Source organism: Exiguobacterium sp. UBA7533 (assembly GCF_002479335.1).
Taxonomy (GTDB): Bacteria; Bacillota; Bacilli; order Exiguobacteriales; family Exiguobacteriaceae; genus Exiguobacterium_A.
On record NZ_DLMP01000014.1, the window covers coordinates 138,215 to 239,321 of the forward strand.

104 protein-coding genes, 10 tRNA genes, 1 riboswitch and 1 other annotated feature are annotated in these 101,107 nt (G+C 46.7%); of the genes, 60 read left to right on the top strand and 54 right to left on the bottom strand.

The window, feature by feature from the left end; all coding sequences use genetic code 11:
- Nucleotides 1-28 precede the first annotated feature (28 nt).
- The 5 genes from B2U10_RS13670 to B2U10_RS13690 form a co-directional block, all read right to left on the bottom strand.
- Nucleotides 29-964, bottom strand: coding sequence for a carbohydrate kinase family protein (locus B2U10_RS13670; protein ID WP_056064831.1), 936 nt, complete (start codon nt 962-964; stop codon nt 29-31).
- A complete protein-coding gene (locus B2U10_RS13675) occupies nt 951-1,808 on the bottom strand; it encodes a PRD domain-containing protein (protein WP_290788445.1) in 858 nt (285 codons plus the stop codon). The genes B2U10_RS13670 and B2U10_RS13675 overlap by 14 nt, the downstream gene beginning before the upstream one ends.
- Nucleotides 1,809-1,918: 110 nt before the next feature.
- Complete coding sequence (locus tag B2U10_RS13680; RefSeq protein ID WP_035411994.1) at nt 1,919-3,331, bottom strand: sucrose-specific PTS transporter subunit IIBC; 1,413 nt, start codon at nt 3,329-3,331, stop codon at nt 1,919-1,921.
- 170 nt (nt 3,332-3,501) lie between these two features.
- Nucleotides 3,502-4,305 carry an endonuclease/exonuclease/phosphatase family protein gene (locus tag B2U10_RS13685; RefSeq protein ID WP_290788293.1) on the bottom strand — a complete coding sequence of 268 codons (804 nt, stop codon included), beginning with the start codon at nt 4,303-4,305 and terminating at the stop codon, nt 3,502-3,504.
- An 86-nt stretch (nt 4,306-4,391) separates the two neighbouring features.
- A complete protein-coding gene (locus B2U10_RS13690; protein WP_414655332.1) occupies nt 4,392-6,002 on the bottom strand; it encodes a PTS transporter subunit IIBC in 1,611 nt (536 codons plus the stop codon).
- A 308-nt stretch (nt 6,003-6,310) separates the two neighbouring features.
- Between B2U10_RS13690 and B2U10_RS13695 the strand changes: the two genes are divergently transcribed.
- On the top strand, nt 6,311-6,598 hold the full coding sequence (locus B2U10_RS13695) for a helix-turn-helix domain-containing protein (RefSeq protein ID WP_290788299.1): 288 nt from the start codon (nt 6,311-6,313) through the stop codon (nt 6,596-6,598).
- Nucleotides 6,599-6,651: 53 nt separating this feature from the next.
- Here B2U10_RS13695 and queF read toward each other — a convergent pair whose 3' ends face one another.
- From queF to B2U10_RS13740, 9 genes are all read right to left on the bottom strand, one after another.
- A complete protein-coding gene (gene queF, locus B2U10_RS13700; RefSeq protein ID WP_035412002.1) occupies nt 6,652-7,140 on the bottom strand; it encodes a preQ(1) synthase in 489 nt (162 codons plus the stop codon).
- A gap of 13 nt (nt 7,141-7,153) precedes the next feature.
- A complete protein-coding gene (queE, locus tag B2U10_RS13705) occupies nt 7,154-7,870 on the bottom strand; it encodes a 7-carboxy-7-deazaguanine synthase QueE (protein WP_035412005.1) in 717 nt (238 codons plus the stop codon).
- On the bottom strand, nt 7,867-8,322 hold the full coding sequence (gene queD / locus B2U10_RS13710) for a 6-carboxytetrahydropterin synthase QueD (protein ID WP_023469724.1): 456 nt from the start codon (nt 8,320-8,322) through the stop codon (nt 7,867-7,869). The genes queE and queD overlap by 4 nt, the downstream gene beginning before the upstream one ends.
- Nucleotides 8,319-8,975, bottom strand: a complete 657-nt coding sequence (queC, locus tag B2U10_RS13715; protein WP_023469723.1) for a 7-cyano-7-deazaguanine synthase QueC — start codon at nt 8,973-8,975, stop codon at nt 8,319-8,321. The genes queD and queC overlap by 4 nt, the downstream gene beginning before the upstream one ends.
- Before the next feature lie 171 nt (nt 8,976-9,146).
- A complete protein-coding gene (bshB2, locus tag B2U10_RS13720; protein WP_214856686.1) occupies nt 9,147-9,797 on the bottom strand; it encodes a bacillithiol biosynthesis deacetylase BshB2 in 651 nt (216 codons plus the stop codon).
- A complete protein-coding gene (locus B2U10_RS13725; RefSeq protein WP_035412012.1) occupies nt 9,794-10,162 on the bottom strand; it encodes a YojF family protein in 369 nt (122 codons plus the stop codon). Before B2U10_RS13725 ends, bshB2 begins: the two co-directional genes overlap by 4 nt.
- Before the next feature lie 61 nt (nt 10,163-10,223).
- Nucleotides 10,224-11,039 (bottom strand): pyridoxine/pyridoxal/pyridoxamine kinase, encoded by an 816-nt coding sequence (gene pdxK, locus B2U10_RS13730; protein WP_023469720.1) that lies wholly within the window; start codon nt 11,037-11,039, stop codon nt 10,224-10,226.
- A 131-nt stretch (nt 11,040-11,170) separates the two neighbouring features.
- The gene (locus tag B2U10_RS13735; RefSeq protein WP_035412015.1) at nt 11,171-12,175 is read right to left on the bottom strand and encodes an inorganic phosphate transporter; all 1,005 of its coding nucleotides are present in this window, start codon (nt 12,173-12,175) and stop codon (nt 11,171-11,173) included.
- 16 nt (nt 12,176-12,191) lie between these two features.
- Entirely contained in the window at nt 12,192-12,809 is a 618-nt protein-coding gene (locus tag B2U10_RS13740) for a DUF47 domain-containing protein (RefSeq protein ID WP_035412018.1), read from the bottom strand.
- A gap of 341 nt (nt 12,810-13,150) precedes the next feature.
- Here B2U10_RS13740 and cbpA point away from each other — a divergent pair, with 341 nt between their 5' ends.
- From cbpA to B2U10_RS13765, 5 genes are all read left to right on the top strand, one after another.
- Nucleotides 13,151-13,789, top strand: coding sequence for a cyclic di-AMP binding protein CbpA (gene cbpA, locus B2U10_RS13745; protein ID WP_035412021.1), 639 nt, complete (start codon nt 13,151-13,153; stop codon nt 13,787-13,789).
- A 59-nt stretch (nt 13,790-13,848) separates the two neighbouring features.
- Nucleotides 13,849-14,619, top strand: coding sequence for a pyrroline-5-carboxylate reductase family protein (locus tag B2U10_RS13750; protein ID WP_035412024.1), 771 nt, complete (start codon nt 13,849-13,851; stop codon nt 14,617-14,619).
- A gap of 169 nt (nt 14,620-14,788) precedes the next feature.
- Nucleotides 14,789-15,346, top strand: a complete 558-nt coding sequence (locus B2U10_RS13755) for a TetR/AcrR family transcriptional regulator (RefSeq protein WP_290788302.1) — start codon at nt 14,789-14,791, stop codon at nt 15,344-15,346.
- Between the two features lie 14 nt (nt 15,347-15,360).
- Nucleotides 15,361-18,600 carry an efflux RND transporter permease subunit gene (locus B2U10_RS13760; protein ID WP_290788305.1) on the top strand — a complete coding sequence of 1,080 codons (3,240 nt, stop codon included), beginning with the start codon at nt 15,361-15,363 and terminating at the stop codon, nt 18,598-18,600.
- A gap of 220 nt (nt 18,601-18,820) precedes the next feature.
- Nucleotides 18,821-19,474, top strand: a complete 654-nt coding sequence (locus B2U10_RS13765) for a C40 family peptidase (protein ID WP_035412031.1) — start codon at nt 18,821-18,823, stop codon at nt 19,472-19,474.
- A 54-nt stretch (nt 19,475-19,528) separates the two neighbouring features.
- On the opposite strand, the gene B2U10_RS13770 is transcribed toward B2U10_RS13765, so the two are convergent.
- Together B2U10_RS13770 and B2U10_RS13775 are read right to left on the bottom strand one after the other, a co-directional pair.
- Nucleotides 19,529-20,482, bottom strand: coding sequence for a LacI family DNA-binding transcriptional regulator (locus tag B2U10_RS13770; protein WP_035412034.1), 954 nt, complete (start codon nt 20,480-20,482; stop codon nt 19,529-19,531).
- Nucleotides 20,483-20,496: 14 nt separating this feature from the next.
- Nucleotides 20,497-20,757, bottom strand: a complete 261-nt coding sequence (locus B2U10_RS13775) for a hypothetical protein (RefSeq protein ID WP_035412036.1) — start codon at nt 20,755-20,757, stop codon at nt 20,497-20,499.
- A gap of 171 nt (nt 20,758-20,928) precedes the next feature.
- Here B2U10_RS13775 and B2U10_RS13780 point away from each other — a divergent pair, with 171 nt between their 5' ends.
- Complete coding sequence (locus B2U10_RS13780; protein ID WP_035412039.1) at nt 20,929-21,387, top strand: MarR family winged helix-turn-helix transcriptional regulator; 459 nt, start codon at nt 20,929-20,931, stop codon at nt 21,385-21,387.
- A gap of 146 nt (nt 21,388-21,533) precedes the next feature.
- Complete coding sequence (locus B2U10_RS13785; protein ID WP_023469709.1) at nt 21,534-22,166, top strand: NAD(P)H-dependent oxidoreductase; 633 nt, start codon at nt 21,534-21,536, stop codon at nt 22,164-22,166.
- 56 nt (nt 22,167-22,222) lie between these two features.
- On the opposite strand, the gene B2U10_RS13790 is transcribed toward B2U10_RS13785, so the two are convergent.
- Nucleotides 22,223-22,948 carry a WecB/TagA/CpsF family glycosyltransferase gene (locus tag B2U10_RS13790; RefSeq protein ID WP_290753513.1) on the bottom strand — a complete coding sequence of 242 codons (726 nt, stop codon included), beginning with the start codon at nt 22,946-22,948 and terminating at the stop codon, nt 22,223-22,225.
- 80 nt (nt 22,949-23,028) lie between these two features.
- Between B2U10_RS13790 and B2U10_RS13795 the strand changes: the two genes are divergently transcribed.
- A complete protein-coding gene (locus tag B2U10_RS13795; protein WP_290788310.1) occupies nt 23,029-23,688 on the top strand; it encodes a uracil-DNA glycosylase in 660 nt (219 codons plus the stop codon).
- Nucleotides 23,689-23,739: 51 nt separating this feature from the next.
- On the opposite strand, the gene B2U10_RS13800 is transcribed toward B2U10_RS13795, so the two are convergent.
- Nucleotides 23,740-24,570, bottom strand: a complete 831-nt coding sequence (locus B2U10_RS13800) for a Cof-type HAD-IIB family hydrolase (RefSeq protein WP_290788313.1) — start codon at nt 24,568-24,570, stop codon at nt 23,740-23,742.
- A gap of 178 nt (nt 24,571-24,748) precedes the next feature.
- Here B2U10_RS13800 and B2U10_RS13805 point away from each other — a divergent pair, with 178 nt between their 5' ends.
- The 6 genes from B2U10_RS13805 to B2U10_RS13830 all read left to right on the top strand — a co-directional run bounded on the left by B2U10_RS13805 (nt 24,749) and on the right by B2U10_RS13830 (nt 30,481).
- Complete coding sequence (locus tag B2U10_RS13805; RefSeq protein WP_290788316.1) at nt 24,749-25,954, top strand: hypothetical protein; 1,206 nt, start codon at nt 24,749-24,751, stop codon at nt 25,952-25,954.
- A gap of 20 nt (nt 25,955-25,974) precedes the next feature.
- The gene (locus B2U10_RS13810) at nt 25,975-26,667 is read left to right on the top strand and encodes a response regulator transcription factor (RefSeq protein ID WP_290788319.1); all 693 of its coding nucleotides are present in this window, start codon (nt 25,975-25,977) and stop codon (nt 26,665-26,667) included.
- On the top strand, nt 26,664-28,049 hold the full coding sequence (locus tag B2U10_RS13815) for a sensor histidine kinase (protein ID WP_035412052.1): 1,386 nt from the start codon (nt 26,664-26,666) through the stop codon (nt 28,047-28,049). Before B2U10_RS13810 ends, B2U10_RS13815 begins: the two co-directional genes overlap by 4 nt.
- Before the next feature lie 93 nt (nt 28,050-28,142).
- Complete coding sequence (locus B2U10_RS13820; protein ID WP_056064860.1) at nt 28,143-28,520, top strand: DUF1499 domain-containing protein; 378 nt, start codon at nt 28,143-28,145, stop codon at nt 28,518-28,520.
- Nucleotides 28,517-29,944: a dihydrolipoyl dehydrogenase family protein gene (locus tag B2U10_RS13825; RefSeq protein WP_290788322.1), complete on the top strand. Its 1,428-nt coding sequence runs from the start codon at nt 28,517-28,519 to the stop codon at nt 29,942-29,944. Before B2U10_RS13820 ends, B2U10_RS13825 begins: the two co-directional genes overlap by 4 nt.
- Nucleotides 29,945-29,947: 3 nt before the next feature.
- A complete protein-coding gene (locus tag B2U10_RS13830) occupies nt 29,948-30,481 on the top strand; it encodes a DUF420 domain-containing protein (protein ID WP_056064864.1) in 534 nt (177 codons plus the stop codon).
- A 36-nt stretch (nt 30,482-30,517) separates the two neighbouring features.
- Here the strand turns inward: B2U10_RS13830 and B2U10_RS13835 are convergent, their stop codons facing one another.
- From B2U10_RS13835 to B2U10_RS13845, 3 genes are all read right to left on the bottom strand, one after another.
- The gene (locus B2U10_RS13835; protein WP_035412064.1) at nt 30,518-31,291 is read right to left on the bottom strand and encodes a flagellar motor protein MotB; all 774 of its coding nucleotides are present in this window, start codon (nt 31,289-31,291) and stop codon (nt 30,518-30,520) included.
- The gene (motA, locus tag B2U10_RS13840) at nt 31,266-32,051 is read right to left on the bottom strand and encodes a flagellar motor stator protein MotA (protein ID WP_035412066.1); all 786 of its coding nucleotides are present in this window, start codon (nt 32,049-32,051) and stop codon (nt 31,266-31,268) included. Before motA ends, B2U10_RS13835 begins: the two co-directional genes overlap by 26 nt.
- Nucleotides 32,052-32,149: 98 nt before the next feature.
- Nucleotides 32,150-32,389, bottom strand: coding sequence for a hypothetical protein (locus B2U10_RS13845; RefSeq protein ID WP_023469697.1), 240 nt, complete (start codon nt 32,387-32,389; stop codon nt 32,150-32,152).
- Nucleotides 32,390-32,549: 160 nt separating this feature from the next.
- Between B2U10_RS13845 and B2U10_RS13850 the strand changes: the two genes are divergently transcribed.
- Nucleotides 32,550-33,941: a TrkH family potassium uptake protein gene (locus B2U10_RS13850; protein WP_035412070.1), complete on the top strand. Its 1,392-nt coding sequence runs from the start codon at nt 32,550-32,552 to the stop codon at nt 33,939-33,941.
- 52 nt (nt 33,942-33,993) lie between these two features.
- On the opposite strand, the gene B2U10_RS13855 is transcribed toward B2U10_RS13850, so the two are convergent.
- Together B2U10_RS13855 and B2U10_RS13860 are read right to left on the bottom strand one after the other, a co-directional pair.
- Nucleotides 33,994-35,058 (bottom strand): SDR family oxidoreductase, encoded by a 1,065-nt coding sequence (locus B2U10_RS13855; RefSeq protein ID WP_290788325.1) that lies wholly within the window; start codon nt 35,056-35,058, stop codon nt 33,994-33,996.
- Entirely contained in the window at nt 35,058-37,190 is a 2,133-nt protein-coding gene (locus B2U10_RS13860; protein WP_290788328.1) for a PAS domain-containing sensor histidine kinase, read from the bottom strand. The genes B2U10_RS13855 and B2U10_RS13860 overlap by 1 nt, the downstream gene beginning before the upstream one ends.
- A gap of 345 nt (nt 37,191-37,535) precedes the next feature.
- On the opposite strand from B2U10_RS13860, the gene B2U10_RS13865 reads away from it, so the two are divergent.
- Both B2U10_RS13865 and B2U10_RS13870 read left to right on the top strand, forming a co-directional pair.
- On the top strand, nt 37,536-37,880 hold the full coding sequence (locus B2U10_RS13865) for a restriction endonuclease (protein ID WP_231496919.1): 345 nt from the start codon (nt 37,536-37,538) through the stop codon (nt 37,878-37,880).
- Nucleotides 37,881-38,051: 171 nt separating this feature from the next.
- Entirely contained in the window at nt 38,052-38,528 is a 477-nt protein-coding gene (locus B2U10_RS13870; RefSeq protein ID WP_023469691.1) for a hypothetical protein, read from the top strand.
- A gap of 45 nt (nt 38,529-38,573) precedes the next feature.
- Here B2U10_RS13870 and B2U10_RS13875 read toward each other — a convergent pair whose 3' ends face one another.
- On the bottom strand, nt 38,574-39,197 hold the full coding sequence (locus B2U10_RS13875; protein WP_035412080.1) for a DUF1836 domain-containing protein: 624 nt from the start codon (nt 39,195-39,197) through the stop codon (nt 38,574-38,576).
- Nucleotides 39,198-39,308: 111 nt separating this feature from the next.
- Here B2U10_RS13875 and B2U10_RS13880 point away from each other — a divergent pair, with 111 nt between their 5' ends.
- The gene (locus B2U10_RS13880; protein ID WP_290788331.1) at nt 39,309-39,956 is read left to right on the top strand and encodes a diacylglycerol/polyprenol kinase family protein; all 648 of its coding nucleotides are present in this window, start codon (nt 39,309-39,311) and stop codon (nt 39,954-39,956) included.
- Nucleotides 39,957-39,959: 3 nt separating this feature from the next.
- On the opposite strand, the gene B2U10_RS13885 is transcribed toward B2U10_RS13880, so the two are convergent.
- From B2U10_RS13885 to B2U10_RS13895, 3 genes are all read right to left on the bottom strand, one after another.
- Nucleotides 39,960-40,820 (bottom strand): tetratricopeptide repeat protein, encoded by an 861-nt coding sequence (locus B2U10_RS13885; RefSeq protein WP_290788334.1) that lies wholly within the window; start codon nt 40,818-40,820, stop codon nt 39,960-39,962.
- Between the two features lie 172 nt (nt 40,821-40,992).
- Nucleotides 40,993-42,117 carry an alanine dehydrogenase gene (ald, locus tag B2U10_RS13890; protein WP_029342897.1) on the bottom strand — a complete coding sequence of 375 codons (1,125 nt, stop codon included), beginning with the start codon at nt 42,115-42,117 and terminating at the stop codon, nt 40,993-40,995.
- A gap of 121 nt (nt 42,118-42,238) precedes the next feature.
- A complete protein-coding gene (locus B2U10_RS13895) occupies nt 42,239-43,456 on the bottom strand; it encodes a PucR family transcriptional regulator (RefSeq protein ID WP_290753489.1) in 1,218 nt (405 codons plus the stop codon).
- Nucleotides 43,457-43,601: 145 nt separating this feature from the next.
- On the opposite strand from B2U10_RS13895, the gene B2U10_RS13900 reads away from it, so the two are divergent.
- Nucleotides 43,602-44,978 carry an alanine/glycine:cation symporter family protein gene (locus B2U10_RS13900; RefSeq protein WP_290788337.1) on the top strand — a complete coding sequence of 459 codons (1,377 nt, stop codon included), beginning with the start codon at nt 43,602-43,604 and terminating at the stop codon, nt 44,976-44,978.
- Nucleotides 44,979-45,035: 57 nt separating this feature from the next.
- Here B2U10_RS13900 and B2U10_RS13905 read toward each other — a convergent pair whose 3' ends face one another.
- The 4 genes from B2U10_RS13905 to B2U10_RS13920 form a co-directional block, all read right to left on the bottom strand.
- The gene (locus B2U10_RS13905) at nt 45,036-45,893 is read right to left on the bottom strand and encodes a sulfite exporter TauE/SafE family protein (protein ID WP_035412101.1); all 858 of its coding nucleotides are present in this window, start codon (nt 45,891-45,893) and stop codon (nt 45,036-45,038) included.
- 114 nt (nt 45,894-46,007) lie between these two features.
- Nucleotides 46,008-47,564: a solute symporter family protein gene (locus B2U10_RS13910; protein ID WP_035412105.1), complete on the bottom strand. Its 1,557-nt coding sequence runs from the start codon at nt 47,562-47,564 to the stop codon at nt 46,008-46,010.
- Entirely contained in the window at nt 47,561-47,887 is a 327-nt protein-coding gene (locus B2U10_RS13915) for a DUF485 domain-containing protein (protein WP_056059859.1), read from the bottom strand. The genes B2U10_RS13910 and B2U10_RS13915 overlap by 4 nt, the downstream gene beginning before the upstream one ends.
- A gap of 264 nt (nt 47,888-48,151) precedes the next feature.
- Nucleotides 48,152-48,799 carry a TVP38/TMEM64 family protein gene (locus tag B2U10_RS13920; protein ID WP_023469681.1) on the bottom strand — a complete coding sequence of 216 codons (648 nt, stop codon included), beginning with the start codon at nt 48,797-48,799 and terminating at the stop codon, nt 48,152-48,154.
- Nucleotides 48,800-49,037: 238 nt separating this feature from the next.
- Here B2U10_RS13920 and B2U10_RS13925 point away from each other — a divergent pair, with 238 nt between their 5' ends.
- Nucleotides 49,038-49,952 carry a rhodanese-related sulfurtransferase gene (locus B2U10_RS13925; RefSeq protein WP_023469680.1) on the top strand — a complete coding sequence of 305 codons (915 nt, stop codon included), beginning with the start codon at nt 49,038-49,040 and terminating at the stop codon, nt 49,950-49,952.
- A gap of 61 nt (nt 49,953-50,013) precedes the next feature.
- Here B2U10_RS13925 and B2U10_RS13930 read toward each other — a convergent pair whose 3' ends face one another.
- Together B2U10_RS13930 and B2U10_RS13935 are read right to left on the bottom strand one after the other, a co-directional pair.
- A complete protein-coding gene (locus B2U10_RS13930; protein WP_056059862.1) occupies nt 50,014-50,796 on the bottom strand; it encodes an alpha/beta hydrolase in 783 nt (260 codons plus the stop codon).
- A 15-nt stretch (nt 50,797-50,811) separates the two neighbouring features.
- Complete coding sequence (locus B2U10_RS13935) at nt 50,812-52,488, bottom strand: GGDEF domain-containing protein (protein ID WP_035412114.1); 1,677 nt, start codon at nt 52,486-52,488, stop codon at nt 50,812-50,814.
- Between the two features lie 129 nt (nt 52,489-52,617).
- Nucleotides 52,618-52,837 (top strand) — a binding site (T-box leader).
- Between the two features lie 59 nt (nt 52,838-52,896).
- Here B2U10_RS13935 and argS point away from each other — a divergent pair.
- Both argS and B2U10_RS13945 read left to right on the top strand, forming a co-directional pair.
- A complete protein-coding gene (gene argS / locus B2U10_RS13940) occupies nt 52,897-54,579 on the top strand; it encodes an arginine--tRNA ligase (protein ID WP_056059865.1) in 1,683 nt (560 codons plus the stop codon).
- 30 nt (nt 54,580-54,609) lie between these two features.
- Nucleotides 54,610-55,215: a hypothetical protein gene (locus tag B2U10_RS13945; RefSeq protein ID WP_290788344.1), complete on the top strand. Its 606-nt coding sequence runs from the start codon at nt 54,610-54,612 to the stop codon at nt 55,213-55,215.
- A 62-nt stretch (nt 55,216-55,277) separates the two neighbouring features.
- On the opposite strand, the gene B2U10_RS13950 is transcribed toward B2U10_RS13945, so the two are convergent.
- Together B2U10_RS13950 and B2U10_RS13955 are read right to left on the bottom strand one after the other, a co-directional pair.
- Nucleotides 55,278-55,871 carry a metallophosphoesterase family protein gene (locus tag B2U10_RS13950; protein WP_290753467.1) on the bottom strand — a complete coding sequence of 198 codons (594 nt, stop codon included), beginning with the start codon at nt 55,869-55,871 and terminating at the stop codon, nt 55,278-55,280.
- Nucleotides 55,872-55,951: 80 nt separating this feature from the next.
- Entirely contained in the window at nt 55,952-56,446 is a 495-nt protein-coding gene (locus B2U10_RS13955; RefSeq protein ID WP_023469671.1) for a YajQ family cyclic di-GMP-binding protein, read from the bottom strand.
- A gap of 111 nt (nt 56,447-56,557) precedes the next feature.
- Between B2U10_RS13955 and pulA the strand changes: the two genes are divergently transcribed.
- Complete coding sequence (pulA, locus tag B2U10_RS13960; protein WP_235513987.1) at nt 56,558-58,564, top strand: type I pullulanase; 2,007 nt, start codon at nt 56,558-56,560, stop codon at nt 58,562-58,564.
- Nucleotides 58,565-58,748: 184 nt separating this feature from the next.
- Nucleotides 58,749-59,231 carry a site-2 protease family protein gene (locus B2U10_RS13965; RefSeq protein ID WP_056059874.1) on the top strand — a complete coding sequence of 161 codons (483 nt, stop codon included), beginning with the start codon at nt 58,749-58,751 and terminating at the stop codon, nt 59,229-59,231.
- A 47-nt stretch (nt 59,232-59,278) separates the two neighbouring features.
- Here B2U10_RS13965 and B2U10_RS13970 read toward each other — a convergent pair whose 3' ends face one another.
- Nucleotides 59,279-59,452 carry a YycC family protein gene (locus B2U10_RS13970; protein ID WP_069201452.1) on the bottom strand — a complete coding sequence of 58 codons (174 nt, stop codon included), beginning with the start codon at nt 59,450-59,452 and terminating at the stop codon, nt 59,279-59,281.
- Nucleotides 59,453-59,567: 115 nt separating this feature from the next.
- On the opposite strand from B2U10_RS13970, the gene B2U10_RS13975 reads away from it, so the two are divergent.
- The 3 genes from B2U10_RS13975 (at nt 59,568) to B2U10_RS13985 (ending at nt 63,730) form a co-directional block, all read left to right on the top strand.
- Nucleotides 59,568-60,362 (top strand): hypothetical protein, encoded by a 795-nt coding sequence (locus B2U10_RS13975; RefSeq protein WP_081780437.1) that lies wholly within the window; start codon nt 59,568-59,570, stop codon nt 60,360-60,362.
- A 69-nt stretch (nt 60,363-60,431) separates the two neighbouring features.
- Entirely contained in the window at nt 60,432-62,522 is a 2,091-nt protein-coding gene (locus B2U10_RS13980) for an MMPL family transporter (protein ID WP_290788349.1), read from the top strand.
- 92 nt (nt 62,523-62,614) lie between these two features.
- The gene (locus B2U10_RS13985; RefSeq protein ID WP_290788352.1) at nt 62,615-63,730 is read left to right on the top strand and encodes an NADH-dependent flavin oxidoreductase; all 1,116 of its coding nucleotides are present in this window, start codon (nt 62,615-62,617) and stop codon (nt 63,728-63,730) included.
- 409 nt (nt 63,731-64,139) lie between these two features.
- On the opposite strand, the gene B2U10_RS13990 is transcribed toward B2U10_RS13985, so the two are convergent.
- The 8 genes from B2U10_RS13990 to B2U10_RS14025 all read right to left on the bottom strand — a co-directional run bounded on the left by B2U10_RS13990 (nt 64,140) and on the right by B2U10_RS14025 (nt 72,013).
- On the bottom strand, nt 64,140-64,706 hold the full coding sequence (locus tag B2U10_RS13990) for a 3'-5' exonuclease (protein ID WP_290788355.1): 567 nt from the start codon (nt 64,704-64,706) through the stop codon (nt 64,140-64,142).
- Between the two features lie 108 nt (nt 64,707-64,814).
- On the bottom strand, nt 64,815-66,203 hold the full coding sequence (locus B2U10_RS13995; protein WP_290753444.1) for an MATE family efflux transporter: 1,389 nt from the start codon (nt 66,201-66,203) through the stop codon (nt 64,815-64,817).
- 150 nt (nt 66,204-66,353) lie between these two features.
- Nucleotides 66,354-67,433 carry a site-2 protease family protein gene (locus B2U10_RS14000; protein WP_290788358.1) on the bottom strand — a complete coding sequence of 360 codons (1,080 nt, stop codon included), beginning with the start codon at nt 67,431-67,433 and terminating at the stop codon, nt 66,354-66,356.
- A 67-nt stretch (nt 67,434-67,500) separates the two neighbouring features.
- Nucleotides 67,501-68,772, bottom strand: a complete 1,272-nt coding sequence (locus B2U10_RS14005) for a HAMP domain-containing sensor histidine kinase (RefSeq protein ID WP_056059893.1) — start codon at nt 68,770-68,772, stop codon at nt 67,501-67,503.
- Nucleotides 68,769-69,452 (bottom strand): response regulator transcription factor, encoded by a 684-nt coding sequence (locus B2U10_RS14010; RefSeq protein WP_290753437.1) that lies wholly within the window; start codon nt 69,450-69,452, stop codon nt 68,769-68,771. The genes B2U10_RS14005 and B2U10_RS14010 overlap by 4 nt, the downstream gene beginning before the upstream one ends.
- Nucleotides 69,453-69,471: 19 nt before the next feature.
- A complete protein-coding gene (locus B2U10_RS14015) occupies nt 69,472-70,356 on the bottom strand; it encodes a hypothetical protein (RefSeq protein ID WP_290788363.1) in 885 nt (294 codons plus the stop codon).
- A gap of 98 nt (nt 70,357-70,454) precedes the next feature.
- Nucleotides 70,455-71,006, bottom strand: coding sequence for a maltose acetyltransferase domain-containing protein (locus B2U10_RS14020; RefSeq protein ID WP_035412148.1), 552 nt, complete (start codon nt 71,004-71,006; stop codon nt 70,455-70,457).
- Between the two features lie 122 nt (nt 71,007-71,128).
- Nucleotides 71,129-72,013: an SDR family oxidoreductase gene (locus tag B2U10_RS14025; RefSeq protein WP_214856640.1), complete on the bottom strand. Its 885-nt coding sequence runs from the start codon at nt 72,011-72,013 to the stop codon at nt 71,129-71,131.
- Nucleotides 72,014-72,144: 131 nt separating this feature from the next.
- On the opposite strand from B2U10_RS14025, the gene B2U10_RS14030 reads away from it, so the two are divergent.
- Nucleotides 72,145-72,618 (top strand): VOC family protein, encoded by a 474-nt coding sequence (locus tag B2U10_RS14030; RefSeq protein WP_035412154.1) that lies wholly within the window; start codon nt 72,145-72,147, stop codon nt 72,616-72,618.
- 153 nt (nt 72,619-72,771) lie between these two features.
- Here B2U10_RS14030 and B2U10_RS14035 read toward each other — a convergent pair whose 3' ends face one another.
- On the bottom strand, nt 72,772-74,121 hold the full coding sequence (locus B2U10_RS14035) for an FAD-dependent oxidoreductase (RefSeq protein ID WP_214856639.1): 1,350 nt from the start codon (nt 74,119-74,121) through the stop codon (nt 72,772-72,774).
- A 411-nt stretch (nt 74,122-74,532) separates the two neighbouring features.
- On the opposite strand from B2U10_RS14035, the gene B2U10_RS14040 reads away from it, so the two are divergent.
- Both B2U10_RS14040 and B2U10_RS14045 read left to right on the top strand, forming a co-directional pair.
- Nucleotides 74,533-75,150: a YitT family protein gene (locus B2U10_RS14040; RefSeq protein ID WP_290788366.1), complete on the top strand. Its 618-nt coding sequence runs from the start codon at nt 74,533-74,535 to the stop codon at nt 75,148-75,150.
- A 102-nt stretch (nt 75,151-75,252) separates the two neighbouring features.
- Nucleotides 75,253-75,819, top strand: coding sequence for a GNAT family N-acetyltransferase (locus tag B2U10_RS14045; protein ID WP_035412163.1), 567 nt, complete (start codon nt 75,253-75,255; stop codon nt 75,817-75,819).
- A gap of 193 nt (nt 75,820-76,012) precedes the next feature.
- Here the strand turns inward: B2U10_RS14045 and B2U10_RS14050 are convergent, their stop codons facing one another.
- Both B2U10_RS14050 and B2U10_RS14055 read right to left on the bottom strand, forming a co-directional pair.
- The gene (locus tag B2U10_RS14050; protein WP_290788369.1) at nt 76,013-77,188 is read right to left on the bottom strand and encodes a hypothetical protein; all 1,176 of its coding nucleotides are present in this window, start codon (nt 77,186-77,188) and stop codon (nt 76,013-76,015) included.
- 151 nt (nt 77,189-77,339) lie between these two features.
- Complete coding sequence (locus tag B2U10_RS14055) at nt 77,340-77,867, bottom strand: YbjN domain-containing protein (RefSeq protein ID WP_023469644.1); 528 nt, start codon at nt 77,865-77,867, stop codon at nt 77,340-77,342.
- A 201-nt stretch (nt 77,868-78,068) separates the two neighbouring features.
- Between B2U10_RS14055 and B2U10_RS14060 the strand changes: the two genes are divergently transcribed.
- From B2U10_RS14060 to B2U10_RS14070, 3 genes are all read left to right on the top strand, one after another.
- Nucleotides 78,069-80,522 carry a CoA-disulfide reductase gene (locus B2U10_RS14060; RefSeq protein WP_290788409.1) on the top strand — a complete coding sequence of 818 codons (2,454 nt, stop codon included), beginning with the start codon at nt 78,069-78,071 and terminating at the stop codon, nt 80,520-80,522.
- Nucleotides 80,523-80,703: 181 nt separating this feature from the next.
- Complete coding sequence (locus tag B2U10_RS14065; protein WP_290788412.1) at nt 80,704-82,149, top strand: alanine/glycine:cation symporter family protein; 1,446 nt, start codon at nt 80,704-80,706, stop codon at nt 82,147-82,149.
- A gap of 86 nt (nt 82,150-82,235) precedes the next feature.
- Nucleotides 82,236-82,697 (top strand): YfbM family protein, encoded by a 462-nt coding sequence (locus tag B2U10_RS14070; protein WP_214856632.1) that lies wholly within the window; start codon nt 82,236-82,238, stop codon nt 82,695-82,697.
- 122 nt (nt 82,698-82,819) lie between these two features.
- On the opposite strand, the gene B2U10_RS14075 is transcribed toward B2U10_RS14070, so the two are convergent.
- The gene (locus B2U10_RS14075) at nt 82,820-83,632 is read right to left on the bottom strand and encodes an aldo/keto reductase (protein WP_050678472.1); all 813 of its coding nucleotides are present in this window, start codon (nt 83,630-83,632) and stop codon (nt 82,820-82,822) included.
- Between the two features lie 159 nt (nt 83,633-83,791).
- Between B2U10_RS14075 and B2U10_RS14080 the strand changes: the two genes are divergently transcribed.
- Complete coding sequence (locus B2U10_RS14080; RefSeq protein ID WP_035412176.1) at nt 83,792-83,995, top strand: hypothetical protein; 204 nt, start codon at nt 83,792-83,794, stop codon at nt 83,993-83,995.
- 39 nt (nt 83,996-84,034) lie between these two features.
- On the opposite strand, the gene B2U10_RS14085 is transcribed toward B2U10_RS14080, so the two are convergent.
- Together B2U10_RS14085 and B2U10_RS14090 are read right to left on the bottom strand one after the other, a co-directional pair.
- The gene (locus B2U10_RS14085; RefSeq protein WP_290788415.1) at nt 84,035-85,345 is read right to left on the bottom strand and encodes a Na+/H+ antiporter NhaC family protein; all 1,311 of its coding nucleotides are present in this window, start codon (nt 85,343-85,345) and stop codon (nt 84,035-84,037) included.
- A gap of 81 nt (nt 85,346-85,426) precedes the next feature.
- A riboswitch (SAM riboswitch) is annotated at nt 85,427-85,531 on the bottom strand.
- A 69-nt stretch (nt 85,532-85,600) separates the two neighbouring features.
- Nucleotides 85,601-86,614 carry a metal ABC transporter solute-binding protein, Zn/Mn family gene (locus tag B2U10_RS14090; protein WP_290788418.1) on the bottom strand — a complete coding sequence of 338 codons (1,014 nt, stop codon included), beginning with the start codon at nt 86,612-86,614 and terminating at the stop codon, nt 85,601-85,603.
- A gap of 169 nt (nt 86,615-86,783) precedes the next feature.
- Between B2U10_RS14090 and B2U10_RS14095 the strand changes: the two genes are divergently transcribed.
- Both B2U10_RS14095 and B2U10_RS14100 read left to right on the top strand, forming a co-directional pair.
- The gene (locus B2U10_RS14095) at nt 86,784-87,773 is read left to right on the top strand and encodes an alpha/beta hydrolase (protein ID WP_290753398.1); all 990 of its coding nucleotides are present in this window, start codon (nt 86,784-86,786) and stop codon (nt 87,771-87,773) included.
- 17 nt (nt 87,774-87,790) lie between these two features.
- Nucleotides 87,791-88,381: a histidine phosphatase family protein gene (locus B2U10_RS14100; RefSeq protein ID WP_035412184.1), complete on the top strand. Its 591-nt coding sequence runs from the start codon at nt 87,791-87,793 to the stop codon at nt 88,379-88,381.
- Here the strand turns inward: B2U10_RS14100 and B2U10_RS14105 are convergent.
- Entirely contained in the window at nt 88,378-88,869 is a 492-nt protein-coding gene (locus tag B2U10_RS14105; RefSeq protein WP_035412187.1) for a YwpF family protein, read from the bottom strand. The two genes, B2U10_RS14100 and B2U10_RS14105, sit on opposite strands and share 4 nt — an antisense overlap.
- A 141-nt stretch (nt 88,870-89,010) precedes the next feature.
- On the opposite strand from B2U10_RS14105, the gene B2U10_RS14110 reads away from it, so the two are divergent.
- On the top strand, nt 89,011-89,337 hold the full coding sequence (locus B2U10_RS14110; RefSeq protein ID WP_029342848.1) for a hypothetical protein: 327 nt from the start codon (nt 89,011-89,013) through the stop codon (nt 89,335-89,337).
- A gap of 51 nt (nt 89,338-89,388) precedes the next feature.
- Here B2U10_RS14110 and B2U10_RS14115 read toward each other — a convergent pair whose 3' ends face one another.
- On the bottom strand, nt 89,389-90,840 hold the full coding sequence (locus B2U10_RS14115) for a nicotinate phosphoribosyltransferase (RefSeq protein ID WP_290788421.1): 1,452 nt from the start codon (nt 90,838-90,840) through the stop codon (nt 89,389-89,391).
- A 17-nt stretch (nt 90,841-90,857) separates the two neighbouring features.
- Nucleotides 90,858-91,391, bottom strand: a complete 534-nt coding sequence (locus B2U10_RS14120; RefSeq protein WP_056059910.1) for a cysteine hydrolase family protein — start codon at nt 91,389-91,391, stop codon at nt 90,858-90,860.
- 162 nt (nt 91,392-91,553) lie between these two features.
- Between B2U10_RS14120 and B2U10_RS14125 the strand changes: the two genes are divergently transcribed.
- The 3 genes from B2U10_RS14125 to B2U10_RS14135 are packed head-to-tail and all read left to right on the top strand — an operon-like array spanning nt 91,554 to nt 92,602.
- The gene (locus B2U10_RS14125) at nt 91,554-91,829 is read left to right on the top strand and encodes a 4a-hydroxytetrahydrobiopterin dehydratase (protein ID WP_035412195.1); all 276 of its coding nucleotides are present in this window, start codon (nt 91,554-91,556) and stop codon (nt 91,827-91,829) included.
- On the top strand, nt 91,819-92,319 hold the full coding sequence (locus B2U10_RS14130; RefSeq protein ID WP_035412198.1) for a hypothetical protein: 501 nt from the start codon (nt 91,819-91,821) through the stop codon (nt 92,317-92,319). The genes B2U10_RS14125 and B2U10_RS14130 overlap by 11 nt, the downstream gene beginning before the upstream one ends.
- Before the next feature lie 19 nt (nt 92,320-92,338).
- Entirely contained in the window at nt 92,339-92,602 is a 264-nt protein-coding gene (locus B2U10_RS14135) for a hypothetical protein (RefSeq protein ID WP_023469628.1), read from the top strand.
- A 50-nt stretch (nt 92,603-92,652) separates the two neighbouring features.
- Here the strand turns inward: B2U10_RS14135 and B2U10_RS14140 are convergent, their stop codons facing one another.
- Nucleotides 92,653-93,393, bottom strand: a complete 741-nt coding sequence (locus B2U10_RS14140; RefSeq protein ID WP_290788424.1) for a rhomboid family intramembrane serine protease — start codon at nt 93,391-93,393, stop codon at nt 92,653-92,655.
- A 68-nt stretch (nt 93,394-93,461) separates the two neighbouring features.
- On the opposite strand from B2U10_RS14140, the gene acpS reads away from it, so the two are divergent.
- The 19 genes from acpS (at nt 93,462) to B2U10_RS14235 (ending at nt 101,072) form a co-directional block, all read left to right on the top strand.
- Nucleotides 93,462-93,818: a holo-ACP synthase gene (gene acpS / locus B2U10_RS14145; protein WP_290788427.1), complete on the top strand. Its 357-nt coding sequence runs from the start codon at nt 93,462-93,464 to the stop codon at nt 93,816-93,818.
- 1 nt (nt 93,819) lies between these two features.
- Nucleotides 93,820-94,893: an alanine racemase gene (alr, locus tag B2U10_RS14150; RefSeq protein ID WP_290788430.1), complete on the top strand. Its 1,074-nt coding sequence runs from the start codon at nt 93,820-93,822 to the stop codon at nt 94,891-94,893.
- A 139-nt stretch (nt 94,894-95,032) separates the two neighbouring features.
- The gene (locus tag B2U10_RS14155) at nt 95,033-95,257 is read left to right on the top strand and encodes a hypothetical protein (protein ID WP_023469624.1); all 225 of its coding nucleotides are present in this window, start codon (nt 95,033-95,035) and stop codon (nt 95,255-95,257) included.
- 3 nt (nt 95,258-95,260) lie between these two features.
- Entirely contained in the window at nt 95,261-95,611 is a 351-nt protein-coding gene (locus tag B2U10_RS14160; RefSeq protein WP_023469623.1) for a type II toxin-antitoxin system PemK/MazF family toxin, read from the top strand.
- 194 nt (nt 95,612-95,805) lie between these two features.
- Nucleotides 95,806-96,132: an STAS domain-containing protein gene (locus B2U10_RS14165; protein ID WP_290788433.1), complete on the top strand. Its 327-nt coding sequence runs from the start codon at nt 95,806-95,808 to the stop codon at nt 96,130-96,132.
- Complete coding sequence (rsbW, locus tag B2U10_RS14170; RefSeq protein WP_035412210.1) at nt 96,129-96,611, top strand: anti-sigma B factor RsbW; 483 nt, start codon at nt 96,129-96,131, stop codon at nt 96,609-96,611. Before B2U10_RS14165 ends, rsbW begins: the two co-directional genes overlap by 4 nt.
- Nucleotides 96,577-97,374, top strand: coding sequence for an RNA polymerase sigma factor SigB (gene sigB / locus B2U10_RS14175; RefSeq protein WP_023469620.1), 798 nt, complete (start codon nt 96,577-96,579; stop codon nt 97,372-97,374). Before rsbW ends, sigB begins: the two co-directional genes overlap by 35 nt.
- A gap of 63 nt (nt 97,375-97,437) precedes the next feature.
- Nucleotides 97,438-99,558, top strand: a complete 2,121-nt coding sequence (locus B2U10_RS14180) for a Tex family protein (protein ID WP_290788436.1) — start codon at nt 97,438-97,440, stop codon at nt 99,556-99,558.
- Nucleotides 99,555-99,995: a SprT family protein gene (locus B2U10_RS14185; protein WP_290788439.1), complete on the top strand. Its 441-nt coding sequence runs from the start codon at nt 99,555-99,557 to the stop codon at nt 99,993-99,995. Before B2U10_RS14180 ends, B2U10_RS14185 begins: the two co-directional genes overlap by 4 nt.
- A 149-nt stretch (nt 99,996-100,144) precedes the next feature.
- Nucleotides 100,145-100,219, top strand: a tRNA-Asn gene (locus B2U10_RS14190).
- Between the two features lie 7 nt (nt 100,220-100,226).
- A tRNA-Ser gene (locus B2U10_RS14195) sits at nt 100,227-100,318 on the top strand.
- Nucleotides 100,319-100,367: 49 nt separating this feature from the next.
- A tRNA-Glu gene (locus tag B2U10_RS14200) sits at nt 100,368-100,442 on the top strand.
- 3 nt (nt 100,443-100,445) lie between these two features.
- Nucleotides 100,446-100,521, top strand: a tRNA-Val gene (locus tag B2U10_RS14205).
- 36 nt (nt 100,522-100,557) lie between these two features.
- Nucleotides 100,558-100,633 (top strand) — tRNA-Asp (locus tag B2U10_RS14210).
- A gap of 4 nt (nt 100,634-100,637) precedes the next feature.
- Nucleotides 100,638-100,709, top strand: a tRNA-Gln gene (locus B2U10_RS14215).
- Nucleotides 100,710-100,716: 7 nt separating this feature from the next.
- Nucleotides 100,717-100,792: transfer RNA gene (locus B2U10_RS14220), tRNA-Lys, on the top strand.
- A gap of 17 nt (nt 100,793-100,809) precedes the next feature.
- Nucleotides 100,810-100,896, top strand: a tRNA-Leu gene (locus tag B2U10_RS14225).
- Between the two features lie 4 nt (nt 100,897-100,900).
- Nucleotides 100,901-100,977: transfer RNA gene (locus B2U10_RS14230), tRNA-Arg, on the top strand.
- An 18-nt stretch (nt 100,978-100,995) separates the two neighbouring features.
- Nucleotides 100,996-101,072 (top strand) — tRNA-Ile (locus B2U10_RS14235).
- The last annotated feature ends 35 nt before the right edge of the window (nt 101,073-101,107 follow it).

The following is a 101,107-nucleotide window of genomic DNA, read 5'->3' on the forward strand; positions in this document are numbered from 1 at the left end:
CGGAATCTCTCCGTCTTTTTTTACGGATTTAACTCAAGCGATGAGCGACTTCATCAAGTGTTGGCAAGGCAGCCATTGCACCTTTGACGGAAGCAGCAAGCCCACCTGAAATCGCTGCGAATCGTCCGATATCATGAAGTTCATCTGCTGACCAAGCGAATGAAAAATCACGTAACGCACATTGATAGAGTAACCCGGACATGAAAGCATCCCCAGCTCCTGTCGTATCAATCGCGTCGACCGTAATCGCATCGATGACAGCCATCGCGTGATCCGTATACAGAATCGACCCTTCACTTCCACGCGTGATAGCGAGAAGACGGATCGGGTATTCAGCTAACAATTCGGCAGCCCCGTCATCAAGGTCTGTTTGTCCTGTTAAAAACGTTAACTCTTCCTCGGCAAGTTTGACGATTTGTGCATCCGGTAGGACGGACCGGATCGTCGTCCGTGCTTCATCGAGATTTGGCCATAACGATTCACGCAAGTTCGGATCATACGAGACAGGCACTTGGTGTTCTTTCGCACGAGCGATAGCTGTTCGTGTAGCGTTTACGGCTTCACCAGTGATCAAAGAGATAGAGCCGATGTGTAATAAATCGACAGACTCGAAGTCCTCTGGTACATGTGTTTCGTGAAAATGCATATCAGCGCGTTCCGCATTGATGAACTCAAATGACCGCTCGCCATCCTGCCCATTCGTGACGAGGACAAGACCTGTCTTTTGTGTTGAATCATGGATGAGGTAATCCGTGCGGACGCCATAGTGATGTAACGTATCTTTCAAGAAGTGGCCCATCGAATCATCTCCGACCGCTCCAAGAAAATAACTGTCTGCGCCTAATCGAGCGAGTCCGACGGAGACATTGGCAGGAGCACCCCCAGGATTTTTTTGAAATGTCATGTTTTCGGCATCAAGAGGAATCAAATCAATCAGTGCTTCCCCTAAACTAAAGATTTTCATACGTAGAACTCCTTTCAAGGTCGGGACGAATCCGTTCAATGTGTAAAGCCATATAACCAATTTCTGATTCAGGGACACGCGTATCGAGTTCGACTGCCAGCCAGTCTCCCATCTGATTCGCACAGGCGTAGGCGTCTGCATAACGGGTTTTGACAGCTGATAGAATTACGTCATCCATGTCGTGTAACGTTTCTCCCTGTTCGATCCGAGCGAGGACCAATTTCATATGCGTGAAGAAACGATAGTACGTCATCGACGATGTCTCGATCGTTTTTCCAAAAAAGACTTCAATCTGTTCACGCAGTTCATTGAGTAACGTGACCGTCTGCAAAGCAGTTGCCATGTTCGGATGAGTCTGGCGTGCATTATATAAGTGAAGCGCGATGTTCGCTGCTTCTTCTTTAGGGAGGGTGACCTGTAACGCGCGTTCGATTTCAAGGACTGCCCATTCTCCGATCGCATACTCTGGTCCATATAAAAGACGAATCTCTTCTGCTAGTCGATTATGCACGACGAGTTGTTCACGTGCTAGCCGTACGGCATGAGCGAGGTGATCCGTCAGACTGACATGAATATAGTCATGAAACGGCGTCTGAAGTTCACCTTCTGCATGCGAGATGATGCGTTCGGATAAGTCGATGATCTCAAGTGGTGTCGTCGTCAGAATCTCTTTGAACTGTTCCGCATTTTCAAACGAAGGGATGAACATTTTTTCGATCTTCGTCGCTTGGATCGGATCTTTTTTCTTTTTTCCAAAGGCGATACCGGGTCCCATGATGATGCGTTCTTGTCCATTTTCTTTAACGACAACTGCATTGTTGTTGAGGATTTTATGAATAATCAGCCTGACGTCCTCCTTTCCAGTCTTTTCTTTATTATAAAGCGAACGTAGAGCTTTGCGAACCGACAAATGCGACCACCGAGTCAGTGGACCCGGTTTGGTCGCATGAAGGATTAAGCAGCAATGTCTGTTTCTTTTTGTTTACGTGCATCAAGACGCATCAAGACGACAGTCGAAACAAAAGCAGTGACGACCGCAATCGCGAATCCAACGAGGTAGTTGATCAAATTCGTTGCACCGAGCGGGGCGACGATCGCGATCATCGGGATTCCAGTTAGTCCGTAGGCGTTCGCCGCGACTTGCGTCAAGACGACATAACCGCCACCAATCGCACCACCGATTGCACCACCGATGAATGGTTTTCCAAGACGTAAGTTGACGCCGTAGATGACAGGTTCCGTGATACCGAGAAAGGCTGAGAACGCAGACGGTAGGGCAAGTGCTTTGAGTTTGACGTTCTTTGTCAAGAAGTAGACGGCAAGTCCGGCACCGCCTTGAGCGACGTTCGCCATCGACCAGATCGGTAAAAGGAAGTTCTTTCCGATACTTTTATCGGCAAGTAACCCTGCTTCGATTGCATGGAAACTGTGATGCATCCCAGTGATGACAATCGTCGAGTAAAGTCCACCAAAGAGGAGACCAGCGACGACTGAGAACTGTTCGTAGAAGAAGACGAGTACGAATGAGATTCCTTTCCCGAGCAACGTTCCGATTGGACCGATGACGATCAACGCTAGGAAACCAGTGACGAGGACCGTAACGAATGGTGTAACGAGTAAGTCGAGCGTTTCAGGTGTTCGTTTCCGGACTTGTTGTTCAATCTTTGCCATGACCCAGACAGTTAAGAGAACCGGGAAGACCGTTCCTTGGTATCCGATTAACTCGATGTTCATTCCGAGGAATTTCATGACTTCAGGATCACTGTTCCCAAGTGTCCATGGATTCAAGAGGGACGGGTGTGTCATGATTCCCCCGATGACGGCACCGAGATACGGATTTGCACCGAATTCACGAGCTGCCGAGAAACCGATCAGAATCGGTAAGATGATGAAGGCTGAAGACGAGAACATATCAAGTAGTTGAACAATCGGCGAATCGCCCTCGACCCAACCGAATGCTTTGATCATACCGAGTAATCCCATCAAGAGACCAGCTGCGACAATGGCCGGAATGAGTGGAACGAAGACGTTCGAAAGGGAACGGGCAAGACGGGCGAACGGATTTAATTTTTGAGATGCAGCCTTTTTAACGTCGAGTGGCTCTTCTCCATCGACCTTCACACCAGCGAGTGGTGCAAACGCAGCGAATACCTTATTAACGGTACCGGTCCCGAAGATGATTTGATATTGACCAGAGCTCGAGAAGGCACCACTTACACCATCCAAATCTTCAAGTGCCGCTTGATCTACCTTTGATTCGTCATGTAAAACAAGGCGTAAGCGTGTCGCACAGTGAGCGGCAGTAATGATGTTCTCGCGTCCACCGACAAGTTCAAGTACACGTTTAGCAGTTTGTTGATAGTCCATCGGAAAAGTCCTCCTTTTTTCGTGAAACACGCTAGATGAGACAAAAAAAGGCAAGACCGAACGACACCTCTCCTAAGAAGGTGTCATTTCGGTCTTGCCAGCCATACTGTCACAATCCGCACTATTGATTTGATTTCATCATAAAGCAGAAAAGAAAGCGTTGTCAACAATCAATTTTCATTTTTTTGAATCCGAATATCAACCTCAACCCCGTAGTGATCGGAAACGACGGGTCCGTGAATCCCATCAAACACGACACCGACGCGTTCAACGTCAATTTTCCGATTCGATAAGACGAGATCAATCCGCAATCCTTGTTGATTGTCTTCCCATCCATCGATGTTGCCATTGATCGTCTCAATTCCGACCGTTTCCTTAGCTAGTAGGAAGACGTCGTGCAATCCTCGTTGCATCATATAGTCATACCCTGTATTTCGTTCTAAGGCATCATTATTGAAGTCACCGAGGAAAAACGTCCATTCGAGTGGATCCATCCGAGCTATCAAGTGGTTGAATTGTTCCTGGAACGGTTCGACTTCATCTGCCCACCAGCCTAGATGACAGGTATTGAACGTAATCGGTGTACCGTCGACTTGGATCGTCGCGCGGACGATTTTTCGCGATTTCCAATCGAATGTATCCTGACTACGGCTGACATAATAACTGTCCGATTTTAAGATTGGATGTTTCGTCAAAAGAGCGAGTCCTTCTTCATACTTATCATAGCCGATATGAGCAAAATCCCAGACGAGGGAGTAGGTTTGACCTTGTTCCTTTAAGGCTTGCTGAATTAAATAAGCAAAATTATCATTACGCACCTCATCATGGACGATCGGTGTATCCATTAATTGACTGACTTCTTGCAGTGCGATGACATCATAATCTTGAGCGAGAATTTGTTGAACGATCTGCTTTAATTTTTCGAGTGGCTGTTCTTCCTGCCATGAATGACAGTTTAGTGTGAGTAGACGCATGAGTGGTCCTCCTGATTTTTCAAATAAGAAAGGTGAAACTCTTATGAAAGAGCTTCACCTTTAGGTAGTTCCCTAATCTCGCAGGTTTATGCGCCGATCCGGTCTTGGATATCTGATTTTAAGATATCGGCTTTTGGACCGTAGATGGCTTGCACGCCATTGTTCTTAAGGATCAGACCAAGTGCACCGTTTGCTTTCCAGTCTGTTTCTTTTGCAACAAGCGCTGGATCTTTGACAGTGACACGAAGACGCGTCATACAGGCATCGACGTCCTCGATGTTTTGCTGTCCACCCAGCAAATCGATGATTTGTGAAGCTTGCGAACCGTCGGCAGGAGCGGATGTCGCAGCAGCCTCACCTGAAGCTTCAGTAGTCGATACGTTGATATCGTCCAGATAGTTCCCGTTACGACCTGGTGTCGCATAGTTGAACTTCTTGATGACGAAACGGAACGTGAAGAAGTTCAAGAAGAAGAAGAACACACACACACCGATGAAGCGAATTAAATCACCAATCAAACCAGCTTTTGCAATCAATGGAATCCGCGTCAAGAGTTCGATCGCACCGAATGCGTGAATCCGAAGATGCATGACATCTGCTAGTGCGAAGGCAACACCTGTTAGTACAGCATAGATGACGTAAAGAACAGGAGCGATGAACATGAACATGAACTCGATTGGCTCTGTGACACCTGTCAAGAAGACAGCGAGTCCAGCAGATAAGAAGACCGGTTTGTATGCTTTTTTCTTATCTTCATCGACTGACATGTACATTGCGACAGCAATACCGATCAATGAAGCAAGTGATGTGACGACTTGTCCTTCTTTAAAACGAGCAGGAACGACACTGTTGATTAAGTCATTGTATCCTTGTGTGTTACCGGCTTGCTTTAAGTTGACAAGGTCAGTGATCCAAGCGAGCCAAAGCGGATCTTGACCAGCAACCGTCGATCCTTGAGCAGCACCTGTCAAGATTTTGTACGTTCCACCTAATTCCGTGTAGTTCATCGGTACAGTCAACATATGGTGCAGACCGAACGGAAGTAATAGACGTTCCAGTGTACCGTATACGAACGGTGCAATGATCGGTGCAGAATCACGTGAAGAGGCAATCCAACGCCCGAAGTCATTCAACAATCCTTGGACGAACGGCCAAACGAGTGACAATGCGAATGCTGCAACAACCGATCCACCGATGACGACGAATGGAACAAAACGTTTTCCGTTAAAGAAGGCGAGCGCATCTGGCAATTTACTGAAGTTATAAAATTTATTAAAGAGAACGGCACCAAGGAAACCAGAAATGATTCCGACGAAGACCCCCATGTTAAGCGCAGGTGCCCCTAAAACTGAAGTGAAATAATCTTTTACGATGAGCTCAGAACCAAGCAATGAATCGACTGTTGCTTTTGGGTCCGCGATCATGTCAGCATTGACGCCAAAGATAGCGCCTGTGACACGGTTGATCAAAATGAAGGCGAGTAACGCTGCGAACGCACCACCAGCACGTTCTTTTGCCCACGACCCACCAATCGCGACGGCGAATAAGACGTGAAGGTTCGTAATGATGGCCCAACCTAAATCTTCAACGATTCGAGCAATCGTTTGCATTAACGCGATATCGCCTCCATACATGCCGATCAGTTTCCCGACCGAGATCATGATTCCTGCAGCAGGCATAACAGCGATGACGACCATCAACGCTTTCCCGAGTTTTTGCCAAAAATCGAACGAAATAGCATTTTTCAAGATCATTCACTCCTTTTTATCTCTTTTTCTCTAATATGTGTGTAAGAACAGTGCAATAATGTAAGCGATTAATGCAACCGTTTGCATATAGAATTGTAAGCGATAACTTTTTAAAAAGCTAGTGTTTTATAAGAAAAACATTCGGAAATTTATTTCAGTGGAAAAATGACAGTTCGGAAAGGTATTCAAATTTAAAAAAAGAGAAAAAGGCTACAGTGAACATTGTTTGGTTTCAAAAAAGAAAAGATGTTGGGCGGATGAAAGAAGGGATTCAACCGATCAGGCAGTACGGTCAGCGGATTCGTACATTACGAGAACGTCATCAGTTAGATCAGCATACATTAGCTGAATTGACTAAAATGACACTTGAGATGATTCAATGTATCGAAAATAGCATTATGGATCCGTCTTTTTCAATGATTGAGCGGCTGGTCCGTGCTTTGCAGATTCCTGCGGATCATTTGTTACGGCATATTTATATTTGGTCATCTGAAGTCATCTGTCAGCACGATCGTACGACCTTGATCGACATCCCGTCGAGTTAATGGGTATGAAAAAGAGGAACGGTGGAAAAGTCCACTGTTCCTCTTTTGAGCGTTTAACGATTATCGACAGTCTCAGGATAGAGATCGTGATTGAATAGACGATGTTCTGCCATTCGTTCATATTTTGTACCAGGTTTTCCGTAGTTGTAGTACGGGTCAATCGAAATTCCCCCACGTGGCGTAAATTTTCCCCACACTTCGAGGTAGCGCGGTTCCATCAATTTCACGAGATCTTTCCCGATGACGTTGATGCAGTTCTCGTGGAAATCACCGTGATTACGGAAGCTGAATAGATACAATTTAAGTGATTTCGATTCGACGAGTTTTTCATCCGGGATATACGAAATGTAGATCGTCGCGAAGTCCGGTTGATTCGTAATCGGGCAAAGGCTCGTAAATTCTGGTGCATTGAATTTTACGAAGTAATCATTTTCCGGATGGCGGTTCGGAAACGCTTCGAGTACTTCTGGTTGATATTCGAAAATGTATGGAACGGCTTTTTGGCCGAGTAACGATAAGTCGTTTAGATCTTCAGGGCGCATGAATCATTTCTCCTTAGACGCCACGATCGTTCGCGAAAACGAGGGCGTGTAGTTGTGGTAGGACACGTGCGTGATTAAAACGTTCATCACGAGCAACGCGTTCCCAAAGTGTTTTTAAATCGTGTAGCATCCGTGGGGCGATCGTACCTTCTTCGTGCGGATCCGGATTTCCGAGTGATAGATAGAGCGTTTTTAAGGCATATCGCTCTGAAATCATCGCCGCGAAATCAAGATCTGCTTCATCAAAAATGACGATTTTAACGGCACGCTGTTGTTCTGGTAGACGCTTGAAAAAAACATCCAAACGATCAAAATCGATGTTCATGCCACTTGAAGGCGGTTTAGGACTGAGTGTGACGTCATCGATATCAAGTAACCAATTTTGCCAGTAAGAACCTTGTGTCTCAACCGACATCGTGATGTTTCGTTCTTTTAATGCCTCAACCAGCGTACCAATCGAAGCATGAAGTAACGGGTTCCCACCAGAAATCGTGACATGTCCGTAAGAGCCGAGTGCATCGAGGCGTTCCATGATCGTCTCTGCCGTCAAGAGTTCAGGTTTTTCAGAACCATCCCATGTGAAGGCGGAGTCACACCATGAACAGGAATAGTCGCAGCCACCGGTTCGGACGAACATCGTCTTTTGACCGATTGATCTTCCTTCCCCTTGGAACGTTGGTCCGAAAATCTCGAGAACCGGAATTTTTGGCGTTTTCGTTAAGGCACTCATGCTTCGTTCATCCACTCACGACGGACTTCAGCAAAAGCAGTCGGCGTCTCATAAAGTTTGACGAATTCGACACGAAGTCCACGTTCGTCTGGAAGGTGTTGTCCGAGCGTCTCAAAAATCCACGCCGCCATGTTTTCAGCTGTCGTATTCATGTATGGTAATGATTCATTTAAATAACGGTGATCGAGAAGTGGTTCGAGATGTGTTTTAAAGATTTTCTTAAGATCACCAAAATCAAGTGTCATACCGCGGTGATCAAGAAAACCACTGATGCCCATATCGACATGGTACGTATGACCATGAAGCGCACGGCATTTCCCATCGTAATCATATAGGTGGTGCGCTGCGTCAAACGTCAGTTTTTTGACGATCATGACGCGAGATTTCGTATAGATAAGCGAGTCGCCAGTCGGGCGCTCGACCGTTTCAGGTGCTTCGTAATTGAATGTCATGTGTGTTGAACCTCCTTGATGTATGCATCTAATCCATTTTTTCGTAATTCACAGGCCGGGCATTCGCCGCAACCATCTCCAATGACGCCGTTGTAACACGTCAACGTGCGATTTCGAACGAAATCAAACGCACCGAGCGAGTCGGCAAGCGCCCACGTTTCTTTTTTGTCGAGCCACATGAGTGGCGTGTGCAGTACGAATGGATAGTCCATTGCAAGGTTCAATGTCACATTCAGTGACTTGATGAAGGCATCACGGCAGTCTGGGTAACCAGAAAAGTCCGTTTCACATACGCCAGTGACGATATGACGGATTCCGCGTCCTTTCGCGAGGACGGCTGCGAACGAAAGAAACAGGTGGTTCCGTCCATCTACAAAAGTAGAAGGTAGACCATCTTCGTTCGTCGTGATGGTTTGGCTGTGGTCAGTCAAGGCGTTACTCGTTAGTTGACTGAGAAGAGAGAGATCAAGCTCATGGTGTTTGACACCGAGCTCAGAGGCGATGTCGCGTGCGACTTCGAGTTCTTGTGCATGACGTTGTCCGTAATTAAACGTCACGACTTCGACTTCTTCATACTGTTTCAGTGCCTGAAACAGACAAGTCGTTGAGTCTTGGCCGCCGCTAAAGACGACAAGAGCACGTTCGTTTTTCATAATGTACACTTCCATTCCTAGTTTTTATAACGGAGGAGGTTACGAACTCCGGAGACGTAGTCTCAACTATTCACACTAGCAGAAGCCATCAAAAAAGTCGACGTTTTCTAATGAAGGCCAAAAAAGAGATGCTGATTGTCGCTCGGACGATCGGCATCTCTTAATAGGAAATTACAGCGGATAGTGGTAATAGCGTTCTTTGACGAGCAGGTCACGGATGTTCGAGTCTTCCGAGATGACTTTCATCAAACCACCTGTTTGAGAAGCGTGTGCTTCGAGTGCCTTGATCTTTTGATCCGTATAGGCACTGACATCGTGAATGAATGTTCCTTCTCCAAGCTCTTCTTTCGTATTGTTCGCAAAAGCGACCGCAAGGAACTCAGGGCGATCGGCAGGATCCATCATCCGAAGGGCACGAACGACGGCGCGAGCTGTCGCTTCGTGATCGGGATGGACCGCGTAACCCGGATAAAATGAAATCAAGCGAGTCGGACGCGTCTGTTGAATCAACGTAAGGATACGGTCAGCAAGTGCCGCTTCATCCTCGAATTCAACGGTCTTATCGCGAAGTCCCCACATTTGGAGATCCGAAATCTTCATTTTTTCAGCTGCATCGATCAACTCACGTTTGCGAATCGTTGCGAGCTGTTCCCGGTTCGTAAAGACAGGGCGTCCCATGTTACGGCCCATCTCACCGAGCGTCAAACAAGCATATGTGACAGGACCACGATTTTCTGCGTGCTCGATGATCGTACCAGCAGAACTGAAGGCTTCGTCATCCGGGTGAGGGAAGACGACGAGTAAATGATCTTCGTGTGTCATGCGTCTACCTCCTCTGCACCTTGAGCAAATGGTGTCGGGCTAAGTTCAAAAGCAATCGCAAGACGTCCTTCGACATCGTGACCGGCAATCAACAATTGATCCCCAGCAAATTCGAAATCAGTTAATCCCTCACCGTATAACCAGCCGTGTGCAAGTTTCAAACCGATCCGGTAAGGACCGTTTCCTGTGATCAAACCACGTTCGTAAGTGATTTCCGCATTACGGAAAAACATCCCTGCGCTATGGAAGGTCGGATCTTGGTGCGTCGCGTAGGCACCGTTCGTCGTCTCAACGTGTACGTATAACGGTGTATTCGCATGTTCGTCGATATAACGCTGTATCTCTTGTAAATCAATGGCTTGCATAAATCATTCTCCTCTCCTATACAGAAAGAAGTCCGCGGATATCGCGGACTTCTTAAGCGGATCAAGACTGGACTGTACGATGTGCAGCGTGATCAGTTGGTCCGACGTATTCATTCAAACGGAATGAATGACGAATCGCAGAAGTGATAAAAGATTTTGCTGTACGGACAGCAGCTTCTACCGATGCACCTTTTGCGAGTTCGGCCGTGATTGCTGCAGAGTACGTGCAGCCGGCACCGTGCGTGTACGGTGTCTCGATTCGTTCGTCCTCAATCAGGATAAACTCTTTTCCGTCATAAAGCACGTCAACTGCTTGTGGATGGTCAATCTTACTGCCACCTTTAACAAGAACGTATTGCGCACCTTTTTCATGAATCCGCGCTGCTGCAAGTTTCATTTCGTCTATCGTTGCTGGCGTTTTACCAAGACCCGATAATTGACCTGCTTCAAAGACGTTCGGTGTGACGACTGTCGCAAGTGGTGTCAAGACATCACGAAGTGCGTTCGCTGTATCAGGGTTTAGCACCTCATCCTCGCCTTTACAGACCATAACAGGATCGATGACGACGTTTTGGACGCCGGATGATTTGATTTTTTCGGCAACGGCTTCAATGATTTCGACAGTCGGGAGCATTCCCGTCTTCATCGCATCAACACCAATACCTCCAAGGACCGTGTGGATTTGTGTCCGGACGAGTTCTGTGTCGATTGGGTAAACCGCATGATGCCAAGAGTGATCAGGATCTTGAGCGACGATGACCGTCAAGGCATTCATTCCGTAGACGCCAAGTTCTTGGAACGTCTTTAAATCAGCTTGAATGCCAGCTCCACCACTCGTGTCGGAACCAGCAATCGTTAAGGCTTTACGTTTTGTCATGGGGCATTCCTCCTAAAGAAATAGACAATCCTTCTTGTTCTTCATGATAGCGAATTATGGGAAAAACAACAACTGTCGACGCTTCTAGCGTAGACAAAACCCCACCTATCTTGAATAGGCGGGGTGCGTACTTATTTAATGAATAAGAAGTCGAGAATATAGTAGATCATAGCAGCTAAAGCCATTGAAATCGGCAATGTGATGACCCATGTGATAAGCATGCGTTGCGCTGTTCCCCACTTGACACCTTTCTTACGGTGCGATGTACCTACACCTAAGATGGCAGATGAGATGACGTGTGTCGTCGAAACAGGAAGATGAATCGCCGTTGCACCAAAAATGATTGCTGCTGATGTTAAGTCAGCTGCTACACCATTGACTGGACGGATTTTCATAATTTGACCACCGACGGTTTTGATGATGCGCCATCCACCGACAGATGTTCCGAGACCCATTGCGATCGCACAGGAAAGTTTAACCCAAGTGGCAACTTCGTGATCCGTTTGGAAACCAGACGAAATCAAAGCGAGTGTGATGATCCCCATCGCTTTTTGCGCATCATTCGTACCGTGTGTGTACGATTGTAATGCAGCAGTTGCGATTTGGACGTGGCGGAAGCGACGATTCGTTTTCGCCAAATTTCCTTTTTTGAAGATGATTTTAAAGACTGCATATACGATGAAACCGAGTGTAAAGGCGAGTACTGGTGAAATCAGCAAAGCTTCAACGATTTTCAAGAACCCTTTTGCTTCGATGCCACCAAATCCAACAGAGGCAACAGCTGCACCAGCAATCGAACCAATCAGTGTATGCGACGAACTTGACGGAATACCAAAGTACCAAGTCAAGAGATTCCAAGCAATGGCTGAAATCAAGGCAGCGATGACGACATAGCTCCCGTGTTCAAGTGTTGACGGGTCAACGATGTCACCAGAGATCGTTTTTGCGACTCCAGTGAATGTGATTGCACCTAGGAAGTTCATCGATGCAGCCAAAATGATGGCATGGCGTGGTTTCAAAGCGCGAGTCGATACAGCAGTCGCGATTGAGTTCGCTGTATCGTGGAAACCGTTGATGAAGTCGAAGCTAAGTGCGAGAATCACGATTATGGCGGTGATGATAAACAGGCTATCCATCTCGTTAGCTCCTCACTTAAGCGTTTTTCATGATGATCGTTTCAATGACGTTAGCTGCGTCTTGGCAGTAGTCCGCGATTGATTCGAGCGATTCATAGATTTCTTTGTATTGAATGATTTTAATTGGATCTGTTTCTGTTGCGAACAATGCTTTGATTGATTTACGGCGTAAGTTGTCACAAATCGTCTCTTGTTCTTTGATTTTAATGACGTGTTCACGCATCGGTTGCAATTTACGTGCAACAAGAAGATCCATTGACGTTGCGAGTTCTGAAACAGCGATGTTGATTTCATCAACGAACTTAATCATGTGCTCGTCTGCTTGAACGATATTGTAGATTTCGAAAATAGCAGAACATTCTTCAAAGCCATCTAAGACGTCATCGAGTGCGTTAGCGAGTGCGAGTAAGTCTTCGCGATCGATTGGCGTGATGAACGCGTTGTTCAAGTCGATGATCAACTGATGCATCAAATCGTCCCCAGCTGTTTCGAAGTCTTTTACTTTATGTGCAAATTCTTTTACATCCGCGATGCCGTTGATTTTAAAGTCAACGAAGAATTGCGAAGTCGTTTTTAAGTGTCCTGCGATTTCTGATAATTTAACTGCGAATGGATCTTGTTTTTTACTAAACATTTCTTCTGCCTCCATATTAAGAACAAGAATAGAATAGTGAAGCAACTTCACGAGTTCGATTGTAGCAGACGGTATTGTAAAAGAATACATTTATGAAGCGTCTTTACGAAATCTTAATAAATCTTAATATGAAGGTGATTGTAGATTTAATAAATTATCTGACAATAGGAGATTACATGTGTACTTAATTGAAATAGGTTGGATTGCGTTGTGATTACAAGCGAATGTCTTGTGATTGTAAGAATAAAAGCGCATCAGAAGTGGGAAAAGAGGATATGGCGTATGAAAATCGAATGATATGATTAAGTCTGCGTAATTAGGTAAAAGAGGAGGATTTTATTATGCTCGTTCAAAGTTTATGTATCCCGAAGCACCAATGTGTCACGATTTCCGAAACAGCGACGATCCGTGAAGCGCTTGACACGCTTGAAAAAACCGGATACCGATGTGTCCCGGTTCTTAGTCAGACAGGACAGGATTTCAAGGGGAATATCTATAAGATGCACATTTATCGTCATGGGATGAATGGTGGCAGTTTAGACGACAATGTCATGTCGCTGATTAAGAATACATCCAAATACATCTATACAGGAAGTAATTTCTTTGAAGTCTTCTTCTCAATTAAGGAATTACCGTATATTGCGGTCTTAAATGACGACGGTCATTTCTTCGGTATCTTACCGCACGGGAAGATGCTTGGAATGCTTGAGGAAGCGTGGAATCGTGATTCGGGAAGTTACGTCTTAACGGTAGCCTTAAGTGAACAAAAAGGGGCGCTCGAGAAAATTTCGAAGATCGTTAACAAATATTCAACGGTGGCGAGTCTGATGACTCTCGATGCAAAGAGTAGTGTCATGCGTCGCGTATTAATTACGTTACCAACGGATTGTGACGAGAAGACGAAGAAAAAAATCGTGAAGAAACTTGACGACAAGGGTCTTCGTGTCGTCGCTGTTGAAGATTTAGCTGTTCGTGTATAATGGACCCGCATAAGACCAGTCATGACTGGTCTTTTTTTGAGGGAAAGGAAGGATAGACGATGAAACTATTAGTAGTAGGAGCAGGTGCGATGAGTGAGGCGCTCGTTCAAGGGTGGGTCGCTTCTGGATTTAAGCGTGAGGACATTACGATGACGAATCGCAGTGGTGGAGCACGCTTGACGGAAGTCGCGGCGCGACACGGCATTCAAACAGTCGAGCAAGAAGATGTCTCCTTATATGATGTCGTCATGCTTGGCATGCAACCCGATGGTGTACTTGCCTACGTAGCAAACCAACAATGGACGCATCAAACGATCGTTTCGATTGCGGCTCACATTACACCGGACGAAATCGAACGGTTAACAGAACGTCCGACAGTTGCTGTCATGCCGAATACACCCGTTGCCCATCGATTAGGAATGACTGGACTATGGTTCGGCTCACGCGTGAACGAAGAGATCCGAAGTGTAGTCGAGGCATTATTTGAACGTGTCGGAGAAATCGCGGAGGCAAATGAAACAACGATGCCAGCGTTCATGGCGGCAGCTGGATGTAGTCCAGCATTCTTCTATGAAATCGTAGCTGGTATGGTACCAGTTTTGACGGATGCCGGTTTTGAAGAGGGAAATGCACGTCGAATCGTTGCTCAAGCGATGAAAGGTTCAGCTGAAATTCTCATGCGTTCTAATGAGAGCACAGATCGTCTCATTGCTGACGTTGCAGCACCTGGTGGACCGACGGATCGTGGTGTCCAAGTGTTACGGGAGCGTCACCTGTTCGAAACGATGCAAGCGGCGCTACGAGAGAGTGCACGTGAAGCAAACGAATAATCCACTTCAGAACGCTTACGTATAATAAAATGCGTAAGCGTTTTTTTGTTCACGAAAGTTTCACGTGAAACATAAGCAAAGCGATTGCATCTCGAAATGAGAATCCGTACACTATAAAAAGAAACCGTCCAGACGGTACAGTAAAATAGATAGGAAAAGGGGGAGGCTTTTGGCTAGTGCAAAAGCACAAGAGACACGTCGCCGGATTCTTGAAGCAACGACAGCGATCATATTGCAACAAGGCTTTACTCAGCTAACGCTCGATGAAGTCGCGAAACAGGCAAATGTCTCGAAAGGTGGACTATTGTATCATTTTGCTTCGAAAGAAGCGTTGCTGATGGGAGTCATCGAAGCGCAAGAAGCACGTCAATTTGAACTGTACGAACAGCATCAGTTGACGATGGGACCGATGGAAGCGTTCGTGACGTTGCAAATCCAGCAGCAAGAGGAATTCCATCTCGATATGGATGCGCTTCTTTACTTATTGTCCTTGTTAAAGGATCACGCGACGTTCGTCGAGGAACGAAAGCGACAAGTTGAGCATTTCTTCCGCCAACTGACAGAACAGATGGATCCGGTTGAGGTGTTATCGATTCGTTTTACATTAGACGGTTTGAAACTGTCGGAGCATTTTCAGTTTGGTGCACCTTCTCCGACTATCCGACAACAATTGATTCAGCAATTAATAGAACGTGCACGACAATTAGACAAGCAAATTGAAGAGTGAAGGAGAACCATACGATGAAAAAGATCATCCAGTTTTCGGTGAACAATAAGTTTGCCCTCTGGCTTATGACGATCATCATCACAGTTGCCGGTATTTATGCGGGAACATCGATGAAGCTTGAGACATTGCCAGACATCACGACACCAACCGTGTCCGTGACGACAATTTATCCGGGTGCTACACCAGAACAGGTTTTAGATGAAGTCAGTCGAGAACTTGAAAGTAAGGTCGAAAATTTACCAGGTGTCGATACTGTACGTTCGACGTCCTTCCAAAATGCATCGAACTTACAAATTGACTACAACTTCAGTACAGACATGGAAGAAGCAGAGCAAAAGGTAAAAGAAGCTCTTTCAAACGTAGAACTACCAGAAGGTGTCCAAGAGCCACAAGTATCACGGATTTCCTTTGATGCATTTCCAGTCATCGGATTCGCTGTCTCAGACAAGGAACGCTCTCTGTCTGAGTTGACGAAACTCGTCGAAAACGAACTTCAACCGAAGCTTGAGGGAATCGAAGGTGCTCAAACGGTTCAAGTTGCAGGTCAAGAAATTCGTCGAATTGAGATTCAATTTGATGAGAAAAAACTCGAACGTTACGGTTTAACAGAAGAGAATGCGAAACAATTAATTCAAGCTAATGATTCACGTTTAGCGCTTGGTTTGTACGAGCTAGGAGATAAAGAACAGGCAGTTGTACTAGATGGAAAAGCAACGACGGTCAAAGAATTAAAAGATCTTCGTCTTCCATATACACCGCCAGCAGCGAATACTCCTGAAGCAGGGCAAGCAGGGCAAGCAGGGCAAGCAGGGCAAGCAGGGCAAGCAGGGCAAGCAGGGCAAGCAGGGCAAGCAGGGCAAGCAGGGCAAGCACCATCAGCAACAGGAGAGGCAGAGGCAGCATCCCAAACGACACCGTCGACAGGTGCTACGTCGGGACAAGCAACTCAAGCACCAACACAAGTACCAACTGTCACGTTGTCGCAAGTCGCGACGATTGAAGACAAAGGGATTGAAGAATCGATTTCTCGTTCGAATGGCGAAAGATCGATCGGTGTTCAAGTGACGAAATCGCAGGACGCAAATACGGTTGATGTCGTCAATGGCGTCAAGCAGACGATTAAAGACTTTGAAAAAGAAAACGGTTCGGTCAATGCATCTGTGACACTTGATCAAGGAAAACCAATCGAGGAATCCGTTTCAACGATGATTAGTAAGGCACTGATTGGTGCATTATTTGCCATCGTCATCATTTTGCTGTTCCTTCGAAACATCAAATCAACGATCATCGCAGTCATTTCGATTCCACTATCTCTTCTGATGGCGATTCTTGTGCTGAAGCAGATGGATATTTCTTTAAATATCATGACGCTTGGGGCAATGACGGTCGCAATTGGTCGAGTCGTTGATGATTCCATCGTCGTCATCGAAAATATTTACCGTCGTTTGACGGATCCGACAGAAAAGTTAAAAGGAAAAGAACTGATCATCAGTGCAACACGAGAAGTATTCATTCCAATCGCATCGTCAACGGTCGTTACGATTGCTGTATTCTTACCACTCGGATTTGTTACGGGATTCGTTGGAGAACTCTTCTTACCGTTCGCATTGACAGTCGTCTTTGCACTATTTGCGTCCTTGATCGTAGCGGTCACGGTCGTTCCGATGTTTGCGGACTCGCTCTTTAAGCGCGGTAAGGCACCAAAACCAGAAAAAGAAGAAGGTGGGAAGTTAGCGAACGGTTATCGTCGTATGCTGAATTGGTCGTTGAACCATAAATTCATCGTCTTTGGACTATCCGTCCTACTATTGATCGGAAGTTTTGCACTTGTACCAACAATTGGTGTCAACTTCTTGAATCAAGAAGGAGAAAAAACACTGTATGTCACGTACAATCCAAAACCAGGACAAACGTTGGATGATTCGTTAAAAGCAGCTGATCAAGCAGAAGATTATTTCAACAAACAAAAAAATATCGACAATCTTCAGTTTACCGTCGGTGGAGAAAATCCATTGAACCCAGGGAATACAAAACAAGGTGTCTTTATCGTCCAGTATGATCCAGACACAGAAGATTTCGCAGATGTTAAACAGACAGCAATCAAGCAGTTGAATGCCGACATTCCGACAGGAGAATGGAAAGAGCAAGACTTTAGTGGTGGAGCTGCGTCGTCAGGTGTCTCGTACTCGATCTTCGCGAATAACATTGAAGATTTAGAAAAAGTTACACCGAAATTCGTCGATGCGATCGAAGGCGAAACGAAATATGTTCGAAAAGTAACGACAGATTTAAAAGAAGCTTATACGCAGTATACGTTCGAAGTCGATCAGCAAAAAGCGGCTGAGTTCGGTATTTCAACAGCACAACTCGCACAAGGTATCGCGAATGTCCAAGGTGAGGAAAAACCACTTTCTACTATTAAGGTGGATGGGAAGGAACTCGATGTCATCGTTCCAAACGAACAAACGACATATGATTCGATACGAGACTTGGAAGAGACAGATGTCGTGACACCACTTGGTGTTCGTAAACTGTCCGATTTTGTTGAAGTGAAAAAAGGAACGACACCTGACTCACTCAACGAACGCGATGGAAAACTCGTTGCTACTGTGACAGCAGAACTGAAAACGGATAAAGCAACAGAAGCTTCTCAAGCGATTGAAAAATCCGTCAAGAATATCGATCGTCCAACGGGTGTCTCGTATGAGCAAGGCGGAGTTACTGAACAGATCCAAGAATCATTCACACAACTCGGTCTAGCAATGGCAGCAGCTGTAGCCATCGTCTATCTCGTCCTTGTCATTACGTTCGGAGGAGCATTGACGCCACTCGTCATCTTGTTCTCACTTCCATTCGCAATCATCGGTGGGCTCGTTGCACTTCTGATTACAGGCGAGACGATTTCTGTATCGTCCTTAATCGGTGCCTTGATGTTGATTGGGATCGTCGTGACAAATGCGATCGTCTTGATCGACCGTGTCATTCATAAAGAAGCAGAAGGTTTATCGACGCGTCAAGCACTACTCGATGCAGCAGGTACACGTTTACGTCCAATCTTGATGACAGCCCTTGCGACGATCGGTGCCCTTGCACCACTCGCCCTTGGACTCGAAGGTGGCGCATTAATTTCAAAAGGATTAGGCGTGACGGTCATCGGTGGACTTACAAGTTCGACATTGTTGACACTTCTTATCGTTCCAATCGTGTACGAATTCTTAGCACGTTTCCGAAAAAAGAAGTCAATTGATTCTTGAAAAAACGATTAAATCACTAAAACGGACAGATATGCAGAAATGGCGAGAATAAGCCATTCAGCATATCTGTTTTTTTGTTTTGTTACAAAAGTATTACAAGAAAGAATTCGCGTTAAATAACTGTAACATGATGAAAATCTGGAACGTGATAGGATAAAAACATAAATTATCTGACAATTCAAGTGCATATTATACTCATACATAAGAGGAGAATGAATCGATGAAAACTGTCACTCGCGTTTTGCTAACCTTAACGTTACTAATCAGTAGCTGGACACTCGTTCCGTCATCAACACAAGCCGCAACGAGTAAGAAAGTCACGATCTCCGTGGATGTGTTAAATATCCGAGCGAAAGCGACAGCATCGAGTAAGCGAGTCGGTCAATTGAAACTTGGACAGTCCGTGGCAGTGAGCGGAAAAGTGAAAGATTGGTACCAAATTCGTCATCAAGGAAAAACAGCGTATATCGCTTCGATGTATACGAAAGCATACAATGCAAAAGCAACAAAAGGATTGAGCAAAACAGGGTCAACAATCGTATCGGTAGCGGAAGGTCTTAAAGGACGTCCTTATGTTTTTGGCGCGACGGGTCCAGTTAGCTTTGATTGCTCTGGATTTACACGTTACGTCTATCAAGCACTAGGAAAATCACTTCCGCGCACAGCAGCTGCTCAGTATTCATCGACGAAACGTACAGCTCCTGGTGCCGGGGATCTCGTCTTCTTTACACACGGTAGTGGCATTCAGCACGTTGGGATCGCTGTCGATGGGAGTACGATGATCAATGCGAACTCGTACTATGGAAGAGTTGTCAAAGAATCGTTCCGTGGAGGCTACTGGGGATCACGGTATGTAGCGGCAGGGGCACTTTAAACGAAATGAAGCGACGAATTCAAATCGATGAACTCGTCGCTTTTTTATATGGATTCAGGTATAAGGAAGAACGGTCGTTCCAGCAATGAACGTTGACGGTACTTCGATTTGCGGACGAATATTCATATCGTTTCGAACTGTTAGCTGAAAAGCATGTCGTCCGATCGTGGCATACGGAATCGCGATCGTCGTCATCGATAAGACTTCAGCGAGTTCACTTCCATCAAAGCCAATGACAGAGAGATCTCCCGGGACCTGATAGCCTTGTTTTCGTAGTTCCAAGATCAGTCCCGCGGCAACGTGATCACTGGCAGTCAAGATGGCGCTCGGTCGTTGTTTCTGTTGCATCCAGCGCCTTGCGACGTTCGCACCATCTTCGATCGTCAATGTCTGTTCATAGACGAACGCGTCACTGACAACTTCTTGATACGCATGTTTACGCGCCAAACTATTCGTACTGTCGGGGCGCCAGAGACAAATACCAATGCTTGTATGTCCTTGTTGTCGTAGATGTGCAAGTCCCTGTTGAAAGGCCGTATAGTGATCGATATAGACAGCAGCGACGTCTTCGTGGTGTTCACAAAAGACAATCGGTCCATAGCGTTCGTACGGTAAAATCGCTGATAACGGAAGGCTGTGCGACACGACGATGAGTGCGTCGATCTCCTGTTGCGCTAGCGCATCAAGAGCGAGTTGCTCATGCGTTTCCACATAATTCGTTTGCCACGTCAAGAAACGATAACTGGCGTCAAAAGCCGCTTGTGCGATGCCTTGGAGAATGGCGGCGTGATATGGATGATCAACGAATGGGAGCATGACACCGACCGTCTTCGTCATGCCCGTCGAAAGATGGACAGCGGTTTGATTACGGATATAGCCAAGTTTTACTATCGCTTCTCGGACAGCTTGTCGCTTCTCGTTCGCCACGTATGGGTGATCATTTAGTACACGTGAGACTGTCGTGACGGACACGTTTGCTTCACGTGCCAAGTCTCGGATGTTCGTCATCGCGCATCCCTCCTTTAGGTCTGGCGAGATAATCGTTGTTCAAGTCGGCGCCAATCCTGTCGGGAGACGGGAGCCGAGAATGGAGATGTCTGTTCAGCCAATTCATTGATTTTTGAGAGCAGTCGTGTTTTTTCTTGAGGAGACAAATCAGGATATTGATCAACCAACGTGTGTTGACACAAATAATAGCCTGCTGGTGTGTGCAATTGTTCAATCGCCCATTCAAAAGCAACATTCCGCTTGAATAGCTGGGTTAACCGAGTATGGATCGACATGATGATTACCTCCTTTTTAGTGTATATCAAGACGATAGGGTATGAAACGCGTTTCACGGCAAGAACTATTTTTGAGCAATGGATTGATTGAGAAAATTCAGCAAGAATTGACCGAGTAGACAAAGAAGTCTATGATTGTGACGATACAACACAAAGAGGGGCGAACGTAAAATGGAATCGACAGACTCGAAGCTGGCATTAAAAATGCTCGTTGTTCTATCTCGGACGATGCATGCGGTGACGGAGCAAGTAAAGGCAGACATCAAAACACATCAGTTGAATTTATCGGAATTCGGAGTCCTGGAATTGCTTTACCACAAAGGGGATACGCCTTTACAACAGATTGGCGATAAAATTCTGTTAACGAGCGGCAGTGTGACGTATGTCGTCGATAAACTCGAAAAGCGTGGATTGATTGCGCGAAAATCATGTGCGACGGATCGTCGTGTCACGTTTGGAACATTAACGGAAGCTGGACGCGAACTGATGGAAGAGACATTCCCGAAGCATGAAGCCTTTTTAGCAGACTTGTTCAAGGATTTGTCAGTGTCGGAAAAGGAACAGTTGATTGATCAATTGAAACGAATCGGTTTACGAGCCGAACATTATACGCCGCTCGAAAATGCATAAGGATTAGCACTCATATGATGGAAAAGGCTCAAGTCACGGACTTGAGCTTTTTTTTCTACAATCAAAAGTCAAACTAATTGACAAACGAAAAGGTGGTTGGTATGTTTATTTACAGAATTTACTTTAAATAAAAGGGAGAAATAATAATGACTAAATTACTTTATGTAACTGTTAACCCAAAAGCTACAGAACACTCTTTCAGCCTTCAAGTCGGTGAAGCATTCCTCGAAAGCTACAAAGCAGCGAATCCTTCAGCTGAAGTAGAAGTTCTTGACCTATATAACGAAACAGTCCAAGAAATCGACACAGACGTGTTAAGCGCATGGGGCAAATTCGCAACAGGCGAAGAATTAACAGAAGTGGAGATCGCAAAAGTTGGTACGATGACAAAACATCTCGAACAATACATGGAAGCAGATGAGTATGTCTTCGTCACACCAATGTGGAACTTCTCTTTCCCAGCACGTCTCAAAATGTACATCGACAGCGTACTTCTTGCAGGTAAAACATTCGCTTACACTGCAGAAGGTCCTAAAGGTTTGATGGAAGGCAAAAAAGCACTCCACATCCAAGCGACAGGTGGCGTGTACACAGGATCTGGTCTTAACTTCGGTGATGACTACCTCCGTCAAGCACTTGCTTTCACTGGTGTAACAGACTACGATGCCCTCTTCATCGAAGGTATGGCGATGAACCCAGAAAAAGCAGAAGAAATCAAAGAAGCAGCAATCGCAAAAGCGAAAGAACTCGGTCGTTCATTCTCGACTGTCAACGCATAAGATAAGCGTAAAAAAGGCTCCCGCCGTGTCGGGAGCCTTTTTGTATTTGTATTGAGTTAAGAGAGCGTTGATTTTTTGCGAAGCACAAGCGTCAGGAAGAGCAACAAATCTTTTAATTTCTCAAAGCCGCGGGGATGCGTCGAGATACGATAGAGCCACTCTAGCTTGAGGCGACGGAATAATTTTGGAGCACGCTTACTATGTCCGGACCAGACATCGAATGCACCACCGACACCGATGAAGATGCCGTGATCGACTTGATCATAAACAGAAGCGATCCATTCCTCCTGTTTTGGCGCACCGAGTGCGACGAGGATAAGATCAGCTTGTACTTCTGCGATCGCTTGCGTTGCTTCCTCTGTCCTTCCAAAACCGTGAAACGTTCCGACGAAGCGGATGTTCGGAAAACGAATCGATAACTGATGGATCAACGATTTCATAACTTCCGGGCGTCCACCAAGCAAAAAGACACGCTTCTTCAGTGCATCTGCCGTCCGCAATAGTTCACGTGCCGTCTCGATCCCTGGCAATGTCGCAGTGAGGGGCGCTCCCATTCGTTTACTGGCAGCGGTCACACCAATTCCATCTGGTGTGATAAACGTCGCCTGCCGTAAAATGGCTTCGTAAGAAGGTTCGCGCAATGCACGCAACACGAGCTCAGGATTCGCCGTGACAAGAAAGGCTTTTCCGCGGTCGTGTAAGATTGTTTTAATATGGGTATACCATTGCGAAGGTGTCGCATCGACGAATGGTAGTCCAAATAATTGTTTTGTCTGAATCATAGTTTCCCACCTCATCATCCATCATAGCAGAATCAAGACGTACGAACAGCGACTTGAGACTGAAAAAGGAGCGGATCCATGTGCATACATCTTGGCAAACGGTGTTAAAAGAAGAAAAGGAAAAACCTTATTTTCAGGAGTTGTGGGCTTTTTTGAAGGAAGCCTATCAAACGACGACCGTCTATCCTCCGAAAGAGCGGATCTTTCATGCGTTTGATGCGGTCGCACCGGAAGACGTCCGGTGCGTCATTTTAGGACAAGATCCCTACCATGGTCCAGGACAAGCGAACGGACTCAGCTTTTCTGTCCATGACGGAGTTCCGATCCCGCCGTCCCTTCGAAACATGTATAAGGAACTCGTCGCGGATATCGGTTGTCCGGCTCCTACATCCGGAAATCTCGAAGCTTGGTCACGACAAGGTGTCTTTTTACTGAATACGTCGCTCACGGTTGAAGAAGGAAAAGCGGGATCGCATGCTAAAAAAGGCTGGGCATCATTCACGGATCGGGTCATTGAAGTCCTAGGAACACAGACACAACCGATCGTGTTCATCCTATGGGGAAATCACGCGAAGAGTAAAAAGGTGCTGATTGATACGAATCGTCATCTTGTTCTCGAAGCCGTTCATCCAAGTCCCTTATCAGCGAGCCGAGGATTTTTCGGTAGCAAACCTTATTCGCAAACGAATGCTTGGCTGAAAGAGCAGGGAAGAGAGCCAATTGACTGGTGTTTATCGTAAATCAAAAGCGTGTGTTCCGTTGAATGCGGAACACACGCTTTTTTGAGTTACTCAGTGACTTGAGATAGTCGGTTCTTCATCCATCATGAACTTTTCGACGACGAGGGCGACACCATCTTCATCGTTCGAAGCAGTCATATACTGGGCTTTTTCTTTAACGGTATCGGCTGCATTCGCCATCGCGACGCCAAGACCTGCCCATTCGATCATCGATAGATCGTTGTTGCCGTCTCCACAAGCAATGACTTCTTCCTGAGCGATACCAAGCTTCTCAGACAGTAAGGCAAGGCTTGTGCCTTTTGTGACACCGTCTTCCGTGAATTCAAGGAAAAATGGCTTTGAGCGAGCAACCGCGAGTTCCCCTGCAAGCTCTTGTTGAAGCGTCTGCTCGACCCGCGCGAGGTGTGTCTCTTCTGCCATCATTAAACACTTGACGACAGGTGTTTGAATCACTGTTTTAAAATCAGCGACGGGAATGACGTCCATACCAGTCAATTGTCCTTCGAGTGTCGTATACTCGTTCGGTTGTTCTGTCAGAATCTCATGTCCGACATACGTGTGAATGTAGACATCCTCCCGTTTACTTACATCATAAAGACGATGGACCGTCTCCGGAGAGAGGGTACTGAGGAAAAGTGATTCGTTCGTTTTGCAATCGATGATCGAAGCTCCGTTGAAGCTCAGGATGTAGCTTCCGTATCGTGCGAGTTCTAGTTCTTCTGCAAGATCAAGCATCGCATATGTCGGACGACCGCTTGCAAGAACGACTTTCTTCCCACGACGTTGCGCAGCAAGTAAGGCTTCTTTCGTACGTGGTGAAATCGTATGATCACTTGTCAACAAGGTATCATCTAAATCGAGAACAATCATTTTGTACGTCATACATTCAAACCCCTTTCAATTATCTGTATATCGTAACAACTTGTGTCCCATTCGACAATATACTCTCCATTGAGAGAGTATGATAAAGTGGAAACAGAGCCCGTACGGAAAGGATTCCAACTTTATGAAATATCTCTTCATGATCATATCAAGTCTATTATTAGCAGGATGCAGTACGATGTTTCCGCATCCCGCCTCTCTACTCCAACATCCGTCCCTTCCGGCATGGGAGCAGTCGTTGAAAGAGCGGATTGACCGCGATTTGCCGAAACAGGCAGAAATCGTGGCGCCACGAAATCAAGCAGTATCCCGTCTATACGAACTCGTTGATTTAGATCGAAACGGTAAGGATGAGGCGATCACCTTCTACCGTAGTGAGCAGGATGGACGTTTCACGATTCATCTTCTCGTTCATGAACGACAAGGTGAAAAATGGCGACTTGTGACACGGCAGACAGTTGCTGATGGGCGAGCCATCGATCGACTCGAAGTCGTATCTGACGCGCAACATAAACAAAACCATTTAGTCATCGGGATTACCAGTTATGGTGAAAGCACGTTATATATCATTGAACAGCTGTTGTCGAAGCAACGAGATGTCACGAAGGTGGATCGGTATGACCGCCTGTCGGTGGATGATTTGAATCAAGATCGCGAGCGAGATATGGTGCTTCTACAAAAGGGAAGTCCATCTCGTTTGATCTATTATAAGGATATCTTGTCGAAAAAGCGTCAAGAGACGACGCTAGCGACAAAAGATGGCGATTTATTCGCAGAACATGATTTATTTGAAGTCGATACGATCAATGCTGCGCGCAATAAAGGCTTGATTGTCTCTTATACACGTGATGCTAAGATGCACATCGCATTATTCCGTTTAGCGAACGATACGTTGGAACAAGTGCGCTTCGGTCAAGTCGATGAGATCGTTGAACCGATGTATACGTTTCCGAAGGATGTCGATCAAGACGGAATCGTCGAGTTCGGTCATCAATATACGCCGGGCGGTAGTGAAGGGCGTGAAGGTGAGCCGAAACCACGTATCACCGCGTACTACACATGGAATGGATCGGACAATCCGCCATTTCTTGAGAGTGGATTCGAACTACGGGAAGAGCAGTACATTGATCAGGAATACAATTTCGTTATGCGTTTCCCGGCCAATTGGGCGACACGGGAAACGATCGAAAAACGTGAAAATCGCGTTCGTTTCATCAATCGGGATACGAAGCAGGTTGATTTTGAATTAGAGATCATTCCAAAGAATCAATACATTGCTAGTGACCAAAAACGAAAAATTAAAGAGGGCATCGATTATGTCTATGTGATCGATGCGACGAAGGATTATGAAATGTTCGTCAATCGTGTCACACTCGTGGAATAAAGAATCAGGGGGAGAAAAGAATGACCAAAATACTAGTAGCCGAGGATGAACACGCGATTCGCAGTTTCATCGTCATCAATTTGAAACGGGCAGGCTATGACGTCATTGAAGCGGAAAACGGAAAAGAGGCACTCGCGCAATTTGATCAACAAACCTTTGATATTCTGTTACTGGATATCATGATGCCAGAAGTCGATGGTTTCGCTGTCTGTGAACAGGCGCGGGCGAAGGATGAAGTGGTCGGGATCATCATGCTGACGGCACGGACGCGAGAAGAAGATAAAGTCATGGGACTAAGCGTAGGGGCCGATGACTACATCGCGAAGCCGTTCAGTCCAGCAGAATTACTCGCACGTATCCAGTCGCTCCTGCGACGGGTAGAGACATTACACCGCAGAAAACAGCCGCGTGAACTTGTTTCTGGACCGTTCCGAATTGATTTAGGAGCGAAGCGTGTCCAAAAAGACGGCATTGACGTCGAAGTGACGCCGACTGAATATGATTTACTTTGTCATTTCATTAAAAATGAGGATCAAGTCATGTCGCGAGATGAACTACTCGATGCGGTATGGGGCGAGAACTATTTCGGCGATCGAAAGACAGTCGATGTCAACATTCGCCGTCTTCGTCAAAAAATCGAAGAAAATCCAGCGGAACCGAAGTTCATCGAGACACTGTGGGGACATGGATACAAGTGGCGTAACGAAGAATGAAGCGCCAGATATTAATGCGGTTCATGACGATCATCACGGTGACGGTCCTACTTGTCATCGGGATTCTCTCATTCGTGACCTATAACTATTATTACGTGACGGCGACGGATGTCTTGAAACGTCATGCGAATGCGAGTGCGGTGTTGTTTGCAAATAGTGGTCTCGCTTATGATTACACGGATTCAGAAGCGACGATTCATGATGTACTCGATTCTTATGCCTATCCAGATGCAGAAATCGAAGTGTTGGATGCGACAGGCATTCCGCGCTATTCCTCGACAGGGTTCATTTCGCAACGTAAATTGACGCGAGAGGCAGTCAATCAAGTAAGAGCGGGTCAAACCGTCACGAAACGATATGACGATGAGGCGACGGGAGAGCATTTGCTGGAAGTGACGGAACCTGTCGTGTCATTCGGTCAGACGACGGGAGCGCTCCGTTATACGACATCGCTTGAACGAATCGACCGACGTGTGATTGAAATTTGTTTAGCAATCGTCCTCTTGGGTACAGTAGTTTGGGGACTTGCCTTCATTTATTCCTCACGTCTGGTGTCTTCGATCGTTCGACCTATCCAAGAGGTAATCGGTGCGTCGGACCAAATCGCGAAACAACATTACGACGTTAAGGTGAACGAGGAGTATTCGTTCGAACTTGGAGAACTAGCACGGACGATCAATTATATGGGGCAACAGATCAAACAACAGGAAACATTGAAAGATGAATTCATTTCGGGTATCTCCCATGAGTTACGGACACCGTTGACATCGATCAAAGGCTGGAGTGAGACGTTACTCGTCGAACAGGATCAGTTGCCGGAAGAGGCGTCGCTTGGGATGGGCATCATTCATTCAGAGACGGAGCGTTTGATTTCGCTCGTTGAACAGTTACTCGATTTCTCAAAACTCGAGACGAGTCGTCTCGTCCTATACCGTCAGGAAGTCAACTTAACGGAAATCATCGAGACCGTCGCAGCGCAACTACGGCAAAAGCTGGAAGAGAAAAATGTTCAGATTGTGCAAAAGTTACCGGCGCAAGTCATTGGTCTATACGACGAAAACCGATTGAAACAAGTCTTCTTGAACCTGCTTGATAATGCAATCCGTTTTTCACCAATTGGAGGAGCGATTACGGTTCGACTCGTTCGTTCCGAGCGTGTGTTATTCCTTTCTTTCAGTGACGAAGGACCTGGTATTCCGAAAGAACACCTACGTCATGTCACGGAAAAGTTTTATCAAGTGCAAAAAGGAAAGGGCGGAACGGGACTCGGGCTATCGATTTGTCGAGAGCTTGTTGAAGCACATGAAGGCAAGCTATTCATCGACAATCAGCCAGAAGGCGGCGTCATCGCGACGATTCTGCTCCCTGTCACGAAAGCGTAAACACTCAGACAGGCAGAGTGAAACAGAAACTGGTAAAGTAAAGTGGATTATAGTACGAAATGGATCAGATGATAGGAAACGGAGGAATCAGTCATGGCACTTGGTGTTTCAAATGGTACGCTTCAACCGCTCTCCGGAAAACCGAATGCGGTATCTACTCAAACCGATCTACAGGATATGAAAATGCGTCCGCTCCCGTTCAAAGGAACGCTTGCGGATTCGAAGTTCCACCTCTTACGTATTCTACAAAGCCTCGACCGAGTCAAAATCGTTAAGGAGGAAGGAACATACATCCATGCCATCTTCACGAGTAAAGTCTTTCGCTTCAAGGATGACGTCGAATTTTACTTCGATGAAGCCGCGCAAGTGATTCATTTCCGTTCGGCATCACGTGTCGGATACTCTGACTGGGGCGTCAACCGTAAACGGATGGAAGACATCACACGTCGGTATGAGGAGGGTTTGCGATGAAGACCTATCAATTAGTTGTCATCGGTGGTGGTGCAGCCGGAATGACGATTGCTGCCGGTGCAGCAAGTCTTGGTGCACATGTTGCCCTGATTGAACGTCATGCACATCTAGGTGGAGATTGTCTCCACTATGGTTGTGTTCCTTCAAAGGCTTTGATTGAAGCCGCACACGACGTGCACGTCATGAAGCGGACGGCTGAAAAATACAACGTGACGCTGAACGGAGACGCGGTCTATTCCAAAACGAAAGCAAGCGTTGATCGTGCGCGTAACATCATTCAATCACATGATGGAACGAAACGATTTGAAGATCTTGGTGTCGATGTCTATATCGGAGAAGCGACATTCCTTAGTGCACATGAAGTCGAAGTAGCGGGACAGCTTGTCGTTGGTGAAAAGTTTGCGATCTCAACAGGATCCCAACCGATCATTCCACCGATTGATGGACTAGATACGATCGATTATTTAACGAACGAGACGATCTTTGAATTAACAGAGCGTCCTGAGCGGCTGCTCGTTATTGGTGGTGGGGCGATCGGTCTTGAGCTGTCGCAAGCTTACGCGCACCTCGGAACGGAAGTCACAGTTATCGAGGGCATGAAGACGCTGCTCGGAAAAGAAGATCGTGACATGGTCGAAGTCATTCAACGTCAGCTCGAGCAAGAATTGACGTTGCATCTCGATACGAAGGTCACGCATGTCCGCAAGTCAGCTAGAGGCATCGAAGTGACGGTCGAAGCAAATGGGGAATCACGTGTCATCGAAACGGATGCCGTTCTTGTCGCGGTCGGTCGTAAGCCACGCATCGAGGCGTTACGTCTTGACCGGGCTGGTGTTCATGTCGAAAAAGGATTCGTCCAAGTCGACGGTTCGCTCCGGACAAGTCAGCGGCATATCTTTGCCGTCGGAGATACGATTGATTCCTTACCGTTTACGCACGTCGCAGGACTAGAAGGAAAAACCGTCGTCACAAATGCTTTGTTCGGTTTACGGACGAAACCTGATTATCGAGCGGTCCCGTGGGTAACATTCACAACGCCTGAATTGTTCCATCTCGGTTTGACAGAAGAAGAAGCACGTAAGAAACACGGTGACATCAAAGTCTACCAGACGGGTCTCGATGAAGTGGATCGTTTCGTCATCAATGGTCAGACGGAAGGGCGCGTCAAGCTCATCGCCGATAAACGCGGGAAACTGATCGGGGCACATGCAATCGGAGAACAAGCCGGCGAGTGGATGCAAGAAGTCGTCTATGCAATGGCACGTAAAGATAAGGTCGGTCAACTGTCACGTGTCGTGCATCCGTATCCGATTCGTGGTGCTGCCGTTCAGCGTGCTGCTGATGTCTACTGGCGTGAGCGTTTATTCGCTGGTCCGATCCCAAAATGGTTGAAACGTTATTTCGACTGGAAACAAGGAGAATGATTCATGCAACAACCTGCTACTAAACGGAATTTTGTCCCACTCGTCATCCTGTTGACTCTTGTCATCAACCTACTCGTGGCTCTCTTATTTTTTGCGCCACCTGTACAAGTCGACTCAGGATTCGATTGGACGTTACTTCCTTTTTTGAACGCCATCTTTAATAGTTTTACCTTCATGCTGTTGCTCGGCGCATGGATTTCGATTCGTCGCGGTAATCGCGTGAATCATCGCCGCTTCATTGGTGGTGCGATGACGACGACAACGCTATTCTTGATTTCATACGTCACGTACCATGCAGTCAGTGAATCGACGAAGTTTGGTGGAGAAGGATTTGTTCGTCCGATCTATTTCTTCATCTTGATTACGCACATCATTCTAGCTGCAGTCATCGTTCCGCTCGTCTTGATGTCACTCGCGCATGCTGTGAATCAAAATTTCGAAAAGCATAAAAAATGGACACGCTTTACGATGCCGCTTTGGTTATACGTCAGCTTCACTGGCGTCATCGTCTATATCATGATTCGTCCGTATTATTGAAAAGATCCTTCGTGGGTAACCACGAAGGATCTTTTTTTACGTGCCGGACTTAACTTTCGTTTCGTCGAGTACGTTTGCTTTTAAGTCGATCAATGGTCGAATCAATACCTCGACACGTCGATTCTGACTACGACCGGCTTCTGTTTGATTGGACGCAATCGGTTGGAACTCTCCGTAACCGCTGACAGTAAACCGTTTTGGTTCGAGCTTTGGATTGCGTTGTAAGGCACGCATGAAACTGATCGCCCGGTCTGCACTGAGTTCCCAGTTTGATGGATACTGTGCCGTATTGATTGGGATATTATCCGTATGACCGGAGACTTGAATCTGACGTTGTCCTGCCTTGACGAGTAGTGCACTCATGCCTTCTGCGATTTGAAGCGAGCGTCCTCTTACTTCTGCTTGAGCTGGCGAGAAGAGGGCTCGGTCACGAATCGTGAAGACAAGTCCTTCATTTGTAATTTCCACCTTGATGTCTTTTTCGAGCTGTTCATTTTTAATATATTTGTTTGCTTCGTCTTTAATCTTCTCGAGTTCTGCGATTTCATAGCTTTGTGCCTTCGTTCGCGCGTCGAGTTTTTTCGAATCCTCTTCTTCTTGAGTGGAGAGCGAGCTGTTCGTAATCATCCCTGAACCACCATTAAAGACGGAGCTAAACGACTGGGACATCGCTTTTAGCTTGACGGCATCGACATTACTCGAAGCAAAAAGAACGATGAAGAGTGCTAGAAGTAAGGTCAATAAGTCGGCGTAGGGAATCAACCAGCCTTCGGAGATATGTTCGTCATGCGGCTTCTTTTTCCGCTTCATAATTCGCACGCTCCTTCGGTGTCAGGTACACGAGTAGCTTATCTTCTAAGTTTTTTGGTGATTCACCGTTTTGGATCGACAGAATGCCTTCGATCATCATCTCGTACAGTTGAATCTCGCTCGCTGATTTTTGCTTCAGTTTCGTTGCGAACGGGAACCAAAGGACATACCCGGTGAAAATCCCGAACAGCGTCGCGATGAAGGCACCTGAGATCGCATGACCTAATTTTTCAATATCCGACAGATCGGATAAAGCGGCAACAAGACCAACGACGGCACCGAGAACCCCAAGGGTCGGAGCGTAAGTTCCAGCTTGCGTGAAGATGTTTGCATTGGCATGATGCCGTTCCGTCATGTTTTCGAGGTCGCGCGTCATGACGTCCTCGACATATTCAGATGGCTGCCCATCGATGACCATCATGACACCACGCTTCATGAACGCATTGTCGACTTCTTCTAAAGCTGCTTCTAATGACAGCAGTCCTTCTTTCCGTGCTTGCGTCGAAAGTGTCAGAAACTGTCCGAGTAAGACTTGTTTCGTCATTAATTTTTGTTCGAAAAAGATGACTTTAAACAGTGCCGGTAGTACCTTTAGGCGTTCCTTCGGGAAGGAAATCATGATGGCAGCGGCTGTCCCGACGAAGATGATGACGAGGGCTGCAGGGTTAAGTAGGGCGACTGGAGGCGCACCTTTTAAGATCATTCCTCCGATCAATGTGATAAGACCTAGTATGATCCCGATTATCGACACGATATCCATGATTGATGTGTGCCACCTTTCTGTATGTAATGCGTATAAGAACGAAAAATAAAAGAGCAGAAGACACTTCTTCTGCTCGGAAATCCAAAAACCGAGAATCAAGCGCCGTTTTCATCGATTAGCATTTGAATGCTTTCGTTTCGTTCGTCACGCTCTATATCGGTCAGTACGTCGTATTTTTTTAACACTTGATACAATTCATTTAGAATCGGTTGCTCCAAATGTAGTGACAAGAGTTCCTCAAATTGATAATACAATTGCGCAGGCATCCATTGTGATTGCCGTTCCAGCCTTCGCCAGACATCCTCAATCGAATGATCAGCCGTCTTAGGGTCCACTGTTTCCCTCAACCTCCTTTAATGATTACACGTCCACTTTTATCTAGTTTACCAAAAAAATAAGAAAACGTTTAGTCGATTGCATATTTCGATAGAACTTCTTAATTCGAGGGAGTATGATAAAGACAATTCTGTCTGAAAAAAATCTAGGGGGAGTAAGATGTTCTCGCATAAAAGACGTTCACCACTGGCACGTTTTGGTCGTGTGGGTGAATTGATGTACCATCAGTTGTTCGATAAACCGGCACGCTTCATCGCGACGGGTTTCACATTGACGATTTTGCTAGGTGGTTTTTTGTTATGGTTGCCTATTTCGCAACAGGAGGGGCAAGATATCTCCTTCATCGATTGTTTGTTCGTCGCGACTTCTGCCGGAACCGTTACCGGTCTATCGACGATTAATATCGCGGAAGCCTTTAATCTGTTCGGGCAACTTATCATGATGCTCTTGATTCAGGTCGGAGGGCTCGGCTTCATGACGATTGCGCTCGTCTTGCTGAGCGTGACAGGGCGAAAAATCGGAATTCGTCAGCGCATCATCATCCAAGAAATGTTCAACCTCGATAGCCCAGGGGGAACGATTCGTCTTGTTCGAAATATCATCGTCACGACAGTCCTTGTCGAAATCGTTGGTATGTTCTTGATTGCGCTCGATTTGTTCATTCAATACAAATATAGCTTTGGGAAAGCACTTTACTACGGTTTGTTCCATGCCGTATCTGCCTTTAACAATGCAGGGTTCGCACTTTGGGGCGATAACTTGATTGGTTTCCAACAAGATACGACGTTCATCCTGACGATCGCGGCGCTCTTGATGATTGGTGGATTAGGCTTTACGGTCATTGCTGACATCGCGGGAAAACGAAGCTTCAAAAAAATCTCCCTACACTCGAAATTGATGGTGCTGTCGTTATTCGTCATTAACGGACTGGGTGTCTTAGCGATGATGCTCTATGAATGGGTGTCTCACTTAGGTTCATTACGCGACGAGTCGTTCTTTCATGCACTTCATATCGTATTCTTCCAAGTCGTCACGACACGGACAGCTGGTTTCCAGACAATCGACTTAACGACGATGGTGCCGCTCTCGATCGGCTTGATGATGGTCTTAATGTATATTGGAGCAGGTTCCGCGTCGACAGGCTCCGGGATCAAGGTTACGACGGCGGCGGTCATCTTAAAGAATGTCTGGACGTATCTACGCGGACAGCGTGAGACCGTTCTGATGCGACGGACGGTGCAAGCACAGGCAATCCAAAAAGCGTATGCGATTGCTGTCTTCAGTTTATTGTTCATCGCTTTGATTACGACGCTCCTTGCGTTGAGTCAACCGAATCTATCGTTCATCGGTCTATTCTTTGAGACCGTCTCTGCATTCGGGACGGTCGGTCTATCATTGAATGTGACACCAGAGTTAAATAGCTTTGGGAAGTTCTTGATCATGTTCATGATGCTGCTCGGGCGTGTGGGATCCTTGACGATCTTGTTCACGTTTGCGGCACAACGAGACCGGACGATTCGTTATCCAAAAGAAAATATGTTGATCGGGTAACCGATAAAAAAAGTCCAATCGACTTCCCTTAGGGAAGAGCGATTGGACTTTTTTAGTGTGTCGCGTGTGTTTGGTAATACTGGACGAGCCGAGGCATCGTTTCTGTTAGGTCCGGACAAATGATTCCAGTATCTCGTAAATCACGTAAGACCTGTGTTGTATCGTATTGAACAGGATGGATGAAATAATCGAGTGTCTGACGTTGCATCTGGAGTCGTTTTGCGACGGTGGGTGTCAACGCTGTACTGATGAGCCGAAATGGTACGATACCACGCGGGTAACGTCCATAATAGGCGACATGTAACATCTCGAAAATCGCGCGTGCGCCATGTGGAAATGGATCCGTCAGATGATATGTCTTATTTTTTCCGACGGGTGCATGACTGAGATAAGCAGTCGCTTCAATGACATAATCATATGGCACGAGATTGACGAGCGCGTTTGCTCGACCAGGATACGGAAGAGGAGCAAAGGATTGCAGAAGACGCATCGCGTTCAAAACGAAATAAACACCATCCCATTTCGGTGTTTCACCTGTTTCAGAATGTCCAACGACGATGCCGGGGCGGATGATTGTATAGGGAATCGTTCCGAGTTCTTTGCGTAAGCGCACTTCAGCAAGGTATTTTGTTTCTTCGTAAGCATTTTTAAAGCGACTTGCCTGTAATTCCTCTTCGAGAATCGTTCCGGAGCGCAGACCGGAGACATACGCTGTACTGAAGTAGATATAGCGTTCTAAAGCACGGCACGTGTGGGCAAACTGTGTCACGTTCGCGGTACCGATGACATTGATCCGAAAGGCAGGTTCATATGCCGTAGCTAAATCGTACAGTGCGGCGAGATGAAAGATATGTGTGACCTCTTGTTGCAGGATCATCCGTGTATCAGACGACAAAGCAAGTTGTTCGAGCGTGATATCGCCTTCGTGCAACGCGAGTTGCTCAGGTCGCAAGGATGTGCGTTCTAAAAGATCATCGCGTCGCTTAACAGCTGCGTTTCGTTCTGACGATAAATGAAGCACATGAAAACAAGCGATTTGATCTGGAATACGTGCGAGTTGTTCAATTAGTTTGGTCGCTAAAAAGCCGGGAAAACCCGTCATGAAATAGGTCCGCATCAATTCCATTCCTTTCTTGGATCGCGTTCGAGAACGACGGTGAACGTCGAACCATCATTGATTTCTGATTCAACTGAAATCGCTCCTCCGTGTGATTCGATGATTTCCTTACAGATGGCAAGACCGAGTCCGGTACCACCAATTTTTCGGATGTCCGAGTTATCGACCCGGTAAAATTTCGTAAAGAGTTTGTCGAATGCATTTTGTGGAATACCGAGTCCGTAATCGGCCACGGAGAACGTCGCTTTCTCTTCGTTTGCCGAGAGACGGACTTGGATGTGATCCGCCTGTGGAGAGTATTTAATAGCATTCGAAAGCAAGTTCAACATGACTTGCTTGATTTTGTGCTCATCCGCAAAAACGAGTACAGGATCTTCCGGCAGTTCCAATTCAATCCGGTGTTCGACGGTTTCCCGATAGGCATCGACGGTCGATGTGAGGAGATCGCGTAATGAGAACGAGGTAAAGATATACTCCTGTTTTCCACCCTCTAGACGCTGAATATCTAAAAACTCATTTAATAGTGTCGTCAGCCGTTTGGTCTCTTCATGAACGATTTCGACATAACGTTTGATTTTATCAGCTGGTTGCTCTCGGTAGCGAAGCAATTCCATATACCCAAGGATCGATGAGAGTGGCGTCCGTAACTCATGCGATACGGTACTGACAAGTTCATCCTTGACTTGATCCATCTTTGCTTCCTCAGTTCGGTCACGGAAAACGAATAAGAAACCATGACGAGAAATACGACTCTTTTCCTTCTTGATCGCCGTCGCATAAAATTCAAAATAAAGTGGACTTGATTCGTTCGGTCGCTGTAACGTAAAACGAAACGATAGTTCAGAATGTTTTCCGGCGAGTAGCTCTTCGACTTGTCGTAACATATCGAATCGGGTATTCAAATCAAGATTCGGGATCAAGCTGATCCGTTCTTGGATCTTACTTGGCGCAATCCCTGGTACATCAAGTAACTTGCGTGCTTTGACGTTCATGAAGATGAAACTTCCATCCTCTTCCGTCAGCAGGAATCCTTCATTAGAGGCTTGAAGAATCGATTGTGTGATATCACGTTGACGCATGATGGCATTTTTTTCACGTTCAAGCATTTTCTCGATTTTTTTTCGTTCCGTGATATCACGAACGACGGCGACGCGCATGCGAATATTGTTGTAGATGATTTCACGTGGGAAAACTTCGATTTCGACAGAAGTTCCGTCAGCACGTTGACCAAGAACTTCATAGGGCTCTTCTCGATGCTCTTCGATTCGTTGTAAGACACGCGCATGATGATCCGGATGAATCAACTCAAGTGTCGTTTTTCCTTTCATCTTTTCAAGCTTCGTCCGGAAGATGACCTCTGCTGCACGGTTGGCATCGATGATGATGCCATGATCATGAAAAATGACGGCTTCGACGACGGACTCCGAGAAGAGTCGGAAGCGGCGTTCACTTTTCGTCAGGTGCCATTCGATTTGTTTTTGTGTCGTGATGTCCTGAATGAGTAAAAAGTACGTATCATTCGGCAGACGTGTCATATAAAGCCGTCCATGGAACGTCGAACCATCCAGACGATGATAGGTCCATTCATTTTCCGCTTCCCGACCATGGAGTAAGAAGAGTTGTTCATCTGATAAATCTTTTAAGTTCAGTTGTTCAAGATGTTGACGGCGGGTAGCGACTTCCTTTGCGTCATGGAGAATCGTCGGTTTTAGACCGATGATGTCTTCAGCAAGATCGAATCGGAATAAGGTACTGGCTACCTCGTTGTATGCTCGAATCCGAAACTCCGGATCTGTGATGAATAAGGCAGCATCAAGCGTTGAATCGAATAAGTCTTCTATTTTAAGAGAAGCGACATGGACAAGAAAATAGTCCGTCTCTTCAATCGCTGTGACTGTTAACTGATGTGTCGTCAAAATGATGGTTTCCTGTTGGATCGGAAACAAATCATCCGTAATCGAAAAAAGTTCCTGGATCGTTTCTTTATCCGGAGCGGTCATGAACTGGTGTTGAAACGCGTCATTATGAAAGTGAATCTTTCCATCTGCATCGACAAGAAGTACGGGTTCTTTCATAGCACGTAACGTCGAATGGATGATCCGTAGCGATGAAGGAGATGAATGTTCTGCCATGAGCTACCTCCTGACTGGTCTTCGACCGTGGATTTTAAGACAGTCTTTCCTCGTTAGTTTACTTCTGCAAGACGAGCCGCGTTTCCTGTCGAAGGAAGCAACCAACGAAGAATTTTAGTATAGTGAAAAAAAGGTCACGACGAAGTAGAGGGGAAAAGTAGGATGAAACAATTAAAAAGAAAACGATTGTTACTAGCAGCTTTGTTTGCCATGATAGGAATTTTCGGAACTTATTTTTTTTCGAGTTCTTGGGAACCTTTAATCTTAATCATCAGTATAGTAGGGTGTATCCTTTTTCTTCTTTTGTCCGTTTTAACGCCATCGCTTGAAAAAAGACTCGATCGAATGGAAGGACGAGAATTTGAAGAATGGCTTGCCGATTTATTTGAAACAGCAGGATATCGGGTCGAGTTGACACCTGCCTCACGCGACTTCGGAGCAGATTTGTTGATAGAGGATGAACGAGGGTATAAGATTGCCATCCAGGCGAAGCGATACAGTGCGGCTGTAGGGCTCGAAGCGGTTCAACAGGTCGCTGCCTCGGTTCCATTCTACGAAATGGACGAGGGATGGGTCGTTACGAATTCGACCTTTACAGAAGCCGCGTATCAACTGGCAGAACCGAATCAAGTTCGCCTCATCGATCGGGAAGAATTGCTCGCATTTGCAAAGGAGATGAACCTGCATTGAACTTGTCGAATGATTGTCGACAAAAGGGGGTTGTCAATTTGAAGAAACGGTGCAATAATCATTTTCGTTAACGAAATATCATACAGATAAAGAAAGTTAAACTATACAGGATGTCTAAATAAACTGGGGACGAAAAACCAGCACGTTTTAGCAGTGAGAGGAGAATTTCTGTTGCGCAAAGTTGTCTATGTGCAGGGTTGCGTTTTTTCGCAAGGTCATGCCGCGATTTATGATGAAGCGCACCAAATGATCGGTGCGGTTCAACACGACGAAAACGGTCGTGTTCAAGTAATGAATGGTGAAGGTAGAGGGGTAGCGTTTGGTAAGTTCATTCCGACATGTAAGAAATGGGTCGTGATGAACCATGATGGACAAGAGGTAGGTCAAATGCGCGAGAAGTTTTCGCTCTTCTCGAAGAAATGTGAGTACAACGTATATGAGCGTGGTACGTTCACGATTTCCTTCGACCTGACAAAAGGAAAATTCTCCGTACGGAGTGCAGCCGGAGAAGTCGTTGCGGAATTATTGCAGGACGGTGATGAATACCGTCTTGTCAAGGATGCTGACAAGCTCTCGATGTACGAACTACTCTCTGTCCTGAAAAGTCTGACGAACAACGTCCACTATAAATCACTGACAGCTGTTTAAATAAAAAAAGATGCCTTCCATGACATGGATGGCATCTTTTTTTCATCATGTCGTTTGCAGGACATGATGGAGGCGTTGTTTGGCTTCGTGTGTCAAATGCGACACACGACGGGCGTAGAGGCAGAGTTGTAAGACATGAACAGTTTCAGGGCGGTAGGCGTTAATCCGCTCGAGCGAGCGTTTGAGACGCTTCTCCGTTAATTCGATCGGTCCACTTGTCTCCGCGTGCTGCGTATAGACGAGATAAAAATTAAGAGGGCTGATTAAATCATCCTCATCGATATTTGGGTTCTGGAAGACGATCGTCAGCAGTTCCCGTGTTTCTTCTAACGAGAAGAGGTGTTTTAAATCATCCAACAGGTAGATGATGGCGGCTTGATTGATCGAGTATTTTTTCCCACGGTGCGGTACGCCGATGATGTCCCGAACTTCACGTTTCGTCCAGTTCTGGATCGTCGTCGCTGACATGTGTTCTCCGATTAGAGCATTTGCCAAATGAACGATTTCATTGATCGATAAACCATTTTTTAATGGATCGAATTGTTTCAGGCGATTGATGACCTTTGGCAATTCCGTTCCTTCTATTGCGACGAGGGGTTCGATTCCTTTCCCCTCGTTCAGGCGTTGCAGACAACTTGATAATGTTTGGACTGCTTGAGCATCATACATTTCCAAAACTTCCTCTCTAGGACGTCATTTGACCTTATGTTATCAAATGAAGGTTCAATAGGGCAAATGGCAACTAAAACAACGTACAATAATAGGAAAGGGGGAATCACGATGGAATGGTTTGCTGCCATTGGCACGATTGGAATCGTCGGCTTCATTCTCGTCATTCTTGAATTCGTTGGACGCCGTTTCGGTTTTTCTCCCGAGACGGTTCGGAAATGGATTCATGTCGCTGTCGGTCACTGGGTATTTCTTGCGCTGCTATGGCTTGATCACTGGTACATCGCGATCGTACCATTACTTTTCTTTGCTCTCGTCAATCTGTTGACATTACGAAAAAGAATTGGACAGATGCATGGCGTCGACCGTCCTTCTTATGGAACGGTCTATTATCCGCTCGCATTGGCAGGACTCGTCCTATTCTTCTTCGAACGACAACCGATGGCACTCGTTGCGGGAAGCATGGTGCTCGCTTGGGGAGATGGTCTCGCGGCACTCGTCGGAAAACGCTTCGGGAAGACGTTTTACGTCCGCGGTGAGACGAAACGTTCCTTTGAAGGAAGTATCGCTTTGTTTTTAGCGTCATTCCTTGTTTTGACTGTAACGTTCTTATTTTATGGACAACCGATTTGGCTCGCTGTCAGTTACGGCTTCTTGCTTGCAAACATCGCAGCCTTAATCGAAGCAATCTCATATCGCGATCTCGACAACTTAATCTTGCCATGGACGATCGCGGCACTCGTTGCGTTTGCTTTTTGACTTTCAGTCGCGTAACAACAATTGTTTGAAATAGAGAAAACGTAGTCGAATATAGTCTGGGTACGCACGCCATCCTGCATGACGGATGGTCATATCTCGACACATATCACGGAAAACATAGCGATAGATTTTTTCTTCGGAATCGTCATAAACAGCTGCGTACAAGCCGTGCTCGAGCATATTGGAAATGCGTTCGTCGAGTTTAGCGTAGAGTGTATCGTCGCTGTCTTCGCTCAATGTAGCATGTAGCATCTCGTATTGAATACCTTGATTAGCAGAAGCAGTCGCATGAAAGACAGCCGTTTTATCGAGATGAGATACCCCGATGATTAACGCATAGAGTGTTTCCAACATATCGATCGAATGACCGTCTAGTTGTTGGATGGAATCAATAGCCATCAGCGTATCGATTCCAGATGCGCCAACTTTCTTTAAATATGTAAACGCATGGACGGCTGATTCTCCATAAAATTGTCGATGATTGTAATGGACGGCAAGAGAACGATGTCCTGCCGGTTCTTCCGGGAAACGTGTGATGGCTGAAAGGAAAAACTGTTCTGCTTCGTGCATATATCCTTCCTCTTCACTGATGATACCGAGAAGAATGTATCCTTGCACATGCTCGCCGATTTGCTGGTGCGTCTCTTCAATAAGTCGACGCGCTTGAGTGAGTTCGTTCTTGAAATAAAGGGAATGGGCTGTAGCAATGTTGAGCAATGGATGGGATGGAACGAGAACACGTAAGCGCTCGGTTGCGGCAATACGTATGTTCTCTTCTGTATCAGATGTCAGTGCTTCGAGTAACGCAACTTCAGCGACATGGCTCTGAAGTTCATGAGAATGAGCGGTTACGGTTTGTGTCATGTAATGAAATCACCTCTACTAGTTCAAAATCATATGTTTTCATTTTCATCATATGACAAGCCGAGTGGTGCCTCAAGAAATAATGAAGAGATTCGTCCGCAATTTCTTCATTTCATAAAAAATAGCCGATCATTCCTAGAAAAGGAAGCATCGGCTATTTTTACTTTCGAAATTATGCGTGTAAGTGAAGTACATCTTCAACGGATTTGTACGTGTATCCGAGATCGCGTGCGACCGCTTCATACGTGACGAAGCCTTGCGCGACATTCAATCCTTTTTCAAGAGCATCGTTTTCAGCAAGCGCACGATGTGTGCCTTTATTCGCGAGTTCAAGGACATACGGAAGCGTTGCGTTCGTCAATGCCAGGGTAGACGTACGTGGAACGGCACCCGGCATGTTCGCGACCGCGTAATGAACGACACCGAATTTTTCGTACGTTGGATCATCATGCGTCGAGATGCGGTCAACCGTCTCAAAGATTCCACCTTGGTCGATGGCAACGTCAACGATGACAGCACCTGGCTTCATCCGTTTGACCATGTCGGCAGTGACGAGCTTCGGTGCTTTTGCACCTGGAATCAAGACAGCACCGATGACGAGATCACTTTCAGCGACCGCTTCAGCAATCGTGTACGGGTTTGAGATCAATGTATTGATCGAGTTACCAAAGATATCATCTAACTGGCGAAGGCGTTCTGGACTAACATCAATGATCGTAACATCTGCACCAAGACCGACAGCGAGTTTCGCAGCATTTGTTCCGACGACACCGCCACCGATGACTGTTACTTTTCCACGACGAACCCCAGGGACACCTGCAAGCAGGATGCCCATACCACCGTGTGGTTTTTCCAAGAACTGTGCACCGATTTGTGATGCCATACGACCGGCGACTTCACTCATTGGTGTTAACAATGGAAGTGTGCGGTTCTTCTCTACTGTCTCATAAGCGATTGCTGTGATGTTCGAATCAACGAGTGCACGTGTCAGTTCTGGCTCAGCAGCTAGATGGAGATACGTGAATAATGTCAGGTCCGGACGGAAATATTGGTACTCTGAAGCGATTGGCTCTTTGACTTTTAAAGCCAGTTCGGCTGTTGCCCAGACTTCAGCAGCAGTCGCGATGATTTCAGCACCAGCTTTGACGTACTCCTCGTTCGTGAAGCCACTCCCCATGCCTGCCATCGATTCAATGATGACACGATGTCCTTGTGCATGTAACGCTGCTACCCCGGCAGGTGTTAATGCAACACGGTTTTCGTTGTTTTTGATTTCCTTTAATACTCCAATGATCATGTGAACGCGATCCCCTTTCGCAAATAAACAAATCAATTTCTCTTCTTCTTCAGTATACGAGAAATGAAAGCGCTCTACTTTATCGGCGTTTTCAAAAATAACCGATATCCTTTGTGTAAAATCACAAAGGATATCGGTCTGCTTTTAGGTACAAATAAAGTAAGGAACGTTCGGGTAGTGATTCCATCCGGATACCAGCTTCCTCCTCGATCCGTCGCATCCGATATAGGATCGTATTCGGATGAACATGGAGATGGGAAGCGACTTGCTTGACGTTCCCATCATAATGAAGAAACCATTCTAGCGTCTCACATAAAGAGGAGGCATGTTTCACATCGTAAGCACGCAATCGCTCGATTTCTTCGAGACGAACTGTTCGTCGTCGCAAACGTTCTGAAAAAATTGGCAAGAGCTGAAACAAGCCGAGACGTTCGTAACGCGTCACGTTCTTCAGTTCGAATGGAAAGGCATCTTTCAAACGTAAGACGATACCCGCCTCTTCGTAACGCTCCGGAAGCGCTTGGACGCCCGTGAAGACTTCACTACTTGCCGCAACGAAATCCGTATAATCAAACCGCTCCGCGAGCAATTGACGGAAGGACTGAATGAAGGCGTCAAACTGTAGACGCTCTTGTTCTGCGTCGCGGTCGTTTGTGCTGATCCACAAGATAAAATCTGTTTCATCATATGCGTAAAGTAATGGACGAACCGTCTGTTGGATCGTCAATAAATAGCGCAGACGATCCGCAAGTCGTGGTGTGATTGCTTCTGAAAAACGGATGACCGTCAAACGACTAATGCCAGGGGGTGCGACATGGAGCTTAGAAAACATCTTCAGGATCTCCGACTCGGATAGTTCTTCATGTAATAACTCAAAGAAGAATTGTTCCGTCTGCTCTTCCTTCCGTTTTTTCTGCATGTCGATCGCTAGTAATTGACGTTGAGCAAGCAGAGCTCCTTTCTTTAAATCTGCTAGTTCTGATGGAGTGAACGGGGTACTGCGAGCAATCGACCAAATGTAGCCGAGAATTTCTGAATCTTGTTTGATGGCAATGGCGACGCGGTCATTCAGTCCAACATCCGTGCGCGCAGAAATGATGAGCGGATCGTCTTGAGTAGCGAGACTCTGGATGACTTCGTCTTTCCAGAGTTGGTCGATGACCGATTCCGGTACCCGGCGACCGATGATCGTTGCGACACGAGCAGGGTCCGTGTCAGCAGTATGCGTACTATAGGCAAGGAGACGGTGATTACGATCTTCAATCGTAATCGGCGCATTTAAGGCGATACCGATCGCTTCCGCTAAATCGTCTAACGAATGGTATGAAGCTTCTAACATGGAGGAATCCCTTCTTTCTCTCTCGTTCAGTATCTTTAGTATAGCTTCTGTTGTGTAAAATCACAAAAAGTATTCTTTCGTATTGTATGAAAACACAACTCCATGCTACGGTAAGCCTCGGAAAAAAGAGAGAGGATGAAATGGCATGGATGTGTTACGTCTGATATCTGCTTGGGTCTGGGGAATTCCAAGCATGGTGTTGTTAGTAGGAACGGGAGTGTACTTTACGATTCGTTTACGTGGTCTTCAGTTTCGTCGCTTGAAACAAGCGTTTCAATTGTCTGTTCAAAAATCAGGACAGGGTGAAGGGGAAATTAGTAGCTTTCAGATGTTAATGACGTCTCTTGCAGCGACGATCGGGAACGGAAACATCGCGGGAATCGCGGTCGCCTTGACGATGGGCGGACCGGGTGCAGTCTTTTGGATGTGGATCATCGGTTTGATCGGAATGGCGACGAAATATGCGGAAAGTCTTCTTGCGATTCTTTTTAGAAGTCGAAATGAACGCGGCGAAGCTGTCAGTGGACCGATGTATTATATCGAAAAGGGACTAGGTGCAAAATTTAAATTCCTCGCCATCTTGTTTGCGGCATTTGGTTTGATTGCATCATTTGGTGTCGGGAACACCGTGCAAGCGAATGCGATGGCAACGGTGCTTGAGCAATCGTTTCATGTACCGCTTCTACTCTTCGGCATTCTGCTCGCGCTGGCAGTCTATGTATCGATTCGTGGTGGACTTGAACGCGTCAGTGCGATCTCGACGATCTTTGTTCCGATCATGAGCTTACTTTATATCGGTGCCGCTTGTGTCCTTTTAATATTGAAGGCGGATCAGATTCTACCAGCCTTTGGTTTAATCTTTGAGTACGCCCTCCAGCCGCTTGCGCCTGCAGGAGCCTTCACCGGTGTATCGATCATGATGGCGATGCAAGTCGGTGTAGCACGTGGTATTTTCACGAACGAAGCAGGACTTGGGACAGCAGCATTGATTGCCGGATCTGCGAAAAGTGAGCGTCCGGTCGAACAAGGATTGATTTCGATGACGAGTACCTTCATCGTGACCTTGATCGTCTGTACGATGACGGCACTCGTCCTTCTGACGACAGGCTTTTGGGATCCGTCAGGCGGACTACATTCAGGTATGACGCATGATGCGAATCTTTCCGGGGCAGCACTAACGGCAACCGCCTTTGCGAGCGTCCTTGGATCATTTGGAGAATGGACTGTCGCATTCTCCGTCTTCTTCTTCGGTTATTCGACGATCATCGGTTGGTATGTCTATGGAGAGAAGTGCTTGGAGTACTTGAGCGGTACGACACGTTTCAACGAAGGATACCGTGTATTCTTTGCACTCGCAGCCTGTTATGGTGCCGTCGCGCAATTAGAACCGTTGTGGCTCGTCGCAGATATCGCAAATGGATTGATGATGATTCCGAACTTGATCGGGATGCTGTTCTTGTCGCACTTGGTCATTGAACAAACGAGGAATTACGAACGGACGGGTCATAAACGAGTCGCTTAAACGAACAAAAGCCGTGATGCCTTTAAACAGGCACCACGGCTTTTATGATGAGACGATTCATCCATTCGTCCGACGACGACTGTAGATGAGGAGTGTCAGTAAGAAAATCAAACTCAGCGCAACGAGGACAGAGAGTGAAGCGACGTTCCAGCCGATGACCTCGAGTAAAACACTGATCGCAACCGTCAAATAGAAGATACCGAGGTACTTTTTGACGAATGGGCTTTCGAAGTGCGTCAATTGCTTCGCGCCAATCGGTGCTCCGAGCAAGGCACCGACGATCAGCATGATTCCGACCAGGATATCGATGTTCGTACTTGCGACCGTGTAATTGACAAGTCCCGATAGGACAATCAGCAACGCGGAAGCAATACTCGTTCCGACCGCACGTTTCAACTCATAGCCAACGATCCCGACGAGTAACGGGGTGATGATGAAGCCACCGCTGACACCAAGTAATGAAGAAATGAATCCGGCGAACAAACCAGTGAAGGCAAGAGCGAGATATCGATTTTTCCACCCCGTCTGTTCACCCGTCGTTGATTTCGGACGTAAAAATTTATTCGCGAAGTAGAGTAAGAGACCGATATAAACGATTGAGATGACGAGATGAGCACCGTTGACTGCCTCTAGACGAAGAACGAGTGGTGTCGCGATCGTCGAACCGATGATTCCGACGCCACCGACGACGAGACTATCGCGCCAGACGACATTTTTAAGACGTAAGTGAGAGATCGTTCCTGAAACGGTAGATCCAAGTGTCAGCATAAGACTCGTCGCGATCGCGACACTTGGAGCATATCCTAAAATGAGTAACAGGGGCGTCAAGATGATACCGCCACCGATTCCGAAAAATCCGGAAATGATTCCAATGAAAAATCCGAGGATTAAGAAATAATAAAAAGCGAGATCCATGTACAGTCTTCCTTTCCTTTTCTTCTCTATTATTCACTTAGTATGGCAATGAATGAGAAGAATGTAAAAGGGGACGGCTCCTTCAAGGGGGTTGAAGGAGCCGTTAAGGGGAACTTATTCTTTTGACGCGGCGACTTCCGTTGCTGCATCGATACCGGTATTGGCCTTGACTAAGATACGTTCGAAGTTACCGGCAACCTCGTTCGATTTCGTCAACAATGTCCCGACGATAGCTCCGAGGAAACCAAGTGGGATGGAGACGATTCCTGGATTCGTCAGCGGGAAGAGGGCTTCCCCGACGAACAAGGCTGAACCGTCGACTGCCCAAAGGTTTGGACTGAGTGCGACGAGAATCAGTGAAGAGAATAACCCGACGACCATACCTGTGACAGCTCCGCCAGTATTGAAACGGCGCCAGAAGATCGTCAAGAGAATGACTGGCAAGTTGGCACTTGCCGCGACAGCGAAGGCAAGCGATACGAGGAACGCGACGTTCATCGATTGTGCGAACAATGCCAGTACCATCGAAATCAAGGCGACAGCGATGGAAGCAAGTCGTGCTGCCGTCATCTGTTCTTTTTCCGTTGCTTGCCCTTTGCGTAGAATATGACTATAAAAATCATGAGCAAAGGCAGACGCAGCGGATAAGACGAGTCCTGCAACAACAGCGAGGATTGTCGCAAAAGCGACCGCAGCGACGAAGGCAAAGAGTAAATCGCCACCAAGTGCTTTAGCGAGAAGTGGCGCAGCCATGTTACCAGCAGCATTAGCAGCGATGATATCTTCAGAACCAACGAAAGCAGCAGCACCAAAGCCGAGGAAAATCGTCAAGATATAAAAGACACCAATGATCCATGTCGCGTACACGACGGATTTACGAGCTGTCGGAGCATCCTTAACAGTAAAGAAACGAATTAAGATATGTGGTAATCCAGCTGTTCCAAGAACGAGCGCGAGATTGAGCGAAATCGTATCGAGTGGTAACTTAAATTTGTTTCCAGGATTCAAGAATGAATCCCCGAGCGGCGTGGCTTGTTTCACTTCTGAAAACATCTTGAAGATCGAGAAATCGAACTTCGCGAAGACCATGAACGAGATGACGGCTGTTCCTGCCATCAAGAGAATCGCTTTGATGATTTGAACCCACGAAGTCGCAGTCATACCACCGAAGACGACGTAGACCGTCATTAAGATACCGACGATGATGACACTCGTCGTATAAGGAATTCCTAACAACAATTCAATCAAGGCACCTGCACCGACGAGTTGCGCGATCATGTAAAAAATCGAGATCGCGATCGAGTTCATGGCAGCGACTCCACGAACTTTTGAGGCGTTAAAACGAGCGGCAATCATATCAGCCATCGTGTATTTTCCGAGGTTCCGAAGTGGTTCGGCAACGAGGTACAAGACAACAAGATAAGCAACGAGGAAGCCGATCGAGTAAAAGAATCCGTCGAATCCGGCTAAAGCGATCATCCCGGCAATTCCGAGGAACGAGGCGGCTGACATGTAGTCGCCGGCAATCGCCATCCCGTTTTGTGCACCAGTGAGTCCGCCGTCCGCTGTATAAAAGTCGTTAGCTGTTTTTGTTTTACGGGCAGCAAAGTATGTAATGACGAGCGTCAAACCGACGATCGCTGCGAATAGGGCAACGGCAGTATAATTCATTTCGACTCCTCCTTGATCTGTTCGACGAGTCGATCAAAGGCACGTGCTTTTTTGCTATACATCATGCAGAACGTCCACGTCATGATGAACTGGGCAAATGCGAATACCCAAGCTCCTGTAATATCACCGAATACTGGCTCATTCAAAATCGTGAAGTAACTTGTCAAAATCGGAAGCGCAAAATAAAAAATAAGGCAAAAACTAATAGCTGGAAGAATGAAGCCGTTCTTTTGGCGCATCAATTGTTGAAAGGTAGCACTCTCGACGATTGCTGGAGCAGATTGAGTCGCTTCATTTTTTTGAACTTCGGACACTTGATGCATGAGGACGCCTCCTTTAAGGAATGAATGTAAATTCATTATAAGGATGTCGTTTCTGGAAAAGCTATCCTAATTTTTAAGAAGAAAAGATCATTATTATATTAATATTGGTCATACCAATTTAATGTAAGCGTTTTCAATATTGAACATTGTTTGAACGTTATTTTTATATATTAATCACTTTATAAAATGATTCAAAAGACCTAGTCCCTAGAAAAATGAGAACAGCTTAAAAAGCCTGTCTATGGAATCATAGACAGGCTTGAGTCATTTTTCAGATGGACGTTCGATCTTATCTTCGATTTCTCGTAAATGATCCGCACGTTTTGAAAGGGCACGACGCTTCAACCATTCTTCCGTCCCGCGACTAACTCCCCAGATGGCGAGTAAAATCAAAAATAGAAGGACAAGACGCATCGGACGTTCGAGGAACGTGGACCATTCCTTTCCGATTAGCGAGAAGATGATGACGACGATCAGACGCCCGGCACCAGCAGCGATCAAATACGTCCGCAGCGATAGTTGAATCATGGCAGAAATGGACGTGATGATGAACGCAGGCATGAATGGAAGCGAAAAAAAGAATCCGAGTGAGATGGGACTCATGTGACGAACACGTTCAATCCACTGTTGCGCGGCATGGTGTTTTTCAAGCCAACGCGTGACCGGACGACGAAATAGATATCGAATACAAGCGAAGACGACGAGTGATCCAAGCATGCTCCCGACCCATGATACGAGAACACCCATACCAAAACCATAAGTTGCCGCATTCGCGGAAATGATCAGGACGAGTGGTAGGAAAGGAAATAGAGACTCAAGAAACGGGGCAATCAAACCGGTGGCAGCTCCTCCAGGTAAGTCTTGGAGAAAGAAAATCATCTGCTCGATCCAGTCACGAAGTGTATGGAGCATTCGGAATCCTCCTTGCGAGATGTACTACTGTGTTTTATTTTACCTCTTTCTGATTCAGAAAGGGAATGAAATTCCTTGAAAGGGATTCAGGAATTGTAGATTGTACATTCGAAAGGGAGTTGGTATTATACTTAAATGGGTGCGTTTTGCAGGCGTTCCCAGCTAGTCAATAGCTAGACGCTTCGTTTGCCAACGTTCGTTTTACTGCAAAAAACTGACATGGGGGCTAATGAGGAATATGAAACCTTATCGCGTACTATTATTTTATAAGTATGTTCCAATTGAAAATGCGGAACAGCTAACGAAAGAGCATCTTGCTTACTGTAAAGAGCTCGGTATCAAAGGTCGGATTTTGATTGCACCAGAAGGAATCAACGGCACACTCTCTGGAACGGTCGAACAAACGGAACAATACATGAAGGACTTGACGGCGGATCCACGATTCGCTGACATTGAATTCAAAATTGATGAAGTTGAAGAGCATGCCTTCAAAAAGACGTTCGTCCGTTACAAAAAAGAACTCGTCACATGGCGTTTTGAGGACGAATTCAACGTACCAGAAGAACACGCTGCGTATCTTGAACCAGCAGAGTGGAAAGAAATGATGAAACAAGATGACGTCGTCATTCTCGATGTACGCAACAACTACGAATACGACCTCGGACACTTCAAGAATGCCGTAAAAGTCGATGTCGATGCTTCACGGGAATTCCCTGAATGGCTAGACGAGAACGAGCATTTGTTTGAAGGGAAAAAGGTTCTCACATACTGTACGGGTGGCGTTCGTTGTGAGAAATTCACGGCGTACTTCCGTAAACGGCAACAGAGTGATGATATCTTCCACCTAAAAGGCGGAGTCGTCATGTATGGAAAAGATGAACAGACACAAGGAGAAGACTGGGAAGGTGAACTATACGTCTTTGATGAGCGTGTACAAGTTCCTGTCAATGCCGTCAATCCGTCTGTCGTCTCAGAATGTTACTACTGCGGAAAACCGGAGACGCGCTATGTTAATTGTGCAAACCCGGAATGTAATCGACAGCACTTCTGCTGTGAAGAATGCGAACCAAAAGTCATGCGTTCGTGTTCCGATGAATGCCGGGAGCATCCGCGCAACCGTTATGAAAAAGAGCAACAAGAAGAATTAGTATAAGGCACGCGTAAAAAGCCGGATGATTTCTTTAATAGAAACCGTCCGGCTTTTTTTTGTGTATTCAAGAGGACGGGAACAAGTAACGTAAAATATCTGGCAAACGTTTGGCCCAGGCCGTTTCATGATGGATTGCTTCCGGAATGATTGTATAGCGACTTTGAGTGAGTTTCTGTTCGACCGCTCGCGCTAAGACATCATTCGTGTGTAAATAATCCGTCTCGGTCATCGGACCACTCACTTCTTTTGTGCCGACGTCCATATAACAGCGATGCGTTGCAGACAGAGACGGGCTTCGCTCGATGAATTCAAGGAGTGAGGAGAAGTTTGCCCATCCGGCAGTCGATAAGGCAGCGACGCGCGTGATGACTTCCGGATACGCGAATAATCCATATAGCGAGATGACGCCACCCATCGAACTGCCGATCATTGTCGTATCATCAGGGCGTGTCGCATAGTTGGCATCAATGTATGGTTTTAACTCGCGGATGATCCAGTCCATATAGACCTTACCGTTGCCACCAATTGACGTCCGATGCGAAGGATAGGCGCTCCGCATCAATAAGGCTTCGTCACTCCAAGGAGCATAGTCATCGTACCGATCCATTCCATCTTCTGGACTGTCAATCGCGACGACCATTGCCGGAATCTGTGTCTGTTGTAGTGCAAGATGAATCTCCCAGCCTTTTCCGAACGAGGCGGTTTCTCCACTAAAGACGTTTTGTCCATCATGCATATAAATTACTGGTAATGCTTCAGAAGGATCCAAATGGGGCGGACGATGAATTCGAATCGTCCGGTGGGCTTGTGATGTCGGTAGCGTCATTTCAATTTCCGTAATCGACAATAGAGTCACGACCTTTCAAAGGTTTGCATAATGCGCGGTACAATTGCGTCCGTTGTGTTTTCCGCCGACATAGAGTGCATGGTCGGCTTGACGTAACGATTCTTCGAACGTCCGTTGATATCTTTCATCCACTGTATCAATTCCGAGGCTGACGGTTAAGGACAGTCGGTGACCATCGACGAGGAAGGGACGATCCATAACCGCATGGCGGACCGTCTCGGCAATCTGAATAGCAGCCTCTTGACTACCATTTCGCAACAGAAGCACGAATTCCTCCCCACCATAACGAGCAGCAAAGACATCATCATGTTGCAATTGGATCGCCTGGATGCGTCGACCGAGTTCACGAAGGACGAGATCACCTACTTTATGACCGTACGTATCATTGACACGTTTGAAATGATCGATATCGAACAGAATTACGGAGAGCGGGTAGGAGTCAGCGGCAAATTCCTGCCGACCGTGTTCATAAAAAGCACGGCTATTCGGTAATTCGGTCAAAGCATCGGTCCGACTTTCCGTATAGAGTTGGACCGTTTCACGTGAGCGTTCTAAGACGCGACAAAAGGTACGAAGCAAACGAGATAATTCGTCAGCATTTGTCACATCATAGGCGTCTGCGACTTGATGGAACAGGATGATCGAAACATCGACCTCTCCGCTCGTAATCGAAGGAATCGCTAGCATCGAGTGACGATCGACAGGCAATCCGATTTGAATATCGTTTCCCCAGTCGCAACGCAGACCATAGATGATTGGGGTATGCAAATCGTCAGCTGACAAGGAATGAAACAGTGGTAACACGTCGATTGGTTGTTTCGTCCGAATGTTATAGATGACTTGTTTCCGCTGTTGTTGAATTGAGATCCAACCTTCAGAAAACGGCAACAGATGTGGTAAATCGAGGAGTAACGAATCGATCGTCTCGCGCTCGAAGCGGGAAATCAACAAGTGTTCCTTCGCATCATCAAATCGTTTGGCATTATCGTTTGCTTCAAGGGAGTCACCACGTTCTTGCAACAGACGTTTGAACAAGAAGAGAATCAAGGCGGATACTGTAGCCGCGACGAGCGGACTTTCATCGTAGAACCAGATTCCAAGTAGAGCACTTAACATGCTGATTCCATAAACGAGGGACTGAAGCTTCACGAGACGTCGCCAATCGTATTTCAAGTAGAGGAAGCGATTGACGAACAGACATTGGAAGTAAGAGACAAGGAAGACAGTGATCAAAAAGCCGATGAAGGGAAGCAGGGCTTTCGTATACGTAAAGTTTGAGCCGATCGGTCCACCGAGCGCTTCATACGCAAATACCGGAAGCGAGATGTAGACTAAATCAAACAAGGCGTTGATCGGGTAGAGATAGGCGAAACGTTTCCAGCGAATCGCTTTTCGGTGAGACATGAATTGAAAGACGAGAATACCGACTTGGCTTAAAATCAAAGCGTACGTCAAACCGTAATTGAGGAATAAAAATAAGATGATTCCTTCTTGGAATGTATAATAAATGCCACCACGACGGACATTATCGAACTGAAACAGGAGAACGAGCCCAAACAAATAAAGAGTATTGACGATGGAGATGGAAGGATGGAAGGTAGGTGGATGAACGATGCCAATCAATAATAACGTCAAGGCGACGAGACTGAAAACGATCCAGCTCGTCCGGGCTACCTGTTGGTAGTAGCGCATGAAACATCCCTCCCCCTGAGAAGTATCTTTTATTCCTATACCCGAATTGTGGAAATTTTGATAAGCCATTTACCAAAAAAATAAGGTTGAGAGAAAAGAAAGAATTGCGTATAATGTGAAAGATATCGAATACAGTCGATGATGAAGAGAGTAACGGTTGATTTTCGTCAACTAGCGAATCAGGGAATGGTGGAAGCCTGAGGACGAACCGGTCGTGAAGCGCACTTCTGAGACGCTACCCGATTCCTGAAGGAAAAGGCGTAGCCGGGGGAACCCCGTTATCCCCGAACAAGGTGGGTGTCAAAAATGACACCAAGAAGAGTGGTACCGCGGTCATTCCGTCTCTTTGCGCGTGGCGCAAGGGGCGTTTTTTATTGCCAAAAATCAGTGAAGCAGGAGGAAATAAAGATGAGTTATAAAACGCAATACGCAGAAGTATTACATCAAGTCATGGAAGGTGCCTTATCGGTTGAACAAATCGAACAACTGATCGAGCAACCGAAACATGAAGATCATGGAGATCTGGCATTCCCATGTTTCATGCTCGCGAAAGCATTCCGTAAAGCACCGAACATGATTGCTTCGGAGCTCGCAGAAAAAATTGATGCGCCGTTGTTCTCGAACGTTCAAGCTGTTGGTCCTTACATTAACGTCTTCTTGAACCGGGAAGTCGTCTCGCAAGAAATCGTCAACCAAGTCCTGACGGAGCAAGAGGCGTTCGGATCAAGTGAAGCGAATGGAAAAACGATCGTCACTGATTTTTCATCACCAAACATCGCGAAACCTTTCTCGATGGGTCACTTACGTTCAACAGTAATCGGAAATGCGCTCAACCAAATCTCACGTAAAAAAGGGTACGACGTCGTCGGTGTCAACCACTTAGGGGACTGGGGAACACAGTTCGGGAAATTGATGGTGGCTTACACGATGTGGGGTGAGGAAGAAGCGGTCCGTGCAGAACCAATCAAGGAATTGTTGAAATTATACGTCCGGTTCCACGAAGAAGCGGAAACAAATCCGACGCTTGAGGACGAAGGACGTCTCTGGTTCAAAAAACTCGAACAAGGTGATGAGCAGGCAACGACGCTTTGGACGTGGTTCCGTGAAGTCTCACTCGTCGAGTTCAACCGTGTTTATGAGATGCTCGGTGTTAAATTCGATAGTTTGAACGGAGAAGCCTTCTACAACGATAAGATGCAACACGTCATCGATTTGCTCGAAGAAAAAGATCTCCTCGTCGAATCAGAAGGGGCAATGGTCGTTGACCTCGAAGCAGAGGGTATGCCACCTGCCTTGATTAAAAAGAAAGATGGCGCAACGCTTTATGCGACACGTGACTTAGCAGCTGCTGTCTATCGTCTCGAAACGTACCGCTTTGAGCAAGCATTCTACGTCGTTGGCGGTGAACAAGCGCTTCACTTCAAGCAATTGTTCGCAGTCCTGAAGAAACTTGGATTTGAGAACGTCGACGGAATGCACCATGTACCGTTCGGTTTGATTATGAAAGACGGAAAGAAAATGTCGACGCGTAAAGGTCGGATCGTCTTACTTGAAGAAGTACTACAAGAAGCAATCGACGTCGCGAAGCAAAACATCGCGGAAAAAAATCCGAACTTAGCGAATGCCGAAGCCACAGCTCGTCAAGTAGGTGTTGGCGCCGTCATCTTCCATGATTTGAAAAATGAACGGATGAATAATATCGAGTTCGATCTTGAGCAGATGTTGAAATTCGAAGGTGAAACAGGACCGTATGTCCAGTATACGAATGCTCGTGCGCACTCATTGCTCCGTAAAGGTAGCTATGATGGCACACCATTCGCTGGTAGTGCCGATGATCATGCATGGGGTGTCGTCTCGATGCTAAACCAATTCTCGACGGTCATCGATCGCGCGTTTACACGTCGCGAGCCGTCAATCATCAGCCGTTACGTCTTAGATCTTGCACAAAGCTTCAATAAATACTACGGACACGTCCGTGTTCTCGAAGATGACGCAGCAAAACAATCGCGTCTTGCACTCGTCAAGTCCGTCACGATCGTCTTGACAGAAGGTCTTCGTTTACTTGGTGTCGGCGCTCCGGAAGAAATGTAAGACCAATCCACGAATAAGAAGAGGTAGATTATGAAGACTGAGACGAAAGACCGATTACAGCAAGCTGCTTCACAGATGAAGCAGGAGCCTTTGGCAGAAACCGTCGCCTTCATGGCTGATTTTCACGGGAAAGTCGCTGCTTGGTTACCGGGAGAGTCTGTCGATTTCGTTCACGATTTCGTGACGGCGCCGGAAGCTGATTTGATTGCTCCGATTGAAGGAGACGCGTTGCGCACGAAAGACAATTTTGAATTCTTCATGAGTAAGAAACAGACACGAAAAAAACTCGGCGAACTGTTGACGCTTTGGAAGTCGGCACGCACGACAGAGACGTTGAGTCAAATCGATGCGATCGGATTAAAAAAATGGCTCGCTCGTAATGAATTCCGTTCGGAAGATAAACCATGGGATTATTTGAACCGTCTGCATGTTCTTCTGTTCCTTGATTTGATGACGACGATCATCGATGATCATCGATTGACGAGTTTGCATGAGCAACTTGTCGGTACAACACCAGTTCCGACGAGCTTCGTTCGTCGTCAAGGGGATGTCCGTCAAGTCATCGAAGCATTCGCGGAAGAGACGAACTTCACACAAGTGGATATCGTCAAGGCATCGCTTGTCCGTTATCTCTGATCAATAAGATGCATGAACAAAAGCCGTCGAGCCCTGTGCCCGACGGCTTTTGTCGTATCCTCTTACTTCGCCTGATAGAATACGATCGATTGTTGCACTGAATCGTAAAGACACCATTCTCGTTCGAACACGACAGGACCTAGATTGATGGCATATCGTCCTCCATTAATGGATAAAGATTGATACAATGGGCTCGACAGAGCAATACCATTTCGAAACAAACCTCTGATATGACTATGACCAAAAAAGAGTACTGGTTCACGTTGCTGTGACAGATCAGGCAAAAAATCACGGGACCAATTCAATTGATCTCCATGAATCAACAATGCACCCTCGATGTGTTGTTTTCGAGGGCAGTCGCGTAACGCATCGATGACAGGAGATAGTTGCGGTGGAACGAGCGACAGGATGCGCTCTTCTTGATTACCCAGTAACGTCTTAAAATCAATTAGGTTTAAAAAATCATCATCAAGCGTCACGACGAGGGAGAGCGATTCGAAAGAATAGCGCTTCGCTCGCTTTTTACCGACATGGCATTCATGAACATCACCGAGACAAAACAAATGCGCATCGGGAGCGAGCTGTCGTATGTCAGCTAGGACAGCCGCTGTGTCGGCTACTGAACTGTGAAGATCCGCAAAAAGGGCATAACGCATGATCGACCACTCCTTTGTTAAGGAGATACCCGAAAATGCGTTATGCCTATCTTTTGAATATGAGCGTTCAGATCAATCGATTAACGGAAGTTAATGAATTGAACATCGACTGATAATGGAAGCTCACGAACGATCTGCATGACTTGTTGTAAGTCGTCACGTGATTTACCTGTGACGCGGATTTGGTCATCTTGGATCTGTGTCTTCACTTTTAATTTCGATTCCTTGACGGCATTGTTGATCTTTTTCGCGTCGTCACGGTCGATTCCACTTTTCAGGATGACACGTTGTCGGACCGTATTCCCGGCAGCCTGCTCGACTTTTTCATACTGCAGGTTTTTGGTTGGGACTTCGCGCTTGATCAATTTTGCTGTTAAGACATCTTTGACTTGATCGAGTTTGAAATCGTCATCTGAGATTAGAATTAAATCCTCTTTTTCGAGCTTCATGTCGCTCTTTGAACCTTTGAAGTCGAAGCGGTTCGTGATTTCCTTCAGTGCGATTTGGACCGCGTTCTTGACTTCCTCGATGTTGATTTGTGACACGATATCAAATGAATTATCTTTTGCTGCCATTTCAATCTCCCCTTTCATTCCACTCTCTATTTTAGAGAGGAATACCGGAAGCGTCCACTGCTTTGAAATTTTGTTATAATAAAAACCATGAAATGAAAGGGGTGCTTGGCTTTGAAACAAACAGCAGACATGTTGACGCTCACACCGCAAGAACTGGATGAGCGATTTGCCTATAGTGGAAATGATTTAGGAGCGACCTTCTCAGAGACAGCGATTCACGTGCGCTTGTGGGCGCCGACAGCAGAACGTGTCGTGATTCGTCTCTACAAGACACTACGCGCACGAAAAGTCGAAGAGGTCGAGATGGTGGCAGACGAACGGGGAACGTACGTCGTTGAACTCGATCGAGCGACATATGAAGGTTATTTCTATACGTTTCAAGCGAGCATCAACGGACAAAAGGTCGAGGCGGTCGATCCGTATGCGAAAGCCGTCGGAACGAACGGAAAGCGCGGCGCATTAATTGACCCGACCAGTGTGACACCAGAACGATGGATTGAAGAACGTCCATTGTTCCATTCTTCGCAAGACGCAGTTGTCTATGAATTACACGTACGCGATGCAACGAGTCATCCGGCCAGTGGTGTCGTTGCACGTGGTACGTTCGCTGGACTGACGGAAGCAGGGACACGGACACCAAATGGTGGATTGACAGGGCTTGATTATTTGGCAGACCTCGGTGTGACACATGTCCAGTTACTACCGATCTATGATTTTGGCTCGGTCAATGAGACAGCGCCGAACGACCCGGATAACTATAACTGGGGTTATGATCCGGTGAACTACTTTGCGCCGGAAGGTTCGTACTCCTCGAATCCGGATGATCCACGAACGCGGATCCTTGAATTAAAACAATTGGTGCAGGCGTTACATGATCGCGGGATCCGTGTCATCATGGACGTCGTCTTCAATCATACGTATGATGCGGCGACGGTTCCGCTTGGTCAGTTCGTTCCTGGATACTTTTATCGTCAAGAGGCGGATGGGAGTCTCTCAAACGGTAGTTTCTGTGGAAATGATACTGCATCTGAACGTCTGATGATGCGAAAGTTCATTCTTGATTGTGTGACGTACTGGGCGAAAGAATACCATCTCGATGGGTTCCGCTTCGACTTAATGGGACTTCATGATGTTGAGACGATGAATCAAGTGCGCCATGCACTTGACCGGATTGATCCATCGATTCTGATCATCGGTGAAGGCTGGGATCTCGATACGCCACTTGATCCGGAAGAAAAAGCGAACTATTTCAACGCACCGAAGATGCCAGGAATCGCTCATTTCAACAACGGTTTACGGGACGGGGTCAAAGGCGACGTCCAAACGCCAGAAGACCGTGGTTTCATCAGTGGTGCATTTGACCGGACGAGTGAAGTCAAACGGGGAATCGCTGGTAACGTCTCTTCGCAAGGGTTTGCCGATGAGCCGAATCAAGTCGTCTCGTACGTCGAGGCTCATGATGATTTGACGATTTGGGATAAATTGACGGTGTCTCGTCCAGAAGACACGGAAGAGATTCGTCGGAAACGGCAAATGCTTGCAAATGCGATCATTTTGACGGGACAAGGGATTCCTTTCCTCCATGCCGGACAAGAGTTCTTCCGGACGAAAGACGGTATTCGTGACAGCTTCAATGCCGGAGAGGTCGTGAATCGTCTCGACTATGAACGGGCAGAAACAGAGCGTCCAGCAGTCGAGTACGTCAAAGGATTGATTGCCCTTCGTCGTCAGTATCCGATGTTCCGTCTCGCAAACGCGGCGATGATTAAAAAACATCTTCGTTTCCTTGAAGAAGAGGAAGGTGTCATTGCCTTTGAACTGAAGCGAACATATGAAGGATACGTCGAACGGCAGCGTGTCTATCACAATGCGACGGAAAAAGATATCACGATTGAATTGCCAAATGGTGAATTCGAGGTGTTGGTTGAGTCGGGTGCCGTTAAATTACACGCACCACGATTGCACGAAGAAAAACAGTTAGTCGTTCCAGCGTTGACGACTACGGTCATTGCGGAACGAAAAGCAGATTACAAGAAATACGCGGTAGCAGGTGGTGCAGCACTGACGATCATCGGATTGTTGTACGCAGCGAACAAGCGTCGAAAGAAAACCGATTAAATGGAGAAGGATGAAGCACTAAATGGCTTCGTCCTTCTTTTGTGTGCGGATGACAGTCCGATGTCAGCCTGTCATACAATTGACTTACGAAAATCATTGAAAGATTGTTTGAACATACATCTTTCGGGAACAATTCATATGTAGTATTTTAAATGTTGTTTTGACGTGAAAGGATGTACGTTGTATGTTCGGTTTCGGTGATTTATGGAAATTCTTTTTGTCGTTCTTTTTACTATTGCCTATCGTGACATTGATTCATGAGATGGGACATTACTTTTTTGCCCGATTATTCGGCGGAAACATGGAGATCAATATCGGTTCAGGAAAGTCGTTGCTTCGTGTTGGTCCGATTCGTTTGAATCGCGTCTATTTTTGGGATGGTTGGTGTCAATATGAGGCACTACGTAAGGAGACGAAATTCGCCAACATTCTGGTTTATGCCGGTGGATCGATTGCAAACGTGGCGAGTATCTTAGCCATCAATGGTCTGATTTACGCCGGTGTGTTCGAAGCATCAATCTTTACCTATCAATTCGCGTATTTTTCGTTTTATTTCGTCTTTTTCTCCCTCTTCCCGATCGATCATCCGAACGGTTATCCGAGTGATGGGAAAGCGATCATTAATGTCTTCCGGTATGGTAAATCAGAATACCATCCGCAATCCTAAGGTGAAAAATAAAGCCTCCTTCCACCGTTGGAAAAGAGGCTACTTACTCAAGATTCCGATTCGCTAGACGAATCAGGTTCCGTGTTCGCTTGTTCCTGCTCGAGTTCGACGAGCTTTTGAATCAAGATATGGCGTGGCATATGCATTAGTTGTTCAAGTGGTACGTTCAGACGTTTCGCAAGTTCGACAGCTGTCTCTGCGGATAATTGTAAAGGTTTCATCGTGTTCGTCCTCCTTTTTCCATGAAGTTAGTATAACAGGAGGTGCAAGCCGAGCGCATCAATAGTAGCGAGAAACTGAGAAGGTTGATACCGTATGAAGTAGGAAGTGATGCATATGTATAAACCTGCTGCAGAGCTGTTACTCCATGAATCCGTCTCACTGTTTGATCGCATCGGGGAGGATTTGCTTCTTTTTCGAGATCGCCACGGATTTATGAAATGTGATGCGGATTTAAGACCACTGTGGGAAACAGCATGTGCGTATGTTCCATTCTCCTGGTACATTGAGCCAGGCGGTGGACGATTGTTCATCGTATTTGAAGAGTCAGCTTATTTTGGTTTATTGGATTTAGAGCAAGGGCATTTAAATTACATTAAGCGACCCGCTGCTTTCTCCGAAGCATGGTTCAGTAATTTATTCTTGTGGCAAGATGATGAAATCTTCCTATACACGGCAGAAACGGACGTCGTCTGTGTGAACGTTCAAACAGGGGACTGGCGGTACTCAAACTATGAAGAGGTGCCGCTGTTCGGACGCTTAGTTGAGCGAGGATATGATACACGTTTGACATTCGAGCGATTCATCGCACCTACGACGATCATCTCCTATGATGATCTACAAGAACGGTATGTGATTTGGGATGCCGCGACGAATCAGGAATCGGTCATTCCTTTTTCGGATTACGCGGAGTATTCACTCGTTGACCACCGGCACCAATTGTTTTCGATCACCGATTCCTCTCGGTTTTACTTGTATGAGAAGAGTCAGCTGAAATATAAGTTCGAGGGATGCTACTCCTCCGTTTTACTCAAAAGTGTGTTACTCGATGAAGAGGCGCGGCGTCTTGCGATCGTGTCGACATCGACTACATTCGGCAACACATGGGTTCAAATTTTTCAAAAGACGTAATGAAACATCCTTTTCGCTTTTCAGCAAGAAGGATGTTTTTTGTACGTTTATACAGGAAGGAGACGCATCATGGAACGGCTTGGTCATCTGATTAGTGCGTATTTTCGAGGAGTGTTGGTCGTTTGGGGGCTTCTACTCGTCGTGCTTGGTTATTTTGCATATCAATTACCCGATCGTCTAGAAGGAAATGGATTTACACGTGACGGTGATTTTCAACGTGTCGAAACGGTGCTCGCTCAAGATTTTGGGCAGGATCCACATACGATCATCGTCCTATTTGAGAATCAAGAGAATCTACGACAAACGATGGTACAACATGTCGAGCGCTTCCGTGACATCAAAGGAGTCGGGAACGTCATTGGTCCCGTCGAAAATCCGCGAGCGATGCGGGACGATAAGGGATACGTGACAGTCGGTGTACCAACACTTGATGCGAAATGGGCAACAGCGGTCACACGTCAACTGGATGGTACCGGGACGATTCGGCTAACGGGTGAACCGGTCGTCGTTGATGATTTGAATACAGCGTCCAAAAATGACCTCATCCGAGCTGAGTTAATCGGAATTCCGGCAGCATTGATCGTCTTACTACTCGTTTTCGGTACACCCGTTGCCGCCATCTTACCCTTGATCATGGGACTCGTCACTTTTGTTTTTGGTGCCGGTGTTCTTTATTTCGTTGCCGGACAACAAGAGTTATCGATCTTCGTCTTGAATGCGGTCGCAATGATTTCGCTGGCGCTCGGCATTGATTTTTCGCTGTTATACGTTAATCGGTTCCGTGAAGAACGGCAGGACGGACAAGGGATTCGGTCGGCAGCGATTCGTTCGGTCGAGACGGCAGGACGCTCGATTTTATTTTCCGGAATCTGTGTATTCGTCGGACTTGCCGGATTGTTGTTGATTGATGTTGATGTCTTCCGCGCTGTCGCAATCGGGACACTCGTTTCGGTACTCGGGGCGGTTGTCAGTGCGTTGACATTACTACCGGCACTATTAATCGTTTTCGGGAAGGTACTAGAAAAAGGACGACTTTTCCGGCAACAAGCAGGTCGTGGAGAAAATCGTTGGCGCCGCCTCGCACGTTTCGTCATGAAGCGCCCTGTCACAGTGACGATTCTATCTTTATTACTTCTTTTACCTTGTTTATTTCCGTTACGTGACTTGACGTTGAACATTCCGCAAGCAACTGCCCTGCCGGAATCCTATCCGTCGCGTCTGGCCTTTGAGTCGTGGGAAAAAACATTCGGGAACGATGGAACGGACGCCGTTCTCATCTTGTCTGCGGATGCTTCCTCAGAGGTGGGACGAGAAAAAATCGAAGATGTGACGATTCGACTCGAATCAGATTCAGAAGTGCGTTCCGTCGTGTCCGCCGCAACGATCGCGGAACAGCAACAGGTTCCGCTCGAGCAGTTACTCGCTGTTTCGGCTGGGCGCGATGCACTGAAGCCGTTTCTATCAGAGAACGATCAAGCACGGATCAACGTCAATTTAAAAGGAAATCCCGGCGATGCTACTTCGCAAGACTGGGTACGGAAGGTGCAGGCGGACGGTTACCTTGTCGGGGGACCAGCAGCCTTTAATCAGGAAATTTATGATGCCATTGAATCGAAACTCCCACTGGCTATCGGTGTCGTCGTCTTGGCGACATTCATCATTCTGCTAATCGCGTTCCGATCCATCTTGATTCCAATCAAAGCGATTCTGATGAATTTGCTCAGTTTAGGAGCAACGTTTGGATTACTCGTCGTCTTGTTCGAGTCCGGCGCAGTTCTTCCGCAGGAGACGATCGGCATTCTAACACCGGTCTTCATCTTCTCACTCGTCTTCGGCTTATCGATGGATTATGAAGTGTTCCTCGTCTCGCGAATGGAAGAATATTATGACAAGACGGGCGATAACGATCATGCGACCGAGATGGGACTGGCGAAGACGAGTAAAATCATTACGTCCGCTGCCTTGATCATGATTGTCGTCACTGGTGCGTTTGCCTTTACAGGTGTTAGTCCGATCAAACAACTTGGCGTCGGTATCGCGCTTGCAATTTTTATTGATGCTACGATTGTCCGGATGCTCCTTGTCCCCGCACTGATGAAGCTATTTGGTCACTGGAACTGGTGGTGGCCGGGAGGGCGTCGTAAAGCGATCCGCAAGTGACACATCGCGTAAGCACATCAGTAGCTATTCAGAGGAAGACGAGCGTATACTGTCGATATTCAATTCAAGAAATTAGAGGAGGCACTTCACTCATGGCAACTCAAGCAATGTTTGAACCATTTACACTACCAAACGGTGTGACGCTGAAAAACCGCGTCTTGATGGCACCGATGACGAACTATGCGGCACAAGAGAACGGCGAAGTATCGGATGCGGAACTCGCGTACTACGCAGAACGTTCAGGTGGCGTCAGCGCTGTCATTACAGCATGTGCGAACGTCACAGCAGACGGTCAAGGATTCCCGAATGAGTTTGGTGCGCATCGTGACGATCTCGTGCCGAGTCTGAAGCGACTCGCGAAAACGATTCAAGATAAAGGCGCAAAAGCGATCTTACAAATCTTCCACGCTGGTCGTATGGCACCACCAGAACTCGTCGGTGGGCAAACGGTCAGTGCAAGTGCTGTTGCACCCGTGCGTGAAGGTGCGATGACACCACGTGCGTTAGAGGCAGAAGAAGTCGAAGCAATCATCGAAGCATTCGGTCAAGCGACACGCCGTGCGATGGAAGCTGGATTTGATGGTGTTGAGATTCACGGTGCAAACACGTACTTGATCCAACAGTTCTTCTCACCACACTCAAACCGTCGTGAAGATAAATGGGGCGGTAGCTTAGAAAAACGTCTCGCCTTCCCATTAGCTGTCGTGGATGCAGTCGAAGCTGTCGCGAAACAAGATCCTTCGTTCATCGTCGGATACCGTTTCTCTCCAGAAGAAATTGAAAATCCAGGAATCACACTCGATGATACGATGCGCCTCGTCGATGAGCTGGCGAAAAAAGACCTCGATTACTTGCACGTTTCCGTGATGGACTTCTTCGCAGGTTCAATTCGTGATGAAAATGAAACGACATCACCTATTACACTCGTTCAAGAACGTGTTGGTGAACAAGTACCTATCATCGGTGTCGGATCGCTTCACACAGCGGACGAAGTCGAACAAGGTTTGGCTGTCGTTCCAATGATCGCTCTTGGTCGTGAACTGATCATGGAACCGAAATGGGTTGAGAAAGTCGAAGCGGGTGACCTTGCGTCAATCCGGACAGAACTTGATCCAGAAGCACAAGCAGAACTCGTCGTTCCAGATGCATTATGGGCAGGCATCACAAGCCGTCCAGGCTGGTTCCCGATTAAACAAACAAGCAAATAATAGAACAGCATCAAAAGCACTCTAGATTTCGTGTCTAGAGTGCTTTGAGACTGAAGGTAAAGTGCAATTTTTCTCTAACGAGAAGGATTGCACTTTTTTGTTCGTCTCGCATCGTTTTCCTGGGACAAGCATCGCGCCGCTTCGCTTCGCTGCAGGGTCGCTCTTGCTTGTTTTTCCCTAGGAAGCGATGTCGAGTGAACAAAACGCTTCTCGAATCCTTCTTCTAGAAAAAATAACGCGTTTCACGCCACTCCTACAGGAAAAAGCGCATTATGCGCTGTCAGAGACAAACGAGACCCGTTTTCCTGCTCGAAGCGGGAAAACTGGCTTGTGTCTCGCCTGAGAAAAGGGCGTGAAGAGACGCGTCATTTTTTGGAGTCATCCCTGTTGTCTACAATTTTTTTGTTTATTAATAGGCAACCTGTCCCATCCGAACGCCACAAAACGTATGCAAAGTGACCGGATCCTGTAGGTTCGTTCGTTCCAACATATCGTTTAAGAGTAACGCACAGACGTAGGCATCTTCTTTCGCATCATGGTGCTGGAAAGAGACGTTGAGAAACTCTGCCATCGTATTCAATCGATGGTTCGGCAACCAAGGATACAATTTGCGGGACAATTTGACCGTGCAGCCGTAGGTGAAAGCGGGCATCTGGTACATATCGTATTTTTGAATCGCTTTTTGGAGTGCCCCCATATCAAATGATGCATTGTGAGCAACGATCAGTTGAGCGCCTGCAATCAAATCGTATAAGCCATGGGCTTCCATTGCTTCAGGTAACGTCGGCGCATCAAAGACATCGTTCGGACGAATTCCGTGGACCCGAATGTTTCCAGCATCGAAATTTTCTTCTGGATTGATTAAGACCTGTTTACTCTCCGTGACACGACCGTTCGAGAGAACGGACCAACCAAACGCACAAATGCTTCGGCTATTTCGGTTTGCCGTTTCAAAGTCAATTGCTAATGTATACATCCAGCAGGCTCCTTTCTGTCATTCACTAGTAACAGAATACATGTTCGTATTCTGGAAGTCCATCAAAAAAGACCATCTGCAAAGCAGACGATCTTAGATCCATTCCATTCACTTCGCGGTAGCGACTTTTTGTTCCTCTGCGACGTACTCTTCCGGTTTAAATAACAGAACGCGATCTTTATAGGCGAAAACAAGGGCCGTCAAAACAGCCATTGCATCAGCGATCGGAAAAGCGAACCAGACACCATTGACACCGAAGAACACTGGCAATATCAAGACGAGTGGAATCGTGTATAACGTTTGGCGTGACAAGGACAAGAATAAAGCGACTTTTGCTTTTGCAAGCGATTGGTACATTCCGTTGACAATCATTTGAATTCCGTAGACGAACGATAAGGCGAATAAGATACGCATCGCACTCGAGCCTTCCTGTAGAAGTGTCGCTTCTTCTGTGAACAAGCCGACCCAAAAACGAGGGAACAGTTGAATGAGTAACCACAAGCTGATCGATAACGATAAACCGTAGCGGATTGCCAACTTGATGGCGAGCGACATCCGGCTAAACTGCCGGGATCCGAAATTATACCCGACGATCGGTTGCATCCCTTGCACGATCCCCATGATCGGCATACCGACGAGCGCCATGAACTTATTGATGACTGCAAACGTTGCCAGTTCTGTCGTACCCCCGTACCGGACGAGCATATGATTGACAGTGATGAATAGAACGGATTGAGAGACTTGCATGATGAACGACGATGATCCAATTTGCATCATCCGGAACGTTAATCGGAAATCAGGTTTAAAAGCACTCCGATTGAGCGTCAAGCCAGTTTGTCGGCGTTTCGTAAAGAAGAATCGAAAAACAAGTACAGCACCAACGATTTGCGCAACGACTGTCCCGAGTGCAGCACCTTGGATGCCCCAATCAAGACCAAAGATGAACAGCGGTGTCAGGACGATATTGATCGCAACCGTCGTCAACATGACGCGCATCTGATAGTTCGCGCGTCCTTCTGCGCGGAGCATCGCACTCGACGCCATCGTCAACATGAAGAAAGGAGATCCGATCAAGAGGACGCGTAAGAAAGCGATACTGTACGGCATGATCTCATCCGTCGCTCCAAAGAGACGTAGCAACGGTTCGACGAAGATGAAAGCACTGATGATAGCGAGCATACTGATGAAGAAAACAGCCATCAAGACGTTGGCATAAGCACGACTGGCACCATCTGTTTGTTTTTGACCGAGTCGTTGTGACGCAATTGCAGCACCACCGATCCCGATCGAGTTGGCGATTGCCATTAATACGAGCTGGACGGGGAAAGCGATTCCGACGGCGGCCACGGCAGCCGTACCGATTCCTTGAGCGACGAAAATCGTATCGACGATATTGTAGAGTGCCGTGACGAGCATCCCGACCATCGCTGGTAAAGAGAGACTAAGTAAAAGCTGATTGACAGGTGCTTCACCCAAACGGGCAGTGTTTTTATTCATGGAAGGAGGACCTCCTATTTTAGACAAGTGGTAAGTAGGGTTTTACTCAGAGTAGTCGCTTCTTTAACGAGATGCAAGAAATCACTCTAGTCAATGTGTTCGTTCTATGAAAAAAGGATGCGCCATGAAGCGCATCCGATGGATCTCGATTTAAGATGGTGTAGGCAGGTAACCTTTCGAATATTCGAAAGCAATGAATAAAATAGCACCGAGCGCCAAATAAGCGAGGAGCGTGATCGTTTGTTGTTTTTTCGGCATCTGATGATACTGAACAGACTCTTCAGCAAGACGAAGTGGTTCAATCCGCTGATCGATCCGTCGCAATAAGGCATCGTAATCGTTGGCGGCATCATATTGATACCGTAACAGATCGTCTGCTTCCTGGTGTGCCTCTTCCGGACTCGCTTGTCGCAAGTCTTGTAAATCGAGACGAAGTGACCAAGCGATCGGATCGTAGGTACTCTCGATTGTTTGTTCTTCCTCACCTTCTAGTTCTGGAGCAAGTGCGACTTCAGCGTCTGCACGTTCTTGCTCTGCCTTTGCCCGTAAAACGCGTTCACGTGCGGCACGGTACAACATTAAGGTCGACCGGTTCGCCTCATATTGTTTCGCGAACTTATACCTTTTCCAAACGGCACTGCCGCCTAAAAAGGCAATCAAGAGCAAAATCAGACTAAAGTGGGTAATACCGTAGGCAATCAAGGCAGCAAGTCCCGCGACCCAGACGATGATCGGAAGTCCCGCAAGAATCCGTCCGCCGTCAAGCGGACTGACGGGAAGTAGGTTGAAGAGATTCAATAGAGCCCCGAGGTGGAAGATGACGAGCCAGAAGTCATTTCCCGTCACAGCATATCCGATCGCAAGCGGAATCAGGGATACGAGACCAGCGAGTGGTCCACCATACGCGAGAATCGCTTCTTGTTTTGGCGTTCGAAATGTATCCTTGATGCCGATGACGGCTCCCATGAACGGAACGAAAATTGCAGGACCGGTCTTAAAACCGAGTCGTTTAGCGGCGAGTAGATGTCCCATCTCATGAATGAATAGGAGATAGAGCAATCCGACCCCGAACCAAACACCGAATATTTGAGCGTAAAAGAGAAGAGAGATTCCGAACGAAATCAAAGTGCCTCCGAACTTTGAAAATTTCAATAAGGCAAGGATGACCTTTCCTTTCGTCAAGAGAAAGGCGCCGGCAACAGCAAGTCCACCCCAACGTTTTTTAGCCATCGTGAAATTCCTTCTTTCATCATGTGACGTTCTTCCTTAAGTGTACGACACAAATGTAGAAAAAGTTTCATTCAGACTGCTCGGGAATCAGATAGAAACAACTGCCATCTGGTTGACGGGCTTCACTACCGACCTTAAAATGATGCGTCGTCGCTAGAGCTGCAGCAATCGACAATCCGAGTCCACTTCCTGAACGATCGCGTGCTGCATCGAGTCGGTAAAACCGGTCGAATAACCGAGCGCGTTCTTCGTCCGTTAGAGACGTTCCCCGATCAAGGACAGCCAGACGTTCTTTGCGCAGGTGCAATTCTGGTGAAGTAGCATACTTCAGGACATTATCGATATAGATCGTCAAGATACGTAACACCGCTTCGCGATTTGCCCGAATCGTTCCGGAGGCATCAACAGGTATGATCGTCCCTGTTGCGTGATACATCCGATCAGCGAGTTCGCTTCCAAGCTCTGCTAAGTCAATCACTTCGACAGATGTTTCCTCGTAACCGAGACGAGACAATTCGAGCATAGGCTCAATCAAGGTCGTCCGCATCGCATGTGTCTCCTGCAAGATATGTTCGATCGATTCATCGAGTACGTCGGGCTTCGTTTTGCCCCAGCGTTTCAATAATTGAGTGTATCCCTCGATGACGGTCAAGGGTGTCTTCATTTCATGCGAGACATCCGCGACGAACTGCCGTTGTTGTTCCATCGTCTGATCGACACGACCAATCATCTGATTGAAGACGCGACCGAGGCGACCGATCTCATCATCACGTTTGGTCTGCACGGTCTCAAGCGTTCCAGAAGAGGAGATTCGTTGCATCGTATCATTTAGTTGCCTGAGCGGGCGGAGCGTCTGATAAGCAATCCAGAAGCTACTGATGAACGCTATTATGATTCCAACGACCAACACGATGGTGAAGGTCAAAACGAGTGTCGAGACTGTATCATCGACGCTCTCATCTTCGAACAGATAGGCTTGATCCTGATAGACGATGCCGAACCAATCGCCAGACTTAAAAGGTTCATTCGAGCGCGGGATACCGGGGAGGTCATTTGCTTGTACGTCTCCGTTAACAGTAGACGAGTCGTCGCCATCTTCATCGTTTGAGATGACCCAGCGTCCATTTTCGTTCGATAAGACGACAGCATCCTCATGAAGCGTCAGCAATGTCCGGACCGATGAATCATCTTCCATCAATTCCTCTGCCTGTTCCAGTTGGGTATAACGCGATTCAATTAAATGATTTTGGACGACGAGTGTCACGACGATGAACGAAAGGAATAACAAGAGTGTCGTAAAGGCGGTGACGGATAAAGCAAGCTTCGTTCGAAGCTTCATGGGATCGCCTCCCGTAGCACATAACCAACCCCACGAACGGTCTGAATCAAAGCTGGAGGGTGGGCATCGACTTTTTTGCGAAGATAACGGATGTAGACGTCGACGATGTTCGTCTCGCCGAAGTAATCGTACCCCCAGACGTGATTTAGGATTTGTTCGCGTGTCAGGACATGTTCCTTGTTTTCTAGTAAATATGTCAGAAGTTCGAACTCACGTGGTGTCAAATCGAGTCGCCCTTCATTGCGAAATGCTTCATGTCGATCAAGATTGAGTACAAGATCAGCGAACTGTAACGTGCGCGGTGCGTTACTAGTTGAAGTCGGAGTGCGTAATAACGCTCGGATCCGAGCAAGGAGTTCCTCCATCTCGAACGGTTTCGTCACATAATCATTCGCACCAAGATCGAGTCCCGCGACTTTATCGTACACTTCTCCACGTGCTGTTAGCATAATGACGGGGACGTGCATGCCTTTTCCACGGAGCCTGCGCAACACCTCGAAGCCGCTCAGCTCCGGCATCATCACGTCGAGTAAGACGAGATCAACCGAATGCTCAGCGGCAGCGAGACCATCTTTTCCGTTGGGGGCGACACGTGTCGCGTACCCGGCATATTGGAGTTCGAGTTCAAGGAGGCGCGCGATTTTCGCGTCGTCCTCAACGATTAAGATGGTGGTTGACATAAACATCCTCCTTTAATGATCATTCATCGATTTCTGTCACTTCGTCTGATGCGTTCAACTCAAGTTTGACGGAACCACCAACTCGGACGTCATCATCTTGTTCCATGTTTGATGTACGAGAGTACGATTTTTGCGCACCATTCTGTTCAATGACGATCTCTTGATTCGTTATTTTAGAGAGTGTACCGCGGACTTCTTGCTCCCGTGCATCGTCACGGTCTTCATCGCGTACATCATTACGATTTTCGTCATCCTCTTCCCGATCAAGCTCACGGACTTGACCATCTGCATTCAATTCGATTTTTACGATATCCCCAGATTTCGCAGCGTCACGTTCCGCACGATCCGCCATTGCGTAGATCGTCTCTTGTCCCTCTTGTTCGAGTGTCAATTCACTTTGTGATAGGGCACGAAGGATACCGTACCGTTCATTCGCATCGTCCGATGAATCATTTGAGCGATTGCCATCGTCCTCTCGGTCATTGCGATCATCTGGATCTTCTCGCTCAAGTTCCGTGATTTGCTGATTCGCATTCAGATCGATTTTGACCCAATCCTCTTTTTGCACGGCTTCACGTTCTACTGACGAAGCAAAGTCATACGTCTGAGCGTCACCGTTAACGTCGATCGTCATCGAACGATCTGATAGTTTCTGCAATGTGCCTTCGATTTCTTGATCGTCACGCATTGAAGCAGGAAGCTTTTGTTTGACTTGGCGCGAAGCAGCTTCGACTTTTTGCTCTGCCTGCTGTGAAGTGGTGACCGTCGAGTTGACGAGAGAGTGTCCTGGGCCTGTGAAGAGTAGGAACGCACCAGCTCCTGTTAAGACTGTACCCGTTACGGCAAGTGTAGCGATTCCTTTTTTGAAACGTTTATTTCCTTTATCTGTTCGTTTTTCAGTCATGATGATGTCCTCCTTTGAGTAGTGGCTGTTGTTCTTATACCTAGAATAACCAGACCACGTGAAAGGAAACTGAGGAACAGATTAGAATTTGATGAGAATTAGATCGTCTTGATGATCCGAGCTGGATTTCCACCAACGACGCTGTTTGCCGGTACATCCTTGACGACGACACTACCTGAGGCAATAACTGCATTATCTCCGATCGTCACACCGGGATTGATGACCGCGCGTCCACCGATCCAGACATTGTTCCCGATGACGACTGGTTTTCCTAATTCATAACCGCTATTGCGCTCGACAGGATCGAGTGGGTGGGTCGCGGTATAGATATGTACTCCTGGAGCAAGCATGCAGTTGTCGCCGATCGTAATCGGACAAATATCGAGCAAGACACAGTCATAGTTGGCATAAAAACGAGCCCCTAACGTAATGTTGTAGCCATAATCACATTTAAAGGTCGGTTCGATGTAAAAGTCGGCTTGCTCCGTCTGAAATAATTGTTGCAAAAGCATCTTTCGCTTGGCACGATCATGGACACTCAATTGATTAAACTCATAACAGAGCGATTGTGCCCGGATGCGGTCGGCCACAAGTTCTGGATCTTGTGCTAAATAGAGTTCCCCTTTAATCATCTTTTCTTTTTCAGTCATCTGATTCACTCCTTCATCGTTATTACTTTCATTAGACTAAATGGCACCGGGTGATGCAACTGATATCCCGTTAAGACACGCGAAAACAGGATAGCCGAAGCTACCCTGTCGAGATTCGATCCTTATGCTAACTCGATTCCACCTGTGACACCATAGATTTGCGCTGTGACATAGCTTGCAGCGTCTGAAGCAAGGAAGACATAGACATCAGACAGTTCGACCGGTTGACCACTTCGTTTCAGTGGTGTTTCCTGCCCGAACTCTGGAATGTTCTCGCTTGGCTGACCACCCGAGATTTGAAGCGGTGTCCAAATCGGACCAGGTGCGACGGAGTTGACACGGATTCCTTTTGGCGCGACTTGTTTAGCGAGTCCACGCGTGAAACCGTTGATGGCAAACTTCGTCGAAGCGTAATCCAAGAGATTCGCGCTTGGATTATATCCTTGGACAGATGTCGTCGTGATAATCGAAGCGCCTTCCTTTAAGAGTGGCAAGGCTGCCTTGACGACCCAGAAGAGGGAGAAGACGTTGATTTCGTATGTCTTGCGTAATTGCTCCGTCGAAAGGTCGAGAATGTTTTCGACAGCTTGTTGTTTACCCGCGACAAGTGCCAAAATGTCGAGTCCACCGAGTGATTCGTGTGCTTCTTTGACGAGTTGTCCACAGAACGCTTCATCACTTAAATCACCAGGTAAGAGATATGCTTTTTGTCCCGCTGCTTCAACGAGTGCTTTGACCTCTTCAGCATCCTGTTGTTCTTCCGGTAAGTAGTTAAGGACGATATCAGCCCCTTCACGAGCGTAGGCGATTGCTGCTGCTCGGCCGATGCCGGAGTCGCCACCCGTAATCAATGCTTTTTTGCCGATCAATTTGCCAGAACCTTTATAACTTTCTTCTCCACAATCGGGAACAGGTTCCATTTTTGCTTGAACCGCTGGAGCGTCCTGATATTGTTTTGGGAAATCGTCATTGAAGTATTGTGTTAACGGATTTTTCGATGCAGCCATGTAAACATTCCTCCTGAAAGTTGGTTTTGGTATAGGTTGTATGTTCCCTCAACAAGTCGGATTAAACGTTTTTGATGGTAGTAAATTTGGAAATTGATGGTTTACACTCGAAAAAGAGGAGTGTGAAGAAGATGATTGCTGGACTGTATGAAGCCCATTTACCGGTCAAAGAGCTCGAACGATCGATTGTCTTTTACGAAGAGTTAGGTCTTGAATGTGCGTTCCGAAATGAACGCGTCGCTTTCTTTTGGATCGAGCACGGTAAGAGTTGGTTGGGGCTATGGAAAGCAGGTCAAGCTGAGTTACCGTATCATCCGTCGATTCGCCATGTTGCGTTTCGGATGGAGCATGAAAATATCGACAAAGCACAGGACTGGTTAAAGGAGAGAGGGATTGAAGTTCGATCAGCCTTCGGTGTAGCAGGAGCAAATCAACCGCTCGTTCTCGATAATCATCCACATGCGCACGCAGCAATCTACTTCGAGGATCCAGATGGTAATTCACTCGAATTGATCGCACCGTTACGCTTTGATATGGAGACGATGAACGGAACGATGTCGTATCAGGACTGGCAGCATCTTTATCAGATTGAAACGGAAAAATGAAGAGGTGACTGTAACGTTCAGTCATTGATTACGCATTCAAATCGCAAACTGCATGACGTGTTCTTTTATAGAAAACGGTTCGAAATGAACAAAAAGTGCAATCTTTCTCCTCATAATAGAGAAAAATTGCACTTAATCTATCTTGCAATAAATTTAGACACGAGCTGATTGGCGCTCGCTCATTGCTTGTAGAGCTGCTTGGTTTAGTAAGTTCCACGGTTTGTTGTAGTGCGGTTGGAAGAAGAAATCGACGAAAGCGAGCTCTTCAAGTGTCATGTCATTTTGAATCGCGACAGAAAGTGTGTTCATTGCCTGTGTCAAATCAACTTTTGAGATGATTTGTGCACCGACGACACGGTGTGTTGCCGTCTCGAAGACGAGCTTCAATTGGACGTCTTCTGCTGTTGGCATGAACTCTGGACGATACGCATCTGTAACTGTCGTGCTGCTCACTTCAAGTCCGAACAAGGGTGCCGCTTCTTCTGTCAAACCAGTCGACGCGATGTTCAAATCATATAAGCGAAGACCAGATGTGCCTTGTGTTCCTTGGTAACGAATCTTTGGCGCGAGTAAGTTTTTTCCGATGAGCGTACCCATCCGGACAGCATTCGTTGCGAGTGGAATATAGGCATGTGTCCGAGCTGGGTTGTAATAGACGGCACAGCTGTCACCAGCAGCAAAAATGTTCGGGTTGCTCGTCCGCATATAATCGTCAACGATGATGGCACCGTTCGGTAACATATCGACTTGTCCTTTTAAGAGTTCCGTGCTTGGGCGGAAACCGACACAGAGAATGACGAGATCCGTTTCAAATGTGCCTTTATCTGTAACGACGTGTGTGACAGCACCGTTTTCTCCTTTGAAGCTTTGGACGGTTTGTCCAAGTTCAAGACGAATGCCGCGATCTGTTAATTCGCGTTCAATGACGTCAGTGAACGAGCGGTCGAGGTATTTGTTGAGAATGCGATCTGCACTGTCGATGAACGTAACATCTTTTCCGTAGGCTTCAAACGCTTCGACGAGTTCAGCACCGATATAGCCTGCACCAACGACCGTGATCCGCTCTGCATCTGATGCTTTTTCGATGATTGTTTGAGCGTGGTGATAGTTTTTACAGAGCTCGATTTGATTCAACTCAATACCAGGAAGCATTGGAATGATTGGCCAAGATCCAGTCGTCATGATGAGTTTATCGTACGTATCGTGAACGACTTCACCAGTCATGAGGTTTTTCGCAACGATCGTTTGACGTTCACTATCGATTTCAAGTACATCATGTTTCAGACGCATCTCGGCTCCGAGCTCAGCAAGTTCACTTGGTGACGAGTAAAATAGCGATTCCGCGTGCTTGACGACACCACCGACGTGAAGTGCGATCCCACAAGAGAGAAACGATACATTGTCATTCCGCTCATAAACGGTGATCTCGACATCTTGTTGTGAAGCGAGTTCTTTGACTGCTGCTGTTCCTGCGTGTGTACATCCGATGACTGCTACTTTCATGGGTAAAGTCTCCTTTGTGTTTTGTTTGTGATGTAAATCACATTCATTTGATATACTTAGTGTAATCCTTCACAAGTTCACTTTCAAGTAGTTTGTTCAACATTGAGCATAATCTTGTCTAAATTGTGAATGAGTGAGCAAAAGTGTTTGGATTATGTGAAGAATGCGTAAAACTGTTTTAGTTACTGAAATTCGGGTTATAATGAAAATAGATTTTTAATGAAGGGGTGGAAACCGATGGATACCGAGAGGACCAATCATCTATTCAGCTTACCTGATTTTTAGCAGTACCGGTCAAGACGAACAAGACGGTAATGGCTTATAAAAATCAGGGAGAGCGAAAATAGATGAATACCCAAACGGGACGTATAAAACCTCTCCCACGATGTAAATGGGAGAGGACAATAAAACATGAAACGAATCGCAACCATCTTAACCGGAACACTGATCATGGCGTTCGGTTACTACACATTGAATGAACAGTTCGGATTAGCAGAAGGCGGCTTTATTGGGTTATCGTTGCTCGGTCGATACTTTTTTGATATCAATCCTTCAATCTCGATGATCGTGTTCGATATTCCATTTTTCATTGGCGCTTTGTACTTCAAAGGAAAACGTTTCGTCAGCGAAGCGTTACTTTCAGCAGGTGCGTTATCACTCTTTTACGAGATGTGGCACCGACTTGATTTGTTCCACTTTCCAGAACAGGCTTGGCCAGCGACACTTATCGCAGCGATCGCTAGCGGAATCGTGACCGGATATGGTCTCGGACTTGTTTTGAAAAGTGGAGCAGCGACAGGTGGAGACGATCTACTGTCGATGGGACTCAGTAAACTAACAGGTCTATCGATCGGGACGATTTTGTTCGGACTCGATGCCATCGTGTTAGTCATCTCACTCGTCTATCTGCCGCTCAGCTTAACGTTATATACGTTACTGGCCGTAGCAATCGCCGGTCGTGTCGTGGCTGTCATGACACGGGAGCCTGTCATCGTACCGGCACCTGTCGTACAAAAAGTCACGCAGTGAAATGGATGAAGATCTAAAAAAATCATGTATCGGATTCGACATCGTCGAGTCCGATTTTTCAGGTTCATTAATTAGAAAATAAGTTCAAAGGAGAACGATTAGATGATTCGACAAGCACATGCTTCTGAAGCACAACAGATTGCCCCGTTGATTGAGCAAGCGATTCATGAGATTGCTGAGACATTGACGGGAACGACAGAAAAAGAAGAGGTTCTAGAAAGGCTCGCTTATTTCGTTTCCCAAACCGGAAACCGGCTCAGTCATGAGAACATCCTCGTGAAAATCATCAAGGACGAAGTAGCGGGCATCGTGATCGCTTATGCCGGAACAGAGGCGAAACAACTCGACGAACCAATTAAAGAACAATTGAAACAGTGGACAGGTCAAGACGTCCAGATCGACGTCGAGACGGAAGGACCGGTCTATTACCTGGATACCTTATCAGTGGATGCGCGTCATGGTGGAAAAGGAATTGGTACGGAACTGTTGCAGGCAGCAGCGGAAGTAGGCGAGAAACAGGGACTACAAGCGTTTACGTTAAACGCTGATCAAACGAACGTTGGAGCGCAACGACTGTATCGCCGTCTTGGCTTTAAACCGGTCCGGACGATTGAAATTAGTGGCGGTACCTTTGATTATATGGAACGTCGTTACGATATACAGCAATGAAAAAACCATGTCGATCTCCACAGTGTCATTCGGGAATCGACATGGTTTTTATAGTCATGCCATCATGGCATCGTTAGTTGATACAAATCGCTTGCGCGTCTTCTGATTCGTATCGGGCATCACTCGTAAAGCAGAAGCTTGGTGTAGACATGAAGAGGTTCACCTTAGCACTCCGTTTTCATAACATTTTTGCTTAGTTAAATGGTTTGAGTGCGTCCGTAATCCGTTCACCTATCATTTTGGCCTTGACGTCACCTTTTTCAACGAGCGCGAACCATTCGTTCGCATCTTTAGTGATTTGCGCTACTTTTTCTTTACCGAGACGGTTTTCAAGCGTGGGTTTCATCGCAACGATGAACAGGTTAGCTTCCATTGCTTTTGCCCGTGCTGTATCGATGTCTTTCTTCTCGATTGCTTCTTGTGTTTCTTCATAAGATTCGTCGACTTTTTCCGTCAACGCTTGTGCGAATAATCCTTCGATTTCTTTGTAAGAAACGTCAGCTGGCTTTGTCTTCGAGAAGTCATAACGTTCTTTTAGTATTTTGACAGTCTCTTCCTCGCCATCCGCTAAAGATTTTTCAACTGCAAGGAGGGAAGCATATCCTTCTGCTTGCCCTACCTGTAATTCTTTTTCGTCCGTCCCGCTTTTGACACCATCCTCGATTTTTTGAGCATAATCGAGTGCAGCCAAGTAGAACGAACGATAAATCGATTTATCCGTCACTTGTTTCGCGACATTGAAGTCACCGATTTTTTTAGTATCAATGGCTTCTTGCTGGGCAGATAGACCAGAAGTAATTGCTTGAGCAATCGCGTCTTCATTTTTGAAATCGTAGCTTACGTCGCACTTTTTCGCTGTCGGGATGAAAACGGTCTTTGCCATTGCTTCGACATCTTTGAGTGCTTCTGTTGCAGCTTCCGGTTTACCCGCAACGAGTGCTTCTTCAGCTTTTGCTTGAGTTGCCTTTTGTAATTGATAGAAATAGGATTGTAGACCTTTATCGACGAGTTGACGTGCGATGTTCTGATCGAGATTCTTCGCTTCAACATCTATTAAAGCGGATTGAATGACTTGGTCGATTTCTGGTGCTACCGTTTTGACACCACCTTTTAGTTTTGCTTCATAACTCGTCTTGACCATCTTCCAATCCATTGCTTGTCCGTCTTTCGCTTTGTCGAGTTTTGCTTTGATCGAGCTGTAGATCGTCAATTCATCTATCAATGTCGTTGCAGCGATTCCAGCATCCGCTGATTTCGTTTCTGTCGACTGCTCTTTTTTCGGTACAGTCGTATCGGTTTCGTTCGAACCGCAGGCAGCTAAGATGCCAGCTAACATAAAGATCGAAGCTACTTTTATGCGCTTTTTCATAATCGTGACCTCCTACAAAAGTGATAAGAAGTTTCTATCATGTAGTTGTTTTCAGAAATCTGAACGTAAGGAGAATAATTCATATTTTTAATTGAACTTTAAATAAAAAACGGCTTTGGAATAAGAATCCAAAGCCGTCCAAAATCAAAAATCAGAACTGTTCATACAGTTTTGTCAAATACGTATAGACTTCGTCCGATGCTTGGAACATCATGACAGAATGTCCGAAGATCGCTGCTGGATTGAAGCCGTGATCCAGATCAATTGTCGATGCGATCGTGACATCACGGTCGCTATCGAGAACGACGCGGAAGTATTTGAACTCTTGGTTGAAATCGTTAATGGCATTAAGAATCGGAAGATCCTCGACACCGTCTGGTACGTGTGTCACCGTACGAGCGAACAATTCAACATCTGTCGTCGTCTTACTGAAGACGATCATCATCATCGGTTCTGCTCCTGCAGGTGTTTTTTCTTGTGTCATGAAGAAGACGTGTGTCTCATTCTCACGTGCTTCCATTGGAATGCCTTTTTCAACGAGGAAAGCTTGGAAAGCTTCCAGGTGTTGTTGCTGTTGTGGCGCGATTCCTTGTTCGTTTGTTTCGGGTTGACGATCTTGGTGAATCGGTGTCACTTTATTGTTCTCGTTTGATTCGTTCGAGTTACGTTCCTGGTCCATTGCAAAATCCCCCTTTATATACTATAGATTTAGTTTCAAGCATTTCAGAAGGAAATGCAACTAATGTCCGTTCAGATAGGAAGAAAATACAAAACGAATGGGATATGTCATATCTGTGAAGCCGCAAGCAACTGACTTGAAAATACATACCTAACAGGGTATATTGAGTGGCAGATAGTACTTCAAGGAGGAATCATTTAGATGAAAAAGATCATCGTAGGTGGCGTCGCAGGTGGCGCAACGGCAGCGGCACGACTACGCCGGATTGACGAAACGGCAGAAATCATTTTGCTCGAGCGCGGAAAAGAGATCTCGTTCGCGAACTGCGGACTGCCTTACTATATTGGAGATGTCATTAAAGATCGCAATAAATTACTTGTCCAAACGCCAGAGGGGATGCATGCACGATTTAATTTAGACGTCCGTAACTTGTCGGAAGCGATTCGGATCAACCGTGAAGCGAAGACTGTCACGATCCGTAACGTTGACACAGGTGAAGAATACGATGAATCGTACGATCATCTAATTCTTTCTCCAGGTGCAAAACCAATTCGTCCGAACATTAAAGGACTGAGTGATGCAACAAATGTCTTTACGTTACGGAACATTCCGGATACGGACCGGATGCGAGAATACGTCGATACGACACGTCCGGAACGGGCAGTCGTCATCGGTGGAGGATTCATCGGTCTCGAGATGGCAGAAAATCTTGTCGAACGTGGGGCACACGTCACCCTCGTTGAAATGGCAAACCAAGTCATGGCTCCGATCGACCCGGAAATGGCAGCGATCGTTCATGAACATCTTCGGGCAAAAGGCGTCGAGCTGATTCTAGAAGATGGCGTCGCTCGTTTTGAAGAAGCAGGTCGTCGTGTCGTCTTGACAAGTGGACGCGTGATTGAGACAGAGATGAACATCTTATCAATCGGTGTCGCACCGGAGAGCACGCTCGCAGCAGATGCTGGTTTAACGCTTGGAATCAAACAGACGATTCAAGTCGACAATCAACTGCGGACATCCGATCCGTCGATCTTTGCGATTGGTGACGCGATCGAAGTTAAGGATTTTATCACGAAGGAAGCGACACATGTGCCGCTCGCATGGCCGGCGAACCGTCAAGGGCGCCTCGTCGCCGACATCATTGCCGGGCGCGATGTCCGGTACAGTGGAACGCTCGGTACAGCAGTAGCGAAAGTCTTCGATTTGACAGTCGCTTCTACCGGTAACAACGAAAAACGATTGCGTCAACTCGGTATGCGTTATGAAGCGATTCACCTCCATCCGGGATCCCATGCGGGTTACTATCCAGGTGCAAGTCCCATTTCGATGAAGCTGTTATTTGATCCAATTGAAGGAACGATTTATGGTGCACAGGCAATCGGTATGACAGGTGTCGAGAAACGAATTGATGTCCTCGCGACAGCGATTAAAGGCGGCTTGACAGTGCTTGATTTACCAGATCTTGAACTATCATATGCACCACCGTATAGTTCAGCAAAAGATCCGGTTAACATGGCAGGATATATCGCGTCGAATATCGTCTTAGGTGACAGTACGAACGTTCATTGGCACGAAATCGATGCAATCGTCGCAAACGGAGGTTTGTTACTCGATGTTCGTGAACCATCGGAAAACGAGTTAGGTGCGATTCCGGGATCGGTCAACATCTCGTTACCGACGTTACGTGAGAAGTTAGATGATCTGCCGAAAGATCAAACGATCTATGTAACATGCCAAGTCGGATTACGTGGATATGTCGCGAGTCAATTGTTGCAACAACATGGTTATGATGTGAAAAACTTAAGCGGCGGCTACAAAACATGGTCGGTCGTGCATCGTGATCAGGAAGCGCGAAGCCAAGCGAAGGAGGAGACTGCTGTGACGGTAACGAAACGTGAGCCAACAACGAAGACTGCACCAGAACAAGTGACGCTGCTCGATACGTGCGGCTTACAGTGCCCGGGTCCAATTTTAGAGTTAAAAACAAAAATCGATCAGATGACGGATGGCGAGCAGATTTTCGTCAAAGCGTCGGATCCAGGATTCTTGCCGGATGTTCAAGCATGGGCGAAAAAACTAGGTCACACAGTCCATTCAGCGGAGATGAATCAAGGGGTCGTCGAGGTCTTGCTTGAGAAAGGGCAAGGAGAGATACCTGCTGCAGCACCGGTTCAAGTCAATCCGGCAGACGATGCGACGATGGTCGTCTTCAGTGGTGATCTTGATAAAGCACTTGCGTCCTTTGTCATCGCACAAGGTGCACAAGCAATGGGGAAGCAAGTAACGATGTTCTTTACGTTCTGGGGCTTGAACATCATTCGAAAACCGGATGCTCCTGCCGTCGAGAAAGCCGGTATTGAGCGGATGATGGGGATGATGATGCCGAAACACGCCGGGGAACTGCCACTCTCGAACATGAATATGGCAGGTGCTGGTCAAAAAATGATGAAAAAAGTCATGAAGGATAAACAAGTCGATGCGCTCGAGACGATGATGGCAAAAGCGCAAGCGGCGGGTGTCCGCATGATTGCCTGCACGATGTCGATGGATATCATGGGCATTAAGAAAGAAGAACTCCTCGACGGCATTGATTACGGTGGTGTCGCGAGTTATCTCGGCGCAACAGATGGTGCTAACCTGAATCTGTTCATCTAATAAAAGAATTAACTATGTGAACGTGTTAAACCTGACATCTGATGTGAGGTTTAACACGTTTTTTATGTTCTGAGTTATAAGTGAGTTTGATTTTTCAAAAAAAATTGCGTATGATAAATCACATGTGAAAAAAACTTACATACAAATAGAGAGAAAAGATGGATGAAAGTGAGGAGTTTTGATGGAAAAGGAATTAATGAAGTTAGTGAATAGAGTCAGTGATTTGTTATGGACAAATGTACTGATCACACTGCTAGTCGTGTTAGGCATTTATTTTACACTTCGAATGCGGTTCGTTCAATTCCGGATGATTCCGGAGATGGTTCGCTTATTGTTCCAAGGAACAGATGATGGAAAAGACGGTGTCTCTCCATTTCAAGCATTCGCAATCAGTACGGCAGCGCGTGTTGGTACCGGAAACATCGCGGGTGTAGCGGCTGCAATTGCACTAGGTGGTCCAGGAGCAGTTTTTTGGATGTGGTTGATTGCCTTAATTGGATCGGCATCAGCATTCGTTGAAAGTACACTTGCTCAGATTTATAAGGTACGTGACGGAAAAGAATGGCGTGGTGGTCCAGCCTATTACATGGAAAAAGCGCTTGGACAACGGTGGTTAGGAATCGTCTTTAGTGTTCTGATCACGATCTCATTTGGTTTTGTCTTCAACTCTGTCCAATCGAATACGATTTCCTTGTCACTGCAAAGTCAATATGGTGTGGATAAGATGTGGATTACGGTCGGATTGGTCGTCTTGACGGCACTGATCATTTTTGGTGGTGTTCGTAGTATTGCGACAGTCGCTTCGTTCATGGTTCCAATCATGGCAGGTGGTTATATCCTGATCGCCCTGTATATCATGGTGACGAATCTTGAAGTATTACCGAACGTCTTTAAATTGATTTTCCAAGAAGGATTATTCGAATTTAAGACACTAGCAGGGGGAGCAATCGGAGCGGCCGTTCTGAATGGTATTCGTCGCGGTTTGTTCTCGAACGAGGCCGGTATGGGTTCGGCACCGAACGCAGCAGCAACGGCTGAAGTCTCCCACCCGGTCAAACAAGGCTTGATTCAATCATTCGCGGTCTTCGTTGATACGTTGATGGTCTGTTCGGCGACAGCGATGATTGTTCTCGTCAGTGGTGTTCCGACAAAAGATGCGAATGGAGATGCCTTAGCCGGTATTGATTTAGCGCAAGGGGCACTTGCGTCGCAAGTTGGATCACTTGCGACAGGATTCATGGCACTTGCCATCTTCCTCTTTGCCTTTAGTTCTGTCGTTGGAAACTACTATTACGGTGAATCGAACATCACGTTCATCCGTGACAATAAACAAGTCATGATGGCATACCGTGCACTCGTCCTCGTCATGATCGTCTTCGGTTCACTTGTCGAGTCGGCTAGTCTCGTTTGGGCTTTAGCGGACATCTGTATGGGACTGATGGCGATCGTTAATCTATATGCGATTTTCCGCCTCGCAAAAATCGCGAAGCTTGCGCTCGATGATTACGTGACACAACGAAAATCAGGAAAAGAGCCGCGTTTCTATGCGGATTCAATTCCGAACTTGCCAGGAAAACATACGCTTGAAGCATGGCATGGGTCAGAAGAAGACGAAAAAGCGATCTAAGAAAAGGGAGTCAGAGAAATCTGGCTCTTTTTTTTGTATAGAACGAATTTAAAAAGGGAATACAGAGTATAGAAGGGAGGGGGAGAATGGAAAACGTACATTTCGTTCGCGTCACGGATGCGGTCTGGGAGTCGTTCGGAAACGATCCCCACATCATCATGGACTGGATATTATTCATTCATGAGACACAACCCGACCATGAACAATTGTTTGCCCTCGAACAAACGAATGCCATCTACCATTTGATGAATCAAATCGATATCTATATTGATCAGGACACGCACTATAATCTAGGGCGAGCGATCATTGGTGAAGAGTTGATCGTCAATGAGGAAAAAGCGGCAATCGTCGGTATTCTTCCTTTACCGCTTTTGATCATTTCCGCTGAAGTGATGCGAAACTTCGATCAACGGGCACTCGCTTCGATTCATGATGAAGCTGGAATACCGGGCGAATTCGAATATGTCTGGGAGCAGTTCGCCGATCTGCGTGCCTATTTTCAAAAGGCAGAAGAAGCGGAAGATACGATTTTAATTTATTACGTATGACTAGTACCATCTATAAAAAAGAGACCTGCTTCCAAGTCGTCGACTGGAAACGGGTCTCTTGTCGTTCATCTAAATCAAGATGACTTCACATGGAAATCACTCTTTTTACAATAACTTTTAGATTAAAAATCGATTTCGTCTGGATCCGGTCCGAGGCGGACATCCGTTGCTAGACGATCAATTTTCTCAAGATCATCGGCATCGAGTTGGAAATCAAAGACGTCGAAGTTTTCTGCAATGCGTTCTGGTGTGACGGATTTTGGAAGAGCAACGATACCGTTGTCGAGGTGCCAGCGCAAGACGACTTGTGAAGGTGTCTTACCATGCTTCTCTGCGATTTCCTTGAAATCGTTGATTTCGAGGAATTTCCCTTGCATGAGTGGACTCCATGCTTCGACTTGGATGTTGTGATCTTGCAAGTATTCGTGCAGTTCGTGTTGCGGCAATTGTGGATGCAATTCGACTTGGTTGATCATTGGTGCCATCAAGCCCTCTTCTGCCAATGTATCGAGGTGATGTTCCTTGAAGTTCGAGACACCGATCGCTTTGATCTTGCCTGCTTCATAAAGTTCAACCATTGCTTTCCACGCTTCGATATAGCCTTCGACTGGCCAGTGGATCAGGTAGAGGTCAAGGTAGTCTGTTTCGAGACGTTCGAGCGATTCTGCGAATGCTTCCTTCGTCCGACCGGCACGAATATCATCGTTCCAGACTTTCGACGTTAAGAAGAGATCCTCACGTTTCACGCCGCTTTCTTTGATTCCTTTTGCGACACCGCGCTCGTTTTTATAGACAGCAGCTGTATCGATATGACGATAGCCGACACGTAGTGCTTCAGCAACAGCAGCGGGTGCTTCTGTTTCTTCGTCTACTTGCCAGACACCGAATCCGATTTGGGGAATCGTAATACCGTTTGAAAGTTTTGCGTATTGCATGTGTTACTCCTCCTCATAAAACGTAGTTTAGATTTGCTCGTTTAGTTTAGCACGAACGAACGAAACCGTCCGTTTCCATGCTCATGGAGGAATAGAATAGGTTAAAATAAAAGAGAATTCATCACATCTGACCGTATGTCAGAAAGAGGGGGAGAAAGGATGGCTCAAAAGAATAAAAAGCTATCAAAGGGAGCTTGGCTTAGTATTAGTGCCTTGTTAGTCACGCAAGCAGTTAGCCTATTTTTCAGTGCACGAAAATCAGGACGTAACCCGTGGGTATGGGGAGGCGCGGGACTCCTTCAGTTTCCACTTCCAGCAATCGCGTATTTGATTTTAGAACGACAAGCGAAGCAGAAAAAATAATGAAACAGGTCCGATCACCATGATCGGACCTGTCGTTGGTTAAGAAGAGATTTTTTCCTGTTGAGCAACTGATTTTTTCGGACGTGGGAAACCAAAGATGATGGCAATCGATCCACAGACGAAGAGCAGGAACGGATAGAACAGATACGGAATCAGTTCTGGTGAAGCTGTCTTCGTCAACTCTGCTGCGATCAGCAGTTGTGCCCCATACGGAATGATGCCTTGAATACCACAAGAGAAGATATCAAGAATACTCGCTGATTTCTTGCGGTCGATTTCATACGTATCAGCGATTTCAGCCGCGAGTGGTCCAGCGACGAGAATCGAGATCGTATTGTTCGCCGTTGCGAGGTTCGTCGCACTGACGAGTGCTGCCATACTGAATTCAGCACCGCGACGCTGTGAAATCTTGCGCGTCAACGTCTCTTTCAAGTAGGCGATTCCGCCATTGAACGTGATCAAACTGACGAGACCACCCATGAGGAGTGTCAAGATTGAAATTTCTGCCATGCCCATCATTCCTTCAGACATCGAAAGGACGAACCCACTTAAGCCAAAGCTACCGTCGATCATACCGATGATGCCAGTGAGTAATGTGCCACCGACGAGAACAAGAATGACATTGACACCAAATAGTGCAAGGACGATGACGGCGAGATACGGAATTAATTTGTAGAACTCGAATGCTTTAGCTGCTGCCGCATCGCCAGAACCAGAAACGAACGCGAGTAAGATGACCGTTAAGACGGCAGCCGGGAGAACGATCATGAAGTTCGTCCGGAATTTATCGCGCATGTTCGTTTTTTGTGTCCGAACGGCAGCGATTGTCGTATCCGAGATGAACGACAAGTTATCACCGAACATCGAACCACCAACGACTGACGCTGCTGCGATCGCAACGTTGATACCTGTTGCTTCATGAATACCGAAGGCAATCGGTGCGAGAGCGGCAATCGTTCCTGTCGAGGTACCCATTGCCATCGAGATGAATGCTGCGATAACAAATATCCCACTCATCAGGAGTGAAGGAGGTAAGAACGTCAAAGCAGCATTGACAGTTGCTTCGATTGCGCCGATCGCTTCCGCTGTTCCAGAGAACGCACCGGCTAATAAGAAAATGAAGACCATGATCATGATATCAGGATTTCCGGCACCGGTTGCGATTCGTTCAACCGTTTGATTAATCGATCCTTTCGTCGTGATTGCAGCAAAGATCAACGCGATCAAAGCGGCGATCAGAATCGGAAATTTGTAAAAATCGTCATAGAAGATACCGGCTCCGATGAAGAGGACCAGGAATACGACGAGCGGAAGCAGTGCCCATTTGTTAGGCGTAATCGTTTCTTTCATTGTTGATACCTCATTTCTCAAAGATACAAAAAAAGACCCCTTCGCAAGAAAGAAGGAGGTCTTTATGAAATAAAGACGCTCTTCTTATCTCTCAAGCTTTCGCTTGCTGGATTTGGCACAGTACGAATCAAATCGTCCGCTGCCGAAACATCATTGGGCCAGTCCCTCCGTTTCTCGCGATAAAAAGAAGTCATTCAATTGTTGTAAAACACGTTTCTTACCGTACCGCATTGAGTAACGCGTGTCAACTGTACTTTACTGAAGTGCCTGTTTTAACGTCTGGACGTTTTCTTCCATCAACTTAAAATACGAGCTGTTTTGCTGCGATTTCATCACCGACTCGAGGTTATGGATCGTCACGGATTTAGCTCCGATTTCTTTTTGGATGACACGCGCAACCTTTGGTGAAACCGTTTCTTCGAACGCGACGTATTTCAAATCATGCATCCGCGCTTCTTTCACTAAAGCAGCCAGTTGTTTTTGTGACGGTTCATCGGAAGGGGAAATTCCGGCGATTGGAAGCTGCGTGAACCCGTATCGTTCGGCGAGGTAACCGTAAGCTGCATGTGTGACGAGAAGTTCTTTTTTCGATCCGTCAGCAACGGCTTGCTTGAACTCTTTATCGAGTGCGTCAGCTTGCTGATCGAACGCTTTCAAGTTTTTTTCGAATGTTGCTTTGTCTTTTGGTACTTCTTTTGATAAGGCGACTGTGATAGAACGTGCCATTGCTTTGGCGTTGACAGGATCAAGCCAGACGTGTGGATCGTATTTTCCATGATCGTGTTCTTCCTCTTCGTGCGCATGTTCATCAGTTGCGTGATCATCGTGCCCTGCTTCTTCGTGCGCATGCTCTTCTTCTGTATGTCCCTCTTCTTCATGTGCGTGAAGCGTAGCATCCGATTCCAGCAAAGTGACATCCTTACTCGTCTCGACGAACCGGACGTCCGTGCCTTTTAGACTCTCTTGGATTTTTTTTGAATAGGGTTCAAGTGTCGTACCCGTCAAAAGGAAAAGGTCACCTTTGGCAATCTCAGTGAGTTGCTTTGACGTCGGTTCATAGGAGTGCGGATCTGCTCCAGGTGGGACGATCATCTTGACGTTGACTTGATTACCACCGATTTCACGGGCAATGGCAGCTGTTGCGAACGTCGATGTATAGATTTCCGTCTTTTTATCATCTGAAGTCGATGAATCGGTGTTTGATCCACAAGCTGCGAGGATACTTGCGCTCGCGAATGCGACCGTTAAAGCAGGAATGATATTTTTCATTATATGTTACCTCCGTTATTAAAACGTAATTATTCCGATTTGGACTTTTTCACTATAGCGGAACGTTTGAGAAGCGTCAAGTACGAATACCGAGACGTTCGACTTCTTTTAAAACGGGGTAAAAGGATAATAAAGTGAAGGAATTGGTACGTCTTTTGGAGGTGATCAAGTGAAACGTGAAACTGCATGGCTAATGGGGGGAGCTGCATTACTAACGACGGCAGCTGCGGGAGCAAGTATCTGGAATAATTACGGTGCATTACTTCGGTGGACTGAACCCGCCTTGCCAATCACAGAAAAACAACTCGCACCGCGGACACTCACTTACAAACAAGTGGGAGACCGTACCTTACAACTCGATCTCTATTATCCGCCGGGGGAAGGACCGTTTCCGGTCGCGATCTACGCGCACGGTGGCGCATTCGTTCGTGGAGAGCGCGAGGATCTGTTCTGTTTTAGCCCGATCGTTGATCGCCTGCTTGAACTTGGGGTTGCTGTTTGTAGTATCGATTATCGTCTGTTTGAAGAAGGGAGTTATTTTCCGGATAATCTCGAAGATGTACGGGATGCCTTATGCTTTTTGAACAAAGAAGCAGAAGATCTTCGCATTTTAAGAGGACGGATGATGGTATGGGGAGACTCAGCCGGAGCTGCACTCATGCTGACGACGGCACTTGCCCCATCTGCTTTCGTTGGTGAGCGCGATGAACGACACATGCCATTGATCAGTGGTGTCATTGCCTTATATCCACCGACGAATTTTTTATTGTTTACTTTCATTCAGACCTGGATCGCTCACATTAAGTTTTATAAAGGTGGACGGGAAGAATGGCGCAAGCTCATGACTCACGTTTCACCTGTGACGCATCTCTCGTCAGACGCTCCACCGATCATGCTCCTGCATGGCAAAAAAGATCCAATCGTTCCGTTTTCCCAAGCTCTTCACTTCGTTGAAAAAGGAGCCGATGTCGGAGCTGATGTCCGTTTGTTTTCTTTTCCGAACGGTACCCACTCACTTGCTAGTTTTGCACAGACAGAAAATCCATTAAAAATTGAACGACTGCTCGAACGAATTGAACGCTTCACTTGTCAGGTGTTGTTATTGCCACCGCGACAACTTCCCGATGAAAAACATGATACAATCAGTCATATTTCTTGAATGAAGGAGACAGAGACATGACTGAAATTTGTTTAGTGCGACATGGTCAGACGGATTGGAACTTAAATGAACGAATCCAAGGAAGAGAAGATATCCCGTTGAATGCAACAGGAAAAAGACAAGCGGAACTCAGCGCCGCTTATCTAGCCAATGAAAAGTGGGATGTCTTGCTAGCAAGCCCGTTGTCTCGCGCTGTTGAGACAGCAGAAATCATCGGACGTGCGGTCGGATTGACGATCACAGCGACCGATGACCGACTCGTCGAGCGTGAATTTGGTGCTGCTTCCGGTGAACCGGTTGCGTCGATTTATGAAGCTGTTCAAGCGAACGATACGAAACGTGTTCCGGGTCTTGAAACGGAACAAGCGATTCAGGATCGCGTATTCGAAGCATTACAGGAAGTGACACGAACGTATGAGGGGAAACGAATCTTAATCGTCTGTCACTCGCATACGATCAAAGCAGCCTTATCGTCGATTGATGAGACATTCAGTTACCGGACACCTTTGAAAAATGCATGTGCGAATTATATCCAATATACGGACCACTATACGATTGATAGAATCAATGTAGCGGATCACATCACGGACGAAGTCGAAAAACCTTAAGAAATCGGTGTTTCTGGATGTTCTGCTAGATACTGTTTAAATGTTTCTTTAGCGATACTCGTGATATGTGCACCGCGTTTTGAACGACGATCCTTGTATTCTTGGACGAGTTCTTCACCAGCGAATCCATCCTCGACGACTTCACGTAAGATCGATTCGGATAAATCATTCTTCATCATGACCATCTTACCAGTGAAGACATAGGAGACGTGTTCGCTTAAGGCAGTCCGTTCAAGAGGCGTGACGATCATCGCGGCAGGGTCATTATCGGGTCGTGAGATCGTGATTTCAATCAAAGCACGTAAATGTTTTGTGAACAATTCATCGACGATCGGCTGATCGCTCGAAGGAACGACGATTTCTGCGACCCATTGTGCCGTTTGTTCGGTACTGACCGTTAGTCCGTCTTGAATGGCGACGGGAATCGTCGTATCACGTCCTGACTCGTCCATTAAAATGCGTAATGTGCATAATTTAAAGGTTTTCATGAAAAAATGCCCTCCCTTGATCGCTTACGATTTTTCTACAGTATACAGTGAGGAATGGGGGACGGGAAACTTTTCCTGACGAAATTCGTGTGAACTATGTTTAAATAAGACTAGATATTACTAACAGGAGGATCGTTCATTATGCCGCAAGTACTCATTGGAATATTAGGAATCCTGGGTATTGTCTTACTTGCCCACCATATCATCATGTATTGGCATGCTGAACCGACAGACCGCCCGACGCTTGCATATCGCATTGCGCTCCTGATTGCCTGTTTGCTACTCATTAGTGGAAGTGATCATTTAATCAGTATTTTTTACGCGGATTCCTTAGCAGAATTCGGTCAACGCATAACGTATATCGTCTTCATCGGAGGTGCGCTTGGTTTCGCGTGGTACTTTCGTAAGAAGATGGAACAAGCGCCAACAGAAATGACACCTGTCGGAAACGAAGCAGGATTAACATGAGAAAAGCGCCGTTCATCCTGAGGGAGGAAGAACGGCGCTTGTTTGTGCGTCTTATTTTAAACCACTCGCGAATCGTGTTTCCCGAATCATGTCGAGTTTGAGTTTCCAGAGACGGTCACTGAATGTGACGGCATAAATCTCTGGCAAACGGAGACGTTTGTACTCCTCCCAAAGACGACCAATCTGCGTTTCATGGAAGTGACGGATCTCTTCGATCGTTGGAACTGTATAGATTAACTCTCCATCTTTGAAGATCGGTTCAAGCAAGCGTTCGACCTTGAACTGCTCTACACGGTTACGGAACGATGGGTCCCGGACGTCGATGAGATCGACGGCTTCAAGTGTCGATGGATCCTCATCCATCAACGTCACGTAATCCCCTTTAAACTTATCCGTCACCGGATCGATGATGCGATAGACTTCCTTGATGTGTGGTGTCGTCGTCTTGGCTTTTGACGAGGACACTTTGATGACAGGCGTGAGTTCGCCGTCTACTTCACGTGCGACCAGTTTATAGACCATTCCGAGAGCGGGTTGCTCGTAAGCTGTAATACCACGTGTTCCGACGAGGAACGTATTCGCTTGGGCGCCTTGGATGCGCAAATCTTGGATGACGTACTCATCGAGATCCCCTGACAAGACGATGTCGACTTCTGGGAAGCCGGCTTCGTCAAGCATGTTACGAGCACGTTTTGACAAATAAGATAAGTCACCAGAATCGATCCGGATTCCGCGCAGTTTATGTCCTTTGGCTTGGAGTTCCTTTGCGACCGTGATGGCATTCGGCAGACCACTCTTGAGTGTGTCATACGTATCGACGAGTAACGTCGTTTGATCCGGATAGTGAGAAGCAAATGTCCGGAATGCTGTTAGTTCATCATCATGGAATTGAATATCGGCATGTTCCATCGTTCCGCCACATGGGATTCCGAAATCGCGTCCTGCTGAAGCAAGACTTGTGACGTCAAAACCAGCGAGGTACGAAGCACGCGTTCCGAAGTAAGCAGCATCGATGCCTTGCGCACGGCGAGCACCGGCTTCAAGGAACTTCGCACGGGGTGCCGATTGACGAATGCGAGCGTATTTCGTCGCGATGAGTGATTCATGGTTCGCGATGTTCAAAATCGCGGTTTGTAAGAGTTTTGCTTCAAAAATTCGCGCCTCGATCCGAATCAATGGTTCGTTCGGAAAGACGATCTCACCTTCTTTGACACTGGAAATCGAACCGTTGAACTTGAATTGACGCAGTTCATCCTTGAATTCATCTGGGAAGCCGATCATCTCTTGCAAGTACGTGATGTCTTCTTCCGTGAAACGGAGTGTTTGAATGTACTCGATGATGTTCTCAAGACCCGCAAAGACGACATACCCTCCTGCAAACGGATTCGAACGGTAGTAGACATCGAAGACGGCACGTTCATTGTGACGTCCTTCTTTCCAGTAGATATACATCCACCGTGGTAAGTATAGATCGGTATGGAGTGCAAGATTACGTTGTAACATAACGGACAAATCCCTTCTTATTCGCCGACGACTTCTGCGCCGATCGATTGTTTAAAGTGTGTAAGCGCCCAGTCGTGACCCGTCGCGTTAAAGCTTGCGACCGCATCGGCATGGACGACGATATGATATCCGAGATTGTAGGCATCAACAGCTGTATGAAGGACACAGATGTCCGTACAGACGCCAACGAGGTGGACTTCGCGGATACCACGTTCACGCAAGCGTAAATCAAGGTCCGTCCCGGCGAACGCACTGTAACGCGTCTTATCAATGACGTGATCAGCGACACGTGCCATGGCTGCGACTTTCCCAAACAAATCACGTCCATGTGTTCCGCGAATATTATGCGGCGGGAAAAGGACAGTTTCCGGATGGAACGTATCACCTTCCTCATGAATATCGTTGGCAATGACGACGTAGTCCTCTGTTGAAAATTCCTCCATCAATGTAGCGATCCGGTCTTCAATCGCCTGTCCTGGTTTTCCACAAGTCAGCTTCCCTTCGTCAGCAACGAAGTCGATCGTGTAATCAATGACAATCAGAGCGCGCATGTGCGTGAGCCCCTTTCGGTTTTGAATTAGTGTTCTCTTTCACATTGTACTCTATCTCACATAGAAGGCGAAAGGAAGAAATCGGATACAAACAGGTATAGAGAAGTAATAGAATGGGGTATAAAGTATAGGACGAAAATGATAGTAGAGGAGGAGAAAGGGATGGCTAGGTTGAATGAGTATGAAGTGGAAGAGCGTCTTGAACGATTGCAGGATTGGAGTATCGTCGATGATGAAATCGTCCGAACGTATACACTTCCATCGTTTCCTGCTGCACTGGATTTCGTACAGGAAGTCGGGAGTATCGCCGAAAACTTGAATCATCATCCACGGATCGTGATTGACTATAAAAACGTCACACTTGCGGCGACGACTCATGATGAAAACGGATTGACGGAAAAAGACTTTCAACTTGCGGAGGCCTGTGATGCCATCTAAACTTTCGATCACATTCGGTAGCGGTTCGTTTGTTGAACAAATTCGTTCTCGGGACGCTCACATTCGTGTTGCTAGCGGAAGCGGTGACGCTATCCTCTGGATAGAGACGGACTCGAAATCACCTTTTCAAAGTGGCAATACCTACACGTTGCTCGAATCACGTGGAAATTTTTCGGATGAAGGCAGTCTCTTCTACTGGTCGATTCCGGCAGATCAAAATAGCGGAGATTTATTCGTACATCAAGTGATGTCGAATCCAAAAGTCATTGGAGCAGAATATGGTGGCTTCCAGGCTTTTCGAATTGGACGTGTCGAGAAGGGGACGGATCTCGTCTTATTGATTCAGTTCCATGAGACAAGCGACGGGGCTCGTTATGCAAAATCAGTTGAACGTCTCACGGTAGACCAGTATGCTGAAGAGGCAGGGAAGTCGTTCGCGCCTTCTCCCGTCATGAAACGGTATCAAATCGTACCACCAACAAATGAGTGAGATGCAGGGGGACTAACAGATGAAGAAGAACTATTTTGTCGTAGCAACACTCGGTGGCGCACTCGTCGGCGCTACTTTATCACTACTGCATAAAGATACGCGTCAAGCGCAGTTCGCGGCAGTGAAACGGACATTCAGCGGCGCAGGGACACAATTGTCTGCTGTCAAACAAGATCCGAAAGGACGCTTTGAGGAATTAAAAGCACTCTATACGGATAATCAAGAGACGATCCATAACTTGATCGATGATGTGAAGGACTTGGCAGAAGTTCTCCGCAAATAATCAAAAAAAGGACTTACGCATGTAGCGTAGTCCTTTTTTTGTATGCTGGTTTACAGGTAACGGAAGAATAATCCGAGTACAGCAAAGGCGATGATGATATAGAAGAAAATCCGACCAAATTGACCAGAACCGCTTACGAAGACAGGTCCACCGCTCGAACGACGACCCGTTTGGAACGGACGTGTGAATGGCACGGCGCGGTTGCCAAAGACGAATCCGAAGAGGAATCCGAGGACAAAACCGTACAAGTGACCGAAGACAGCGACGTTCGATCCTAGTAACGTAAAGACTGCCGTGACTGCAGTAAAGATATACACAAGCCGTGTATCATCTGCCATGATGACCGTCCGTTTGAAGCGACTCAAGTAGACATAAAAACCAAGCAGACCAAGAATGGCACCGGATGCTCCAGCTTGTCCATAGAATGGTTCATTGATTTTCGTGAAGTACGTCAAAACGTTCGCAAGCGTACCAACGAGCAAATAAAAGGCAGCAAATCGACCATGACCAATCATCCGCTCGAGTGGTGGAGCAAAGATGACGAGAGCAAACGTATTGAATGCAATGTGCCAAAAATCATAATGCAAGAACGTTGCCGTGACGACACGCCACCATTCACCTTGTCCGATTAAGAGATTGATTGCTGCGCCTGCATTTAACGGAGAGAACGTTAGATTGAGAAGTATGCCCAATCGTTCAATGACAAACAGGGCGACTTGGATTAAAATGAACAACGAAACGACCGGATAAGAACGTGTGAACGTTTGTAAATTTTCCGTTCGACTAAACATGACAACACCTCGCTTCACCTTCATTCTATATGAAGATGGCGAAGAATAGAACTGTGGAGGCGCCTCGGATGATTTATGGGATTGGAATCGATTTAGTCGAACTAAATCGAATCGAGCAAACGCTCGAGCGACAACCACGTTTTGCGGGAAGAATCTTAACGGAGGCGGAGCAGGAACGATTTCAATCGCTCTCAGGACACCGGCAAATCGAGTACCTGGCAGGTCGCTTCGCAGCAAAGGAAGCGTTCGTTAAAGCATTTGGAACCGGTGTCGGAAAAGAGGTTTCCTGGCAGGACGTCGAAGTTTTAAACGATGAGACCGGACGACCGCTCATGAGCGGACCATTCGATGGCGTCATCCATGTCTCGATTACACATTCAGAGCACTACGCGTCTGCGCAAGTCTTATTAGAGAAGAGGGATTAGGATGTATCGACCAACTTGGATTGAAATCGATCGGGAAGCGATCGCACACAATATACGCGAAATTAAAACACGAATGGGCGAGCAACAGGTGATGGCAGTCGTCAAGGCAGACGGCTATGGTCACGGTGCAGTGACAGTCGCTGAGATTGCCCTTGAAAATGGAGCTGACTTACTCGCTGTTGCACTCCTTGAAGAAGCGATTGAGTTGCGAGAAGCGGGTATCCAAGCGCCGATCCTGATGCTTGAAGCTTTACTGCCGGAGCATGCGCCAGTCGCTTCGAATTACGATGTCGCCGTTCCTGTCTTTTCAGCCGATTGGCTCCAAGAAGCGAAACGGCATCTGACGGAAATCGATCATCTCCGTTTGCATATCAAGGTCGATACCGGGATGGGGCGACTCGGACTGCAGCATGTCGATGAGTTGAAGCAGATTTTGGTTGAGTGTAATGATGATCTTGTCGAACTCGAAGGCATCTATACGCATTTCGCAACCGCTGACGAGCTGAACAGTCGATTGTTCGAACGTCAGCTCGAGACATTTTTATCCTATGTCGCGCTAGTACCGGACATTCGTTACGTACATTGTGCTAATTCAGCGGCAGCGATTCGCTTAGCGGGACAAGAACCGTTTAACGTCGTTCGGGTCGGTATCGCGTTATATGGGGCGATGCCGTCGGATGAGATGGCAGGACATTATGAATTTTTAAAACCAGCGTTTTCACTGAAAAGTCGTCTGATGCAGGTCAAACAAGTCGAACCGGGTCAGACGATCAGTTACGGAGCGACTTATACGGCACCGACAGATGAATGGATCGGTACCGTTCCGATTGGTTACGCAGATGGCTGGTCACGCAAGTTTCAGGGCTATTCACTGATTGTAGACGGTCTACCGTGCGAAATCGTCGGTCGTGTCTGTATGGATCGCTTGATGATTCGTTTACCGCGAGAATATCCGATTGGAACGGAAGTCATCTTGATTGGAGAAGGGGCACCAATCGAGGAAGCGGCCCATTGGCTCGGAACGATCAACTATGAAGTTCTCTGTCAATTCTCGAAACGTGTTCCGCGTCAGTGATTCACATAAGACATCAATAAGATAGCAAAAATATGTTATTTGTTTGAATTTTGATTGTATTTTCTGAATTCGACTGATATATTGAAGTAGAAAGTGAGTCGTTCGTTAAGGTTTCAGTGAATCTGGAGGTGCCATTATCTTGGTCCAACAACGGGAAATGCAGTTTGTTGAGCGAAATGTAGCGAAGGAGACGATTGGGATGAAGTCGAATCATACGACCGAAGAACGCAAGCGTCAGCTACGTGAGGAATTGAAGCGTGGTTACGAAGAAATGGCAGCAATCAATTTATCGATCGTAGGCGAAATGTTCCAGATTGAAACGGAGGCGGAGTTCTCACTCCTACGTCAAGTAAGCGGGGTGTAAGCTTTGATAGTCAAACGTGGCGACGTGTTTTATGCAAATTTGTCACCTGTGGTCGGATCGGAACAAGGGGGAGTTCGTCCCGTGCTTGTTCTACAAAATGATATTGGTAACCGATTCAGCCCGACAGTCATCGTGGCTGCGATCACGGCACAGATCGACAAAGCCAAACTACCGACCCATGTGGAAGTATATCGAGAGCGACACGGATTAGAACGTGATTCGGTCATCTTACTTGAGCAAATCCGTACAATTGATAAACGCCGTCTAACGGATAAAGTCACACATCTAGATCCGGACACGATGATGAAAGTAAATAGTGCCGTCGCAATCAGCTTAGGCTTGGTTGATTTTTAGGCACTTACATAGAAGCGCAACACAAGAAGAGTCGATACTAGCGTATACGACTTTTTTTGACCTCTTTTTTTGAAAAATAGGTTTCAAAGTTTTCTTTACGGGGAAACATACCCAAGTGACCTTTTTATAAAGGGAAGAGGTAGGATGAATAGCAAGACCACATAGACAGATTTTCCTTGAGGAGGAACTTGAAGATGGATTTAACAATTAAAACAGAGCAGCTTGACCGTCAGACGCATCTTTATATCGCAGGTGAGATTGATACGTATACAGCACCAAAACTCCGCCAAGAATTAGTTCCGGCAGTCGAAACAAATGATGTCATCGTGCATTTGGATGAAGTTCATTATATGGATTCAACCGGTCTCGGTGTTTTTGTCGGTGCCCTCAAAGCAGCGAAAAAGAACGGAACATCGTTCACGCTCGTTGGCGTCTCTGAACGCATTCGTCGTCTATTCGAGATCACAGGTCTTTCAAGCATCATTACAATTGATAGTGGTGTACGAGGTGGAACGCAATGAAGAACGAACAACTGAACATGACATTACCGGCAAAACCGGAATATGTAGCCATCGCTCGTTTGACGGTTTCAGGCGTCGCGAACCGAATGGGGTATACGTACGATGACATCGAAGATATCAAAATCGCTGTCTCAGAAGCATGTGCGAACGCTGTTCAACATGCGTACGAAGGAAAAGAAGATGGCAGTATCGCATTGACATGCAACGTCTACCCTGACGATCGTCTTGAGATCATCGTTAAAGATAACGGCATTACGTTTGATAAAGATGAGGTCAAACGCCAAAGTGAGCCGATTACGGACGCACACGATCTTGATTCCTTGCATGAAGGAGGACTCGGTATCTTGATGATCGAAGCATTGATGGATCAAGTAACGATCGAGAAAGCGAACGGCGTCACTGTCCATATGACAAAATATATGAATAGAGATGAGGTGGGTCAAAGTGCCAGCAAAGTCTCAACAACGCCATCACAGTGATGATGAAGTACTTCGACTGATTGATTTGTATCAGCAGGACGACCAAGATGAGGAAGTGCATGCGGCATTACTCGAGCGTTATTCAGACTTGGTAGAAGCTTTGGCCCGAAAGTTTTCGCGTGGTCGACCGATTCATGACGATCTCGTTCAGGTCGGTATGATTGGGTTACTCGCGGCGCTTCGTCGATTCGATAAGGAGTTTGGTCGCAGTTTTGAATCGTTTGCTGTTCCGACGATCATCGGAGAAATCAAACGTTTCATCCGCGATAAGACATGGAGCGTCCACGTTCCACGTCGCATTAAGGAACTCGGTCCGAAAATTAAAAAGGCAGTCGAGGAATTGACGACGGAGCTACAACGCTCTCCGCGCATCGATGAGATTGCTGCTCGCCTTGAAGTATCAGAAGAGGAAGTCCTTGAAACACTCGAGATGGGTAAGAGTTATCAAGCTCTCTCCGTCGATAGCTCGATTGAGGCAGATCAGGAAGGTAGTACCGTTACCTTGCTCGACCTCGTTGGTAATCAAGAGAATGGCTATGACTCTGTCGATCAGCGTCTGATTCTTGAAAAGGCATTTGCTGTCTTGACGGACCGCGAGCGTTCTATCCTCGAATGTGCCTATTATCGCAATATGAGTCAAAAAGAAACGGGAGAACTACTCGGCATTTCACAAATGCATGTGTCCCGTCTCCAACGACGTGCTTTGCAGAAGTTACGTGAAGCGATTAAAGTTGAACCAAATGAAGTATTCTCAAAAGACTGACCTCGTGTCAGTCTTTTTTCTTTTCCATGCATTCTTCGGTATAATGAATGAGAGGTGAAGCAGATGGAAAAGAGAATCGCAAGTGAATTGAATGTACGTCCTGCTCAAGTGAAGGCAGTCTTACAATTGACGGAAGAAGGCGGTACGATTCCGTTCATCGCCCGCTACCGGAAAGAACAGACAGGAGAACTCGATGAGGTCGCGATTAAAGCGATCCTCGATCGACATAAACAATTAACACAACTTGAAAGTAGACGAAGTGACGTCCTTGAAAAAATCGAGGAACAAGGTGTACTAACGCCGGAACTCCGTCGAACGCTTGAAGAAGCGACGACCTTACAACAAGTCGAAGATATTTACTTACCGTTTCGACCAAAACGTCGGACGAAGGCGGAAATTGCACGGGAAGCAGGGCTTGCGCCACTTGCTGACTGGTTACGCGACAAGTCTGCCTATGATGAAGCGACATTTCAGCGTTTGAGCGGTACACTCGATTCGGAAGAAGCACTTGCCGGAGCTCAATCAATCATCGCTGAGGAGTGGGGCGAACAAGCGACGGTGCGTGAGTTCATACGCAAGCAGATACGTCGTTCAGCAGAAATCGTCACGAAACAGAAAAAGGACGCAGTCGATGAAAAAGGTGTCTTTGCACAGTACTATGCTTACAACGAACGGATTCAACAGATTGTTCCGCACCGGATTCTTGCGATCAACCGTGCTGAGTCGTTGAAAATCGTCTCGGTGAAGGTCGTATTAGAGGAACAGCAGGTTTTACCAACGTTACTTCGTTCATATGCACAACTGGCGCCAAAGAAACGTGACATCGTCGAAGCGGCAATCACAACGGGGTATAAAAAATCCGTTTTTCCTGCTATCGAACGAGAAATTCGGAACGAACTGACTGAGAAAGCAGAACTTCAGGCGATTGACGTCTTCGGTAAGAACCTCCGTCAACTCTACATGCAGCCACCGATGAAAGGGAAAGTCATGTTGGGACTTGATCCGGCTTATCGGACAGGGTGTAAGTGGGCGGTCATCGATCCGACGGGTGAGATGAAGGAAGTCGGTGTCATCTACGTGACGATGTCAGAGCAAAAAGCGAAAGAAGCGCGCCAAACCCTTTCAAAGCTCGTCGACACGTATGGTATTGAATTGATTGCGATTGGCAATGGGACAGCTTCGCGGGAAACAGAAGCATTCGTTGCGGATTGGATGAAGGGGCAGAAAGATATTGCCTTTACGATCGTCGACGAGGCAGGGGCAAGTATTTATTCCGCTTCAGAGATTGCTCGAACGGAGTTTCCGGAGCTTCAAGTCGAACAACGATCCGCAATTTCGATCGCACGTCGCTTGCAGGATCCACTGGCAGAACTCGTCAAAGTCGATCCGCAATCTGTTGGTGTCGGTCAATATCAACATGATGTCTCGCAAACGAAATTGAAGGAGACGCTTGATTTTGTCGTCGAAACGGTCGTCAACCAGGTCGGAGTTGATGTCAATACAGCGTCAGAACCGCTTTTGAGTTACGTAGCAGGAATCACGAAAGCGACGGCGAAAAAAATCGTCGAACGTCGCTCGGAACTTGGAACGTTCAAGACGCGTCAGGAATTATTGAAAGTCCCTCGTCTTGGGGCAAAAGCTTATGAACAGGCAGCTGGATTCCTCCGGATCTTAGATGGAACGCATCCGCTCGACCGGACGCCAATCCATCCGGAGCAGTACAAAACAGTCGAAAGGTTATTCAAGACACTAGGTTTAACGCTCGATCAAGTCGGAACGGATGCACTCCGGGAACAATTGTCCACATTGGTATTACCGGAGATGGCACAGACGCTCGAGATCGGAGAGCCAACGTTACGTGACATCATCGAGGCGTTACAACGTCCGGGACGTGACCCGCGAGAAGCACTCGATAAACCGTTACTTCGTCAAGATGTTCTATCGATGGATATGATTCAAGTCGGGATGGAATTCCAAGGGACGATCCGTAATGTTCTTGATTTTGGTGCGTTCGTTGATATCGGGGTGAAAGAGAATGGATTGATCCATATTTCGAAGCTCAGTCGTAAGCGTGTCAAACATCCACTTGATGTTGTCGCTGTCGGGGATATCGTGACGGTATGGGTGACGAATGTTGAACCGGAGCGAGGACGCATTGGTTTGACGCTGGTTCCGCCGAAATGACGAATGAACAATTACAACGATACGTCGAGCAACTTTCGCTCGACGTATTTTCCTTATCGTTTCGACATGAAGCTTATTTTAACCCACGCCTAAAGACGACAGGTGGTCGCTACTTCTTGGGCGATCATCACTTAGACTTCAATAAACGATACATCGATGACATGAAAGTCTTCCGCGGAATTGTGATTCATGAACTGTGTCACTATCATTTACATCTAGCAGGAATGGGACACCGCCATCAAGATCAAGACTTTAAAAAATGGTTAGAGCGTTACGGTGGGCTCCGATACAGTCCGAGAAGACAAGAAGACGAAAAAAAATCCTATCTTTATGAATGTGAGAAATGCAGTACATTATATAGAAGGAAAAGACGCATGAATACGGAAAAGTATCGATGTGGTCGTTGTCGCGGAAAGATTTTTTACAAAAGTAGTTGACGTTCATTTCGGAGCATGATAAATTATAGAAGTCGTCAAAACGACAGCAACTAAACAACTTATCGTCGCTAAAAACTTTTTTAAAAAAGCATTGACGGAAAGAAAAAAAGTTGCTACTATATAAAAGTGTTCCGAACAGAACGTAACGTTCCGCAATAGCTCAGTGGTAGAGCAACCGGCTGTTAACCGGTAGGTCGTAGGTTCAAATCCTACTTGCGGAGCCATTCTTTTGGAGATGTACCCAAGTGGCTATAAGGGGCGCCCCTGCTAAGGGTGTAGGCCGGGAAACTGGTGCGAGGGTTCGAATCCCTCCATCTCCGCCAGACCTCTTATGTGAAAATGTTTCTTGAGAATAATTATTAATTACAAAATGGCCCGTTGGTCAAGCGGTTAAGACACCGCCCTTTCACGGCGGTAACACGGGTTCGAATCCCGTACGGGTCACCATATGGAGGATTAGCTCAGCTGGGAGAGCACCTGCCTTACAAGCAGGGGGTCGGCGGTTCGATCCCGTCATCCTCCACCATTTCTTTTTAAAGAGTTGTTTACAACTTCAAGTTGCGGTCCTGTGGTGTAGCGGTTAACATGCCTGCCTGTCACGCAGGAGATCGCGGGTTCGAATCCCGTCAGGACCGCCATTTTTGGGCTGTAGCCAAGTGGTAAGGCACTGGATTTTGATTCCAGCACGCGAAGGTTCGATCCCTTCCAGCCCAGTTTATATGTGTCATTAGCTCAGTTGGTAGAGCATCTGACTTTTAATCAGAGGGTCGCAGGTTCGAATCCTGCATGACACACCATTTTTAATTTCATATTTGCGGTCGTGGCGGAATCGGTAGACGCGCTAGGTTGAGGGCCTAGTGGTGGCAACATCGTGGAGGTTCAAGTCCTCTCGACCGCACCATATCGCACCCTTAGCTCAGCTGGATAGAGTACTTGACTACGAATCAAGGGGTCGGGAGTTCGAATCTCTCAGGGTGCACCATATTTTGTTTGCTTTGACGGGCCTATAGCTCAGCTGGTTAGAGCGCACGCCTGATAAGCGTGAGGTCGGTGGTTCGAGTCCACTTAGGCCCACCATTTTCAAAACAAACAATGACGAACTTTGAAAACTG

What these genes read in the sequence shown, in the direction of transcription:
- B2U10_RS13850 (WP_035412070.1), top strand. Translation starts at nt 32,550, where the DNA reads ATGTTCTCGCATAAAAGACGTTCACCACTGGCACGTTTTGGTCGTGTG.
- queF (WP_035412002.1), bottom strand. Translation starts at nt 7,140, where the DNA reads ATGCGCCCTGAAGATCTAAACGACTTATCGTTACTCGGCCAAAAAGCC.
- B2U10_RS13810 (WP_290788319.1), top strand. Translation starts at nt 25,975, where the DNA reads ATGACCAAAATACTAGTAGCCGAGGATGAACACGCGATTCGCAGTTTC.
- B2U10_RS13765 (WP_035412031.1), top strand. Translation starts at nt 18,821, where the DNA reads ATGAAAACTGTCACTCGCGTTTTGCTAACCTTAACGTTACTAATCAGT.
- ald (WP_029342897.1), bottom strand. Translation starts at nt 42,117, where the DNA reads ATGATCATTGGAGTATTAAAGGAAATCAAAAACAACGAAAACCGTGTT.
- B2U10_RS14185 (WP_290788439.1), top strand. Translation starts at nt 99,555, where the DNA reads ATGACGAATGAACAATTACAACGATACGTCGAGCAACTTTCGCTCGAC.
- B2U10_RS13685 (WP_290788293.1), bottom strand. Translation starts at nt 4,305, where the DNA reads ATGCGTCTACTCACACTAAACTGTCATTCATGGCAGGAAGAACAGCCA.
- B2U10_RS13945 (WP_290788344.1), top strand. Translation starts at nt 54,610, where the DNA reads ATGAAGACTGAGACGAAAGACCGATTACAGCAAGCTGCTTCACAGATG.
- rsbW (WP_035412210.1), top strand. Translation starts at nt 96,129, where the DNA reads ATGAAGAACGAACAACTGAACATGACATTACCGGCAAAACCGGAATAT.
- B2U10_RS13865 (WP_231496919.1), top strand. Translation starts at nt 37,536, where the DNA reads ATGGAAGGACGAGAATTTGAAGAATGGCTTGCCGATTTATTTGAAACA.
- B2U10_RS14180 (WP_290788436.1), top strand. Translation starts at nt 97,438, where the DNA reads ATGGAAAAGAGAATCGCAAGTGAATTGAATGTACGTCCTGCTCAAGTG.
- B2U10_RS13915 (WP_056059859.1), bottom strand. Translation starts at nt 47,887, where the DNA reads ATGCATCAAGTGTCCGAAGTTCAAAAAAATGAAGCGACTCAATCTGCT.
- B2U10_RS13725 (WP_035412012.1), bottom strand. Translation starts at nt 10,162, where the DNA reads ATGCAAGCCATTGATTTACAAGAGATACAGCGTTATATCGACGAACAT.
- B2U10_RS14080 (WP_035412176.1), top strand. Translation starts at nt 83,792, where the DNA reads ATGGCTCAAAAGAATAAAAAGCTATCAAAGGGAGCTTGGCTTAGTATT.
- B2U10_RS13875 (WP_035412080.1), bottom strand. Translation starts at nt 39,197, where the DNA reads ATGTATGATGCTCAAGCAGTCCAAACATTATCAAGTTGTCTGCAACGC.
- queE (WP_035412005.1), bottom strand. Translation starts at nt 7,870, where the DNA reads ATGAGTGCCTTAACGAAAACGCCAAAAATTCCGGTTCTCGAGATTTTC.
- B2U10_RS14035 (WP_214856639.1), bottom strand. Translation starts at nt 74,121, where the DNA reads ATGAAAGTAGCAGTCATCGGATGTACACACGCAGGAACAGCAGCAGTC.
- bshB2 (WP_214856686.1), bottom strand. Translation starts at nt 9,797, where the DNA reads ATGACACACGAAGATCATTTACTCGTCGTCTTCCCTCACCCGGATGAC.
- B2U10_RS13920 (WP_023469681.1), bottom strand. Translation starts at nt 48,799, where the DNA reads ATGCTCCATACACTTCGTGACTGGATCGAGCAGATGATTTTCTTTCTC.
- B2U10_RS14010 (WP_290753437.1), bottom strand. Translation starts at nt 69,452, where the DNA reads ATGTCAACCACCATCTTAATCGTTGAGGACGACGCGAAAATCGCGCGC.
- B2U10_RS14105 (WP_035412187.1), bottom strand. Translation starts at nt 88,869, where the DNA reads ATGAAAACCTTTAAATTATGCACATTACGCATTTTAATGGACGAGTCA.
- B2U10_RS13775 (WP_035412036.1), bottom strand. Translation starts at nt 20,757, where the DNA reads ATGTCGATCCATACTCGGTTAACCCAGCTATTCAAGCGGAATGTTGCT.
- B2U10_RS14000 (WP_290788358.1), bottom strand. Translation starts at nt 67,433, where the DNA reads ATGGCTAAAAAACGTTGGGGTGGACTTGCTGTTGCCGGCGCCTTTCTC.
- B2U10_RS13790 (WP_290753513.1), bottom strand. Translation starts at nt 22,948, where the DNA reads ATGATTCAGACAAAACAATTATTTGGACTACCATTCGTCGATGCGACA.
- B2U10_RS13830 (WP_056064864.1), top strand. Translation starts at nt 29,948, where the DNA reads ATGCAACAACCTGCTACTAAACGGAATTTTGTCCCACTCGTCATCCTG.
- B2U10_RS13740 (WP_035412018.1), bottom strand. Translation starts at nt 12,809, where the DNA reads ATGTTTAGTAAAAAACAAGATCCATTCGCAGTTAAATTATCAGAAATC.
- alr (WP_290788430.1), top strand. Translation starts at nt 93,820, where the DNA reads ATGTATCGACCAACTTGGATTGAAATCGATCGGGAAGCGATCGCACAC.
- B2U10_RS13880 (WP_290788331.1), top strand. Translation starts at nt 39,309, where the DNA reads ATGGAATGGTTTGCTGCCATTGGCACGATTGGAATCGTCGGCTTCATT.
- queC (WP_023469723.1), bottom strand. Translation starts at nt 8,975, where the DNA reads ATGAAAAACGAACGTGCTCTTGTCGTCTTTAGCGGCGGCCAAGACTCA.
- B2U10_RS13900 (WP_290788337.1), top strand. Translation starts at nt 43,602, where the DNA reads ATGGATGTGTTACGTCTGATATCTGCTTGGGTCTGGGGAATTCCAAGC.
- acpS (WP_290788427.1), top strand. Translation starts at nt 93,462, where the DNA reads ATGATTTATGGGATTGGAATCGATTTAGTCGAACTAAATCGAATCGAG.
- B2U10_RS13735 (WP_035412015.1), bottom strand. Translation starts at nt 12,175, where the DNA reads ATGGATAGCCTGTTTATCATCACCGCCATAATCGTGATTCTCGCACTT.
- B2U10_RS13975 (WP_081780437.1), top strand. Translation starts at nt 59,568, where the DNA reads ATGTATAAACCTGCTGCAGAGCTGTTACTCCATGAATCCGTCTCACTG.
- B2U10_RS13860 (WP_290788328.1), bottom strand. Translation starts at nt 37,190, where the DNA reads ATGGCAGAACATTCATCTCCTTCATCGCTACGGATCATCCATTCGACG.
- B2U10_RS14020 (WP_035412148.1), bottom strand. Translation starts at nt 71,006, where the DNA reads ATGACTGAAAAAGAAAAGATGATTAAAGGGGAACTCTATTTAGCACAA.
- B2U10_RS13800 (WP_290788313.1), bottom strand. Translation starts at nt 24,570, where the DNA reads ATGACGTACAAAATGATTGTTCTCGATTTAGATGATACCTTGTTGACA.
- B2U10_RS14065 (WP_290788412.1), top strand. Translation starts at nt 80,704, where the DNA reads ATGGAAAAGGAATTAATGAAGTTAGTGAATAGAGTCAGTGATTTGTTA.
- argS (WP_056059865.1), top strand. Translation starts at nt 52,897, where the DNA reads ATGAGTTATAAAACGCAATACGCAGAAGTATTACATCAAGTCATGGAA.
- B2U10_RS14045 (WP_035412163.1), top strand. Translation starts at nt 75,253, where the DNA reads ATGATTCGACAAGCACATGCTTCTGAAGCACAACAGATTGCCCCGTTG.
- B2U10_RS14030 (WP_035412154.1), top strand. Translation starts at nt 72,145, where the DNA reads ATGATTGCTGGACTGTATGAAGCCCATTTACCGGTCAAAGAGCTCGAA.
- B2U10_RS14055 (WP_023469644.1), bottom strand. Translation starts at nt 77,867, where the DNA reads ATGGACCAGGAACGTAACTCGAACGAATCAAACGAGAACAATAAAGTG.
- B2U10_RS13670 (WP_056064831.1), bottom strand. Translation starts at nt 964, where the DNA reads ATGAAAATCTTTAGTTTAGGGGAAGCACTGATTGATTTGATTCCTCTT.
- B2U10_RS13980 (WP_290788349.1), top strand. Translation starts at nt 60,432, where the DNA reads ATGGAACGGCTTGGTCATCTGATTAGTGCGTATTTTCGAGGAGTGTTG.
- B2U10_RS13925 (WP_023469680.1), top strand. Translation starts at nt 49,038, where the DNA reads ATGAAACCTTATCGCGTACTATTATTTTATAAGTATGTTCCAATTGAA.
- queD (WP_023469724.1), bottom strand. Translation starts at nt 8,322, where the DNA reads ATGACATTCAATTACGAAGCACCTGAAACGGTCGAGCGCCCGACTGGC.
- B2U10_RS14125 (WP_035412195.1), top strand. Translation starts at nt 91,554, where the DNA reads ATGGCTAGGTTGAATGAGTATGAAGTGGAAGAGCGTCTTGAACGATTG.
- B2U10_RS13750 (WP_035412024.1), top strand. Translation starts at nt 13,849, where the DNA reads ATGAAACTATTAGTAGTAGGAGCAGGTGCGATGAGTGAGGCGCTCGTT.
- B2U10_RS13990 (WP_290788355.1), bottom strand. Translation starts at nt 64,706, where the DNA reads ATGTATACATTAGCAATTGACTTTGAAACGGCAAACCGAAATAGCCGA.
- B2U10_RS13805 (WP_290788316.1), top strand. Translation starts at nt 24,749, where the DNA reads ATGTTTCCGCATCCCGCCTCTCTACTCCAACATCCGTCCCTTCCGGCA.
- B2U10_RS13935 (WP_035412114.1), bottom strand. Translation starts at nt 52,488, where the DNA reads ATGCGCTACTACCAACAGGTAGCCCGGACGAGCTGGATCGTTTTCAGT.
- B2U10_RS14075 (WP_050678472.1), bottom strand. Translation starts at nt 83,632, where the DNA reads ATGCAATACGCAAAACTTTCAAACGGTATTACGATTCCCCAAATCGGA.
- B2U10_RS13760 (WP_290788305.1), top strand. Translation starts at nt 15,361, where the DNA reads ATGAAAAAGATCATCCAGTTTTCGGTGAACAATAAGTTTGCCCTCTGG.
- B2U10_RS13970 (WP_069201452.1), bottom strand. Translation starts at nt 59,452, where the DNA reads ATGAAACCTTTACAATTATCCGCAGAGACAGCTGTCGAACTTGCGAAA.
- B2U10_RS14060 (WP_290788409.1), top strand. Translation starts at nt 78,069, where the DNA reads ATGAAAAAGATCATCGTAGGTGGCGTCGCAGGTGGCGCAACGGCAGCG.
- B2U10_RS14040 (WP_290788366.1), top strand. Translation starts at nt 74,533, where the DNA reads ATGAAACGAATCGCAACCATCTTAACCGGAACACTGATCATGGCGTTC.
- B2U10_RS13835 (WP_035412064.1), bottom strand. Translation starts at nt 31,291, where the DNA reads ATGAAGCGGAAAAAGAAGCCGCATGACGAACATATCTCCGAAGGCTGG.
- B2U10_RS14050 (WP_290788369.1), bottom strand. Translation starts at nt 77,188, where the DNA reads ATGAAAAAGCGCATAAAAGTAGCTTCGATCTTTATGTTAGCTGGCATC.
- B2U10_RS13885 (WP_290788334.1), bottom strand. Translation starts at nt 40,820, where the DNA reads ATGACACAAACCGTAACCGCTCATTCTCATGAACTTCAGAGCCATGTC.
- B2U10_RS13950 (WP_290753467.1), bottom strand. Translation starts at nt 55,871, where the DNA reads ATGCGTTATGCCCTTTTTGCGGATCTTCACAGTTCAGTAGCCGACACA.
- B2U10_RS14165 (WP_290788433.1), top strand. Translation starts at nt 95,806, where the DNA reads ATGGATTTAACAATTAAAACAGAGCAGCTTGACCGTCAGACGCATCTT.
- B2U10_RS13955 (WP_023469671.1), bottom strand. Translation starts at nt 56,446, where the DNA reads ATGGCAGCAAAAGATAATTCATTTGATATCGTGTCACAAATCAACATC.
- B2U10_RS13770 (WP_035412034.1), bottom strand. Translation starts at nt 20,482, where the DNA reads ATGACGAACATCCGAGACTTGGCACGTGAAGCAAACGTGTCCGTCACG.
- B2U10_RS13690 (WP_414655332.1), bottom strand. Translation starts at nt 6,002, where the DNA reads ATGGTCGTCATCGCTGTTATGCCTGCTGCAGGAATCATGATCTCGGTC.
- B2U10_RS13965 (WP_056059874.1), top strand. Translation starts at nt 58,749, where the DNA reads ATGTTCGGTTTCGGTGATTTATGGAAATTCTTTTTGTCGTTCTTTTTA.
- B2U10_RS13905 (WP_035412101.1), bottom strand. Translation starts at nt 45,893, where the DNA reads ATGGATCTCGCTTTTTATTATTTCTTAATCCTCGGATTTTTCATTGGA.
- B2U10_RS14135 (WP_023469628.1), top strand. Translation starts at nt 92,339, where the DNA reads ATGAAGAAGAACTATTTTGTCGTAGCAACACTCGGTGGCGCACTCGTC.
- B2U10_RS13895 (WP_290753489.1), bottom strand. Translation starts at nt 43,456, where the DNA reads ATGTTAGAAGCTTCATACCATTCGTTAGACGATTTAGCGGAAGCGATC.
- cbpA (WP_035412021.1), top strand. Translation starts at nt 13,151, where the DNA reads ATGCTCGTTCAAAGTTTATGTATCCCGAAGCACCAATGTGTCACGATT.
- B2U10_RS14005 (WP_056059893.1), bottom strand. Translation starts at nt 68,772, where the DNA reads ATGAAGCTTCGAACGAAGCTTGCTTTATCCGTCACCGCCTTTACGACA.
- B2U10_RS14115 (WP_290788421.1), bottom strand. Translation starts at nt 90,840, where the DNA reads ATGTTACAACGTAATCTTGCACTCCATACCGATCTATACTTACCACGG.
- B2U10_RS14100 (WP_035412184.1), top strand. Translation starts at nt 87,791, where the DNA reads ATGACTGAAATTTGTTTAGTGCGACATGGTCAGACGGATTGGAACTTA.
- B2U10_RS13695 (WP_290788299.1), top strand. Translation starts at nt 6,311, where the DNA reads ATGAAAGAAGGGATTCAACCGATCAGGCAGTACGGTCAGCGGATTCGT.
- B2U10_RS13680 (WP_035411994.1), bottom strand. Translation starts at nt 3,331, where the DNA reads ATGGACTATCAACAAACTGCTAAACGTGTACTTGAACTTGTCGGTGGA.
- B2U10_RS13820 (WP_056064860.1), top strand. Translation starts at nt 28,143, where the DNA reads ATGGCACTTGGTGTTTCAAATGGTACGCTTCAACCGCTCTCCGGAAAA.
- B2U10_RS13985 (WP_290788352.1), top strand. Translation starts at nt 62,615, where the DNA reads ATGGCAACTCAAGCAATGTTTGAACCATTTACACTACCAAACGGTGTG.
- B2U10_RS14130 (WP_035412198.1), top strand. Translation starts at nt 91,819, where the DNA reads ATGCCATCTAAACTTTCGATCACATTCGGTAGCGGTTCGTTTGTTGAA.
- B2U10_RS13995 (WP_290753444.1), bottom strand. Translation starts at nt 66,203, where the DNA reads ATGAATAAAAACACTGCCCGTTTGGGTGAAGCACCTGTCAATCAGCTT.
- B2U10_RS14120 (WP_056059910.1), bottom strand. Translation starts at nt 91,391, where the DNA reads ATGCGCGCTCTGATTGTCATTGATTACACGATCGACTTCGTTGCTGAC.
- B2U10_RS13785 (WP_023469709.1), top strand. Translation starts at nt 21,534, where the DNA reads ATGACTAAATTACTTTATGTAACTGTTAACCCAAAAGCTACAGAACAC.
- B2U10_RS14140 (WP_290788424.1), bottom strand. Translation starts at nt 93,393, where the DNA reads ATGTTTAGTCGAACGGAAAATTTACAAACGTTCACACGTTCTTATCCG.
- B2U10_RS14085 (WP_290788415.1), bottom strand. Translation starts at nt 85,345, where the DNA reads ATGAAAGAAACGATTACGCCTAACAAATGGGCACTGCTTCCGCTCGTC.
- B2U10_RS13780 (WP_035412039.1), top strand. Translation starts at nt 20,929, where the DNA reads ATGGAATCGACAGACTCGAAGCTGGCATTAAAAATGCTCGTTGTTCTA.
- B2U10_RS14015 (WP_290788363.1), bottom strand. Translation starts at nt 70,356, where the DNA reads ATGACTGAAAAACGAACAGATAAAGGAAATAAACGTTTCAAAAAAGGA.
- B2U10_RS13815 (WP_035412052.1), top strand. Translation starts at nt 26,664, where the DNA reads ATGAAGCGCCAGATATTAATGCGGTTCATGACGATCATCACGGTGACG.
- B2U10_RS14090 (WP_290788418.1), bottom strand. Translation starts at nt 86,614, where the DNA reads ATGAAAAATATCATTCCTGCTTTAACGGTCGCATTCGCGAGCGCAAGT.
- B2U10_RS13910 (WP_035412105.1), bottom strand. Translation starts at nt 47,564, where the DNA reads ATGAATTATACTGCCGTTGCCCTATTCGCAGCGATCGTCGGTTTGACG.
- B2U10_RS14110 (WP_029342848.1), top strand. Translation starts at nt 89,011, where the DNA reads ATGCCGCAAGTACTCATTGGAATATTAGGAATCCTGGGTATTGTCTTA.
- B2U10_RS13855 (WP_290788325.1), bottom strand. Translation starts at nt 35,058, where the DNA reads ATGCGGACCTATTTCATGACGGGTTTTCCCGGCTTTTTAGCGACCAAA.
- B2U10_RS14070 (WP_214856632.1), top strand. Translation starts at nt 82,236, where the DNA reads ATGGAAAACGTACATTTCGTTCGCGTCACGGATGCGGTCTGGGAGTCG.
- B2U10_RS14025 (WP_214856640.1), bottom strand. Translation starts at nt 72,013, where the DNA reads ATGGCTGCATCGAAAAATCCGTTAACACAATACTTCAATGACGATTTC.
- motA (WP_035412066.1), bottom strand. Translation starts at nt 32,051, where the DNA reads ATGGATATCGTGTCGATAATCGGGATCATACTAGGTCTTATCACATTG.
- B2U10_RS13825 (WP_290788322.1), top strand. Translation starts at nt 28,517, where the DNA reads ATGAAGACCTATCAATTAGTTGTCATCGGTGGTGGTGCAGCCGGAATG.
- pdxK (WP_023469720.1), bottom strand. Translation starts at nt 11,039, where the DNA reads ATGACAAAACGTAAAGCCTTAACGATTGCTGGTTCCGACACGAGTGGT.